We start from the raw sequence: 109024 nt of genomic DNA on the forward strand, positions 1-109024 counted from the left end.
AGGAATTTCGTGAACTGACCTCGAAGATCAACGAGAGCGACAATCCGAACGTCGACAAGGCGATGGCCGGCTTGCTTGACGATGCGCCCTTCCAGTCAACCGATCGTCTTCAGATGATCGGCGCCACGCAGATGTTCCGCGACCTCGGCATCCGCGACGAGGTGATCCGTGAGACGTTGACCAATCGCGAGGTCACGCAGCAGGAATACGACGCTGTTGCCCGATTGAAGGCAGAGCGGATGCGCGATCATGCCTGGGTCAAAGAGTTCATGGCCGGCAACGGCCAGCACACGCGGGACATGATGCTGATGAACGTCGTGTTGTCGTCACCGATCAAGAAGCAGGCTGCAGCATGAGCGTCGCCGCGGCCGATCTCGATGGACTGACCGAAAGCAATTGCTGTGCCGCCTGCAACGGCGATCGCTGCGTGATCAGCGGCCAGGCTTATTGCGCACATCCTCACAAGGGCGGCCTGCATCATCATCAATTGCGATCCGACCAGGGGGCGATGCGTCGAGCACAAACAGCGCGTGAATTGCTGATGCGCAGCGCCACCGAATTACAGATCGCAAGGGACAAGCTTTGAGAGCTCCAGGGGGTAATTCGATGAAAGGCGGGAATATTCTGCTCGCAGCGACGATAGTCGCGTTTTGGCCCGTTGCAGCTACGGCGCAGACGTATAACACGTTGCCGCCGAACAGCGTTGTTGCCAACAACTCAAATCAAACCAATCCGGCTCACGCGCTCTCATTCTCCGAGCTTCTCAAGATCCTCAATCTCTACAGCCTGACCAAGGTCGGGGATGCCGACTACGCGATGAGCAATACGGATCGCGTCGTTGCCACGGACAAGCAGGCCTCATGGTTTGACGCCCACACGTGGCGGCTTCCCCGCGCCGCGGATTTCAACCCTGGCCAGCCGCTCTACGTCATCGATCTCGGATCGAAGATTACCGCCGACAAGCCGCTTACTATCGTGAGGAATTCCACCGGGGGGGACGATAGGATCAACGGCGGCATTTCGCCGGTCGTCATCAACGTCGCAAGTGGCGCCTTCGTGTTCATCTCCGACGGCTATAGCAATTGGTTTGCGCACTCGCTGGTGTCGCCCAGCACCGCGCCGGACGGGACCATCAGGTCCAACATTTCCGGCATCACCTCGACCCTGGACGATAACCCAATTTCCGCGGTGCTGGACAAGCTGCTCGGCACGACGCACGGCAGCGTGGTTTATCGTGGGGCTTCATCCTGGTCGGCTCTTAGCCCCGGCACGCTGGGGCAGCTTCTGTCGTCCGGTGGCGCGGGTGCAAATCCGTCGTGGATCACCGCGAACGGGACAGGAACGGTCACCAGCGTCATGTGCTTTGGTTCGGCGATCACCACGATCGGCACCTGCGTGACGGCTGCAACCAAGTCAGATCAGCAGACGGCCACCAGCACAACCGCAGTGGTCACGCCCTCTCAGCAGCAGAGCCATCCCAGCGCGGCCAAGGCGTGGGTTCGCTTCACAGGTGCAAGTGGAGCCATAAGCCAGGCCTACAACGTGGCAAGCGTGACGCGCTCGTCGGCAGGATCCTACACTCTGAACTTCTCGACCGCGTTCGCGAACACGACCTACACCTGCGTCGGAAACATCGAGGACAGCGGCAGCAACGGAATCGTCAAAGGCGCTTCAAGCGGGCGTTCAGGAAGTGCGAACCCGATCTTCGCGGTGAACCTGGCCGGGACGACCTACGATCCTGCCACCGTGGAAGTCGCATGTTTCGGCACGCAGTGATATGGACCTGCGCGGCGACGGCTACCGCTCAATAGTCGTCGCGGTAGTAGCGGTGTCGCCACCGTGGACGGTACTCTTCCCTGTAGTATCGACGCGGCCGATCGTAATCGTAGCCTTGGCGCGCTGCTTGATACCGCCGCGGAATGGCGCCATTCGGATAGCACCGGCCATAGACGTCGATGTCATAGCCGTGACTGCACGGCCCTTCGCGAACCTGAACCAGGTTCGGCGTTTCGCCTTCGATTGCCGCTGGTGTCGCAAGCTGGAGCGCAAGGACTGCAGCAGCTGCTGCGCTGGCTAGGGGCATGTTTGGTTCCTCCCATTGGGCTTGTAGGAGCTAAACGCCACAGGCCCGCGCGGTTTCCCGGAAAGAGGATGAATTTCGCAACCGGCCCGGCGCGGCATTCACCGTCTATTCATCTACGGCGCCAGGGGATCGGTTTAGTGGGGCAGGAGCCTCGTTTCTTCTCCCATTGCCGATCGGCCGATGCAATGACGTGAACTATTTCCTCTCTATGACGGCTCCAGTGGCTGGATCTATCTCTTGACCATGCTTGTTTACGGGTATCGCGGTTATCGTCGGTAGGACGACGTTTTCGATTTTCGGGTCGTTCGGATCGCCATGAGTTCCCATCAGCATGTGAGCTTTCATGGTCACTTGGTGCCGGACTACAGTATCGGGCGAACCAAGCACCAATTGATCGACCTGACTCTGTTTGAGCTGGAGCGCGTTGAAAATCGCGGCAAAAGCTGTTTGCCAAATGAAGTCGACTGCATATGCGATTTCGAACCCGGCGACGCGCTCCTTAATTTCGTCCTCGATTTCGGATCGGGTTCGGCCGTGCATTATCCCATTTCTGATAGAAAATAGGTCGCGCTGCATGTCAGGCGACACGTTGAGACGATCGAGCAATGCTTGGATTGCTTGCTTCTGAAACGGCCTGTGCTCCGGCACGCAATTGCAGGTCGGACAGAATAAGTCTGATCGGCAATGTGGACATTTGTCGGTAACGCGGGCGGTGCTCTTTGTAAGCTCCGCGATCAACTCGAGAACGAACCAGAAGTATTGGAATTGATCTTCTGGAAATTTTGCCCTGACGCCGGCCGAGAACCAACGCATCGGCGTTCTTAGCCGAGCGATTCCATGACAGCTCTCTAATTGAGCGGCGGTAGTTAGGTTATCGAGCGCAAGATCCGTCCACCTTTCGGTGCCGCCGTCCTGACCTCCATACACATAGGCCTGTCTAACCTCTAAGCCGGGCGTCCAATCCATAAGGAAACGCAATCGCGAGGCCCGAAACGAACAACTTGTGGCGAAACTTAGCGTGTCCAAAATTTCCCTGATCCGCGCGTCAGCGAGCGCTTCAGCTTCTTTGATATCGATGGCGTGAACGATCAACTGAGCCGCCAGTGCTTCGCTCGGGAGGTCGCTTTTGCCGGCGTTCTGAATGGACAATTCGCAATCCGGCAGGCTGACCTTTAGATCTGGGACGTCAGGTGGAAGAACAAGTGAAGATTCAATCCTGAAGTCGGCGATCCAACGCTTTGTGTTGGCGTCTGAAGCTGGGTCCATATTGCTAATTTCGAGCTACAGGCGAACCACCGCGACCGAATAGTTACGTTTGACGAGTTTACTGAAGTCCAGCTTTGCTTTCTTGCAAACAGCGCTCTTTGCCTTGCTGTAGGTTGGCGTTGATCGACGTTGCAAGTCCGGTTGGAAGAGAGCAGTTCGGTCCGGAGTCGGTTGCAGGGTAGATAGAATCGCATGCCGTAGGCGCCATGGTGCAAGCTGATCGCTGCTTTCGCGCTCTCTCTGCGACGGACTTGCAATTTGATGCCCAGCTTGCGCTGTAGACGGCCTCCGCTCGTGAAATGCATGTCTCGTAGTTGGCCTGTGCGAGTGCTTTCTCGACGGCCCGTCGCTGTTCTGCTGCATCACGCTCCTGTTGCGCGCGTTCTTCCGCCGATCTCCTCAGAAATTCCGCACGTGCGTTGTCCAAACGACGCTCGTTGTCTATCTGAGCATCTCTCGCGGGCAAGTAAATGGCATAGTAGTACCCAATGCTACCCGCTGCGCCGAGCAGCGAGACTGCCAGGCTGATCTTGAGGAATGTATCTGCTGCGCCGGCCATAAGTGCAGCCCCGTCTATTTCTTCTGAACACATGCATTGACGGCATGAGCGGGCTGAAGACCACACCCGCCGAGGATGAACACCAGTCCAATTATCAAAATCCGCATACTAGCCCCCAGCCAGAAATCGATCCAATCGCAACCAAAGGGCGAGCGCAAGCGTGGATTCTCAGTGGATTGGCGCACTAAAGCCTTTGACCCGCCGCGACTCAGGCGCGCTCGTCCGCTACCATCTCCTCCCAGCGCGCCCGAGAAAGCTTCTCGATGAGGGGCGTCTCGCCTTCGCGCAGTGGCTCGGCATCCAGTGAAACAGGCGTTTTGCTGGTGAAGTATCGATCTTGATAGGTGTCGTCGACGCGGGCGACGAACTCTCGATATCGACTCTTGAGATCGCGAAGATCCAGCCGCCCTTCAAGGACGGCGACAACCATATCGCCGACGACATCCATCCGCGTCTGACGAGGCAGAGTGAGGGGCACGGCGGCCTCAACTTCTCGGAGGACGACGTCGTTTGTTGGAGCAAATATGCCGCGCGGTGAGAGGCGTTGCATTAGCACTCTGTGGTTTGTTGCGCGGTTGCGCGCAAAGAGCGGCAACAGAACGCCTGCGAGTTTCGGCTTGGCCCTCAGGATCGTGCTAGCCTGGTTCTGCCGCAACACACGCGTAGCCCCGTTCCGATAGCTCGTGAGCTGCGACAACGTCAGTCCAGCTTTTGCGCCTTCGACGAGGGCGGCCACATCGTCGGCGCTGAACGAAGCTGTCCTGTGTTTCTCTCGTTCGCAAATCAGACAGATGCGGCTTTGCCAAGTGCCATGCTTCTGGGTGTGCTGCCGCTTGATGATGATCTTCGATGTTTCTGGCGTCAGCTGGTGACCATTTGCGCAAACTGTGCGCGCAAGCATTCGTTTTGTTGCCGCTCTTGCCTTTGCGAGGCGACTATTCTCCGCGGAAATCTTCAGCGCCTTTTGCCAAAAATCCGGTTTCACCTCCCTGACAATGTCGCGGAAATGCGAGCTGACGGGACATGTCCTGAGGCTACCGCCATGTTCGAGATGCTGCTGGATCTTGAGCGCGTTGCCCTCGCTATCGGCCATCGAAACGGCAAGTCGACCGCGCTTCCTCATGGGGATCCCCGGGCTGGCAGAGCGGCAAGGAAGCTCCCCGGGATTGAGAATGAAGGCCAGTGGGTACAGTCGACCGATCCCCGCAACCCCCGCAATTCACGGATGCAGGACGCACTGAAGCGCCCCCAGAGGGGGTGATGAAATCGTTAGCGATTTGGTGTATGGTCTGATTTGGGTGTGACAACCCGGCCCTGAGATAGACCGCATTCCCTGGCAGGAATTGCCCTGACGCCTGGCAGCGTTGGGCGGCGGTCGAATGAACGGACGCGCTTGGCGGCGCGGCTCCGAACCCGATCACTTTGCCTAAACGCGACGGCGTTGGCAAGAGACCGGGGGCGGACAGCTATGTCCAAGGCCCCAAGGCCTAAAGGCGTCCGACCTGTCTCTCAGGCAGGTTGTCACCCCCCGGTTGCCGGTCCGTCACTGGTAGCGGCTGTGACAAGCCAAACCTGAGAACCACCATGTCCAACATCATCGACTTCCGGAGCGCATCCGCGCGCCTCGTGTCTTGTTTGCCTCCCAAGAACTTGCAACCTTATGAGCCCCGTGTGACACGCCGTCAGCAGGCTGGCCGCAAGAAAAATCCCCTGCGGCACTACCACAATCGGGCTGCCACCGCCGTGACGATCGCGGGCAAACTGCATCGGGGAGAATCGCTGCGCGCCGAGGGCTGGATCGACGAGCTTAAGTGGCTCCGCGAGGGCGCCAAGGCCGCCCGAATCCTGGCTGACGAGCTCGACGGGTTCGTCGCGCGAATGGAAGCACCCCCCGCGCCTGAACCGGCGAACGTCCGTGCTTTGTCGCCAGTGGAGTTTGCTATGGCCTACGAGCAGGCCCCACCCGAGCTTAAGCGCCTCGTCTGCGACAAGATCAAACGCCTCCTCAGCAGACAGAATGAGGAGCGCCAGCAATGAGCAACGTGGTTGAGCTCCGGCTGCCCGATCGACTCGAGAACGAGGCGGACATCACGAACATCGTTCTGCTGACCGATTTGCTCGTCGTGATGTTGGCCCAACCCGATGCGGATACGGCCATCGATGGAATGCACCGCGTCATGCAGATCATATCGGATCACGCGCACGCCCTCCGAGACCGCCTGAACGGGAGCAGCCAATGAAACGCCGGCGCCGAACACACAGGAAGCGCGACCGGCAACGGCTATGACGCACTGCCGTCGGCTGAGGCGGTGAACGACAGAGGGCGCGGCGCTTCGGTGCCGCGCCTATTTCTGTTTCGGCGGCGTCCACACGCAGACAACGCGCCGAAGGACAAGCACCGGCTTTGTCATACCTATCAGGATGGCGGCATCTGCGTCGTCTTGTGGCTCTCGATGAATAGCAAGCGGACCGGGAAGCTGATCTTTGAGGTGGTGAAAACCTGTTTCGTTCTCTCTCGCCCACCAATCCATTGTTTGTTGATCGAGGCGTTTCCACTCGTTTAGGAACAGCCGTACATCCACATCACTGTCGGGCCGATGATCTCCGCGGACCCGACTGCCGAACAGGTAGATGGCCGGAATCGCTGGCGCTGGATCGATCCAATCCGCAAGGATATTGGCAAGACGAACGAGCTCGGGGTCCATTAGGTATTGAGCAGACCAGCAGTTCTGGCCTTGTTGATCAGGTAAGAAAGGAAGGCCGAGCAGGCGCTAATCATGAAGATCGCATCGGCTTCGTCGACCTGCGGAGCTTCCTTTTCAAGCAGCGGGTGGCGAATGCCCTGCTCGTCGCTGGTGAAACCGTAGATCGCGGTGAACCCGCGCTTGAGAGCACTGTGCATGTTGGTCTTGGTCTCAAGCTTTGCCAGCGCCTTGCTGAAGTCACCGCTCGATTCGAGCATCCGCACTACCGATTCCACCGCATGCATGCTCTCTCGCACGCTGTCCGCGAAGTGTCCGGCGCTGAGCTCTTGGGCCGCTAGCTTCAAGTGCTCTCGTCCCCCGGTTAAACCTGCCTGCTTCAAATCTGAAAAAGCACGGCCAACAGTCGCAGCTTCTTCATCTGAGCCAACAGGGCATAGGACAACCTTGTCGACGACGCGATATGGCGATCGACAGTAGATCAGAATCTTGTGAATTCTGTCGGCAAAATTGTCCGTCGGCTTCACACGTAGCAGGTGTTCAATCCAGCCGTAGAACTTTACCCAATCGGCCTTCATCAAGAACGTCTTCACCGCGTCGGAGGCATCCCGGAACAAAGTTTCAAATTCGTCGACCGGCTGGTGAAAGAAGTAGACGTGGACATCCCTCAAGGCGCGTTTCCAAGGATCCCCAATGTAGGCGTACATGTCTCGACGGGATGTCCGCTCCAGCTCGGAGTGGATGTAGCTCCAAAGAACAGCCCGAAGCTGCTGGCTGACGTCCGTTCGCTTCAATTGCGATGGCAACGGCTCAGCCCCCTCTGCCTGAGCGAACGTCAGCTTTTTTCGGCGGGTGATTTCGTCATCGTTACCGGACGTCATGCTCAGCTCTTAGGAGGCTTCTCCCCTTTCCAGAAGCGAAACAGCCAAGGCGAAGCGTGGTCGCTCGCCGGGATTTCCCATGCCGGCCAATCGCGGCCGGTGCCGTTTCTATGAGGCTGTGACAGCAATTCGAGCAAATCGCTGTCGGTCCAGTCGTCAGGGATCGCAGCGGCTACGTTCTTTTGGCCGCCCGTGGGTGCTTTCGCGTACGTCGTTTCCAGGTGAGGCTTTCCTGACGAATGGCCTTCGTTCACCCTGATAGTGGCCTCGGTCGCGTACTCCGGCACAAATAGCTTGATCTCTTTGAGGTTGAATCTCGCCATTGCGTCTCTCGCTGTTACTGGCCACCGCCAATCTTCTCCGATTCGCGGTGAATAAGGACGGGAAATCTAAGAAGGAGCATCCTTAAGGATGTGGGCCGTTCACTATGCCGAGTCGTTGCGCTCCGGCGCAGTGCGTTCGTACATCCACGGGCCAGCGGTGTTGATCCCGCACTTCGGGCACTCGAACACGGGATCGCCCGGGCGGTGGCCCTCCGACCTCGTGTGATAGCCCACTGTCAACATTGGCGTTGGCGGAAACTCGCATTTGCAGAGCTCAAAGCCGAGCGCCTTCGCAACCTCGGCTTCAGCGAGCTTGGTGCTCGACTCGGCGGTTGCCAACGCTTGCGCGATGGCCGCCGACTTCTCGCCCGCTGGCAGCAGATCCTTGGCGTCCTTCAGCAGCCCCAGCACTGACCGAAGAGAGTCGAAGGCCGGCTTCAGACCGCCAAGGGCACTCGCGATCGTGATCGGGTCCATTTCTTCTTCCCATGATCTTCCCAATTGAAAAATCTGGGAAGTTTTGATGTCTCGTTTTACGCCTAAGTGCTTGAAATTGCTGGTCGGGGCAGCTGGATTCGAACCAACGACCTGCAGTACCCAAAACTGCCGCGCTACCAGGCTGCGCTATACCCCGAATGTCCGGCGAGCCCGTCGATACACGCTTCCCGGAGCGCCAGCAAGCTTTCCAAAGCCGCCGGCCTGGGCCGCAATCGCCCCTGCCCGTCCTATTTGCCGCCGAACAGGGGGTGGCCGACGCGATCACCGGGGCGGATGCCGTACTTCTGCGCCGTCCCTGCCACCACCTCCAGCACGGCCCGGGCGGGCCCCCGGGAGGAGATGATCTTCGTCGACAACGGCTCGGTATTCTCCGCAATGCGCAGGATGCGGCCATCGGCGCGGATGAAGATCATGTCGAGCGACACATAAGTGTTCTTCATCCACATCGAGATTTCCTGCTCGGGATTGAAGTCGAACAGCATGCCTTTGCCGTCGGCCAATTCCTTGCGGTACATCAGGCCGGTCTCCTTCTCCTCCGGGGTCGTTGCCATCTCGACCGAGAACACCTGCACGCCGTTCTTGGTGACGATCTCGAGCGGCTGGAAGCTCGCGGCGCCGGCCGGCGCGCCGGCGACGGCCCAGCCGGCGATGACGAGGATGGCGGCCAGCCAGCCCTTCAGAGCGGACCAGGCGGCCTTTCGATCAGAATTCATCGGGGCTCTCGCGGCGTGGGACTTCAATCAGTCCTTACGCGGCGACCGCCGGAAAAGGAAGAGGCGCGCCGGACTTGCAGCGCGCCTCTGCTCACAATTGCTGGAAGTCATAGCCTTAGTGCGACTGCAATCCCGGCGATCCGGTCTCGGGATGGATCTCGGCCGCCATCATGCCCTTGGAGCCGGGCCCGAAGCGGACCAGCACATACTGGCCCGGTCTCAGCTCAGTCATGCCGAAGCGGCGTAGCGTCTCCATGTGCACGAAGATGTCGGGCGTGCCCTCGCCGCAGGTCAGGAAGCCGAATCCGCGCAGCCGGTTGAACCATTTGACCTGGGCCCGTTCCAGCCCGCTGGTCGGGGTGACCGTGACATGGGTGCGCGGCGGCAGCATCTGCGCCGGGTGGATCGCGGTCGACTCGTCCATCGAAACGACGCGGAAGGCCTGGTAGCCCTTGGCGCGCTGGATGCACTCGACGACGATGCGGGCGCCCTCATAAGCGGTCTGGAAGCCGTCGCGCCTAAGCACGGTAACGTGCAGGAGCACGTCCGGCCAGCCGTTGTCGGGAACGATGAAGCCGTAACCTTTGGAGGCGTCGAACCATTTGATGACGCCGGTGACCTCGACGAGGTTGCCGCTGGCTTCGCCCAATCCGGTGAAGGGATTGAGCGCATTGTCGCGGCCGGCTCCGCCATGCTCGCCCGGCGTCAATCGCCCCTGCGAGGTGCCCTGTCCGGGAACTCCAAGCTTCTTGGACTCAAATCCGTCCGACGACCCCATAACCCCGGACCCCACACTGCCATGCAACCCGCCACATTGGCGGCGCCCGAATCACGCGTCTTAAGAGAATGTTCTCAATTCGACGCGACGCGAATCTTTCGACTCAAAAGATAACACTCCCGGTTGAGACGCATAGACAAAAAAGAGATTCGCCGGAACCTATGAACAGCTTGCACAGCCGCGAATCAAATTGATGCCTCAATTGCCGACAAAGGGCCCGAGCGTCTCGCCGATGTCGTGGTGGATGACGAGGTTGGCGATGTCGTCCTGCTCGGTCGGCTCGCGATTGATGATCACGAGACGTGCACCGGCGCGCTTGGCCATGATCGGAAAGCCGGCCGCCGGCCAGACCACCAGCGAGGAACCGATCGCGATGAAGAGATCGCAGGCCTGCGACAGCGCTGTCGCGCGCTGCATCTCCTCGTCCGGCATCATCTGCCCGAAGGAAATCGTGGCGGTCTTCACCGGCGCGTCGCAGGCGGTGCAGTCGGGCGCGATGCCATCGTCATCGAAACGGCGCTTCACCCAGTCGAGCGGGTAAACCTGCCCACATCCGATGCAGCGCGCATAGGTGGTATTTCCGTGAAGCTCAACCACGTGCTCCGGCGCGAAGCCGGAGGCCTGGTGCAGATTGTCGATGTTCTGGGTGATGACGGCGGGAACCTTGCCGGCGCGGTAGAGCGATGCCAGCGCCCGATGGCCGCGGCCGGGCTTCGCTGCGGCGAAGACCTCCTCCATCGCAAAGCGGCGGCGCCAGGATTCGTCCCGCGCTGACTGGCTCGCGACGAACTCGTCGAACGGGATCGGACGGTTACGCGTCCAAATTCCGCCCGGCGAGCGGAAGTCGGGAATGCCGCATTCGGTCGAGATGCCGGCACCGGTGAACGGCACGATGGTCCTGGCCTCGGCGATCATGTCGCCGAGCCGTTCGATACCGCTCTGCACATCCGATGCGATCAACCGCGCCTCCCGAATAGTTTGGCCTGACAGCAACATGCGCAAGCGGCAAGATCGTTGACGCTCTTATCAAGCGCCAACGCAATGCGCTCGGCAATTTCTTCCGACCTTCGCATATCACAATCCTGCAATGCCTCCTCCCCATTGACGCCCCATTCGGAAGTGCCAATGGATGTGTTGACGCGACTCAACGTGATTGCGGCGGCAGTGCTTGAGTTCGGATGTGCACATACTCAGGTGTAGAGGGGATTTGACATGACCGAAGACGAACAACGCAAAGAGCGCGAACGCGAAGAAATCGCCGCCCGTGTCGCCGCCTTCCGTGCCACGCAGGAAAAGTTCAAGCGCGAGCGCGAGGAATATTTCGTGGCGACGCTGGAGAATGCCCGCAAGGCCGAGCGGCCCTCGCTCTGGCCGTAGGCATCATCGCGCCGGCAAGCGCGAAAATGGGCGAGTAAACAAGACCTGCGAATGAAAAAAGCCCGGAGCACCGCTCCGGGCTTTTCGCTATTCGCCGACTACCAATGACGGTAGTGGTGGTGACGGTAGTACGGCCCGCCGTAATAGGCGTACGGACCCGGTCCGTAATAGGCGGGACCGTCGTAGTAGCGGTAGCGGGGACCGTAATAGCCATAAGGCTGGGAAGCCGCGACTGCGCCCGCGGTGATCGCGCCGGCGGCGAGGCCGAACGCGAGGCCCGGGCCGATACCGCCGCGGCCACGCGCCTCAGCCGGCGCGGGCGCCGCGACCGCGGTCACACCGACCGCCGCGATGGTGGCCAGAACTGCCAGTGTCTTCTTCATGCTTGTCCTCCTTCGCGTGTCGCGGAGACAACGGCGAGCGCCTGCGATGGTTGCGCATGGATGGAACCGGCCCGCAGGCGAGAAATGTCGATGAAGCGGGAACGAAACGGCGAGACGGCGGTTAGCACCTCAAGTGCGGGAGCCTCCGCCATCCGGGTCGAGGCGACAGCACGAAGACCCCGTCAGCATCTCCGCGGTGCTGGCGGGGTTTTCAGTTTCATGGGAGCAGATGGCAGCAGACCATGACGGTTGCCAGCGGGGACGACAATCATGGAGGAGAGTTTGCCCTTATCCGCTTTGCTGGCCCGTATCCGCAAATTGGTTCCCAAATCCGAGGATGAGCATTACGACGAGATCGTCCGCAACTTCGGTGTCGGCACGCTGCGCCCGCCGCCGACGCCGATGAGCGACCGCGAGCTGGCGCAGGCCATCGCCGAGTTCCTCAAGGAGCAGCCGTCGAGCGAATCCGTCGCGACCCTCGGCCGCCGGCTCGACCCGTCCACCCGGCTCTGAGTTTCTTCGCAGGAGTATGGAACCAGGAATGCGCGCGGACGTTGAGTCCGTTCCCTGCTGAGCGGAGAGAAAGAGATATGCCCGCCTGGCTCGAAGTCTTGCTCAACCTGTCCGGCTATGCCGGCTTCGTGGCGCTCGCCTCGCGCGGCGCCGGATGCCCGCAGGCGCGGGCCGATGACCGCCGTTGCGGCGACGAGCGTTAATTGGCGCGCGGCGTTAATTGGCGCGCGCGGCTTGGCCTGCCGTGCGGACCAGCCGGTCGGCCTTGACCGCAACGCGCGTGTCCTCGGCCTGCGGCCGCAGCGAGAAGCTGATCACAACGAAAGCAAGGCAGAACAGCGTGACGACGACGGCGACGCGCCGGTAGGTGTGCCGGTCGCCTTGGAAAAAGGACGGAGCTGAAAAAGGCATCATGGCAAATTGCTGCTTGTGCAAAGGCGTTTCTTGCTTGTCGTTGCCGAACACCTACCCCAAGGCGCAGCAAGCGCAACGCGATTGGGCTTTTAACCTAACCGAATAGGGTTATCGGCATCCGCATAAGCTATCGTTAGCCAGACGCATCCGGCACCATCGCGGCGAGAGCGCGCAAGAACGCCCGGCTTTGTTCCAGCTTCGACTCCGTTTCGTTCGCGAAGAACGAATCGGAGTCGCAAGAATGCGCGGAGAGCAAATCCTAACGATCGATGAAGCGCGCACGCTCACACCGTCGACGCGGCAGGACCCTTCTTCGATGAGTGTCTTCTGCAACAAGTCTCTTCTGCAACAAGACTCTTCTGCAACAAGACTCTTCATCGACAAAACTTCGAGAAGACTCTTCGCCGGCAAGCAGCGCGGCGAGAGATCAAGCGCGCCCCCTCGGAGCGGATCGCGCTTGCGCGTTGCCGCGTGGCGTCGACAAAGGTCAGGCCGCCCGCTTCGGCTTCTCCTTCGAGAAGCATTCGAGGATCTGGATGCGCAGCTCCTCCGCCGCAGGGCCCTCGACCTTTCTGAGCTCGTTCCAGAGCCTGATCACTTCGCGCTGTTTTTCGACGGTCATGAGCAACCTCCAACGGTCCATCAAGGCGCCTCACTAGAACAAAATGAGAACAAAAAGTCCAGCCCCGGACGTAAAATTTTGGTGGGGGCGGCGTTGAACCTTTTCGGCGCGGCAAGCACCTATGGAAGCTGGGGATTTCAGCGCCCAGTTACACGGCAGCGCCGCCTGACGAACATACTCCGTCGTGGCGGCGCTGTTGCTTTTTGCGATTTCAACTTTAGGTTAAAGCCATGGCTGTCGGCCAGGCGCTGAAATCCCAACGCCGTCAGCCAGAAAAGCCTCGCGCGAAAGCGCGGGGCTTTTTCTTGTGAAGCGGATAAGGATGGTGAGGAAACGAAGCTCGTCGTTCAGGACGAAGCGAGTACCGCGTGCTGTTTACCCTGATGGTCGTCTTGTGTTCGGGCATCGCGATGGCCGAGCACCACCTGGTCCTCGGCCGTTGATTGCTGCGCCGGCGCGTCAATGAGCCCACCGCACCGACATCGCCGGCACGTCAGACGGCGTCCTTGGCCACCTTCAGCGGCGAGGCCTTGACCGACTTGCTAGCGGGCTTCGCTGCAAACTGCATCGGCTCCTTGGTGAAGGGATTGATGCCCATGCGGGCTTCGGTCGCCGGCTTGTTCACGACCGACATCTTCACGAAGCCGGGAATGACGAACTCGCCGGACTCGTTGAGCTCCTTGTAGCCGACCGTCGCCATGTACTCGATCACCGACTTCACGTCGTTCTTCGAAAGCTGCGTGCCCTCGGCGATTGCATCGATCAATTGGGTCTTCGTCATCTTCGCCATGGTCTGAATTCCTTTGAATGGGTGCGCGGAGCAATTCTGCTGCTGGGGACGCGGCCGGACCCGCGAGTGCGCGCTGCTGATTCATGCCAGAAGTCATGAAGCGATCGGGCTTAGACCCTATCGAGGCCGAAAACGCAAGCACGGGCTCACCGAGGTTCCCGACTTCCTGTGCAAGACGTTGCAGGACCTGCAATTTTAGGATCTGCAATTTTCTCGGCAGCGCCGCGGCTGCTATAAGCCAGGAAAGGTATCTGATGGGGTTCTGATGAAGGTCGCTATCGTCATCGCAGGTTTGATCGTGGTCGCCGTCGCAGCCCTCGTCGCGATCCAGCCTAGCTTCTTGAAGCCTGCGTCCTTCGCCCTCGTGAAAAAGTCCGACATGTTCGGCTTCTCGCCCGGAATGACATTCGACGAGGCCAACAAGCTCGTCGCGCGACGCCACTATCTCTGCCGGCCGAGCCGAGGTCCGTACACGCTGGCGTGCGACATCAACGGCGCCAAGGTCGCCGTTGATGGCGACGAGACCGACCCCAGGCATCCGATCTGGCGCGTCAATGCGACGCTGAACAATCCGGGATCGCAGGAAACCGCCGTCAAATCGATTTCCGAGCAGTTCAACGCCTCCGCCATCAAGGACCGGGAAGGCTGGACCTGGATCGTCGGCCGCGGTTTCAAGCTGAGCTATGACGGCGCCAGCTTGACTCTCGTCGACGAGGCCGCCGAGGCCAGGCTGCGCAAGGAGGACGCCAAGCGCTAGATCGCATCGCGCTTCCTCGTTCGTGAAACTTGTGGCCGGCGATCCGTTGTTGACGCTTCAGTAACCTAACGCGACCAAGCTTCTGTCAGGTTGGTTGCGTTGGAGTATCCTCAAAGTGCTGGATTTTAACGAGCTGCGTGAACTCGCGGCAGATGTTCGTGTTTTTGTCGATGTCGCCGAAGACAAGGCCGAGGCGCTCAGAGCCGTGATCGCGGCCTACGACGTGGTGCTGGCGATCTTCCCCGTCGATGACGGCATGGGCCTCCACGTCATCAAGGGCAAGGCGATCCTAGACCAGATCGCGACGTCGCGCACACACGCGATGTACAGCCACACGGCGATCGCGGTTCCGGATCTCGCCCACGCCGAAGCGCTCAAGTTCCTGACGGCGCCGGTCGAACAGCGGATTGCGGCCTGAGCATCGTTCAGCCGCTCCGCTCGCATAGAGCGGCGCGGCGGAATTGTCGTGGTCGCTTCAGCGGCTTTGTCTGGGCGTGCGGGCTGTTCGCCGCTTCCGTCGCAGACCGATGCGCGTGCCCGGAAGATTGATGCCAAGCTCGATCGCACGCGACCTGATCGATGCAATGGGACGCTTGAGCTTCACGATCATCAGCGTGAGGCTCTTTCCCGTTTCGCACATGGATCGAAGCAGCCGGTCGTCGTCTTCCGACCAGCGTTCGTGGTTATAGGTGCGGGCAGCCATCGACGTTTGCCTCTGAGGCCAATGAGGCGGGACCTGAGCAGGGAATGTCAAAGGACCCAGCTTCGCCTTTTTCTGAGCGCGGCGGCTGGGTGTCAGTTGAGGGGCGGCTTGTTACGCTGCCGCCTGACGCAGAGATAGTTTTTCGGCGTCGATTTTCAACCGACTTACGGATTTGTAATTGCCCGGCGCGAGCGCCTCCCCACTCCAGCGAAGCTGGCGCATGTTCTTTTGAACTTTCTTGCCGCTCGCGCGTCTTACAGTTGAAGCGTCCCTAAGCTTCACCTCGACAGAGAACCCCGCTCCTGAAAGGGCGGGGTTTTCGCTTTTGGCGCTGCATCAGCTCGCCCGGGATTTCAAGCGCTCTTTGCCGTTGACCCGGCGGCCGTCCGGCCGCACTTTTTGCGACGGGCAGGGTTTTGAGGAGCCGTGATGCCGAAAACCCTTGTGGAATTCAGAGCGCAGAACCTTCGTTTGCTCGAGCGGCTTTGTCCCGACGACCCGCGATACATCGCGGCCTGGCTGAAGCAGTTCGACGAGCAGAACGGGATCACACCAAAAGCTGGCCCGAAGTCCGGCAAGAGCCGTGCGGCTGCTTCGCCGCGAAGCAAGACCGCTTCGCCCGCGCGCACGAGGTCAGCGCCCTCCTCCTCGGTCTCACCGCGCTGATCGGCAACGATAGCCGCGCAGTCCCGAGAGCCGCTTGGGCGCTCACGGAATGTCCGCGGCCTTCCGGTTGTCCCCGATCGAAACCGGCTTGTTGAGGAAATACTCGCGGTTGCCCGTCGCCGCTTCCGCGTATTGGTCGATGGCGACGATGATGGCCTGGACGTGGGCATAGCACCACCCTTCCCGCGTCGCGCGTCGGCGAACGTCCTCGAGCGCGGTCAGGAAGGGCGACAGGTCTCGCTCGTCGTCGAACCATCGCCTGCTCACCATGTCCTCCCGCCGAGCACCCTGCCCTTGGTCTGGCGCGGCTCTGCCGCCTTCAGCGCGTCGCGTTGCGCGCACAGGCTCTCGACCTTCGCCTCCATCCGCGACAGCAGCGCTTGCGCCGAGGCCGTCCCGATCCCCGCCCGCTGCAGCTGGAGGATCTCCTTCCTCTGCCTGCCCATCTGGATGCGCATCCGTTCGATCTCCCGCCTGAGAAAGTCCAGGTCCGGCATTGTTCCGCCTCGCGAATTCGAGATATGGCCCATGAGAACAAAAACGGAACGAAGAGTCGAGTCCGACGTTCTACGGAAAACGGAATAGGAGATGTGCGATGGCCGACAACACCCGGAAGGACCCGAAGGATTGGGTTTCCGGCGACGATCCGATGACGGGAGCCCAGGAATCCTATCTCAAGACCCTCGCCGAGCAGGCGCACCAGGACCTGCCCGAGGACGAGCTGACCAAGGCCGAGGCCTCCGAGCTGATCGACAAGATGCGGCAAAAGGCCGGGTTGGACGAGTGAGCCGTCCGATTGCGGGAACCCGGCTCCGTGCGTATGCAAACGAAATTGGGAATCGAGAATGCCTTATTTCGTTTGTGCCCGCGACGGAGCGGGCCAGATCATCTTGAAGCGAGACACAAGGGAAGCGGCCGAGAAGAAAGCCGCCGAGCTCCGCGACATGGGCTATTTCGAAGTCGAGATCGTCGCCAAGGGCGACGAGGAGACGGCGTGAGGGATCATGCGTCCCTCAGCACCTTCAAGGCGCTGAGAATGACGAAAGCACCCAGACCGTAGGTCAGCGCATTCACGACCCACGAAATGGCGATGCCGAGGAAGGCGGAGCCTCCGACCGCTCCCCGGAAAAAATACGCTGCGCTGATGCCCGGCCACTCCAGCCAAAGCAACGCGAAGTCGGTCAGCGGCTCCAGCACGAGGAGCACCGTCGAGACGAGCGCCCCGATGGCCAAGGCGATGACGAGATGCGTTCTCAGCCAGGGCATCAAAGACCCAGCAGACCGGCGATGACGGGAATGAGGAAGAAGGCGGCGATCCCGAGCAGCCCGCCAACGACAAAGCGCGCCGCGCGGCCGTGAATCTTCGTATCTAGCCACGCACAGATCGCCACCACAGCCTGTCGCAGCCAGCCACCCACGAGGGTTCTGACGAGATCGAACAGGAGTTCTGCAACGAATGCGGCCATGGCGTTTGGTCGGCGTGGCCTCTGGCGGGGTTCAAGTGCGCGGGATGACCATGTCCAATCGGCAACAGCGCGAGAGTGAGAAACTTTAAGGGCCGGTAGACCGACGAACTACCGTTACAAGCTCGCGATGATCGAGCATCCGCTCGTCCTACTCGATCGACTTCATCGGCAAGGGCGAACGGCGAGAGCGATTGAAAGCCTGCATCGCTGGACTGCACCTCCCGAATAACACAAGATAGTCAGTGTCAGTGCAGCAGATCGCCTGGCGGCCAGCGTGAGTTAAGTGCACCGCAAAAAATCAGAAAGCGGCAGGGAAGAACGATGCAGGGAAAAAGAAATCTGGCGCTTAATGATGCGATGGCTGGCCTGGGTCTAGTCGCGGCCATCATGGTCGTTGCGATCTCGCCGGCAAGCGCCGACAATTCGGCCAACATACCGCCCGCGCTCAAATGCGCTGACCTGACCGGCTGGAAGATGCCGGGTTCGACGGCAACAATCACCAAGGCCGAAGTAGTGCCGGAGGCGCCGCCGGGGACCGTGCAGCCGTCACCGCCGGCGCCGGCCACAGTATCGGTGGCGCTGCCGCCGAACTGCCGCGCGGACGGCGTGATCGATCAGCGCGTCGGCGTCGAGGGCAAGTCCTACGCGATCGGCTTTGCCGTTGCCCTGCCCGATCGCTGGAACGGCCGGTTCTTGTTTCAGGGCGGCGGCGGTTTGAACGGCTCGATCCGGCCACCGCTGGGTTACCACGCGGCCGGCGAGGTGCCGGCGCTGGCGCGCGGCTTTGCCGTGGTCTCGACCGATAGCGGTCATCAGGGCGCGGTGTTCGATGCCTCGTTCCTGAAGGACCAGGAAGCCGCGCTCAACTTCGCCCATGCATCCGTCGGCAAGGTGACCATGGCCGCCAAGGCGATCGTCGCGCATTACTATGGCCAGCCCGCAAAGCGCTCCTATTTCACGGGGTGCTCGACCGGGGGCCGCGAAGGCATGCTGGCGTCGGCGCGCTATCCCGAGCAATTCGACGGCATCGTCGCCGGCGCGCCTGCGCTGCGCACCGGCAATTCTAATATCGGTCTCGCCTGGGCCAACGCCGCCTTCAGCCAGATCGCACCGAAAGATGCGTCCGGCAAGCCGGAGCCCGCCAAGACGTTTTCCGCGGCCGAGCGAAAGCTGATCACCAACGCGATCCTCGATGCCTGCGACGCCAAGGACGGCGTCAAGGATGGCCTGATCTTCGACGGCAAGGCCTGTCAATTCGATCCCGCGGTCCTCACCTGCAAGGGCGACAAGACGGATGACAAGACGGATTCTTGCCTGGCGCCGCCGCAGGTCGATGCCTTGAAGAAAGCTTTTGCCGGACCGAAGAATTCACGCGGCACGCAAGTCTATCCGCCGTTCCCATGGGACAGCGGCGTGGCAGCCGAAGGCGTTGCCATTCCCGGCATCCTGACCACAGGCGCGCGCAGTCCGGTCGGACCGCCTGTTTGGGAAAACATCAACGTCGATCAACTCGAAGACCGGGTCAACGCGAGCGGGATGGATCGCCTCACCAACACCGCCTACTGGACCAACCTTTCGAGCTACTTCGGCCATGGTGGCAAGCTGCTGTTTTACCACGGAGTGAGCGATCCCTGGTTTTCGGCGAACGACACCGTGAATTACTACGAGCGCATGGCGGCGGATTCCGGCGGCATGGAATTGGTGCGGGAGAAATCGAGCCGGGCCTTCCTGGTGCCCGGCATGGGTCACTGCTCGAGCGGCGTAGCGCTCGATCGTTTCGATCTCCTCAGCGCGGTCGTGGACTGGGTGGAAGACGGCAAGGCGCCCGATGCGGCGGTCGCGACGGGACCAGCCCTTCCCGGCCGCAGTCGGCCGCTTTGCGCCTATCCACAACATGCGCGGTACAAGGGGCAAGGCGATCCGGAGAGCGCGGCGAGTTTTGAGTGCAAGTAGAACTTGCGAACTTGCACTAAACTTGGCGCGTAGGATCGGTAGAGCGAAGCGAAACCCATCGAGGGCTTTGTCGTGTGACGAAACGCGTTTCGCAAATGCTCTACCTATCCTGCGAGCTAACCGAGGTTGCATTGGGCCTCCTGATCTGCATTCAACAACTTGGCCTTTGGGCTCACGACGCAGAACGGTGGCTTGAATGAAAACCGCACTTGTCTTCGGCGCCACCGGCTTCATCGGCTCGCATTTGCTGCGCGACCTGTTGGACAGTCCGGACTATTCGCGGGTTGTGGCGGTGGCCCGCAAGCCGCTGGCGGTGAGCGATGCGAAGCTCACGGTGCTGATCGGCGATCTCGCTTCCCTGCCCGCACTCAAGCCGCAATTGGTTGCGGACGAGATCTTCATCGCGCTGGGGACGACGCGCAAGCACACGCCTGACGAGGCCGAGTACTACAAGATCGATCATGATTATCCGGTGTTGGCAGCCGAGATTGCCAGGGCGAACGGCGCGCAATCGGTGTTTTTGGTCACGGCCGTTGGCGCCAACGCCGCTTCCGGTATGTTCTATCTCAGGACCAAGGGCGAGGTGGAGCGGGACATTCTCGCGCTCGATTTCGAGCACACGCATATTTTCCGCCCCTCGATGATCCTCGGCGCGCGCGAGGAGGACCGCCCGCGTGAACGCCTCATCGTTGCGATTTGGGGCGTGCTCAATCCGCTGCTCGTTGGCCCGGCCGACCGCTATCGCGGGCTCGCCGGCAACGACATCGCGCACGTCATCGCCAAAGCCGCGCGGCATCAAACCGAGAAGGTGCGTATCTATCATTGGAAGGAGATGGCGGCACTGCTTCGAACATGATGCTGTCCGAGCCGAACCTGCCCCCTTCACGCACATTTGCCTCGGCCCCCGCCCCTGCTCTCCTTATCCTGCTATTTCCTAGTTGCTCAGCCCGACCTACTGGCGCGGCTCATTTGAGTGCACCGTCACTATTGAATGCATACCTTTCCGATCTCTCATTGCAGGAGCGGCGATGACACCCGATGAAGAACAATCCGGATTCTACGAAAATCTCGGGCGCTGCATAGCGCAGTGGTCGCACATAGAAGATGCCTTACATGAGGTCTTTGCAACAGCCATAGCGAAGGCCGATGAAGTACGCCGCTCGAACGTCCCGGCTCAGGCGGCGTACTTTGCGATCCAAGCTCCGGAGGGAAAGATCGCCATGACCGATTCAGCAGTCCGGTTCAGACTACTTTTTGGTATGGGAGAAGGTCATGGTGATCCGCAGCGAAGATTGTTCGCTGCATGGGACGCCCTCAAGAAAACTGTCGATGACCGACGCAAACGCAGAAACCAACTCGCACACTTCCAAGTGCTCGTATCAATGAACGAGCCGGATGGTCGTAGATTTGCTCTCCGGCCGGCGCTCTTCAATCCAAACACCCAATTTAGGACGATAACCTTGTTTCACAGGGAGGAACTCAAAGTGGCGGCTGCATCGTTTGGACGCGTCTCATGGGATCTGAGAACCTTCGCCTATGGACTTGCGAAGCATTTCAAACAGAACGATGACACCGTCTTCGACGACGAACTGAGAGAACTGATGGCAAGGACAGCCGATAAGGTCGTCAGGGAGGAGGGCTTCATCGCCAACAACTGAAAGGTATCTCAAGGCACATAGTCCCCCTCACACCGCCCCTGCCCCTCCTCTCCTTTTCCTGCTATCTCCTACCCGCCGTCCCGGCCGCCAAACCCCTCCGTCCGTTCCAGGGAGCAACAACCATGCGATACCTCCACACCATGCTGCGCGTGCGCAATCTCGATGTCGCGCTGAAATTCTATGTTGATGCTTTCGGGCTGAAGGAGGTGCGGCGGATCGAGAACGACAAGGGGCGGTTCACGCTGGTGTTCCTGTGCTCGGCGGACGATCTCGACGCGCTGAAGAAGCAGCCGCCGACGCGCGGGGCGCCGCTGGTGGAGCTCACCTACAATTGGGACGAGGAGAAGTATGGCGAGGACCGCTTCTTCGGCCATCTCGCCTACGAGGTCGACGACATCTACGCCACCTGCGAGAAGCTGATGAAGGCGGGCGTCACCATCAATCGTCCGCCGCGCGACGGCAACATGGCCTTTGTCCGCTCGCCGGACCTGCACTCGATCGAGCTGCTGCAGAAGGGCGATCCGAAGCCGCCGCAGGAGCCGTGGGCATCGATGCCCAACACCGGCCATTGGTAAGCCATAGGCAGGAACTAGGCCCCTCCCCCGGCGTTCTCCTTTCACGAAACCGATTTGGAGGAGGATGCGATGGCGAGAGGGCTGTTGCTGTGGATGCTTGGCGTGCCGATCCCGGTGATCATTCTGTTGTGGCTGTTCTTCGGCCGCTGAGCGAAAGACTTGAACTATTGCAATGAAGGCTCCGCCGCGTGCGGAGCTTTTTGCATGAGGGGCACGATGCAATCGCGCATCGCTCGGCGCGCCGAATTCCGCTATCAGCTGGGAAAGGTGGATCTGTAGCCCGGATGGAGCGCAAGCGTAATCCGGGACTGTCAGCCCTGGATTGCGCTTCGCTCCATCCAGGCTACGACACCGGACAATGCCGCGGGAGACGCTTCATGGCCGATACCAAGCTGACGATCTGGGGCCGCGCCAATTCGGTCAACGTGCAGAAGGTGCTGTGGTGCTGCACCGAGCTCGGCCTGGCTTACGAGCGCATCGATGCCGGCATGCAATACGGCAAGACTCGCGAGGCCGATTATCTGGCGATGAATCCCAACGCGCGGATCCCGACGCTGGTCGAGGGCGACTTCGTGCTGTGGGAATCCAATTCGATCATGCGCTATCTCTGCCTCGCGCATGGCCGCGGAACGCCGATCTATCCCGAGGCGCCGAGACAGCGCGCCTCGGTCGACCGCTGGCTCGACTGGACGCTGTCGACGGTGCAGCCGGTCGACCGCCCGGTATTCTGGGGCATCGTGCGCACCGCGCCCGCCGAGCGCGACATGATCCAGGTGCAGCGCGATGCCGATGCCGCCGCCGAGGTCTGGGCCATCGCCGACCGCCTGCTCGCCACGCGCCGCTTCATCGAGGGCGACGCGTTCACGCTCGCCGACATCGCGATCGGGTCCTATGCGCGGCGCTGGCTCGGGGTCGAGGGCATCAGCCGGCCGGCCCAGCCGCACCTGACGCGCTGGCTCGCCGAGCTCGGCAAGCGGCCCGGATTTGCGCAATTCGTCGCACCGCCGATGTCGTGAACCCCTCGCGCGCCTTAAGCTGCGGCGATCGCGCGGGGAATCCTCGTTCCGGCGCGCTTCCCGCGGCGTCACGGCCGCGCTTGACGGCTACTGTGCATGGGGTTGTTTTCGCGGTTTTGTTTCAGGCTTTAGCGCCAGCCGCGCTCGACCAGCAGCACGACGACGATCAGCACCAGAGTCACGGCAGCCGTGGCGAGCCGCGCGGTCCAGCTGAGGCCGCGGCCGATCCACCAGAGCAGCGCGCAATACATCAGCACGGGGACGATGATGTCGAGCCGCACCAGATCCGCGGACATGGTCTTCAGCGCCGGATGCCGGCGTCGACGCTGGTCGAGCCGCCGAGCTTGACGCAAGTCCCGGTGCCCTCCGCCATCACGAAGCCCGGGCCATAGGCGGCGCAGGCGCCTGCCCTCACCTTGCCGGCCGTGCTGCCGTTCAGCGGCAGTGCCTTGCCCGCCTGCGGCGGCTCGGCAGGCGGCAGGCGCAGGCTCTCAGCCGCAGTCGCGGACGTGGCCAGCAAGGAGAGCAGGATGAGAAGCAGCGTGCGCATCGCCGCCTTGTAGCCCGGACCGGACCCGCGCGCCATCGCCGGCCGCGGCTAGAGGAACTTGACGCCGGCCGACTTGCCGCGGCGCCAGACCACCTGGCAGCTCCGCCCGGTGCGCGCATCGCGTGCGAAGGCCATCCGGATCACGCCGGGAAGCTGGCTTGCGTCCTCGTCGAGGGTGATCCTGGCGCCCGAATCCGAGATGTCCTGGACCAGGCAGTGCCGCGCGGCAAAGCCGCCGTCCAGCGTGATCCAGGCGTGCTGCGACAGCAGCTTGCGGGCTGCGCGCTTCTTCGGCGGTGGCATCGGCAAAATCTCCCCGTCCAGCGCTACGCAGGGAACGCTAACAAACCGTTGAAATCGCCTCCGAATGATCCCGCGCCCCGGGGCTATCCACCGGGCCGGAAAGACCGTTCCCGAACGGCTTGCCCGGGAGCGCAAAGGCCACTATACGTTCGCCCGCTGCAAGCCGCCGGGCCCTGTTCGGCCGGCCAGCGGCCGTGCCGGGACAATCGGCAGGGCCCTGCGTTTGCTCCCTTCGTCTATCGGTTAGGACGCCACCCTTTCACGGTGGAGAGAGCGGTTCGATTCCGCTAGGGAGCGCCAGCAAAATCAATCACTCAAAGATCCACTCTGCCGCCGTGTCCAACGTGTGGCCAATAAACCCGTGCGAACACCCATGGACGTGGGGCTCGATCGCCGCCCCGCTTCGCGAGCGTGAACCGGCGGGCCATCGTGCTTACCGCCTGAGCCCGGGGCGGTGCGTCATCAGCCGCGGCCGGTCGCGCCTCCTGTGCAGCCTGCGGTCGCCGCGAGGCAAGCCGCTGGCATCGCTCATTTATTTTTTTCGAAGCAGCCAGCGGCTACCCTGTTGCCGATTGAGTAGCAATCAGGAGGATTGGGCTTTGTGACCACGTGCTGGGGCGTTTCAACTCGTGGGCTCGACCACCCCCAAAGCACAGCAAGCAGGGCCAGCCCCCCGAGGATCGCGAGTGCAACCATTTCAGGCGTGACGAGAGCGGGGCGCCGACAGAGCCCCTGGGGTGCAATCTGCTTCAATGAACACAACTCTGAACTGTAATAATCCAACTGTAATAAAAATATCATATGTTAATTCCGGTTCCATTGCAAATGACAGTTGTTCCACGCGGAAATGCCCGAAACGAACGGCCCGCCAGCGTGAACCGGCGGGCCCTGCTCAATGGGCGCTTCATTGGTCGCGCTCCGCCAGGATGCGGTTGATCTCGGCCGTCACGATCAGCTGGTGCTCAGGCGTGAGCTGGACATACCTCGCCAAAGGGCTCGCTCAGCCCGCTGGTGCCTGGGCGTTCGTCGATCATCCTCTTGAGGCCCCTTAGATCGCCGTCGAGCATCCAGTCGACGTTGATCCCGTGCTTCCGGCAGTAGTCGCACAGCTCGGCGCTGGGCGCGGGACCGACCTTAGGAGCTTGCTCCAATCCCCATTCGATCGCGAGCCACAACAGGCGCCGGTTGTTGTTCTGCGCTGACGACGCGCCGTCGGCGTCGAGCCGCCCCCAACGGTGTCCGGAGGCGTAGCCCCGACGTTTGGCGGCGTTGCGGCGCCGCGTGATGCCCGCGCGGGTGATGGGCTTCTCCTTTGCCACTGCCCGCGGATCTTCCTGAGCTTCGTTTGTGCCTTGTCGATGTCTATTTTTACGGAGGTGGACGGCCATGGACCTATTCTCATCTCTTTCACGGTGGAGAGGGCGGTTCGATTCCGCTAGGGAGCGCCATAGGCGCAAAGCCGCCGCGGCAGCGTGAACCTCCTCGCCCCTCGTCTCCGACCAATGTCAGGTCGTAACCGGTCGAGGCCCATGCCGCAGCTCAAAGCCGACATTGCAGACGCATCGCAGATGCCGGCGCTTCCCACATGGCTGCGCCACCCGCGCCAGCATGCGCCGGACCGGCGCGCCAAGATGCTGGCGCACATGGCCCACCTCCAATCACTGCCGGAGCGCCAGACGGCGTTGACGCCGCCCTCGCCGGAGCGGTCAGCCCAGGCCGTCGCTGACATTCTCGGCGATGCCTTCGGCTACATCGTGCTGTTCGGCGTCATCGCCCTGCTCTTCCATTCGCGCGTTCCGCTCTACCTCGGTGCCTTTCTCTTCCTGACCGATGGCGAGCGCATCGAAAGCGCGCTGGCAAGCATCGGTATCCGCCTCGAGCCCGAAATGATCGGCCAAGACCTCGTCAAGCGCTTTGTATTCTGGTTCGGATGGTTCGCGTTGCTCGGCCCCCTGAAAGCCTCGGTTCCCGCCTGGCTCGCGTCTTGGCTGCCTCCGACCCAGTCATGGTCTTCCCTGGCCGGCATTGCCATTCTGCTCGCCCTCGTCGAAGCATTGACCGGGCTCGCGCTGCGGCGCGCATTGCCGCGCCTGCGATGGGAGATCCGTCCGAACGGACTGATATGGACGATGATCCAGTTCGCCTTTGCCGCATTGGCTATCCTGGTGCTGTTCGGACCTCGCTAGCCGTCGCTTATGCCGCGCTTCCCGCTGCTCTGCCGACCCGCGCCATTTACCGAAAATTCACCCCAGCTATTAGGCAGCAGTATCATTTGCTTAGAATTTGCTCGCTACCGTGGAACTACGGCAATCACCCGAACCCCCGGTCAGCGCTCATGTCCGTCGCAGACTTCCTGAGGCAGCGAGCAGTGGATGTTACGGTCAGCGGCAGCTACTCGCTGCCCCGCTGGTACGATTGCGAGGGCAAGCTCCGCAGCTTCGCCTGCCGCACCAAGCGCGTCTCGCCGTTCCGGATGATCGTGGACGTGCCCGTGGTCGGCAAGGTCGGCGAGCGCTTGACCTCCTACTTCGAGGATTTCGGCGAATTCCAGGGCACCATCAGCGCGACGCTGAAGGCGGGCTTCCTGATGGAGCTCGAGATGACGCGGGCGCGGCGCGCCTGGATGTCGGAAAAGCTGACATGGCTCGAGAAGAAGCAGAAGGATGTCAATGTTCGGGACCTGCGGCGTGACGCGCGTTTCGTTCCACAGGTCTCGCACACCGTGCTGACCCTCGCGGACGGCAGCTGCCATCCCTGCTTCATCATCGACGTCTCGACGGCCGGCGTCGCGGTGTCCTCCGAGTATGATCCGGTGGTCGGAACCCCGCTTGCGGTCGGCGCCTGTGTCGGGCGGGTGATCCGCAAGTTCGAGCACGGCTTTGCGGTCAAATTCGCCGAAAAGCTGGACCGCGACGACCTCGTCCGCCTGATCGTCCGCACGCCCTTGCTGAAGTCGGCCTGAATTCGCCGCCCTATAGCGGCCCCAATGCCGGATCAGCTTTTGCAGGTCTGTGCCTCGGGCCGGACGTCATTTTGCAGACTTGCGATCGGGGGACCGAATGGCAGTCGACAAGATCACCTGGGACAGGGTCGGCCGGGTCACCGAGCCCGGACGCTACATGTACACGTTCGGTTGGCTCACCATCACCGCCGGCGATCTCGAAATCTGGAAACGATACCCGCAGGCCGCGTTCACGCTGCTGGCGCAGAGTTCCGGGTCGCCCGAGTCCGCCGGCGAGGAATTCCATCTCGGCGCCTTCGACGTCGCACCCGACGCGCCGCCCGCGATCACGACGCACTGACTAGACTAAGGCCAGCAGCCGGCACGCTGCGCAGATGCGCCAAGAATCGAGGAATCCCGCGCATTTCCTTGAGCTCGCTTGCAAATCTCGATCCGCAGCGCACCGGGCAATCGTTGCGGTGACTGGCGAGCTTCTGCCATCATGCGATTGATTGCGCTCGTATTCTACTCCCCACAATGAGCCCGGATGAACGGCAGCTGTCGCGCACCTTCACGGAGCCGACAGCCGGCGCATGACACATGGTCGCATCGGAGAACGTAGATAAGCGGATCAAGGGAACTTATTTTCGGCGCCAATGTACCTGATCGAAGCGCTCCCCACCGTCGTTGGAACTGCCGCTATCGCCCCGGCGCTGCTGTTGCTCTGGCTCGTCATCGCTGCCGAGGAACGCCCGGGGCCGCCGGCCCAGGTCTGGACCGCATTCCTGTTAGGGGCGGCGAGCATTTCGCTCCTGGGCCTCGCCCGCGCCCCCTTCGCCAAGATGATCGCCGCCCCCGACGATCCCTGGGCGGCGCTGGCGATGCATTCGATCTTCGGCGTCGCGCTGCCCGAGGAAGCCGTCAAGGTGCTCGCCATCGTGCTGGTCTCCTCGACCAAGCGACGCACCTTTGCCAATCCGATGGACACCGTGGTCTACGGCGCCGCGGTCGGCCTCGGCTTCGCCGCCTACGAGAATCTCGCCTATCTGGTCCAGCACGCCGACATGTGGCGCTCGCTTGCCGCGCTGCGCAGCGTCCTGACCGTGCCGTTCCACGGCGCGCTCGGCATCATCGCCGGCGCCTACCTGACCATCGCGCGCGCCGGCACGGCGCTTGGCGCAAACCGCCACCATCGCGATTGGGCCCGTCTTTCCAGCCGGCTGTTGATCTTCGGTGGCCCGCTCGCGCTTCATACGGCCTTCGACTTCCCGCTGCTGACGCTCCAGCGCATGCCCGATCTCGATCCGACACTCCGCATGTGGTTGGGCGCTGCAAGCCTGTTGATCGGCTTCGGCTCGATCGCCTTCGCCATCCGCCTGGTCCGGCGCGTCGCGCGCCACCACGCGCCGCGAACCGATGTCGCGCGCGAGCGGCTCAGCCAGCTGCGCCGGATGTGGGCGCTGCTGCTCGCCGGCGGCGGCATCGGGTTCGTCGGGCTCGCCTTCGTCCTGACCTCGATCCATCACTGGCTGATCAACCCCGAGCGCAACCTGACGCTGGCGCTGATTCCGATCGGTTTCGTCTCGATCCTGCTCGGCCTTGCGCTTCTGATTGTCACATCGGCTATCTACATTCTCGGCCGCAACCGCATTCGCACCAACGCGGAAGGCTTTTCGTCGGCGCCCGGCGGCACTTGATCCAACGCATGGCGAACGCGCGACAGGCCCACTAGATTGGGACGCAATCCTCTCGTTCCGGAGCCAGACGATGACATCGCCCGAGGAATTTGCCCGCCTCCAATCCGAGATGAACCAGGCGGTCAAGGCGCACTGGAAGGCTTTTCTGTTCGAAGGGATCCTGCTTGCCGTCCTCGGCATTGCCGCGCTCGTCCTGCCGCCGCTCGCCAGCCTTGCGACCGCGATCTTCCTCGGCTGGATGTTCCTGATCGGCGGCATCGGCGGACTGATCGCGACCTATTGGGCGCGCAGCACGCCGGGCTTCTGGTGGTCGCTGATCTCGGCTGCGCTCGCTGTGCTCACCGGCCTGCTGCTGCTGGCCCGGCCGATGCAGGCCGTGCTGACGCTGACCATCGTGCTCGGCGCCTATTTCCTCGCCGAGGGCGTCGCCACCATCATGTACGCGCTAGAGCACCGCCGTGAGCTCAGCGGCCGCTGGTCGTGGCTGCTGATCTCGGGCCTCGTCGACATCGCGATCTCGTTCATGGTGATCACGGGACTGCCGAGCTCGGCGGAGTGGGCCATTGGCGTCCTCGTCGGCATCAACCTGCTGTTCGGCGGCGCCACCCTGATCGGCATGGCGCTGGCGGCACGCAATGGCAACACCTGAGGCGCCTCGTCGCTCCACATTCTGATTGGGGGGTGACAAGGCGCCAGCGGCACGCTATATGGCCTTTCCATGATCACCGTCGCCACCAGCTATTTTTGGTACTTTAGCTACGACAGCTCGCTGGCGGTAGGAGGATCGCGCTCAATCTGAAACATTGCAGCAAACGTCCGAACAGCCGCCCGACCTGGCGGCTTTTTTATTGCCGGCAGGTTCTAGAACAGACAGGAGCCCGCCGTGCTGAGCACGACCGACGATCTTCGTATCCGCGAACTGAAAGAGCTGAGCACGCCGGAAGAGGTGATGCGGGAAGTCCCGCGCACGCTCACCGCGACGCGTGTGGTGATGGCCGCGCGCAACGCCATCCATGCCATCCTGAGCAATCAGGACGACCGCCTTCTGGTCGTCGTCGGCCCCTGCTCGGTGCATGATCCCAAGGCGGCGCTCGACTATGCCGAGCGGCTAGCAAAGCTTCGCGAGGATCTCGCCGATCAGCTCGAGCTCGTGATGCGGGTCTATTTCGAGAAGCCCCGCACCACGGTCGGGTGGAAGGGCCTCATCAACGATCCCGACCTCGACGGCAGCTTCGACATCAACAAGGGGCTGCGGCTCGCGCGCAACGTGCTCGCGGCGGTGAACAATCTCGGCCTGCCCGCCGGCACCGAGTTCCTCGACATGACGACGCCGCAATACATCGCCGACCTCGTCTCCTGGGCCGCGATCGGCGCGCGCACGACCGAGAGCCAGATCCATCGCGAGCTGGCGTCGGGGCTGTCCTGCCCGGTCGGCTTCAAGAACGGCACCGACGGCAATGTGCGGATCGCGGCCGACGCGGTGAAATCAGCCTCGCATCCCCATCATTTCATGGCTGTCACGAAGCTCGGCCGCTCGGCGATCGCCTCGACCGCCGGCAACGAGGACTGCCACATCATCCTGCGCGGCGGAGCTGAACCGAACTACGACGCGGCAAGCGTTGCGGCGGCCTGCAACGAATTGACCAAATCCGGCGTTGCCCCGCTGGTGATGGTCGATGCCAGCCATGCCAATTCGAGCAAGAAGCCGGAGAACCAGCCGCTGGTGATGGCCGATATCGCCCGTCAGATCTCGGGCGGCGAGAGCCGCATCATGGGCGTGATGATCGAGAGCAATCTCGTCGCCGGCCGGCAGGATGTCGTACCGGGCAAGCCGCTCACTTATGGGCAGAGCATCACGGACGGTTGCATTGACTGGGCAACGACGTCGAAGACGCTCGAGCAGCTCGCCGACGCGGTCGAAATCCGCCGCAACATCCGGCGCGCCGGACTGCACGAGCGATCAGCCTGACGGATGGCCGAGCTTGGGATGGCTCATTCCTCACCTCTCCCCGACGGGGAGAGGTGAAAGCCTCAGCAGCCGCGGCAGATGCTCTTGATCTTCTTGTCGAGCGCCTGGTTTTCCTTGCTGAGCGGATCGTTGGGATCGCTCAGATTCTTCTCGCTAGGCACATCGCTGGCACGCGGCTGGCGATGACCGACCGGCGCCGGCAACACCGACCCGGACGATGCGCCGCTTGAGGTCGATCCCTTGGAGCCGCCGGTCTGCGCAACAGCCGCGCCGCCAAGCAAGACCACGAGCGATACTGCCAGCATGATCTTCGTCATGTCCATTTCTCCATTCTCAAATCAGCGTCCAGGCCCAGCACTCAAGTCAGCGTCGATGCCATCGCCACTCATGCCTCGGGCGGATAGAGATGAACGTCGCCGCAATAGTCGACGATACGATAGCGCGTTTCTGATTCCGCTTCACTTGTCTCGTTTGCGGTATTTTTCACCGCCGACACGTAATTCGGACCCACCGGCGACTTGCCGGCACCGCCGGGAATGTCGATGACATAGTCCGGCTGACACAGGCCCGACACCCGCCCGCGCAACTGCCGCATCAAGGCCTGCCCCTCTGCCAACGTCGTGCGCAGATGCGCCGTTCCCGGGGCGAGATCGCCGTGGTGCAGATAATAGGGCTTGATCCGGCATTCGACGAAAGCTCGCATTAAATCCGAGAGAGCGGCGATGTCGTCATTGACGCCGCGCAAAAGCACGGACTGGCTCACCAGGGGAATTCCAGCATCGACGAGCCGCGCGCAGGCATCGCGCGCGGCCCCCGTCAGTTCGCGCGCGTGATTGGCGTGTACCGCGACCCAGGTGGCCGCGCCCGCAACCTTCAGGGCTGCAACCATCTCCGCGCTGACGCGCGCTGGTTCGGCCACCGGGACACGGGTGTGGAGACGGATGATCTTGACGTGATCGATGGCCGCAAGGTCAGCCATGATCTCGCTCATCCGCCGGGGCGACAGCATCAGGGGATCGCCGCCGGTCAGGATCACTTCCCAGATCTCGTCATGCGACCGGATGTAGTCGATCGCGGTGCGATAGGCGCTCTCCGACAGCGCATTCTCCTTGCCGGGCCCGACCATCTCGCGGCGGAAGCAGAAGCGGCAATAGACCGCGCAGACGTGCACGAGCTTGAACAACACCCGGTCGGGATAGCGGTGCACGATTCCCGCCACCGGCGAATGCGGGTGATCGCCGATCGGGTCGGCATTCTCGCCCGGCTGCGCCTCGAGCTCGGCCGAAACAGGAACGAACTGCCGCGCGATGGGATCGTCGGGATCCGTCGCGTCGATCAGCCCGACCAGATCCGGCGTGATCGCCACAGCATAGCGCGCGGCGACGCGTTCGAGCGCCGGCAGCGCCGATGCGGGGACCAGGCCCTCGGCTACCAGCTCGGCAGGTTCGCGCAGAGTGCGTGCAAGGTTCGTCTTTGTCATCTCTCATCCGCAGGCGGTGTCCACACCACCTGATCAATTCGTGTGGCGCCGCTCGCCAGCATCACCAGCCGGTCGAAGCCGAGCGCGACACCGCTCGCCTCCGGCATTGCGGCGACCGCCGCCAGAAAATCCTCGTCGAGCGGATAGGCTTCGCCGTAGCGGCGCTGCTTCTCCGTCATGGATTCCGTGAAGCGTTTGCGCTGCTCCCCGGCATCGGTCAGCTCTCCAAAGCCGTTGGCGAGCTCGACGCCGCAGGCATAGACCTCGAAACGTTCGGCGACCCTCGGATCGTCCGTCTTCACCCGCGCCAGCGCCGCCTCTGGAGATGGGTATTCGAACAGGATGGTCAAACGCCCCTGCCCCAGATGTGGCTCGACGTGTTCGACCAGCACCTTGCTGAAGATGTCGGACCAGGTGTCATCCTCGGCGACACGGACCTTCCCGGCTGCCGCAGCGGCAAGCGCCGCACGGTTACCCTCGCCGCCCGAGATTGTCGACAGCAGGTCGATGCCGGCGAACTGCGCGAAGGCGCCCGCGACCGTCAGGAGCTCCGGCTCGGCGAAGGGATCGGCGGTTCGGCCGCGGAAGGAGAAGGTCCCGATCCCGGTCGCCTGCGCCGCCCGAGCGATCACGACGACGCAATCGGCCATGATGGCATCATAGGGCGCTCCCGCCCGGTACCATTCCAGCATGGTGAACTCGGGCAGATGCAGGTCGCCGCGCTCGCGGTCCCGGAACACCCGTGCGAACTCGAAAATCCGCGTCTCGCCCGCCGCCAGCAGCTTCTTGCAGGCGAATTCGGGCGAGGTGCGCAGGTATCGGCTGGCCCGGCTGCCGTCGGGCCGCATGATCTCGGTCCGGGGGGCGTGCAGATGGGTCTCATTGCCCGGAGAGACCTGGAGAACGGAGGTTTCGACCTCCACAAACCCCTGTTCGGCGAAAAACCCCCGCAAAGCTCCGGTCACGGCGGCCCTGGCCTGGAGGAACGGCCGTCGGTCGAGGTGGCGCGCGGGCGACCAAAACGGCGACATCGGCTTGTCCCCAGCCATCAACCGACCGCCCCAGCCGGCAGCAAAATGCTGGCATCCAACGGCAAAATCAGTATGTTGCGGCCCGAAACGGGTGCCGAGGTCCGAATTGAGGCCCCAAGTCCCCCAGCAATTCGACCACGTCCTGGCTGGTGCCGGGCCAAGCAAGCAGGAAATACAGCTTTGAGAGTCATCGCCAGTTCTATCCGCAAGGGCAACGTGATCGAGCAAGACGGCAAGCTCTATGTCGTCGTGAGCGCCGAGAATATCCATCCCGGCAAGGGAACCCCGGTCAGCCAGATCGAAATGCGCCGAATCTCGGACGGGGTAAAGATCTCGGAACGCTACAAGACCACCGACCAGGTCGAAAAGGCCACCATCGAAGAGCGCAACTACACCTTCCTTTACGAAGATGGCGATGGCTACCACTTCATGAACCCCGAGACCTACGACCAGGTTCAGGTTTCCAAGGACGTCGTCGGCGACGCGGCCGCGTATCTTCAGCCGGACATGACCGTCAAACTGTCGATGCATGACACCAATCCGGTGTCGATCGCACTGCCGCAGCGCGTGACGCTGGAAGTGGTGGAGACCGAGCCGGTGACCAAGGGCCAGACCGCCTCCTCCTCCTACAAGCCGGCGGTGCTGTCCAACGGCGTGCGCACCACCGTGCCGCCGCACATCTCGGTCGGCACGCGCATTGTGGTGATGACCGAAGACGGCTCCTACTCCGAGCGTGCTAAGGACTAAACGAGCCATCGAGGATCGGAACAGGTACCGCCGGGGGGCGAAGCAGTGGGCAGGAACAGTCTCCGCTTCGTCTCGCTTCTCCTGGCGTTGCCGTCGCTCCTCGTTGCTGCACCGATCGCTGCGGATGAATTCCGCAGCCCCTCGCTGACGGCCCTGCGCATCGAGTGGCGCGCGGCGCTCGACCAGCTTCGCAGCGAGATCAACAGCCGTCCCCAGATTGCGGGCGACTTCATCTTCGCACCGCGCCGTTCGGTACCGCGCTACGATCCGCGCGCGATGCCGGCACTGGTGCAGCTCAACGCGGTCTCCTCGCGCTTCTTCACCGGCATTACCCGAAGTCCCGTCCCCGTGCTGCTGCCGTTCGACGCCGCCGCGTATCTCGACGCGCAGCGCAGCGGCGCGCCGGCGACGCTCGCGCTGTCGCGCTACCAGGCCGACTTCAATCCCGTCGACATGTTCGATGCCGGTCCTGCCGGCTACAGCGCGACCTTCTCGCTCGAGCCCGGCGCCGGTGACGGCATGCCAAGCCGGGTGTACGCAAAGCCCGTCGAGGTGCAGATCACGGGCTCGGCGCTGATCTACGACATCGCCGATCCGGCCGGGGGCAAGGGCGAGCCAGTCAAGCCGCTCGCCGCAACCTACCCGGATCTGCGTAGGTTCATCCGGGAAGGCTATGTGCGCTACGCCTTCACCCGCTTCGGCGCCACCTATGTGGTCTCGATCCAGTGCCTCGACAGTGTCGCGAGGCCACGGCGGCTCGCCTGCAAGGAGGCCTATCCGGTCGCCGAGCGCTTCCTGAAGGCGCTGCGCGTCGCAGGGGGCCAGCGCATGCGGCCCCTGGCGGACGTTGCCTCCAACATTATCGACCGCCCCGCGGTGCGTTCACCGGATTTCAGCTACCGGCCGAGCGGCGACATCATTCCGAACACCGGCTACCGCAAGCAGGGCGGTCATCCCGACGCCATGGCCTATGCCCAGATCCGCTTTCCCTTGGAGAAGGCGCCCGCCTTCGTGCGCTCCCAATCCTTCGGCAAGCGCGACAAGAGCGAAGGCCCGACCGCTTATCCCTGGCGCGACAATTTCTGCGAGTCGCGTAGTTTCGAGGTGTGGCAATGCGGCGGAGGTTACGGCCACCAGGGCGAGGACATCCGCGCCGCCGACTGCCCGCCACCCGGCGAAGCCCGCGAGCCCTGCGATTCCAAGCGGCGCGGCGTCGTCGCCGTGCGTGACGCGATCGTTATCCGTGGCGCCAAGGACCAGGCCGCAACGCTACAGGTCAATAGCCGCACCGAGCACATCCGTTTCCGCTACATGCACATGAATCCGCATGCGATGAACGCCGATGGCGTCATCAACGGCCGCATCGTCACCGAAGGCGAGAAGATCGGCGTGATCTCGAACTACCTCGACCGTCCCGCCGGCACCTCGATGCACCTGCATTTCGACGTCCAGGTGTTCACCCGCGATGGCTGGATCTGGGTCAGCCCCTACGCGACGCTGGTCTCGGCCTATGAACGGCTGATCCGCGCGCGCGGCCGCGAGATCGGCCCGGAGATCGCGGTCACGGCGCAGCCGGTGGCCCATGCGCTGCCGGAAGACGTGCTCAAGCCTGACCTGCGCGAGGGAGCGGGCGGCGAGGAGAACTGACAGCGTGCTGGTTCGTTGCTGGAGCGGGCAGGACGCATCTGGTCGCGCACTCCCCCGCTCGAACGAAGAAGGATGAGTTGATGAGTGTCGGACTGATCGGTCTTCTCGACGATATCGCGGGGATCGCAAAGGTGGCTGCAGCCTCGCTCGACGATGTCGCTAGCCAGGCAGCCAAGGCAGGCACAAAGGCGGCTGGCGTGGTCATCGACGATGCGGCGGTCACGCCGAACTACGTCATCGGTTTCGCTTCGAAACGCGAGCTGCCGATCGTCGGCAAGATCGCGGTCGGATCGCTACGCAACAAGCTGCTGATCTTGCTGCCGATTGCCCTGCTGCTCGGCTATTTCCTTCCCGCTGCGGTCACGCCGCTGCTGATGCTGGGCGGCGCCTTTCTCTGCTATGAAGGCGCCGAAAAGGTGCTCGAAGCCGTGATGCCGCATCATGCGCACCAGCACGAAGCTCAGCTCGAGCCGATTGCGTTGAATGCCCAGTCGGTCGAGGACGAGAAGGTCGCTGGCGCCATCAAGACGGATTTCATCCTGTCGGCGGAGATCATGGCGATCACGCTGGCGGCCCTCCCGGCGGGCAGCATCTGGACGCAGGCGCTGGTGCTGGCGCTGGTCGGCCTCTTCATCACCGTTGGTGTCTATGGCGTGGTGGCCCTGATCGTGAAAGCGGACGATGCCGGCATCGCCCTCGCGCGGTTCGACGGCGCCTCGCTCGCCGGCGGCGCGATCCGATTGCTTGGGCGCGCGCTCGTCCGCGGCATGCCCGTTTTCCTGGCGGTGCTGAGCACGATCGGCACCGCCGCCATGATCTGGGTCGGCGGTGGCATCATCCTGCACGGCATCGAGAAGTACGGCCCACCCGCGATCGGCCACACGGTCCATGCCATAACCGAGGCTGCCGCACATCTCCTTCCATCCGTTGCCGGCATCGTCGAATGGTCGGTCGAGGCAGCCATCTCGGGTGCGCTTGGACTGCTCGTCGGCGCAGTCGCCATTCCGGTCGTCCAATACGGACTCGCGCCGGCCTGGAAGCGGTTGAGGCGATCGCGATCGGCCTGAGCACGGCCATTGCGGATGATGCGCGCAGCCTATTCCAGGAACGTCGTCAGTTGCGCGCCCTCATCCGCCACGAACACCGCGATCAGTTCCGCCGGCTCGGTCATGCTGGCATTGGCCGAGACCAGATGCGTCGAGCCTGGCGGTTCGAAGAAGGACTGGCCGACGCCGAACGTCTCGACCGGGCCGCCGCCGAGCTGCGAGCGGATCTCGCCCTTGGTGATGTAGGCGGTAACGGAGCCGGAGTGACGATGCGGCCGCGAAAACCCGCCTGGACCATAGGACACGCGCACGATGGTAACGCGCTTGCCGGGCACGTTCGGAAGCGCGTAGGAGCCGATCGGCTCGACCTTGTCGAGCGGCGAGCCTTCCGCCGCCGTCGCGCAGAGCGGCGCGAGGGCGCTGGACACGCTGTCGATCGTCACCGGCAGAGCTTTGCCGATTGCCAGCGCGCAGACTAATCCTGCGATGACGGCGAACGCTGTCGAACGTGACGGCAACGGGTACTGCAGGGCCGAAAGGCTCATGGCTGTCATCGTGATTTTCCCCTCTCTCCGTCAGGACGAAGCTGCAACGGCGGCCGCCGGCCGCTGTGCAGGCGTCCAGCGAAACGCCGCGCCAAACCGGTTCCAGACGTTGATCGAGGCGACCGCCGAGGTCAGGTACGTCAGTTCAGTCTCGGAGAATTCGCCGGACGCTTCCGCGTAGACCTCCTCGCTGACACCGTCCGGCAGACAGGTCAGCGCCTCGGCCCAGGCGAGCGCAGCCCGCTCGCGCGGCGAAAAGATCGGCGCCTCGCGCCAGACCGCGAGCAGATGAAGCTTGTCGAGGGGAACACCGATCCGTTCCGACAGCAGGACGTGGTGTTGCACGCAGAACGCGCAGCCGTTGATCTGCGAGGCGCGCAGCTTGACCAGCTCGAGCAGCTGCTTGTCGAGGCCGGCCTTGGCCGCAAGCTGGCCCAGCGCCAGCACCAGATCAAACGCATCGGGCGCGATCCGCTTGAAATCCTCGTATTCGCTGCGGGCGTGTGCCATTGCCATTCACCTCGGCTTATTATAAGAGCTCGAATTCATTATAAGAGCTCTTATATGTCGCGCAAGACGAATGTCATGACATTGCAATCGGGCCGCAAGGCCGTTGCAGCCGGCGCGGTGCATGTCCCGGCACCGGGCGAAGGCAAGCGCGGCGAGCAAGGCTATCTCGGCTACTTGCTGCGCCAGGCCCACGCCGCGGTTCGCCTGACGATGGAGCGCACGCTCGCCGATCTCGGCGTGACCTCGCCGCAATTTGCGGTGCTGACGATGCTGAACGCCTATCCGGGCTTGTCGGGGGCCGATGTCGCCCGTCTCACCTTCCTGACGCCCCAGACCGTCGGCGTCATCATCCGCAATCTCGAGCGCGACGGCGCGATTGCGATGACGCCTCATCCCGTTCACGGCCGCATCCAGCAATGGACGCTGACGCCGCGAGGCGCGACTCTTTTGAAGGCGTGCCGGCAGCGTGTGCTCGAATTGGAGAAGCGCCTCGCTCGCAATTTGGATTCAAGGGCGGAAACCACGATCCGGCGTTGGCTTTCCGGAATCGCGGCTGACCTTAAGGAGGACTAGGCGGCCGGCATTCGCGGCTATCGTGGCCCTTGGTGCTACCCGCCTTTCAAGGCGTTCTTGACTGCGCCGTCCGGCCAGCTCTCGTCGGCCGCGATCACCCGCACGCGGGTCTGGTCGGCGGGATTGACCAGCACGTGCGAATTCACCCGCTCACCGCTCGGCTCCAGACGCAGATCGGTTTCGGGCTTCCAGCTCAGCGTCGTCGCGAGGTCGCCGGGAAAGATCTTCCATTGCGATCCGTCGTCGAGTTCGACGATATGGCTTTCGGCATGCGTGCGTATCTTCATTCCACCCCGACGATTCGATGAACCAGGAAGGCCGGCCGTACCAGGACCGACTCTTCTCCTCCTGACGTGGGAGGAATGCGGGAGTGCGGCACTTGTTCCGGTGGGAACGACCGACGGGGTCGGGCCGAGTTGCCGCACGCGGCCGTTTCGGAACCGACTCACGCGTGCCATGTTTCCGGCTAGAATGTGCCCATGAAGCACACTGATTCCTCGCCCCGTCACACACGCCGCGCCCTACTCCAGTCGACGCTCGGTGCAGCCGCTTTGCTCGCGCTTCCCACCCGCGCTCTCGCCGCGCCTCCCGGCTTCGACGAATGGCGCGAGAGCTTTCGTGCGCGCGCGATGGCAAAAGGTGTTTCCGCCGCGACATGGCAGCGCGCGATGGGACGGGTCGAACCGGACATGAGCGTGTTCGCGCAGATGCGCAACCAGCCCGAATTCCGCGAGCAGGTCTGGCAGTACATCAACCGCCGCGTCTCGGACTGGCGCATCATTAACGGCAAGATCGCGCTGAAGAACAACGAGGCGCTGTTCGCCCGCATCGAGCGCGATTTCGGGGTCGAGCGCGGCACGCTGCTGGCGCTTTGGGGCGTCGAGTCCGCCTATGGCGATCCGCTGGTGCAGCAGAACCACATGAGGCCGGTGTTTCCCTCGCTCGCCGCGCTCGCCTGGAACGAGCCGCGCCGCAAGGCCTATTGGGAGACCGAGCTGATCAATGCACTGCGCATCGTCGACAAGGGCTGGTCCACGCCTGAGGACATGCGGGGATCATGGGCCGGCGCGATGGGCCATTCGCAATGGATGCCGGAGGTCTGGCTCAATGTCGGCATCGACTATGACGGCAACGGCAAGGTCTCGCCATTCGGCAAGCCCGACGATGCGCTGGGCTCGACCGCAAAGTATCTCGTCAATCGTGGCAAGTGGCACCGCGGCGAGCATTGGGGGTATGAGGTGCGCGCGGCAGGTAACATGAGCGGCAGCCGCACCTATGCGGCGTGGCAGGCGGCCGGCGTCACCCGCGCCGACGGTCAGCCCTTCCCGCAGCCCAACGCGTCAGCGCAGATGTGGACGCCGGTCGCGGGCGGGCCGACTTTCCTGCTCGGGCCCAATTTCTACTCGGTGAAGAGCTACAACCCTTCCATGAACTACGCGCTGGCGATCTGCCATCTCGGGGATCGCTGCCTGGGAGCTCCGCCCTTCATCCAGCCCTTCCCCGGCTCCGAGCGTGCGTTGACGCTCGCCGAAGTGCAGGAGATGCAGACGCGCCTCACCAAGGCCGGCTTCGACACCGGCGGCACCGACGGCCGCGTCGGCAACGACACCATGAGGGCGGTCAAGGAGTTTCAGCAGAAGGTCGGGATCGCGCCCGCCGATGGCTACGGCGGGCTCAAAGTGCTGGCCAAGCTGCGGCAAACCAACTAGCACGGCTGGGACCGCCGGCGCTGGCGCCTCCGCCGCGGCTGCAGCCGACCCTTAAGCCGCGTTTCGCTGTTCTGTCAGCTTCAGCAGCTCGTCGACGAGGTCATCCACGGCACGCTCGGCCGCGGCAATCGACGCCTGCAACCGATCGTCGGCGAATTCGTCGTACTCGACTGCGATGCTGTGGAAGGCCGTGATCCCGATGAAAGCAAACACGTCCCGGACGGCTCCTTCGACATGATTGACGGCGGCCATACGCCCGCCCGGATCGTACCCGTAGTCTCCGCGCGAACCGAGCAGGACAAGACGCTTGTCCATGCCCTCAAGCAGCGCCGAATATGGATTGTCCGGGCGTGATCGGTCGAAGCCAAACGTGCGTCCGACCCGAACGACGTTGTCTATGTATGCCTTGAACTGCGCTGGCACACCGAAGTTGTACATTGGCACGCCCGCGACGATCAGATCAGCTGAGATCAACTCGTCGACCAGCGCATCGCTTTCCGCCAAAGCCTCTCTCATCCATGGCTCGCGCCGATCGGGCTTCGCGAAGGCCGCCTTGACCCAGTCGTCCGTCACCGGACTCGGTGCGAAGCGACCGAGGTCGCGGCTGACGACGCGATCCCCCGGCCGCGACTGTAGCCATCGTTGGACGAAACGCTGAGTCAGACGCCTGGTGTGCGAACCGCGCGGATTTGCATCTGAAGGCTCGAACCGCGCGCTTGAATGGATTTGTAGCAGTTGCATTGCAGCACTCCTCTCATCTATTTGCCCAATAGATCGGTTCAGGTCCCGTCGTTGACAAACGAAAGTTGCTCAGCCTATGGATGAACTGCATTCATCCTTGAGTTCGCGATGAGAAGGCTTCCTCCGCTGGCGGGATTGCGTGCATTTGAAGCGGCGGCACGTCACCTCAGCTTCAAGCGCGCCGCCGATGAACTTCACGTCACGCCGACCGCGATCAGCCATCAGGTGCGACAGCTGGAGCAGACGGTCGGAGTCAGGCTGTTCGAGCGCCGGACGCGGCAGGTTCTGCTCACCGCGGAAGGTCAGGTCCTGCTTCCGGTCCTGCGCGACGGCTTTGATGCGTTTGCGCGTGTTCTGGAGGGATTGAGCCGGAAGCGACGCCGGGCGGTGGTCACACTTTCGGCGACGCCGGCTTTCACAGCCAAATGGCTGGTGCCGCGTCTTGCTGGGCTCCGAAAGAGCAGAGCCGACATTGATCTCACATTGCTTGCGAGCTTGGAGGTGGCCGATCTCAATTCGACCGCGGACCTCGCACTTCGCTACGGTTCCGGTCCTTATCCCGATCTGATTGCCGAGCCGCTCACGGTCGATCGTTTCGCACCGGTGGTCAGTCCGCGCTTGGGCATCCGAAGACCGAGCGACCTGCGCTCAGCAACGCTGCTACATTTCGACTGGCACCGTCGTGATGCCCGAAATCCGACCTGGCGGCGCTGGTTCAAGACGGCCGGCATTGACGACGTTGATGCGCGCGCCGGCGTGCGTTTCAGCGATGAAACCCATGCCATCCAGGCAACCGTCGCCGGCGCTGGTGTCGCTTTGCACAGTCTTGTGCTCGTCGCCGACGAACTTTCGCAGGGAACGCTGGTCGCACCATTCGGGCCGGAGCTGGAAGGCTCTTCGCTGCACTTGGTCCGCAGCCGCAACCGGCCGCTCACCGAGCCGGTCGAGGCTGTACGACACTGGCTGAAGTCAGAGTTCGACGCGGCCCGCTGATACGCAGCGCAGCTCTAGCGCGCCCGGAATGACATCTTGGTCAGTGCCGATATTGCGGCTCTTCCGCATCGAGCTGCCGCCGGATCGCGGCGAGATGCAGCCGGGCGGATTCGGAATCGCCCTCGCGCATCTGCCTGTAGGTCTCCGCCGCAACGGCGGGATCGACCGGCAGCACCTTCCGCCCCGTCGACATCGCCAGCACCTGCACCTCGGCGGCGCGCTCGAGATAATAGAGATCGTCCCAGGCTTCCGCGATGGTCGGCGCCAGCACCATCACGCCGTGATGCTTCATGAAGACGATGTCGGCAGCGCCGACGGCGGAGGCGATGCGGGCACCTTCGCGGCTGTCGAGCGCGAGGCCGTTGTAGTCGCGGTCGACCGCGGTGCGGCCGTAGAATTTCAGCGCGGTCTGGCCGGCCCAGATCAGGGGCTCGCCCTCGATCATCGACAGCGCTGTCGCGTAGGGCATGTGGGTGTGAAAGGCGACCTTGGCGCGCGGCAGCAGCCTGTGCATCTCGGCATGGATGTAGAACGCGGTCGCCTCGGGCACACCCTCGCCGTCGAGCACGTTGCCGTGGAAGTCGCAGATCAACAGCTTCGACGCGGTCAGCTCGCGGAAAGCGTAGCCGTAGGGATTGACGAGGAACAGGTCGTCATGGCCCGGCACGACCGCCGAGAAGTGGTTGCAGATGCCCTCCTCAAAGCCGTTGCGCGCGGCCATGCGGAAGCAGGCGGCGAGATCCTCGCGCGCGGTGCGGATCGCGTCGGTGGCGAGATCCGGCCGGTTGGAACGGAGTGGCGCGGGCGCGGGTGAAGAAGCGTGAAGGCTGTGCGCCATGGCGAAGGACACCTCTTTCGGTCGGGAGCTGCCCAGTGTTGTACAGGGACTGCGCCTGCGCGTCAGCCCCTGCGGCCGCCACCCTGCCCTGCGCAGCTCAAGCGCGCCGCGGCACGCCGCCGGCATTCATGCCGCCGTCGATGACGAGCTCGCTGCCGGTGACGTAGCGCGAGCCATCGGAGGCGAGATACAGCACGCCCGAAGCGATCTCCGCGGCCTGGCCGGCGCGGCCAAGCGGCGTGACGACGCGGGCGCGCTCCTCCGGATCGATCGGGGCATTCTGGCCGGCGCCGGCCGCCCCCGTCGGGATCTTGCCCCAGATCGGGGTGTCGATGATGCCGGGGTGAACCGAGTTGACCCGGATGCCGTCGCCCGCCGCCGCGCACTCCATCGCAATGGATTTGGCGAACAGCCGCACGCCGCCCTTCGTCGCCGAATAGGCTGATAATCCGGGCGAGCCGCGCAGGCCGGCGAGCGAGGACATCATGACGATCGAGCCGCCGCCGGTTTTGCGCATCAGGGGCAGGCAATGCTTCACCGAAAGAAACACGCCATCGAGATTGATCGCATTCTGCTTGCGCCAGTCCGCGAGCGTCATGTCGACGATCGACGGCACCGAAATGCCGATACCCGCATTGGAGACGAGCACGTCGAGCCGGCCGAAGCGCTTTGCGATCTCGGCGACGATCTCGATCCAGCGCTCTTCGCTGGTGACATCCTGCTCCAGAAAGATCGCCTTGCCGCCCTCCCTGGTGATGCGCCTGACCAGCTCGGGGCCCCTCAGCTCATCGATGTCGGTCGCGATGACCGTAGCGCCTTCGCGTGCGAACAGCTCGACGGTAGCCTCGCCAATGCCGGAGGCGCCGCCCGTCACCAATGCGACCTTGCCCTCAACCTGCCCTGCCATCCCTCACTCCCTTTTTTGTTGTTTGGAACCGTTGTCTCTTGATCGTTGTCGGAAAACCGCTTCGCACTTTTCCGGATCATGCATCATCTAATCACGGATGGCCCCTGATCCGGTAGCGCGACGTCGACGACACGGAATTGCACGCGCTCGGCGCCCTGGTAGCGATCGACCGACAACGAGCCCGCGACATGCATCTGCTGGCCGCGATTGGCGAGCAGCGCATTGCCGAGCTTTTGGCCGACTGAACGGAACGCGATGCCGTTGACGATGGCGCCGTCGCCCGCCTTGAAGCGCAGGCGCAGATGCGACTGGCCGACCTCGTCGGCAAACACGAGCTGGTGCGCCGGCAGCGCCAGCACCGGCTCCGGATTGCCGCTGCCGAAGGGACCGGCGCGATTGAGCGTCGCCGCAAGCTCCGGCGTCACCGCACGGGCGGTGACTGCGCCGTCGATATAGAGCTCGTTGACGTGGCGCGCCTCGGCGACGTCGCGCGCCAGCGCGGTCTCGAGATAGGCGCGGAATTCGGCGAGCTTCTCCTTGCGCAGCGTCACGCCCGCGGCCATCGCGTGGCCGCCGCCCTTGAGCAGGATGCCGTCGGCGACCGCCTGCCGCACCGCCTTGCCGAGATCGACGCCGGCGATCGAGCGACCGGAGCCGGTGCCGATGCCGCCCGGCTCCAGCGCAATGGCAAAGGCCGGCCGCGAGAACTTCTCCTTCAGGCGGGAGGCAACGAGGCCGACCACGCCGGGATGCCACCCTTCCGAGGCCGTGACGATCACGGCGAGCTTGTCCTCCAACCCGATCGAGGCCAGCGCCTCGGCTTCGGCCTGGGCTTCTGCCGCCTGCTCGATGACGCGACGTTCGCTGTTGAGACGGTCGAGCTCGGCCGCGATCCGCGCCGCCTCGACGCTGTCGCCTTCGAGCAGCAGCCGCACCCCGAGATCGGCGCGGCCGATGCGGCCGCCGGCATTGACGCGCGGCCCCAGCATGAAGCCGAGATGCCAGGCCTCCGGCGGGCCGTTGAGCCGCGCCACGTCCATCAGCGCGGTGTGGCCGACATGGTCGCGCCGACGCATCGCGATCAGCCCCTTGGCCACGAAGGCGCGGTTGAGACCTATCAGCGGCGCGACGTCGGCGACAGTGCCGAGCGCGACGTGATGCAGCATGCCCAGGAGATCGGGCTGGGGCATCTCGCTGGTCCAGAAGCCGCGCTGGCGCAGCTCGCGATTGACCGCCACCAGCGTCACCAGCACGAGGCCGACCGCAGCGAGATGACCGAGGCCGGAGAGGTCATCGGGGCGGTTCGGATTGACCAGCGCGTCGACCTCGGGGAGATCGAGGCCGCATTGGTGGTGGTCGATCACGACCACGGACATGCCGAGGCGCTTGGCCTCGGCGAGCGGCTCTATGCTGGTGGTGCCGCAATCGACTGTGATCAGCAGCGTGGCGCCCTTGGCCGCGAGCGCGCGCACCGCTTCTGTGTTGGGGCCGTAGCCCTCGAAAATCCGGTCGGGAATATGGATCAGCGGATCGAGCCCGCAATGGCGCAGATGCCAGGCCAGCAGCGCCGCCGAGGTCGCGCCGTCGACGTCGTAGTCGCCGAAGATCGCAACCTTCTCGCCCTTGGTCGCGGCATCCGCGATGCGTTTGGCGGCGGTCTCCATCTCCGTCACCGTGAACGGGTCCGGCAGCAGCTTTCGGATGGTCGGATCGAGAAAGTCGGACACCGCGTCGATGTCGACACCGCGGCCCGCCAGTACCCGCGCCAGCAGTTCCGGCAATTGGTGCCGCTGCACGATGGCGAGCGCCTGGGCCGCCCCGCGCCGGTCCAAACGGTCGCGCCAGAGCTTGTCGGTCAGCGAGCGCGCGACGCCCAGGAAGGCCTGAGGCGCTTCGACGGGGAGTGCGGATGCGGGAGGCGTCATGACGAGGGCTATCGATTGGGAACTCGGGTCCGGGCGATCACGCTCGGGGCCGCGACTGGCTTGAAAGGATTGGCTGGGAAACCCCGGCGATTTGCAACGGCCGGGACGCACAAAGCGGTGGATGGCCGGCAGCCAGGCCGGAGTGACTATCATTTAGGCATTCCGTCAAACAGCAAATTAAGCAGGCGTTAGGCGGAATCCTCGAAAAAGAATCGTATTCGATCTGTAAGTCGTTGTTCCGGGTTCATTGCAGATCAGACCTCATTGCCAAGGGAAGTCCCCGATGTCTGCTGCGCTGGGTCTGAAAGCCAAGCCGATCGCCACCGAGCCCGCGGACGATGATTCAGACATCTCCGCGCTGATCAACCGTCTCACCGCCGAGGTCAACCAGATCGCGGTCGACAAGACCAAGTCGATCCAGCAGATCACCAACCAGATGAAGATGCTGGCGCTCAACGCGCTGATCGAAAGCTCGCGCGCCGGCGCGCAAGGCGCGGGCTTTGCGGTGGTGGCGCAGGAGGTGCGCGGCGTCGGCCAGCAGGTCGAGACCATCGCCCGCGAGCTCGAGACCCAATTGACCAAACGCACCGGCGATCTCGTCGCCTCGATCGACCGCATGAGCCAGCGCTCCCGCGGCGAGCGCATGGTCGACCTGTCGCTCAACGCGATCGAGCTGATCGACCGCAATCTCTACGAACGCACCTGCGATGTGCGCTGGTGGGCGACCGATTCCGCCGTGGTCGATTGCGCGGCCTCGCCCAGTGCTGCGGCCGTCTCCCATGCCTCGCAGCGCCTCGGCGTGATCCTCGGGGCCTACACCGTCTATCTCGATCTCTGGCTCTGCGACCTCGACGGCAACGTCATCGCCAACGGCCGCGCCGACCGCTTCCGCGTCGTCGGCCAGAACGTCGCCCACACCAGATGGTTTCGCGACGCGAAAGGCCTTCGCTCCGGCGACGATTATGTCGCCGGCGACGTCGAGAACCAGCCGCTGCTCGGCAATGCGCAGGTCGCGACCTATTGCGCCAGCGTCCGCGCCGGCGGCCAGGCTCATGGCGCACCGATCGGGGTGCTCGCCATCCATTTCGACTGGGAGCCGCAGGCCCGCGCCATCGTGCAGGGCGTGCGCGTCGGCGACAGCGACAAGGCGCGCGTGCTGCTGGTCGATTCCAATTTTCGCGTGATCGCGGCCTCCGACGGCCAGGGCATCCTCAGCGAACGCATCTCGCTGTCGCTGAACGGCCAGCGCTCCGGCTTCTATCAGGAACGCACGGGCACACTGGTCGCGTTCCATGCCACCCCAGGCTACGAGACCTATCGCGGGCTCGGCTGGTACGGCGTGATCGTCTGCGGCGCGTGAGGCGAGCGGGCCCGCCTCGATCAAAACTCGCGAAAACAACCCCATGCACAGTAGCCAAGGGGTTGTCTTGCCTCGCTGTTTTTGCACGCGCGAAGATTCTTTGACACGTCGGGCAAAACAGAAGGAATCCGGCTCGGCGACACCTCATTGGGCGCGGCGATCTAGCACAGCGACATCGCCGCCTCCCTTCACCTTTCCGACATTTGCGTGTTGACCTTCCGAGCTGCCGCGGCAGCCAGCTTGCGGTACTGATCTTCGTACTGGCGCGCCATTCGGTACGCGGTGAAGCGTTCCTCGAAGCGGGCGCGCACTCTCCTTCGATCCAGCTTGCCCAATTCGCCGACCGCCTTGACCGCCTGCTCCTCGTTCTCGACGATGAAACCGGTTAGGCCGTGCTCGATGACCTCAGGGACAGAGCCGGAGCGATAGGCGATCACGGGCGTTCCGCACGCCATCGCCTCGATCATGACCAGCCCGAAAGGCTCCGGCCAAGCGATCGGAAATAGCAGAGCGGCTGCTCCGCCAAGGAATGATTGCTTCTTCACGTCGTCGACTTCGCCGATAAGCTGGATCATCTCGCCGTCGATCCGGGGCGCAAGGTGTTTCCTGAAGTAGGCAGTCTCGGCGCGTGGAATCTTCGCGGCGATGCGAAGAGGCATTCGGGCTGCGTGCGCGATGCGGATGGCGTCCTCCGGACCCTTGTCCTCCGTGAGACGGCCAAGAAACGCCAGATAGGATCCCTCCTCATAGGATGGATCCAACAGCTCCGACGGCAGCCCGTGCTGGATCGTTCCAATCCATTTCGCATCCGGAAGCGGCAGGCGCTGGTGATCCGAGATCGACACGAAGCTTGCTTCTGGGAACTGCCGAACCACGTCAGGCAAGCCAGGCAAGTCAAGGCGGCCGTGCATGGTCGTCAGGAACGGTACGCCAAGGCGACTGAGCAACGGCAGCGGAAGCCAGTCGATATGGGCGTGGATCACGTCGAAGTCGTTGGCTCGTCTTGCGATCGCTTCCAGCAGCATCGCGCAGGCTGCGTTCGGATCGGCGCCCTTCCGGCCGAGACGCAGCGCGCGTGGCCATACCGGGTGGAGTTTGCCTCTCGTTCGGGAGTCACCGCTGGCAAACAGCGTGACGTCGTGACCGAGCTCGACAAGCTCATCCACAAGCCAGGCTACCACCCGCTCGGTGCCGCCGTAGAGCTTCGGAGGGACGCTTTCGGCAAGCGGAGCCAGCTGGGCGATACGCATTGGAGCTCGCTATATCGCTGAACGCACGATCAGCACGATGGCCGCAGACAGAAGGTTCGAAATCGCGAGCAAGGTCCAATCCGGCCTTGCGCTCGCGCTAGCCAGCCGACAGATACCGCCCTCGATGAGCCTCAACATTCGTCATCGGAAAGCCGCTCGAGATAGGCAAGCCCGAATGCTGCGAGTTCCTGGGCATCACCGTTACTCTCGCGCGCTTCCCGCCTCCCTTGCAGATGACGCTCGAGCAGGCAACGACGGCCATCCGCTGCATCGACGCTGCGATGCCGGGCAAGGTACACGCACCAAGCGGTGTCCACCGCTGTTCGTAGCGGGCTGTCGTCGACCATGTTCCAGCTCCGACGTGGAAGATGTTCATGGGGCGCCAACTCCTCGCGACGGCGGAAGTTTCCAGTTTTTCCCTAAAGTCTAAGTCTGCGCGCAAGGCGAGCGCAATCAGCGGTCGCTCCCTTCGCGCGTGCAAGTTCAGCCGAGACGACGCGCCGCCATCTCCGCGGCGAGCAGCAACGCCGCGCGGCTGGCGCCAATCGATGCGATACCTTGACCCGCGATGTCGTAGGCGGTGCCGTGCGCGGGCGTGCAGATCGGGAACGGGAAGCCGCCGAGCAAGGTCACGCCGCGATCGAAACCCATCAGCTTCATCGCGATCTGGCCCTGGTCGTGATACATCGTCAGCACGGCATCGAAGGCGCCGGCCTTGGCGCGCAGGAACACGGTGTCGGCCGGAAACGGTCCCTCCGCGGCAATGCCCTCGCTCTGGCTTGCTGCGACCACCGGCGCAATCACGTCGATCTCCTCGCGGCCGAAATTGCCGCCGTCGCCGGCATGGGGGTTGAGGCCTGCGACCGCGATGCGTGGCCGCGCAAAGCCGGCGTTGCGCATGCAGGAATCGGTTAGTCTGAGCGCGCGATGGATGCGTTCGCCGGATAGCTTCGCAGCGACGTCCCTGAGCGGGATGTGCGAGGTGACCCGTGCGTTCCAGAGCCGGTCCAGCACGTTGAATTCGCTTGCCGGCGTCTTGAGACCGACGACCTCGGCGGAGAACGCGATCTCGTCGTCGTACTCGGCACGGGCAAGGCGCATCGCCTGCTTGTTAAAGGGGGTGAAGCAGACCGCGTCGACATGGCCGTCGCGGCCGCGCTCGAGCGCATGCCTGTAATTGGCCAGCGCAAATTTTCCGCCGGCAAGGGTCGCTTTCTTCGGCTCGACCTCTCTGGGGTCGAGGTGGCGGAGATCGACGAACAGCGCATCTTCCTGCGCTGCGCGAAGATCGGCGCCCTGCTCTAGCATCTTCAGCTCCGGCTTGACGCCGGCAATGCGCGCGCCCTCGTCGAAAATGCGGCGGTCGCCGATGACGACGAGCCGGCAGCGCGCGCGGATGTCGTCCTGCGCCACGAGCTTGGCCGTCAGCTCCGGGCTGATGCCGGCTGGATCTCCCATGGCCAGCGCAATCAGCGGCTTTGCGGTCATATGATCGCCCTTTCCTGGACTGGCGCATCGGTCGCGGGCGACGCAGGTTTGCGCCAGAGCCGCGGCAGCTGCAACAGAAGCGGAAGCAGCAGCAGCGCGATGCCGCCCACGATCAGGCACGTCACCAGCTTGTTCGCAAAGAAAATGCCGAGAGATCCCTTGGAGATCAGCATCGACTGCCGGAAGGCGTCCTCGGCCTTGTCGCCGATGACGATCGCGAGCACGAGCGGCGCCAGCGGATAGAACAGCTTCTTGAAGAGATAGCCGACGACCCCGAAGCCGAGCATCATGACGACGTCGAGATAGGAGTTCGACACCGAATAGGCGCCGACGACGCAGATGATCACGATCAGCGGCGCGATTACCACGAAGGGAATCCGCATCAGGGCGGCGAACACCGGGACCGTCAGCAGCACCAGGGCGACGGCGACAATGTTGCCGACATACATCGAGGCGATCAGGCCCCAGACAAAATCCTTTTGGTCCACGAACAGCATGGGCCCGGGATTGAGGCCCCAGATCATCAACCCGCCCATCATCACGGCCGCGGTTGCCGAGCCCGGAATGCCGAGCGAGAGCATCGGCAGCAGCGCGCTGGTGCCAGCGGCATGATCGGCCGTCTCCGGCGAGACGATGCCTTCGACCTCGCCCGTGCCGAAATGTCGGCCGCGCCGTGAAAAGCGCCGCGCGATACCGTAACTCATGAAGGAGGCCGCAGTCGGGCCGCCCGGCGTGATGCCCATCCAGCAGCCGATCGCGGCGCTGCGCAGCAGGGCGACGCCGTGCCGCGACAGGCGGCCGACGGCGTGAAACACCTCGCGCCAATCGATCTTGGACGAGACGGCGCGCGCGTGAAATTCCTCCTCGACGGCGACCAGCAGCTCGCCAATGCCGAAGAGGCCCATCACCGCCACGACGAAGCTGACGCCCTTGACGAGTTCGTCCACGCCCATGGTGAGGCGCACGCTGCCGGAGACCGTGTCGATGCCGATGGCGGCGATGGCGAAGCCGAGCGCCAGCGCCACGACGGTCTTGATCGGCGCCGCACCGCCCATGCCGACGAAGCTGGCAAAGGCGAGAAAATAGACGGCAAAATACTCGGCCGGCCCGAACGCGAGCGCAGCCTGCGCCACCCAGGAGGCGAGGAAGGTGATCAGGATGACGCCGACCAGCGCGCCGAACGCCGCCGAACCGAAGGCGGTCGCGAGCGCGGTGGTCGGCCTGCCGTCGCGCGCCATCGGATAGCCGTCGAAGGTGGTCGCCACCGACGACGGCTCCCCCGGGATATTGAACAGGATGGAGGTCACCGATCCCCCGAACAGCGCGCCCCAATACATGCTGGAGAGCAGGATGATGGCCGAGACCGGCTGCATGCCGAAGGTGAGCGGCAGGAGCAGCGACACGCCGTTCGGCGCGCCCAGCCCCGGCAGCACGCCGACGAGAATGCCGAGCAGCACGCCGACCACCATCAGGACCAGATGCGGCACCGTGACCGCGATGGTGAAGCCGTGCAGGAGCTCCTGGAGATTGTCCATCCCGCTGCTCCCTCAGAACCCGAGCGCGGAAGCCAGTGCGCCGCGCGGCAGACTGACCTGGAACATGCGCTCGAACACGAGGTAGAGCGCGAGCGCCGTAGCTCCTGCCATAGCCAGCGCGCGCGGCACGGATTGGTGTCGGGGAATCGCCAGCACCGCGAAGACATAGAGAGCGGAGGCGACATACATCCCGGCGAGCGGGATCGCAGCGACGAAGATGGCAGCCGGCACGAACAGGCCGACGAGCCGGCGCAGCTCGATCGACGTGATCGCGATGGGAACGTTTGCGAGCGTCGCGGCCGGCACCACGCCTCGCACCAGATTGTAGAGGCTGCCGAGCACGACGATGATCCCGGTCAGGAACGGGAATGTGCCGGCGTCCACGCCTGCGCTCGACCAGCCGATGCCGTTGTCGAGGCTGGAGACGACGACGGCTACGCCGAAGCTGCCGGTGAGCACGGCGGTCGCAAGTTCAAGCGCGCGACGGGAGATCATGGGCAGCTCCGGCGAAACAGTCCTCGTCCTGAGGAGCGCGCTTTTTCGCGCGTGTCGAAGGACGGCTCCAGGAGACATCGCATCCGCGGCCATCCTTCGAGACGCCCGCCTCCGGCGGGCCCTCAGGATGAGGACCAGGGCTACAGTTGGCGGCGCGATCGAAACCCATCCTCGGCCTCACTTCACCAGCCAGCCCTGCTCGCCCGCGACCTGCTTGATGCGCTCGAGGTCCTCCTTGATGAATTTTTCGAGCTCGGCACCGGTGAGGAACGTGTCGACCTGGGAGGTCTTCTCGATGTAGTCCTTCCACTCCGGCGTCGCCTGCACCTTCTTCATGAGGTCGACATAGAACGCGGCCTGCTCCGGCGAGACCTTGCCGGGCAGCCACACGGTACGCGGCTGCTCATATTGCTTGATGTCGAGGCCCTGCTCGACGCAGGTTGGAACGTCGCCCCAGCCTTCCGTTGCGGTGACCTTCGGCCCCTGCGGCAGCCGCTTCGGGCTGAACACGCAGAGCGGGCGCTGCGTGCTGCCGCGCCATTGCCCGAGGCTTTCGCTGGGGTTGTTGACGTGGGAGTCGAGATGTCCGCCGGCGAGCTGCACAGCGGTCTCAGCGCCGCTCTTGAACGGGATATAGGTCAGCTTGACCTTGCCGACCTTCTCGATCATGCGCGTCAGCACCTCGTCGGTGTCCTTGGACTGCGCGCCGCCCATCTTGAATTCGCCCGATGCGGCCGCCTTCAGATAATCGCTCGCAGTCTTGTACGGCGCGTCCTGCTTGACCCAGAGCAGGAACTCGTCCTGCGCCATCGCCGCGATCGGCGTGAGATCGGTGTAGTTGAAGGCGACCTTGGAGACGAGCGGCTGCTGCCAGGCATTCGAGGTGCCGAAGATCACCTTGTAGGGATCACCGGCGGAGGCCTTGCCGTAGACATAGCCTTCAGCGCCACTGCCGCCCCCCTTGTTGACGACGACGATCGGCTGCTCGATCAGCTTGTGCTTGGTGATGATGTTCTGCACCGCGCGCGCGAGATTGTCGGTGCCGCCGCCGGGGCCGGCGGTGGCCACGAACTCGATCGGCTTTTGCGGTTGCCAGGCGCTGAGCGCCGGCATGGTGCCGGCGAGCACGGCTGCGGCTGCGGAGAGCAGAAATGTTGACGTCCGACCCATGATTTCCTCCAGCTGATCTTTATCTTTTGTTGTTGTCGTATCGACGTCCGGTCAGGCGACGTGTTCCTCGCGTCGTTCCCGGGCCGAGACGATTGCGCCTTCTTTTTCGAGCGCTTCGATTCGTGACTGGTCGAACCCATGCTCGGCCAGAACCTCTTTCGTGTGCTCTCCATAGACCGGTGCGCCTGATCGCACTTTGCCCGGGGTCTCCGAAAACTTGATGGGAAGCCCGATCGTCTTGACGGACCCGAGCGTGGAGTGCTCGACCTCGACGACCATCTCGCGCGCCAGCGTCTGCGGATCGCTCAGCGCCTCCAGCATGTCGTGCACGGGGCCGCACGGCACGCCCTTCTCGTCCAGCGCCGCGAGCCAATGCGCCCGCGATTGCTTGCGGAAGCGTTCGCTGAGGACGGCTTCGAGCTCCTTCAGGTTGGCCATGCGATCGGCACCGGTGACGAAGCGCGGATCGTCGGCGAGCTCGCTCGCGCCGAGCGCTTCCAGCATCAACAGCCAATGCTTCTTGTTGGCGCCGCCGACCACGAGCCAGCCGTCCGAGGCTTCAAACGCCTGGTACGGCGCGTTGAGCGGATGCGCCGAGCCCATCGCGCGCGGCGCGGTGCCCGCGGCGAGCGCGATGGTCGACTGCCAATAGGTCTGCACCAAGGCGGCTTCATAAAGCGAGGTCTCGACCCATTGGCCTTCACCGGTCTTGAGGCGATGGGTGTAGGCGGCCAGGATGCCCATGCTCGCGAGCAGGCCGGCGGTGATGTCCGACAGCGGCGGGCCGCACTTGACGGGCGGACCGTCGGGCCGCTCGCCGGTAAAACTCATGATGCCGCTCATGGCTTGCGCGACGAGATCGAACCCCCTGCGATGCTTGTAGGGGCCGGTGCGGCCGAAGCCCGACAGCGAGCAATAGATCAGCGCCGGGAATTCCGCGTGCAGCGCCTCATAGCCGAAGCCGAGGCGCTCCATCGCGCCCGGCGCAAAGTTCTCGACCAGCACGTCGGCATCGGCGATCAGCCGGCGCAGCACCTCTTTGCCGCCGTCGGTCTTCAGGTCCAGCACGATGCCGCGCTTGTTGCGGTTCATCATCAGGAAGGAGGCCGCCTCGTCCCCGATCTTCGGCGGCACCGAATGACGGGTGTCGTCGCCGTTCGGCCATTTCTCGATCTTGATCACGTCGGCGCCCATGTCGGCGAGCATCAAGGTGCAGGTCGGTCCCGCCATGACGTGAGTGAGATCAATGACCTTGAGGCCGGCTAGCGGTCCGGAACGGCGGGAGGTGGATTGCGATGGATCGCTTTGCATCGGCTCGTCCTATTGGCCGCGCCATTGCGGCGCGCGCTTGTTGAGGAAAGCATCGAGCCCTTCGCGAAAATCCTGGCTCGTGTAGCACATCAGGATGAGGTCTTCGCCCTCGTCCTGCGTCAGCCGGCGCTGCAGACGGCTGACAGCCTGCTTGGTCGCGTTCAGCGTCAGCGGCGCATGGCTCGCGACGAGCCGGGCCACCTCGTCGGCGCGTCGTTCAAGGGCGGCAAGATCGTCGACGACCTCGCCGAGCAGCCCGACGCTTGCGGCTTCCGCGGCGTCGACGAGGCGCGCAGTGAAGATGAGATCCTTGACGCGCGCGGCGCCGATCAGTGCGGTGAGACGGCTGACATTGGACATCGACAGGCAATTGCCGAGCGTCCTGGCGATGGGGAATCCGATTTTTGCGCTTGTCGTGCCGATGCGGAGGTCACAGGCCGCAGCAATGCCGGCGCCGCCGCCGGTACAGAACCCGTTGATCGCCGCGATCGTGGGGACCCGGCATTGCTCGAGTGTGGTCAGCACCCGGTCGATGCGGTTCTCGTAGTCGATGGCGTCCTGCGGTGTCCTGAATTCGCGAAACTGATTGATGTCGGTGCCCGAGGCGAAGGCCTTGTCGCCGGCCCCCCGCAGCACCAACACCTTGATGTCATGGTCGCGATTGGCCTCCTCGCAGATCGCGGCGAGCCGCTCGTACATGGCGAAGGTGAAGGCGTTGCGGACCTGCGGGCGGTTGAAGGTGATCCGCCCGATGCCGCCGTCGCGCTCGAACACGAGGTCTTCTGCCTCCACTTGCAGGTCCATTTCCTCATACCTTTCTGTTTTTTACATTTTTGAATGCAAAACTTGGGATTTTCAAGCTGGAACTTGGCCGCATGGGCGTATAAGTTCATTTTTGCATTCAAAACTGAGCTCAGAGCCATGCTTCACGACGAGGTCGTCAACCGCATCCGCGCCATCCTGCTCGACGGCGAAATCCCGCCGGGCGCGCGGATTCCCGAGCGCGAGCTGTGCGAGCGGCTCGAGATCTCGCGGACGCCGCTGCGCGAGGCGCTCAAGGTGCTGGCGGCGGAAGGGCTCGTGCAGCTGCTGCCGCATCGCGGCTCGCGGGCAGCAAAGCTGACCGACAAGGACATGCGCGACCTGTTCGAGGTCTGCCAAGGCTTGGAGGCTCTCGCGGGCGAACTCGCCTGCGAGCGCATCAGCGACGCCGAGATCGATGCGATCGCCGCCGCGCATGCGGACATGGTGCAGCACTATCGCGAGCGCGACCTGATCCAGTACTACCGCGGCAACCGTGCGATTCACGAAGCCATCGTGACCGCAGCGGGAAATCCTGTGCTCGCCGGGCTTTACGCCTCGGTGACCGCGCGCATCCGGCGCGCGCGCTATGTCACGCCGATGACGGCGCAGCGCTGGGCGCTCGCCGTGAAGGAGCACGAGGCGATCCTGAACGCGCTTCAGCGCCGCGACGGTGTCGGGCTCGCCCACATCCTGCGTGCGCATCTGCGTCACAAGCGCGAAGAGGTGCTGCAGGCGGGCTTTGCCGAGACGGAAGGCAATGACGTCACGTTGAGAATTGCGTAAAGCGCAATTCCGCGTCTTGGCGCAGCCTGCCTTTGCACGTCGCTTTCGCGCTCCGGCTATCGTTCTCGTTCAGCGTGCCGTACCGGGTAATTCCACTTGCTAGCTTGTCGCAACCGGCGCAGCATGCTTTCCGCCGCCCTCCGGCCACGTGGCCGATCGGGCGGCCGCTTACCGCGCCAACGATTGCGCAAAACAAAAGACGAAAGCGGAGGAAAAGAATGACACTCGATGTCTCGCGTCGGTCCCTACTCGCACTTGGGGCCGGTCTCGGCGCCAGCGCCATGCTCGGCAGCAGCGCGATGGCGCGGGCGCCCAAGCTCGGCACTCAGACGCCCTACTGGCACCGCTTCATTCTCGGCGATGCCGAGGTGACCGTGGTATCCGACGGACCGCTTCCGCTCGGCGATCCCTCCGGGACCTTCACCGGCGTTCCCAAGGAAGAGGTCAAGAAGATGCTGACCGACAATTTCCTGTCGCCGGACAATGTCGTGCTCGAACAGAACTCTCCGATCGTGAACACCGGTGACAAGCTCATCCTGTTCGACACGGGCATGGGCTCATCGAAGATGTTCGGCGCCAGCACCGGACGGCAGCAGAAGAGCATGACGGAGGCCGGCATCAAGCCGGGCGACATCGATGCCGTCGTATGCTCGCATGCCCATATCGATCATATCGGCGGCATCGTCGACGAGGGCGGCAAGCCGCTGTTCCCCAACGCGCAAGTCTACATTGCCCAGAGCGATTTCGACTTCTGGACCGACGAAGGCAAGCTCGGCAGCGCGGCCAAGGATTTCGTCATCCACGCCCGCAAGAACCTGCTGCCGGTCCGGGATCGGATCAAATTCTTCAAGGATGGCGAGGAATTCCTGCCCGGCGTGCAGGCGATCGCGGCCCCCGGCCACACCGTCGGCCACACCATCTTCATGGTGACGTCGGCCGGCAAGTCGTTCGCCTTCCTCGGCGATCTCTCGCACCATTCGGTGCTGCTGCTGGAGAAGCCACGGATGGAGTTCTCCTACGATTCCGACCCGAAGCAGGCGGCGGAGTCGCGCGTCAAGCTGCTGACGATGCTGGCGGCGAACAAGATCCCGGTGATGTCCTATCACTTCGCCTGGCCAGGCTATGGCCATGTCGCCAAAGCCGGAGATGGTTTCCGCTACTATCCGGAGCCGATGAAGATGACGTTGTAGCCGTCAGTTCAGATCCGGGCGGCGCGAGCCGCCCGGATCTGTGCGGTCCCACGCGGCGAACCTTACAGGCACTCCAGGCGGGCCCGCAGCTGGGCGTCGCTCTCACGGCCCAATGCAAGCAATGCGGAATACGGGTCCCCGGCAATGCCGAGCGCGGCGGCAAACGCGGGCTCGGTCTTCATCCCGCGCGCCCTATGGTCGGCCACGGCTTTGCGCAGTCGCCCGTCGTCGAGCGCGAGCAATCTCCGCTCGATTTCGAAGTGCAGCCAGCCTTCCTGCTGATCGACCGGCCTGGGATCGCCGAACAGCTCGAACGGCCAGCCGTCCCACTCGAAGCGGGCGACCACCGGCCGCCGGCTGGAGCACCATTGGTAGAGCGCAAACCCGCCACAGGCGCGGTACCGGCGCCAGATCACTTCGGCGAAAGCCACCGCGTCCAGAACATGGCAGACGACATCGATGTCGCTCAATGGCGTCGCAAGCCCCAAAGGCAGCGTCCCGACCACGCGTGGATCGAACTCCCGCAGCTCGTCGAGCAATCCCGAACTGCCGATCGCACTTTCGTAGTCCATTGATCGCCGCTGCGCCGCGAATGTCAGCAGCCGAGCCTATCGGCGATGCCGCCAAAATCCTTCGCGACGATGTCCCACTTGCCGGTTGCTTCGAAATCGACCTTCTGAAGCGGGCCGTATTCGGTCGGTCGCGCCACGAAGGCGGTCTTCAATCCGTTCTTCTGGGCGGCAGCGAGATCGCCATTGTGGGCCGCGACCATCATCACCTCTTCCGGCTTGAGGCAGAGCAGCTTTGCTGCGCCGAGATAGGTTTCCGGATCGGGCTTGTAGTGCTCGAACAGCTCGGCCGACATGATGAGGTCCCACGGCAGGCCGGCGAACTTCGCCATGTTGGTGAGCAGCGCGACGTTGCCGTTCGAGAGCGGCGAGATCACGAACTTTGATTTCAGCCGCATCAAGCCGGCGACGCTGTCGGGCCAGGGATGCAGGCGGTGCCAGCCTTTGGTGAGGTAGTCGAGATCGGCCTCGGTGAGGCCCCTGATCGCGAATTGATCGACCAGCTGCTCCAGCGAGCGGCGATGCAGATCGTCGAGCATGACGTAGCCGCGCTCGGGATGTTGGCGCACGTCGTCCATCGAGGCCATGTACATGCCGCGCCAGCCGTCGACCAGCGCGGTCCAATCGGCGGTGATGCCGCGCTGCTTGCTCCACCACATGAAGTCGGTAATCAGGCTGGTGCGCCAGTCCACGACTGTGCCGAACACGTCGAAGACGAGGGCTTTGACGGCGGAGAGATTGGATGGTGTGGTCATGCTTCGCTCCGCTGATTTTGTTTTGGCCCGGCTAGCCGGCCGAGATCGAGGGCTTTAAAGCATGATCCGTTCCATGCAACAATAGCGCTAGTTCGGCGCATCAAGCACGTGAGGGACGAGTTTGGTCGCCTACCTCAACTCGTCGGGGTGAAGCGCACCGGCCATGACAACCGTCTCTGTCGCATACATATTGCTCGAGGATGCCCGCCTCCCGGACGAGGAGGCTTTGATCCAGTTCTTACGCGTTCGTCATGCCGACATACGCTGGAACCGTAGCACCTTCGCACCGAGCGACGGTGCTGACGGTCCCCTGTTCATCCGCGCAGGAGATCATCTCATGACGATCCTCCTGATGCCTGCGCCGATACCTTTCGATCAGCAATTGTGGGAGCGGGCTTCCTGGCTGTGGCCGGAAGCTTTCCACGCCGCTCGACGCCATCGTGCGCACCTCGTGGTCGCGCCGATGGGCTCTGCCGAAGGCAATACGGAAACGAAAGCGCTGGATTTTGCCGAGAATACGTACCTCACGACCGCCTTTGTGGGTGCCGTGGTTGCGGCACTGCCTAATGTTGTCGCCGTCATCTGGGACGGAAAAATCGGCCGTTCCCCCGAGATGTGGCTGGAGCAGTCAAGCCGCGCGTTCGAGGCGTATCCAGATCAGCCGTTCGGATTGTGGATGGACATCGTCCCCTTCCGTTCCGGCAAGACCCTGGGAGCTTATACGCTCGGATTGTCCGCGTTCGCTGGACGAGAGATCGAGTTTGAGGTGGACGGGCTTGACGAACGCACCGTCACCGGCCGGGTTGCCCAGCTCTCGGCATTTCTCATCGCTGCCGACCCCGACGCGAGCTTCAAGAACGGTGAGGTGTTCAAACCGGACTCCGAGATCGACCATCGCGTTGCTGTGCTCCATCGCAAGTCGCGCTTCAACCTTGGGCCGGTCATCTCCTTCTCATCTCTTGATGATCGATCGGGGAGAATCAGGACCTATCCGATCATTCCTCCTTCCATCGCCGGAAATCATCCTCTGCTGATCATGCTGGCAAAGGTTGGGCATTTCGATCCGGCGCATCCAAGAAACAAAATCGGTCTCAAGCCTGATCACTACGTCTCCGAAGTACGCCTGGAGAGCTTCGATGAAGGCCTCGCGCAGGCGCTGTCCCGTATGATTGCAACTGACACCTATGCCGAGGCCGACATAAACGCGCGCAGCGCGCTCGCGCGCGGAGACATGGCGACCGCGAAGTCCATTCTTCAGCCCTGGGCCGATGAGGTTGGGCAGCTCCAGGGGGCCGTCATGCTGGCTCTGATGTTGCGCGACCTGCACATGTTCGCCCCGGCACCGCATCGCAGCCCATAGCAGACAGACGACGGATCCGTCTGCGACCAAAGCGCCGAGCAATCGCGCGCGGATGACCGCGGCCTCAATCCAGATGGAACTTTGCCAGCTCGCGATGCTCGGCCTTGATGTAGCGCACGGTGCCGGTGACGGAGCGCATCACCACCGTCTCGGTCTCGATCACACCGTCCTTGCGGAACTTGACGCCTGAGAGCAGCGAGCCCGTGGTGACGCCGGTGGCGGCGAACAGGCAGTCGCCGCGTGCCATGTCCTCGATGCCGTAGATCATCTTGGGATCGTTGACGCCCATCTTGGCGGCGCGCTCGCGCTTCTCCTCGGAATCGAGGATGAGGCGGCACTGCATCTGGCCGCCGATGCAGCGCAGCGCCACGGCGGCGAGCACGCCTTCCGGTGCACCGCCGGTGCCGAGATACATGTCGACGCCGGTGTTGTCGGGGTCGGCGCAATGGATGACGCCGGCAACGTCGCCGTCGGTGATCAGGCGTACGGCCGCACCGGTCGAGCGCACGCTCGAAATGATGTCGGCATGGCGCGGACGGTCGAGCACGAGAACGGTGATGCCCTCGGGCTTCACGCCCTTGGCCTTGGCGAGGCGGCGGACATTGTCGGCCGGCGAGGCATCGAGATCGACGACGCCCTTGTCGTAGCCGGGGCCGATCGCGAGCTTCTGCATGTAGACGTCGGGGGCGTGCAGCAGCGTGCCGCCGTCAGCCATCGCCATGGTGGCGATCGAGCCCGGCATGTTCTTGGCGCACAGCGTGGTGCCTTCGAGCGGGTCGACCGCGATATCGACCTCGGGACCTGCCTTGAGGCCGACCTGCTCGCCGATATAGAGCATCGGCGCCTCGTCGCGTTCGCCCTCGCCGATCACGATGGTGCCCTGGATCGGCAGCTTGTTGAGCTCGCGCCTCATGGCGTCGACGGCGGCCTGGTCGGCCGCCTTCTCGTTGCCGTGGCCGCGCAACCGCGCCGACGACACCGCCGCCCGCTCCGTCACCCGCACGATCTCCAGCGTGAGAATGCGCTCGAGCAAGGCGTGCGGGGGGACTTCAATATGGGTCGACATCGGCTTACTCCTTCGAAACGTTTGGGACGGAAATCTCCGCCCGCATCAACTCACAACGCCCGGTGTTCGTTCGAACGAACGACCGCCTTATGGCTTGAGCATGACCTTACCGGAAAACCGCTCACACTTTTCCGAGGTCATGCTCTAGTTCTTCTCGATCCGGATCACCTGCGGCCGTCCGCTGATCACCTTGTCCTTCTGCACGGCGGCGAGCGCACGGCGCACGGCATCCTCGTGAGTGGCATAGGTGATCAGGATGACGGGCACCGGGACAGCCTTGCCGTCAGTGGGCGCAGCGCCGCCATTGGGATGACGCTGCACGATCGACTCGATCGAAATCTTCTGCTCGGCAAGCCGCGTCGCGATCGCGGCCGCAGTGCCGGGGAAATCGCGGGCGAGCAGGCGAATGTAATAGCCGCCCTCGTGGCGCTCCATCGGCGCCTTCTTGGTGTCGCGCAGCTGCCCGATCGGCCGGCCGAACGGATTGGCGCGGATGCCGCGCGCGACGTCGGCGATGTCGGCGACGACGGCGGATGCGGTCGCGGCACCGCCCGCGCCGGGGCCGACCAGCGTGATCGGCGGAATGCCTTCGCCATCGATCGTGACCGCATTGGTGACACCCATCACCTGCGCGATCGAGGAGGATTTCGGCACCATGGTCGGATGCACGCGCTGCTCGATGCCCTTGGCGGTGCGAACGGCGACACCGAGCAGTTTGAGCCGATAACCGAGATCGTCGGCGGCGCGAAGATCTTCCGGCGCGATGGAGGAGATGCCTTCGACATACACCGCACTTTGAGCAACTTTCGTGCCGAAAGCGAGGCTGGCGAGAATGGCGAGCTTCTGCGCGGTGTCGTGGCCGTCGACGTCGAAGGACGGATTGGCCTCGGCATAGCCGAGCCGCTGGGCATCCTTGAGGCATTCGGCGAAGGACAGGCCCTCCTGCTCCATCCGGGTCAGGATGTAATTGCAGGTGCCGTTGAGGATGCCGTAGACGCGGTTGACGCCGGTTCCGGCAAGCCCTTCGCGCAACGTCTTGATGACGGGGATCGCGGCGCCGACCGCTGCCTCGAAATTCAGCGCACCGCCGTGCTTTTCAGCCGCCTTGGCCAGCTTGAGGCCGTGCTTGGCGAGCAGCGCTTTGTTGGCTGTGACGACCGACTTGCCGGCACCGAGCGCAGCGTCCACCGCCGACAGCGCGGGATCGCCGGCGCCGCCCATCAGCTCGACGAAGCAATCGACCTCCGGATGCGTGGCGAGCGCGATCGGGTCCTTCGCCCAATCGAAGCCGCGCAGGTCGATGCCGCGCTTCTTCGCCTTCGAACGCGCGGTGACCGCAACCACGCGGATGCCCCGGCCGCTGCGCCCTGCGAGCACGCGCGCCTGTGTTTCGATCAAACGGATAACCTCGGCACCCACGGTGCCGAGCCCCGCTATGCCCACTTTCAGCGGTGCGACCATGATACTTCAGAAAACCTGCAGAAGAGAATTACCGCCGATTGGCGAGAGGAACCACGTTGTGCAACGTTTCGATGCCGCTTTCAAGGAAGCGGCGGACGCCGCGCGCGGCCTGCCTGATCCGTTGCTCGTTTTCCACCATGGCGATGCGGACATATCCTTCACCATGCTCGCCGAAGCCGACGCCGGGCGAGACCGCGACGCCGGATTTCTCCACCAACAGGGTCGCGAACTGCATGCTGCCGACGCTGCGGAAGGCTTCCGGCAGCGGCACCCAGGCGAACATCGAGGCCTCCGGCGCCGGGATTTCCCACCCAGCCCGGCCGAACGATTCCACCAGCGCGTCGCGGCGCTTGCGGTAAGTGTCGCGCATCTCCTTGATGCAATCGTCGGGGCCGTTCAGCGCGGCGGTCGCCGCGACCTGCACCGGCGTGAACGCGCCATAATCGAGATAGGATTTGACGCGGGCGAGCGCGGCGATCACGCGCTCATTGCCGACTGCAAAGCCCATGCGCCAGCCGGCCATCGAATAAGTCTTCGACATCGAGGTGAACTCGACGGTGCAGTCCATCGCGCCCGGCACCTCCAGCACCGAGGGCGGCGGGTTGCTCTCGTCGAAATAGACCTCGGCATAAGCGAGATCGGACAGGATCAGGATCTCGTGCTTCTTCGCGAAGGCGACGAGGTCCTTGTAGAAGTCGAGGCTCGCGACATAGGCGGTCGGGTTCGAGGGATAGCAGACGACGAGCGCGAGCGGCTTGGGGATCGAATGCACGATCGCTCGCTCCGCCGCCTCGAAGAATTGCGGCGTCGGCTCCGACGGCACCGAGCGGATGACGCCGCCCGCCATCAAGAAACCGAAGGCGTGAATCGGGTAGCTCGGGTTCGGACAGAGGATGACGTCGCCCGGCGCGGTGATCGCCTGCGCCACATTGGCGAAACCTTCCTTCGAACCCAGCGTCGCCACGACCTGGGTGTCGGGGTTCAGCTTCACGCCGAAGCGGCGGGCGTAATAGGCGGCCTGGGCCCGGCGCAGCCCGGGGATGCCGCGCGAGGCCGAGTAGCGGTCGGTGCGCGGCTTGCCGAGCGTCTCCTTCAGCTTGTCCAGCACATGCGCCGGCGCCGGCAGGTCCGGATTGCCCATGCCGAGGTCGATGATGTCGGCGCCGGCATTGCGCGCAGCCGCCTTGGCCCGGTTGACCTGCTCGAACACGTAAGGCGGAAGGCGGCGAATGCGGTAAAATTCTTCCATGGCTCTCTGGGCTCCGGGCAACCGGTCAGGACAGAATCGACAGGCCGCGAGGGCCGGCACGAAAGCACTCAGGCTCCATCGCGAAAATTACTCAGAATCAAAGACTTAGAGCAATCGTCGGCAACGAAGATTGAAGTCGTTCGCCCTGACTCCAGGCTGAACCGAGGTCTTTTAGCACGGCAAAGCGGAGGCGCCAGCGATTACCTTGCCGGTCTCGCGGCCACGGGCCTATTTGGCGTCCTTGGCGGCAGCGGCCTGGCGATCGCGCGCGGCGGCGAGCTCGGCCTCGATCTTGGCGCGCTGCTCCAGCGGGATGATCGCCTGATCGCGATCCGGCGGCAGATCGTGCACGGGCAGATAGCTCCCGGGCTCCCTGGTACGCGGCGGCGCATCCGCGGGCGCCAGATCCGCGAGTTGGCTCGAACACCCGCCCAGGGCGAGCGCCGCGATCAGCACCGCGCCGCAGATCGGCAGCGTCTTTTGCAGGTCCCACAACGCCAACACTTGGGAAATCCCCTACTCGTCCCAATGCACGGCCCCGGGGCAAGCTTACCCAAGACCGTGCCCAAGCTCAAACCATTGCTGCCCAAATGGTGCGAGCGAGAAAACAACCGATGCCCAACAAGCCGAGCCGTGCGGCTCCATTGTGACGGAACCAAGAAGATTTGTCGCAGTGCAACACATCTTCGAGAGTGTTTAACGTCAAACATGCGAGCTTCGCGGTGACGAATACGGAATGAATCGTTACTGTTCTGCTCATGAGTATGGCCACGACCGATACGCCGAAACCCGAGACGAAGTTCGACGCCGAAGCCTTTGCGATGAACGTCGCGCGGGCGATGGAGAGCGGCGGCAAGGCGCTCGCCGCCTATCTCAAGCCGCGCGAGAGCGGCGAGGTGCAGGACCGCCCGCCGGCCGAGCTTGCCGAGGTCGTCAAGACGTTCACGTCGGTCGCCGAATATTGGCTGTCGGACACGTCCCGCTCGTCCGATCTCCAGACCAAGCTTGCCAAGGATTATCTCGACCTGTGGGGCTCGGCGGTGCGTCGCATGGCCGGTCAGGACGCCGAGCCCGCGATCGCGCCCTCGCCGCGCGACAAACGCTTTGCCGATCCGGAATGGAAGTCGAACCAGTTCTTCGACTTCGTCATGCAGCTCTATCTGCTCACGACCAAATGGGCGCAGGAGCTGGTGCGCGACGCCGAAGGGCTCGATCCGCACACGCGCCGCAAGGCCGAGTTCTACGTCCAGCAGGTCACCAACGCGCTCTCGCCGTCGAACTTCGTGCTGACCAACCCCGAAGTGCTGCGCGAGACGGTGGCGTCCAGCGGCGAGAACCTCGCGCGCGGCCTGAAGATGCTGGCCGAGGACATCGCCGCCGGCAAGGGCATGCTGAAGATCCGCCAGTCCAACCCGGACAATCTCGCCGTCGGCGTCAACATGGCGACGACGCCGGGCAAGGTGATCTACCAGAACGAGATGATGCAGCTGATCCAGTATTCGCCGACGACGGAGAAGGTGCTGCGCACCCCGCTCCTGATCGTGCCGCCCTGGATCAACAAGTTCTACATCCTCGATCTCAAGCCGGAGAAATCCTACATCAAGTGGTGCGTCGATCAGGGCATCACCGTCTTCGTGATCTCATGGGTCAATCCCGACAAGCGGCTCGGCAACAAGGGCTGGGAAGACTACATGAAGGAAGGCCCGCTCACGGCGATGGACGTGATCGAGAAGATCACCGGCGAGATGAAGGTGCACACCGCCGGCTATTGCGTCGGCGGCACGATGCTCGCGACCACGCTGGCCTGGCTCGCCGAGAAGCGCCGCCAGCGCGTGTCGTCCGCGACGTTCTTCGCGGCCCAGGTCGACTTCACCCATGCCGGCGATCTGCTCGTGTTCGTCGACGAGGAGCAGATCGCCGCGATCGAGCAGGACATGAAGACTGCCGGCGTGCTCGAAGGCTCGAAGATGGCCATGGCCTTCAACATGCTGCGCTCCAACGACCTGATCTGGTCCTACGTGGTCAGCAACTATCTGAAAGGCCAGCAGCCGAGCGCGTTCGACCTGTTGCATTGGAACTCCGATGCGACACGGATGACCCAGGCCAACCATTCCTATTACCTGCGCAATTGCTACCTGGAGAACCGGCTCTCCACCGGCACGATGGCGCTCGACAACACCCTGCTCGATCTCTCCAAGGTGAAGGTGCCGGTCTACAATCTCGCCACCCGCGAGGATCACATCGCGCCCGCGGAATCGGTGCTCTACGGCTCGCAATTCTTCGGCGGCCCGGTGAAATACGTGCTGTCCGGCTCGGGCCACATCGCGGGCGTGGTCAATCCGCCTGCCGCGAACAAGTACCAGTATTGGACCAACGACAACATCAAGAACGTCAGCGTCGCGCAGTGGATGAAGGGCGCCACCGAGCACAAGGGCTCATGGTGGCCGGACTGGCGGGAGTGGCTGGGCGAGCTCGACCCCGAGGAAGTCCCGGCGCGCGTGGTCGGCAGCGACGCATTTCCGCCGATCGAGGACGCGCCCGGCAGCTATGTCAGAGTTCGCGCGTAGCGGAATCCGGCGCGCTTTCGTATAGACTAATTGTTTGAGCATGATCTTTTCGGAAAACCGCTACTCACTTTTCCGGATCATGCTCTAGCCTCAATCCAGCGACGACACAGGGACCGGCACTATGACACGCGAATTGTTCTGGCTGACACTGACGGTGATCCTGACGGGAGTTCTGTGGGTTCCCTACATCATCAACCGCTGCCAGGTTCGCGGTTTGAGCGGTGCCATGGCCAACCCCTCGCGCGGCGACAAGCCGCAGGCGGAGTGGGCCAACCGGCTGATGTTCGCCCATGACAACGCGGTCGAGAACCTCGTCATCTTCGCCCCGCTGGTGCTGATCCTGAACGCGATCGACTATTCCACGAAATGGACGGTGCTCGCCTGCGCCGTCTATTTCTGGTCGCGCATCGCGCACACCATCGTCTATGCGCTCGGAATTCCGGTGTTCCGCACCCTCGCCTTCACCGTCGGCTTCTTCGCCCAGGCCGTGCTGGTGTTGGCGATCTTCGGATTGGTTTGAAGCACTTTCCACGTCATTGCGAGGAGCCCTCGCGACGAAGCAATCCAGACTATTTCCGCGGTGGAAGCTCTGGATTGCTTCGCTTCGCTCGCAATGACGGAGGATAGAGGCCTGCCTCACTCCTCCGGCAGGCCGAGCATCAGCCGCATGTTCTGCACGGCTGCGCCGGATGCCCCCTTGCCGAGATTGTCGAGCCGGGCGACCAATAGCGCCTGGTGATATTTGTCGCTGGCGAAGACGTAGAGCTCGAGCATGTTGGTCTCGTTGAGCGCCTCCGGCTCGAGCCGGCCGCCCTTGCTCGCCTCGTTTTGCAGCGGCATCACCTTGACGTATTTCGAGCCGGCGTAACGTTTTGCCATCGCCGCCTGCAGGTCGGCGCCGCCGGGCTTGCCCGGCAGCGTGTCGAGCTGGAGCGGCACCGAGACCAGCATGCCCTGCCGGTAGTTGCCGACCGAGGGAATGAAGATCGGCCGCCGCGTCAGGTTCGAATAGAGCTGCATCTCCGGCAGATGCTTGTGCTCGAAGCCGAGGCCGTAGAGCTCGAAGGACGGGGCGCTGCCATCCTCGAAGCTTGCGATCATCGACTTGCCACCGCCGGAATAGCCGCTCACCGCGTTGACGGTGACGGGATAATCAGGCGGCAGCAGGCCAGCATCGACGATCGGCCGCAGCAGCGCGATCGCGCCGGTCGGATAGCAGCCGGGATTGGAGACCTTCTTCGCCGCCTTGATCTTGCCGGCCTGGTCAGGCGTGAGCTCCGCAAAGCCGTAAGCCCAGTCCGGCGCGACCCGGTAGGCGGTCGAGGCATCCAGCACCTTGGGCGCGTGAGCCCCCATGCCGTCGACCAGGGCAACGGTTTCCTTGGCGGCATCGTCGGGAAGGCAGAGTATGACGAGATCCACCTCCTCCATCAGCGCCTTCTTGGCCGCGGGATCCTTGCGCTTGTCGTCGGCAATGGTCTTCACCGCGACGTCGCTTTGGAGCTTCAGCCGCTCATTGATGCCGAGGCCGGTGGTACCGGAACCGCCATCGACGAAGACGGTGGCCGGCTTCTTTGCCGCGCTGGTGGCCGGAGCTTTGGTGGTGTCAGCGAGGCTCATGATGCGCTCCCTTCGAGCATGTTCGTGTCGTCTGCAAAAACCTGCGGCCTTGCCTGCCGCATCAATTGTGAGATCCGCTTGGCATCGGCATCGCTGCCGTCAAGCGCATTCGCGATCGCCGCATAATCGGCATCCGACTTGTGCTGGTTCAGCTTGAAGCTGCCTTCGACCTCCTCAACGGTCATGACCAGCCCAACGATCCCTTTCTTCATCGTCTCCAGCCGACCCGCCGTCATCTTGGCCGACGTCCACGGCTTTTTCGGCAGCAGCCAGCTCTCGAACTTGGCGCTGAGCACCTCGAGCTGCACCGCCAGCTCGTCATCCGACAACAGCCGAACCGGCCCGCTCAAATGCACCGACTGGTAGAGCCAAGTCGGAACCTGATCCGGCGAGACGTACCAGTCCGGCGATACATAGGCATCCGGGCCGTTGACCGCGAGCAGCCACGACGCCTCGCCGCCCGCCAGCTTTAGCAGCGGATTGTGACGGGCGAGATGAAAGGCAGCCTGCGGCGTGCCATCTGCGGCATAGGTCAAATAGAACGGCAACGGCGAGGCGATCGGCCGCTTGCCATCGAAGGCGCACATCGTGCCGAAGCCGCGATCCTCGGCGAATTTCAGGCTCGCGGCGCGGTCCTGCTTGAAAAAGGGTGGCGTGTACATCGTGGTCTCCTGCTGGGCCTCCTCGGGGGACCGCCGGATCAGATCGCGCTGACAGGAGAGAGGATGCCGCGGATCGGGTCCAGCGGCAAAGACGATGATCTCAAACGCGATCGACCGCCCAAACCGCTAAGCTGCGGCGGCGGCGACGGGCGAACAGAATGGTCGCGGCGTTGATCATGGCGCGCGGCTATAATGCCCGCTGGTTCCATGGTCAAGAGCAAATCGGTTCAGTGGGACGGCAGGATGCCGCACGCGCGACGGCAGGACGCGCACAGATGTCATCGGCCCGCCGTGGAATTTCCACTAGAAGTAGGGGTTTTCGAGAACGACCGGCGGGACACAACCTCTTCGCCGGCCCCGAGCCGTTCGCACCCAGCCTCAGGACATCACCATGACCGAGATTACTCGTCGCGCAACGCTAGCCGGCGCCGCCGCATCGGCGCTCCTGCCTTTCGTGAAGATTTCGCCCGCGGGCGCCGCCGCGCCGCTGGCCGAGAAGCAGAATGCGAGCTTCTATCGCTACAATGTCGGCACCCACCAGGTCACGGTGGTCTGCGATGGCGTTGCGACCGTCAATCTGACCGACAATTACGCCGCCGGCGCCAGCAAGGATGACATCAACAAAGTGTTCGCCGAGCACCACCTGCCGGCCGACAAGGTCACCCACACCTTCAACCCGGTGGTGGTCAACACCGGACCGAAGCTCGTCGTCATCGATACCGGGCTCGGTCCCGACCAGTTCACGCAGTCGAAGGGCAAGGTCGGCCAATTCCAAAACAATCTCGCCGCCGCCGGCATCGACCGCGCGGCGGTCGATACCGTCATCATCTCCCATTTCCATGGCGACCACATCAACGGCCTGCTGGCGGCCGAGAACAAGCCCGCCTTCCCCAATGCCGAGATCATGGTTCCGGCGGTGGAATGGAAGTTCTGGATGGATGACGGCGAGATGAGCAAGGGGATGGGCAATCCGATCCTCGAGAACAATTTCAAGAACATTCGCCGTGTGTTCGATGCCTTGGGCCGCAAGGTCACACAATATGAGGCCGGCAAGGAGGTCGCGCCCGGTATCACCTCGGTAGCGAGCCCCGGCCACACGCCAGGCCACAATTCCTTCATCGTCGCCTCCGGCGCCGAGAAGGTGCTGGTGCAGGTGGATATCACCGCGGGCGCAGCGTTCCTGTTCGTGAAGCATCCCGAATGGAACATCGCATCCGACGTCGACAAGCCGCTGGCCCAGCAGACGCGCCGCAAGCTCTACGACATGGCGATTGCCGAGAAGATGCCGATCCAGGCCTTCCACGCCGCCTTCCCCGGTCTCGTCCGGGTCGAGAAGGACGGCTCCGGATATCGCTGGATCCCCGCGATCTGGAACGCATCGCTGTAGGCTTGCTTAGAAGGCTTGGCCTGACGCCCTGACCGGGCGGCCCCGTTGCCCGGTCAGATCACCCGCCAGATCCACTCCATGATCTTGGCGAGCACGTCGCCGAACAGCAGGAGCACGGCCGACCAGATCAGGGCCGAGACGAAGTTTGCAGCCTGGAAGGTCCAATAGGGCATCTCGAAGATGCCGGCCGCGAGCGGCACCGAGGCGCGCAGGGGTCCGAAGAAGCGCCCGATGAAGATGCTGGGGACGCCCCAGCTGCGCACGAAAGCCTCGCCTCTGGGGAGCAGTCCCGGATAGCGCGAGAGCGGCCACATCTCGGCGACCTTCTCCTTGTAGCGATAGCCGAACCAGTAGGAGACCCAGTCACCCAGCGCCGCGCCGAGGGCGCCGGCAATCCAGACCGGAAAAAAGTTGATGCCGCTGACCCCGATCAGCGCACCGATTGCCACCAGCGCGCCCCAGGCCGGGACCAGCAGCGAGATGAAGGCGAGCGACTCTCCGAAGGCCAGCACGAACACGATTGGCGCTGCCCAAGCCTGGTGAACGCGCACGAAGTCAGTGAGGGCGTGCGCAAACTGCTCCATCCAAAATAGCCTTCCCGCCCCGTCTCAAGGTGCTGCTCGATGAAAAGGACTGGTAAGCCAAGGACTTGTGTGACATCAAGTCACAAAACCCAGACATCACCAAGCCGGCACGTCAAATTGCCGGGAAATGGCGAGGCTGCGGCGTAAAATCGCCCGGATTCGCTCCCAACCCACAGCGCCCAGTCCGCCCTACGGTAACCTTTCCAAGTCAGAAGTGGCATAGTCGGCTTAACCGATTCGCCGCTTCTGCGGCCCTCAAAACCCATCAAGATATATGTCCAAGCAGTTGAAGCCAAAAGCAAAAGACGATTTCTTCGGCGGTGACGAGCCGAAGCCCCGCACAGCCGTCAAGGCGGCGCCGCGCAGTGGGGGGGAAGCCGATTACACGGCAGCCGACATCGAGGTGCTCGAGGGGCTGGAACCGGTGCGGCGCCGGCCCGGCATGTATATCGGCGGCACCGACGAGAAGGCGCTGCATCATCTGTTCGCCGAAGTCATCGACAACTCGATGGACGAGGCGTTGGCCGGGCATGCGACCTTCATCGGAGTCGAGCTGAGTGCGGACGGTTTCCTGACCGTCACCGACAACGGCCGCGGCATCCCGATCGATCCGCATCCGAAATTCCCGAAGAAGTCGGCGCTCGAAGTCATCATGTGCACGCTGCATTCGGGCGGCAAGTTCGACAGCAAGGTCTATGAGACCTCGGGCGGTCTGCATGGCGTCGGCATCTCCGTGGTGAACGCCCTCTCCTCGCGTCTCGAAGTCGAGGTCGCGCGCAGCCAGAAGCTCTACCGCATGACCTTCGAGCGCGGCCATCCCAAGGGCAAGCTCGAGGACCTCGGCAAGGTCAACAACCGCCGCGGCACGCGCGTGCGCTTCAAGCCCGACACCGACATCTTCGGGCAGAAGGCCGCGTTCAAGCCGCAGCGCCTGTTCAAGATGACGCGCTCGAAGGCCTACCTGTTCGGCGGCGTCGAAATCCGCTGGAACTGCGCGCCCGAGCTGCTCAAAGGCGTAGAGGACGTGCCGGCGGAAGCGACGTTCCACTTCCCGGGCGGCCTCAAGGACTATCTCGCTGCCGCGATCCACGCCGACACGCTGGTGCATCCGGACATCTTCTCCGGCAAGTCGGGACGCAACGGCGCGCACGGCGCCTGCGAATGGGCGGTGGCCTGGACCGCGGATGCCGACGGCTTCCTTTCCTCCTACACCAACACCGTGCCGACGCCCGACGGCGGCACCCACGAATCCGGCCTGCGCAGCGCGCTGCTGCGCGGCTTGAAGGATCACGCCGAGCGCGTCGGCCAGGGCAAGCGCGCCGCCTCCGTCACCTCGGAAGACGTGATGGTGGGCGCCGCCGTGATGCTTTCGGTGTTCGTGCGCGAGCCCGAATTCCAGGGCCAGACCAAGGATCGCCTCGCCACCGCCGAAGCGCAACGCATCGTCGAGCAGGCGATGAAGGACCCGTTCGACCATTGGCTGTCGGGCAATCCGAACATGGCCAACCGGCTGCTCGACTTCGTCATCGACCGCGCCGAGGAGCGGCTGCGGCGGCGGCAGGAGAAGGAGACCGCACGCAAGACGGCCGGCAAGAAGCTGCGCCTGCCCGGCAAGCTCGCCGACTGCACCGATGCCGGCACCGAGGGCTCGGAGCTGTTCATCGTCGAGGGCGACTCGGCCGGCGGCAGCGCCAAGCAGGCGCGCGACCGCAAGACCCAGGCCGTGCTGCCGCTGCGCGGCAAGATCCTCAACGTCGCCTCCGCCGGCAAGGACAAGCTGACGGCGAATGCGCAGCTCTCCGACCTCGTGCAGGCGATCGGCTGCGGCACGCTCGCGCAATATCGCGAGGAGGATCTGCGCTATCAGCGCATCATCATCATGACCGACGCCGACGTCGACGGCGCCCACATCGCCTCGCTCCTGATCACCTTCTTCTATCGCCAGATGCCGCGGCTGATCGACGAAGGCCATCTCTTCCTCGCGGTGCCGCCGCTCTACAAGCTGACCCACGGCTCCAAGTCGGTCTACGCCCGCGACGACGCGCACAAGGAGGCGCTGCTCAAGAGCGCGTTCAACGCCAACGCCAAGGTCGAGGTGAACCGCTTCAAAGGGCTCGGCGAGATGATGCCGGCGCAGCTCAAGGAGACCACCATGGACCCGGCCAGGCGGACGCTGCTCAAGGTGGTGCTGCTGGCCGACGACCGCGACACCACGGCGGATTCGGTCGAGCGGCTGATGGGCACCAAGGCCGAGGCGCGCTTTGCCTTCATCTCGGACAAGGCCGAGTTTGCCAGCGACGAGCTGCTGGACGTTTGAGGCGGCAACCAAACCGGCTGCACGCCAACACAGCCCCGGCCCAAAGCCGGGGCTGTGTCTTTGGGGCAGCGGCCGCCGTTTCGGACCAGTTTGCCTTGTGTGCTGCCGGGATCTTCGTTGCTTTCCGGATTCGTCTCGCGGCGACTCGGCCAGCGACTCAGCGGATGCTGCGGCCGGGAGCAGGATTGCCTCCGTCCCGGACAAAACCGAATTTGCTAACGAAACCTTACTCAAAATCGAGTCGCCAGAATTCGGTCAAGGCCTTGAAACATAACAATTTTTCTAGATCTTGGCGAGGCCGGCGCAAAATACCCGCGCACCGGCGTTTTCCGGCGACTGTGCCTGTCCGGCAACAGCATTTCGGCAAGAACCGTCTATAGTCCGGTCATCAGATGACACGGACTTCAGTGCGCTCGCGCCGACAAGGTTTGGGGATTTAAAATGAAGAAGACATTGCTCGCTCTGACCGCGGTTGCGGCGATGACCGGCTCGGCCTCGGCTGCCGACTTGGGCGCCCGTCCCTACGCGAAGGCCCCGATGCCGGCGCCCGTCGCCAACTGGACCGGCTTCTACGTCTTCGGCGGCGGCGGCGGCGGCCTCTCCAATGCTGACCAGCAGATTGTCGACACCGCCACGGGTACCCCGCTGACCATCACCCAGCGTCAGGGCGGTTCCGGTTGGTTTGGTACGGTCGGCGCTGGTTACGACTGGCAGTTCAGCGGCACCTGGGTCGCCGGTGTGTTTGGCGACGCTCAGTTCGGCAGCATCCGCTCCACCATCCAGGATCCGATCTTCGACATCACTGGTAACCAGAAGCTGGAGACCTCTTGGGCCGCGGGCGTGCGCCTCGGCTGGCTGGTCGCTCCGAACGTTCTCTCCTACGTCAACGGCGGTTACTCCGGCGCTCACTTCGGCCGCACCAACTTCACGACGCTCGGCGGTACCCCGGCCGGTGTTCACCTCAATGGCTACGATCGTCACGGCTGGTTCATCGGCGGCGGCGTCGAGAACAGCCTGAACATCTTCGGCATCACCTCGCCCGGCTGGTTCATGAAGACCGAGTACCGTTCGGCCTTCTACAATGCCAAGACTGAGGCTATCCGCACCGATATCGGCGACCTCCCGACCATCAACAGCGTCCGCGCCAACAGCTGGAACCAGACGATCTCGACCTCGCTGGTCTACCGCTTCAACTGGACCGGTCCGGTCGTCGCGAAGTACTGATCTGATCTCACGATCAAGCGTCAAAGCCCCGGCATCGCCGGGGCTTTTTCGTTTGGGCCTAGCTAGCGTCCTTGCGGCCACGGCCCATTGTGTCCGTACCAGAGCTACGGCTAGTCTGTCGGCAAGTTTTCGTGGCTGCGGCAGTCGTTGATGCCGTGGAGCGCGACAGAAGCGGACCGATGGGAGGAAGGCATGCGCAGATTTCTGCTGGTGGCAGGCCTGTTTGCAACCGCTCTCGGGCTGCTCTGGATCGGACAGGGCACGGGCACGGTTCCGTGGCCGCGATCGAGCTTCATGGTCAACCAGCTGCACTGGGCCGGCTATGGCGCAGCCATGGCCGGGTTCGGGCTGGTGCTGATCTGGCAGAGCAACCAATAGAAGAAACCAGGGAATCCAAGCATGACATCCAGCCGGTTCGATCTCCGCGGCAAGGTCGCGATCGTCACGGGAGGCAATGGCGGCATCGGGCTCGGCATGGCGCGCGGCCTCGCCGATGCCGGCGCCGACATCGCCGTGGTCGGACGCAACGAGAGCAAGTCCGCCGCCGCCGTGGCCGATCTCAGACAGCGCGGCGTGAAGGCGATCGCCGTCGCCACCGACGTGACCGACAAGGCGGCGGTCGCAGCCATGATCGACCGTGTCGTCAAGGAGCTCGGCCGCATCGACATCCTCGTCAACAATGCCGGCATGAGCATCCGCAAGCCGCCGCACGAGCTCGAGCTCGACGAGTGGAACAAGGTGATCGACACCAACCTCACCAGCGCCTTCGTGTGCTCGAAGCTGGCCTATCCGGCGCTGAAGGCATCCGGCAACGGCAAGGTGATCAACATCGGCTCGATGATGTCGATCTTCGGCGCAAGCTTCGCGACCGCCTATGCGGCCAGCAAGGGCGGCATCGTGCAGTATACGCGCGCCTGCGCCAATGCCTGGGCGCCGGACAACATCCAGGTCAACGCCATCCTGCCGGGCTGGATCGACACCGATCTCACCCGCGGCGCGCGACAGCAGGTCTCGGGGCTGCACGAGCGCGTGCTGGCGCGCACGCCTGCGGGGCGCTGGGGCGACATCGACGACTTCGCCGGCATCGCCGTGTTCCTGGCGTCGCCCGCGTCGAATTTCGTCACGGGTACGGCGATCCCGGTCGACGGCGGATTCTCGGTGATGGCCTGAAGCCGGCCTGCCCGCCATCCAAACGCAAAAAAGAAGCCCCGGACGACGCCGGGGCTTTTGATTGAGACAGTGCTTTTCTTGATCGTTGGTCGCGTTGCGTCGACGTGCTCAGTAGCGGGCGATGGTGGGTGCGTCGAACTTGTAGCTCGCGCGCACCACGGCCCATTGGATGTCGCGCGGCTTGGCATCGAAGGTGTAGTTTCCGGAGGTGCCGCCGAGCTGATAGGTCTGGCTGGTGAAGGCCGCGTAATTGTATTCGAGGCCGACGATCCAGTTGCGGGTGACGCCGTACTCCCAGCCGGCGCCGACGGTCCAGCCGTTGGCCCAATGGGTTTGTCCGCCCGAGCCCGTCGCCACACCGACAGTGTCGGTGACCGAGAGGCGGTTGTTCGCGCCGGCATAGCCGCCCTTGATGTAGAAGAGGTTGTTCTGCACGGCGAAGCCGGCGCGCCCGACCACGGTCGCGAGCACGTTGGTACGCCAGGAGAACACGTCATCCGCGGCGCCAAACACGGTGTTCGTGAACGAGCCCTTGTTGTCGAGACCCGAAATCGTGCCTTCCACGCCGAACACGTAATTGTTGGCCTGCCAATTGTAGCCGATCTGCGCGCCGCCCATGACGCCCGCGTTGCGCTGGCGATAGCCCTCTCCCGGCAGCAGATCGCCGAACGCCGCGCCGGTGCCGTTGTTGATGAACTGCTGGTTGGTCCATGCGCCACCGATGTGGCCGCCGACATAGAAGCCGGTCCAGTTGAACAGCGGCTCGACATAGGCGGGCGCCTTCGTGTAGCGCGCACCGAGATCGGCGGCGGAGGCCGCGCCGGTCGAAACCAGAGCCGTCGTGCAGGCAAAGGCGGCAATCAACTTATTACGCATGGTACACCCCGTGTCCTTGATGGACGCACGGTCACAGACGGCTCTTACTAAAATTGAAATCAACACGGTTAACGTGGCGGTTGGGCCCGCATCGCGCCGTGAATCCGATGGCGATGTTGCAAGCGTGCAACGCATCGCGCGCGAATTCACGCCGCGTTATCCCTACCGAAGTCCTCCGCTAGGATTGCGGCGCGGCGCGCAAATGCACGTGCTCGGGCCGCACGCCGAGCGCAAGCAGGCGCGCTGGAATGCCCTGGAGCCATGGCAGCGCGGTGATGAGGCGCACGACCAGCGGCACCTTCAGCGGCCGGTCGCCGCCCTGCAAGGCGCCACTGATGATGTTGTTCTGCACGACCACCTGCATAGCTTGCGTCATCTTCACCGGGAACGCGCGACGGCGCCTGATGGCATCGAGCTCGTGCTCGGACGGGCAGCCATGCTGCAGCTTGTCCGCCAGGAGGTTCGCGGTCGCAACCGCATCCTGCACGGCGAGATTGACGCCGACGCCGCCGATTGGCGACATCGCATGTGCGGCATCGCCGATGCACAACAGGCCCGGCTGCGTCCAGCGTGTCAGACGGTTGATCGCGACGGTGAGCAGCTTGACGTCGTCGAAGCTCTTCACCTCGGCGATGCCGGAGCGGAGGATCGGCGCCATGCGCACGACGTCGTCGAGCAGCGCCGAAAGTCCCCTCGCCTTCACCGCATCGTACTGTCCCTTGGCGATGACATAAGCGCACTGCCAATAATCGCCGCGGTCGAAGGTGATCATCATCTTGCCGGGCTCGACCCGCGCGAACACGTTCTCGGTCTCTTCGGGTGTGCGGCCGGCGCGAAACCACAGCACGTCCATCGGCGCGCCGATCTCCTCGACGCTAAGGCCGGCGCGCTCGCGCACCGTCGAATGCCGGCCGTCGCAGGCGATGGTGAGATCGGCCTCGATGTCGATGATGCCCTCAGGCGTCTTCGCCCGCACGCCGGCGATCGTCTCGCCGCGGCGGATCAGATCGATCGCCTCCGTGCTCATCATCACCTCGAGCGAGGCAAAGCGCCTGCCCGCCTCGCGCAGAAAATTCAAGAAGTCCCATTGCGGCATGAAGGCGATGAAGGGGTATTTGGTATGGAGCCGGCTGAGATCGGCAATGCGCACAGGCGTGCCGCCGAACAGGCCGTCCATCTTTTGCAGGCGCTGGTGCGGCAGCTTCAGGAAGCCGTCGATCAGGCCGAGCTCATCCATCACTTCAAGCGTCGACGGATGCACGGTATCGCCGCGGAAGTCGCGGAAGAAATCCGCATGCTTCTCCAGCACCACGACGTCGATGCCGGCGCGTCCCAGAAGGTAGCCGAGCATCATGCCGGCAGGTCCCCCGCCGACGATGCAGCAGCGGACTTTCATGGTCCTGTCAGATTGTGGGTTGGGTGTCACTGCAGACGCGAACCGCGAGGTGAGTATCGATGAAGAGATGTCCGCCGATACTAGCGCGATTCAGGTCAAAGAGAGTCCTAATTATGCAGGGCGCAGTTGGATCAATGCCGGTTGGGAGCAGCAGACCGGCGCCAAATGAAAGGCCCGCTTCGTGCGGGCCTTCCGTGACGGTCGCGTTCGACTATTTCTGATCCTCGCTGCTGGTCCCGGACCCCGGACTGCCGATCGGCACCCCATTCGGAGCACGCCCGGCACCCATGTTTCGCTCGGCCTGAGCTGCCGTTGGCGACTTGCCGGCGGCAGTCGGCGCTTGAACATTGGGATTGGTCGGGCTGTTATTGGTGTTGATGTTGGCGCCTGTGGTGGTGCCCTGCGTTCCCATGCCGGAGGGAGCCGACGGCCCGGAATTGGCACTGCTGGGTGACGTTCCAATTCCCGCGCCCGATGAGGCCGCAGATCCGCCGCTGGTTCCGCCGGTCCCCGTGCCTGCCGCGGCACCCGCACCTGCGCCACCGCCGCCTGCGCCACCACCACCGCCTCCGCCACCACCGCCTCCTTGAGCAAGGGCGGCCGTCGAAAGCGCAGCACAAGCGATCGTGACGAGGATGGATTTACGGATCATGGATCGTCTCCCTGGTTTGGCAGACAATCCAGCCCGGCAGGAGTTGTTCCTTCCGCGGGGGAAGCGAGCTTCGCGTCTCAGGACTTTGGCGACTTGCGGTCCCACGGCCGCTTGCCATCGGCGTCGCGATCCCATGGTCGCGTGGCCGGAGCCCCCTTCTCATCCTCGGCAGCCTTCGCGCGGTCCGCCTGGACGCGTTCGCGATCGGTGAGAGGTGGGGCTGTGGGAACTGGATTCGTTTGAGCCAGAACCGGAAGCGTCGTCAGGAGCGCGACAATAAGGAATTTTGTCATTCCCGGCTCTAGCACTTTCACCTTGGCTTGTCCGATTTAAGTTCGGCCGCTGCGCAAGATCATCCCGTCACAATCGAACAGCGCGTCAATTATTACTCCGGTTCGCGCTCCTGAAGCTCTTGATCTCCGACACGCTGCCGTCGCGATAGGTCAGCTCCACCGAGATGGATTTCGTGCTTGGCGCGAGCTTCATGTAGAGCGGCATGCCGGCGCTGACCGCGCTGGGGTCGCGCATGTCGCAGGGCGGCATCTTCAGCACCTGGTTGGGCACGGCGCTGTCGACGCCGATGCGCACCTCGCGGATGGCGCAGCGGTAGGAGACGAGATGCGTGTAGTAGACGAGCAGCCCGTTGAACTCGCGGAACGACAGCCAGCTCGTCGAGGTCATGTCGAGGATCTTGCGCTGGTCGCGGATCAGCGCGGCCTCGGGATCGAACCTGATCGGGAACGGGCCCTGCATGTCGCCGGACTGATCGACATAACGGACCTCGATCGTGCCAGCCTGCGCATCCGGCGGCAGCTCGATCGACGGGTTCGGCATCCGCTTGCGGGTGCGCGGATCGAGCGTGTCGATGAACCCGGTCTCGCGGAAATCGCCCGTGCCGGCAATGCGCCAGGAAATGCCGAGCGTCGGATCAGCGAAAGAGAAGGTCACGCTCCAGCCGCCATTGTGACGCGAGAAGCTCGCGATCGGCGCGTTGAGGGTCTCCTCCTTGGGCATCTGCGGCACCGACACCGGCGGTAGCGCCGCGAGCTTCGTGGGCGGCGGATCGTCCGAACGCGCGGCGGTGTCCTTGGCGAGGCCGCTGAGGAAGACATCGTCGACCATCTGGTCGAAATAGACCGGCACCTGCCTGTGCTTCACGCTGTCGGCGAGCTCGCTGACGGCTCGGCGGGTACGCTGCGCCACCTGCACCAGATTCTCGCCGGGCTTGAGCAGCTCCTTGGCGAAGGTGCGCGTAAACACTGAGTTTGGATTGGCGTCGTCATTGGAGAGCCGATCGAGCGCGGTCTGGCGGGGACCCGCGGAGAACACCGAGAACACGCCCTCCGGCAACTGGGTCATCGGCGCGAGCCCGCCGGCGCCGGCAACCGCGCGGGTGCCCTTGCGCTCGAACGGATTGTTGCGGCAGGCGTCGAACACCAGGATCGAGGTCCGCGCCTTCTTGTTCTGCAGCCGCTCGACGATGCGGTCGGCCAGGATCGAGGCGTCGCGCACCAGCTCCTCCTGCCCTTCCGTCGCAGCCGGCACGTCGGTCGGCAGCAGATAGTTCTGGCCCGCGATCTCGAAGCCGTGGCCGGCATAGAAGAAGAAGGCGGTGTCGCCGGGCTCGATGGCCTTGTCGAAGGCGAGCAGCGTCTCGGAGAATTGCTGCCGGCTCTGGTTTTCGGCGACCATCACCGAGAAGCCGAGCTGCTTCAGCGTGTCGCCCATGGTGCGAGCGTCGTTGACCGCCTTGAGCAGCTTCGGCACGTTCTTGTAGTCGTTGTTGCCGACGACGAGCGCGACACGCTTAGCGGCCCAGGCGGGCCCCGCGAAACCGCTCAGGCCCACCGCGAGGCCAAGGGCCGCCAGAATTCTGAAAAGCCGACGCGTCATCGCAAAATTTCCCGTTGCAGAACCGGCCCTGCCACCGATCTTCGAACGGCAGTTCATGGGACCCCCCCTGCCGCTGTGTGATAGTCGGCCCAGACCTGACGACGGTTCAAGGACCCCGGGGGCTCCGATTGTACGATCCGACTATGGCCGATTCCGCTGGAATCTGTTTCCTTTTGGACAATTTCGCCGGAAGCGAGGGGCTGCCGTGTTGCACTGGTGTACGGACGAGGTCGACCCGAAGGATCGCTTCGACTATTGGCGCGAGGTGCGTGCCAAGGGGTTGTTCGGTGTCACCGCCGAGCTCGCGCGCGAGCGGCGCGCGGACTTCTTCGGCGAATTCTCGCTGCGTAAGCTGGGCGGCGCCGGCCTCGTCGAGCTGAAGGCCTCGCCCTACGCGGTCGAGCGCAGCGCGTCGGACATCGCCTATGCCCCGGGTGAGGCGATCTGCGTCTACCAACAGCTCGGCAGCGGCGGCTGGTTCGGCGGCATGCGCGCAAGCGACTTTGCCATTGCCAATGGCAGCTTCGCCACCAGCCATACCGACCTGCCGTACCGCACCGCCCCGCTGGGCACCGGGGGCTTCCACCTGCGGATCCTCAAGATCCCCGTGAGCCACATCCCGGTGCAGGACAAGCGCATGCGCGATCTAGCGCCCCGGACCTTCAACGATCCGGCCCTGGCGCCCCTGCTCGCGGCCTGCTTTGCCGATCTCAACGAAATCGCCGCGGACGATACGGCCTCTGCCGTCCAGTCGTCCTTGGTTCAGGCTTTGGCCCATCTGGCGCTGATCGAGCGCGGCGTCGTGCGGCCCGGCAGCCGGCGGGGGCAGCAGGCACTGCGGACCGCCCGCCTCTCGCAGTCCCAGCGGCTGATCGCGCGCCACCTTCAGGACCCCAATCTTGCGCCGGCCATGGTGGCCGACCTGCTCGGCGTCTCCGTTCGTCACCTGCACATGCTGTTCGAGATGGCAGAGAAGAGCTTTTCCCAGACGGTGACCGACGAGCGCCTGAAACAGAGCCGCCGCCTGCTGCGCGAGGCGCCGGAACGGCTGATCGCCGACATCGCGTCGTCGTGCGGCTTCGAGAGCCTGGCGACCTATTACCGGGTGTTCAACGCCGCCTATGGCATGGCCCCAGGTGATTTCCGGGCCAAGGGCACGGACGGCCGTTAGCTGCTGTCTTGGTTGCGGCCAGACGGAGGGGGGCTCGGGGGAAAACCCCAGCCGCGCCCGTGATTTGGGCAAAAACCTCAGGCTTTTTAGGCTCTTCCCGCGCCCGCTCCATTGACTTTGGCCAATTCCCGCCTATGTTCCGGGTCGACGCGGCTCAGATCGAAGAGCGATTCCTGAGCCTTGCGCTTTGTCCGCGTGAGTCAGCACCCCCAGCTTCTTCGAGAGCGCGCCGTTTCGGGGTGGAACGCGACAGCCTTATTACCCTCGATTCCGAACGGCGGTTTCGACCAGAGGCTCAATGTCCTTTTCAGATCTCGGACTGTCCGAAAAAGTCCTCGCCGCAGTGGCGGCCACCGGTTACACCACCCCCACCCCGATTCAGGAACAGGCGATCCCCCACGTCCTCGCACGCAAGGACGTGCTCGGCATCGCCCAGACCGGCACCGGCAAGACCGCGGCCTTCGTGCTGCCGATGCTCACCATCCTCGAAAAGGGCCGCGCCCGGGCGCGCATGCCGCGCACGCTGATCCTCGAGCCAACCCGCGAGCTCGCGGCCCAGGTGAAGGAAAACTTCGATCGCTACGGCGCCGGCCAGAAGCTCAACGTCGCCCTCCTGATCGGCGGCGTCTCCTTCGGCGACCAGGATGCCAAGCTGATGCGCGGCGTCGACGTGCTGATCGCCACCCCCGGCCGGCTGCTCGACCATACCGAGCGCGGCGGCCTGTTGCTCACCGGCGTCGAACTGCTCGTCATCGACGAAGCCGACCGCATGCTGGACATGGGCTTCATCCCCGACATCGAGCGCATCTGCAAGCTCGTTCCCTTCACGCGGCAGACCCTGTTCTTCACCGCGACCATGCCGCCGGAAATCCGGCGCATCACCGAAGCCTTCCTGCACAATCCGCAGAAGGTCGAGGTCTCCAAGCCCGCCACGACCGCCGTCACCGTTACGCAAGCCCAGGTGCCCGCCGGCCGCGAGGCGCACGAGAAGCGCGAATTGCTCCGCCGTTTGCTACGCGAGGCCAAGGACCTCAAGAACGCGATCATCTTCTGCAATCGCAAGCGCGAGGTCGCGATCGTTCACAAATCGCTGCAGAAGCACGGCTTCAGCGTCGGTGCCCTGCATGGCGACATGGACCAGCCGGCCCGCATGGCCGCGCTCGACCAGTTCCGCAAGGGTGAACTGCCCCTCCTCGTCGCCTCCGACGTCGCCGCCCGCGGCCTCGACATTCCCGAGGTCAGCCACGTCTTCAATTTCGACGTTCCCCACCACGCCGACGATTACGTCCACCGCATCGGCCGCACCGGCCGCGCCGGCCGAACCGGCACCGCGATCTCGATCGTGACACCGCTCGACCAGAAGTCGATGGCGGCGATCGAGAAGCTGATCGGCCAGAGCATTCCGCGCGCCGAAGGCGACTATGACGTCCACGCCGAAGCGGGCGAACAAGGCGAGCGTCCGCGCGAGCAGCGCGGCCGCGAGCGTTCACGCGGCGGACGCGGCAAGCCGCAGCGCGGCGAGCGGCGCGGTCATGACCGCGAGCGCAGCCACGAGCCGCGCGAGGCGCGTGGCGAGGCACGGGCGGCTCCCGAGGCGAGGCCGGCACGCGAGGCACGGCCTCCGCGCGAAGCCAGGCAATCATCCGAGCCGCGCAATGGTGTGCGCCCGCAAGCGAATTCGTCGCATGTGCCCTCGATCGGCCGTCCCGAGCCGCGCCGCCAGCGCGAGATCGACAGCGAGCCGGGCGATCACTCGCATCTGCCGGCGTTTCTTCTGCGGCCGGTGCGCTCCCCCGCCGGCGCCTGAAGCGCGCTGGCGCGCCAGATTTCGGTTGAAGATCCTTGATCTGCAATTTTTTGGATGCCCCCGTGAACGTATATTTACGGGGCGTTCACGATCGTCCGTTAGCCTACGAACATAATTTAAGGATTGCTGCGGTCGATGGCGCGTCGGCCGCCGTGGGGATGTTCAGTGATCAAGGTACTCGACGAACACGAACGCACGCTGGCGTTCGCCGAGGTGGCGCTCGGTCAAATCCGATCGCTTCGACAGACCGCCATCCCCCGCAATTACGAGATCTGGTACGTCTACGCCACCGGCTACAACGCACCGCTCAACAAGATCATCAATGAGACGCTGGCGCGCAGCGGCAAGCTGACCGAGGCCGATCTCGAGCAGATCTACGAAACCTATCTCTCCCACATCAAGACCACCGACCGCATCGATAAGGTCGGCGCGCGCGTCGTCGGCGAGATCGACGACGTGGTGAAGGTGTTGGGCGAGGCGCTCGGCATGACCGGGGCCTACGATACCAGCCTGTCGGATGCGACCGAGAAACTGTCGTCGGCCGAGAGCCGCGACCAGGTCAAGGCGATCGTCGAGGCGCTGCTGCGCTCGACCGGCGAGATGCGCGAGACCAACAAGGCGCTGGAAGACCGGCTGACGCTGTCGAAGAACGAGATCAGCAATCTCCAGCAGAGTCTGGAGGCGATCCGCGCCGAAAGCCTGACCGATCCGCTCACGGGCCTGGGAAATCGCAAATATTTCGACCGCATGATCGGCATGGCGGTGCAGAGCGCGCTGGCCTCGGGCGAGCCGCTGTCGCTGCTGCTGTTCGACATCGATCACTTCAAGTCGTTCAACGATTCCTACGGCCACCTCACCGGCGACCAGGTGCTGCGGCTCGTCGGCCTTTCGCTGAAGCAGACCATCAAGGGCCAGGACATCACGGCGCGCTACGGCGGCGAGGAATTCGCGGTCGTTCTCCCCAACACCGCGCTGCGCCAGGCGCTGACGGTGGCCGATCACATTCGCCGCGCCGTGATGGCGAAGGAATTGAAGAAGAAATCCACCGGCGAGCTCCTCGGCCGCGTCACCATCTCCGTCGGCGTTTCCATGCTCAGGGAGGGCGACGACACCGACGCGCTGATCGAGCGCGCCGACGCCTGCCTCTACGCCGCCAAGCGCAACGGCCGCAACCGGGTGATCTGCGAAGCCGATCCGGAATTCGCGATCGAGAGCCACAGCCGGGTGGCGTGACGTTCATCCTCGCATCTGTAGGGTGGGTTAGCGCAGCGTAACCCACCTCTTGTCTATCAAGATGTATGAAGTGGTGGGTTACGCTGCGCTAACCCACCCTACGCATCGCCTTCCCGGCAACCTTCTTCGCCACACCCTTCTTCGGCGCAACCTTCTTCTTCGCCGCCGTCTTCTTCGCCTTCGGTCGCTTCTTCACCTTGGCGCGCTGGGCGGCAGTGAGCGCCGCCCTCGCCCATTGCGCAAGCTCGGCGGAATCGTCGAACAGGCGCGCCGGCAGCTCCCAGTAGGAATTCACAACCACGGTCTTGGCGCGGGTCGAATACTGGAACGGCTTCGAGCCTTCGGCCTCGAAGTTGGGAATGGTCGTCTCGTCGGCGCGAAAAAACAGGCCGGCGCGCAGCGACAGCGCGAAATTGACGCCGTCGGCGGAGATGCCGTAGCCGGAGAACATTTTCCGGATGGTGACCGGGCCGAAATCGGCGAACAGGTCGATCAGGAATTCGCGATCCATCGGAGGCTTCCCTGCGCAAGCAAGTGAGCCTTCATAGCATTTCCGTCATTGCGAGCGAAGCGAAGCAATCCAGACTTCCGCCGCGGAGGCAGGTTGTATTGTTTTGTCGCCAGCGCAAAATTGCTCGCAATTTTGTCGCGGGCTCCTCGCAGTGACGCTGGAGAGTCTACCCGTCGATCTTTGCCGGCCGCAGCTCGACCGATTCGCCGCAGCCGCAGGCGGAGACCTGGTTGGGATTGTTGAAGACGAACTGGGCCTGCATCTTGTCGGCCTTGTAGTCCATCTCGGTGCCGAGCAGGAACAGCACGGCCTTGGGATCGACCAGGATCTTGACGCCTTTGTCCTCGACGACTTCGTCGGTCGGGCGGATGTCGTGGGCGTATTCGACCGTGTAGGACTGACCGGCGCAGCCGCCGTTCTTCACGCCGACGCGCAAGCCCACGATCTCCGAGTCCGCACGCTGGGTCAGCTCGGTGATGCGCTGGGCGGCGGCATCCGTCAGCCGCATCACCTGCGGGCGCGGGCGCCGCGGCTTCGGAGTGGATGCTGGTGTCGAGCCTGACGAAATCTGGGTCATGTTGTCTATGTGGTCCGTTGCGGAGCGAATTCAATGCGGCCCGAGGGCGTCACCACATGTTCAGCACGAGGCGGGCCTCGTCGCTCATGCGTTCCGGCGACCACGGCGGCTCCCAGACGACCTTGACGTCGACCACGCCGACGCCGGGCACGCTCGCGACCGCGTTCTCGACCATGGTCGGCAGCTCGCCGGCGGCCGGACAGTTCGGCGTCGTCAGCGTCATCTGCACGTCCACGGAACGGTCGTCCTTGATCTCGACCTTGTAGATCAGGCCGAGCTCGTAGATGTCGGCGGGGATTTCCGGGTCGAACACGGTCTTGAGCCCGGCGATGATCTCGCGGGTCAGCCGCTCGGTCTCCTCCGGCGGCAATGCCGAATGGGTCTCCATCGGATTGGCTTTGATTTCGGCCGTGTCACTCATGCAAACAAATCCCGCGCCTTCAGCAGCGCCTGTGCCAGATGATCGACTTCTTCCCGCGTATTATACATGCCGAACGAGGCCCGGCATGTCGCCGTCACGTTGAACCGCTCTAAAAGCGGCATGACGCAATGGGTGCCGGCGCGCACCGCGATGCCCTGGCGGTCGATCACGGTGGCGACATCGTGGGCGTGCGCGCCCTTGAGCTCGAAGGAGATCACGGGGCCCTTGCCCCGCGCCGTGCCGATCAGCCGCAGCGAGTTGATCTCGCGCAGGCGCTCCTGGGCGTAGGCGGTGAGGTCCGCCTCGTAGGCGGCGATGCGTTCCTTGCCGATCGAGTTGACGTAGTCGATGGCGGCGCCAAGGCCGACGGCCTCGACGATCGCCGGCGTGCCCGCCTCGAACTTGTGCGGGGGATCGCCGTAGGTGACGACGTCGCGCGAGACCTCGCGGATCATCTCGCCGCCGCCGTTGAAGGGGCGCATCGCGACGAGGTGGTCGTACTTGGCCCAGAGCACGCCGATGCCGGTCGGACCATAGACCTTGTGACCGGTGAAGACGTAGAAGTCGCAGCCGAGGTCCTGGACGTCGACCGGCAGATGCACGGCGCCCTGGCTGCCGTCGACCATTACCGGAATGCCGCGGGCGTGGGCGATCCTGACGACGTCCTTGACCGGCACGATGGTGCCGAGCGCGTTCGACATCTGCGTGATCGCGACCAGCTTGGTCTTCGGCGTCAGCAGCTTCTCGAACTCGTCGATGAGGAAATTACCCTCGTCGTCGACCGGCGCCCATTTGATCACCGCGCCCTGCCGTTCCCGCAGGAAGTGCCACGGCACGATGTTGGAATGGTGCTCCATGATCGAGATGACGATCTCGTCGCCTTCCCCGATATTGGGGGCGCCCCACGAAGACGCGACCAAGTTGATCGCCTCGGTCGCGTTGCGGGTGAAAATGACTTCCTCGGTGCGCGCCGCGTTGATGAACTGCGCCACCTTGGTGCGGCCGCCCTCATAGGCTTCGGTAGCGGCATTGGCGAGGTAGTGCAGGCCGCGATGCACATTGGCGTATTCGGACCTATAGGCCTGCGTCATGCGGTCGAGCACAGCGCTCGGCTTCTGTGCCGAGGCGGCGTTGTCGAGATAGACCAGCGGCTTGCCGTAGACCTGCATGGCGAGCGCCGGGAAATCCTGGCGCACGCGCGCAACGTCATAGGCGCCGTTCTTGACCGCCGGATGCGTGCTCATGACCGCCGCTCCAGCCAGCGCTCGGCGATGCCGATGACGTGCTCGCGCAAAGTATCATCGGCGATCTGCTCGATCGCCTCGCCGACGAAGGCCTGGATCAGCAGCGCCTGGGCCTGCTTCTCCGGCAGGCCACGGGCCTTCAGGTAGAACAGCAGACTGTCGTCGAGCGCGCCGGCGGTGGCGCCGTGGCCGCAGGAGACGTCGTCGGCAAAAATCTCGAGTTCGGGCTTGTTGTCGGCCTCGGCCTCGTCCGAGAGCAGCAGCGCGCGCGTCATCATCTTGCCGTCGGTCTTCTGCGCGTCGGGACGGACGATGATGCGGCCCTGGAACACCGAATGGGCGCGGTCGTCGATCACCGCACGGAAGATCTCGCGGCTGACGCAGTTCGGCACGGCATGGTCGACCACCAGCGTGGTGTCGCCGTGCTCGGTCTTCTTCAACAGGTTGACGCCGTTGACCGAGAGCTGGCTGCCCTCGCCCGCCAGCGTAATGAAGCCCTGCAAGCGGCTGACCGCAGCGCCGCTGGTCATGTTGAAGACGTTCAGCTTGGTGTTGGCGCCGACGGTAACGAACTGCGAGGTGATGTTCACCGCATCGGCGGCATCGTCCATCAGGCGGATATGCGCGACGTCGGCGTCGTCGCCGACCGAGATCATAACGGCGTCGTTGACCTGGTAGGCCGCAGCGCCGGCGGCGACGAAGCTCTCGATGATGGTGGCGCGGGCGCCCTTCCCGATCGCCACCTGCGAGCGGGTGAAAGCCGAGGCCGATGCGGCGGTCGCAACATGGATGATCTGGATCGGCGCAGAGAGCTGCGTTCCATCCGCGATCGACAGCACCACGCCGTCGGTCGCCAGCGCCGCGTTGACCGCGATCACGGCATCGGTGGACGCGGTCTTGAGGAGACCGGCATCCTTATCCAGCGTCTCGCGCAGAGTCTTGAAGCCGACCTCGGACGCAAGCGCCTTCACGTCTGAAAGCTCAGCCGCGAACACGCCGTCGACCAGCACCAGCTTGCGGGCGCCCGCGATGGCATGCGCCTTGACCGCGTCCGCGGCGCGCTTCAGCGCGGTCGCATCGGGCACGGCCGCCAGCGGCAGCACCTCGCCGACCAGCGCGCGCAGGTCGGTGTATTTCCATTCCTCGATCCGGCGGTGCGGCAGACCGAGACGCTCATAGGTCTCGAACGCCTCGCGGCGCGCCGCCATCACGTCAGGCGAACCCGGCAGGCGGCCTTCGGCGCTGGCGAAGAGATCGCTCACCGCGCGGCCGCTCCCGGTCTTTGCCACAGCAACGTTCATCTTAAAATTCCTTACGCGGCATCCTCGAACTGGGCGTAGCCGGAGGCTTCCAGCTCCAGCGCCAATTCCTTGCCGCCGCTCTTCACGACGCGGCCCCTGGACATCACGTGCACGACGTCGGGCACGATGTAGTTCAGCAGCCGCTGATAATGGGTGATGACGACCATCGCGCGCCCCGGCGAGCGCAGTGCGTTGACGCCGTCGGCCGCGATGCGCAGGGCGTCGATGTCGAGGCCGGAATCCATCTCGTCGAGGATGCACAGGCTGGGCTCGAACAGCGCCATCTGCAGCACCTCGTTGCGCTTCTTCTCGCCGCCGGAGAAGCCGACATTGACGCCGCGCTTGAGCATGTCCTGCGGGATGTTCAGCGACTTCGAGACTTCGCGGACCTTCTTGAGGAAGTCCGGCACCATCAGCTCGCTCTCGCCGCGCGCCTTGCGCTGCGCGTTCAGCGCCGTGCGCAGGAAATTCATGGTGGTGACGCCGGGGATCTCGACCGGATATTGGAACGCCAGGAACACGCCCTTGGCGGCACGCTCGTCGGGATCCATCTCCAGCAGGTCCTCGCCCCTGAACAGGATCTGGCCGTCGGTGACCTCGTAGCCGGGCTTGCCGGCGATGACATGGGAGAGCGTCGACTTGCCGGAGCCGTTCGGCCCCATGATCGCGTGCACCTCGCCCTCGTTCACGGTCAGCGTCAGCCCGTGGAGGATCTCACGCTCCTCGACACGAACCTTGAGGTCTTTCACTTCAAGCAAAGCCATAATGTTTTTCCATCTATCCCCTCATCCCAGGGAGCGCCGCAGGCGCGTCTCGAAGGATTGAGGCCACCAATCTTTCCGGTATCCATCCTTCGAGGCGGCCGCTTGCGCGGCCTCTTCAGGACGAGGTCCGAGCTAGCCGACCGACCCTTCGAGCGAGATCGAGATCAGCTTCTGCGCTTCCACCGCGAACTCCATCGGCAGCTGCTGCAGCACGTCCTTGACGAAGCCGTTGACGACGAGGCCGACCGCTTCTTCCTGGCTGAGCCCGCGCTGGATGCAGTAGAACAGCACGTCCTCGGAGATCTTCGAGGTCGTCGCCTCGTGCTCGAACGTCGCCGACGAGTTCTTGGCTTCGATGTACGGCACGGTGTGCGCGCCGCATTTGTCGCCGATCAGGAGCGAGTCGCAGGCGGTGAAGTTGCGCGCGCCGGTCGCTTTCCGGTGCGCGGTGACGAGGCCGCGATAGGTGTTCTGCGACTTGCCGGCGGCGATGCCCTTGGAGATGATCCGGCTCGACGTGTTCTTGCCGAGATGGATCATCTTGGTGCCGCTATCGACCTGCTGGAAGCCGTTCGAGATCGCGATCGAGTAGAACTCGCCGCGGGAATTGTCACCGCGCAGGATGCAGCTCGGGTATTTCCAGGTGATGGCGGAGCCGGTCTCGACCTGGGTCCAGGAGATCTTCGAGTTGGCGCCGCGGCAGTCGCCACGCTTGGTGACGAAATTGTAGATGCCGCCCTTGCCTTCCGAATTGCCGGGATACCAGTTCTGCACCGTCGAATATTTGATCTCGGCGTCGTCGAGGGCGACGAGCTCGACCACGGCGGCATGCAGCTGGTTCTCGTCGCGCTGCGGCGCGGTGCAGCCTTCGAGATAGGAAACGTAGGAGCCCTTGTCGGCGATGATCAGCGTACGCTCGAACTGGCCGGTGTTGCGCTCATTGATGCGGAAATAGGTCGACAGCTCCATCGGGCAGCGCACGCCCGGCGGCACGTAGACAAACGAGCCGTCGGAGAACACCGCCGAGTTCAGCGTCGCATAGAAATTGTCCGAGGTCGGAACCACCGAGCCCAGATATTTCTGCACCAGCTCGGGGTGCTCGCGGATGGCTTCCGAGATCGGCATGAAGATCACGCCGGCCTTCTTCAGCTCAGCCTTGAACGTGGTCGCAACCGAGACCGAATCGAAGACAGCATCGACCGCGATCTTGCGGCGGGCCGGATCTTCCTCGCCGGGCTTGGGCTCGACGCCTTCGAGCATGGCGACTTCCCGCAAGGGGATGCCGAGCTTCTCGTAGGTCTTCAGGATCTCCGGATCGATCTCATCCAGCGAGGAGACCGTCTTCTTCGGCTTCGGCGCCGCGTAGTAATAGAGGTCCTGGAAGTCGATCTTGGGATAGTCGACGCGGGCCCAGGTCGGCTCCTGCATGGTCAGCCAGCGCCGATAGGCTTCGAGCCGCCACTGGAGCATCCAGTCGGGTTCGTTCTTCTTCCGCGAGATGTATTTGACGATCTCTTCCGACAGCCCCTTGGGGGCCTTCTCGGATTCGATCAGGGTCTCAAACCCATAACGATACTGGTCGACGTCGATGCGCTTCACGCGCTCGACCGTCTCTTGTACGGCTGGCATTCCATCCTCCGCTCGCGGTTTCAAGGACCGCGGTGGATCAAACTCGAACGAGTATTACGATATTTCTCTGCGGAAAGCACGGGCTTAGAACCGTTCAAGCCGTGTTTCATCGCTCAACCCTTAAGTAGGGTATTACCAAGCTTTCGCCAAGCCTCTAACGCCCTATTGATGTCCGCCGGTTCCGTGGACCAGCCCAGACTGAGACGCACCGCTCCCTGGGCCACCACGGGATCATAGCCCATCGCCGACAGGACGTGAGACGGCTGGACCTTACCGGAGGAACAGGCGGAGCCGGAAGACACCGCGACGCCCTCCAGATCGAAGCCGATCACGGCGGTTTCGGCCTTGAGGCCTGGTGCGGTGAAAAGGACGGTATTCGGCAACCGTGCCACGTCTTTCGCAAAGACTGTCGTGCCGGGAACGTGGCGGACGCCATTTTCCAAGCGATCTCTGAGACTTGCCATACGCTTCACATCTTCCGGCAGAGCCTGAAGCGCAGCCTTCACCGCCGCGCCGAAGGCGGCGATCCCGGCAATGTTCTCGGTTCCGGCCCGGCGGCTGAACTCCTGTCCGCCGCCCCGCAGCACCGGCTCAAGGCCGCTTATCCCATCGGCCATCGCCAGGGCGCCGACCCCCTTGGGGCCGCCGATCTTGTGCGCAGAAAAGGTCGCAAGGTCGGCGCCTACTGAATTGATATCGAACGGTATTTTGCCAAGCGCCTGGATCGCGTCGACATGCAGCAGGCCGCCGGCCTCGTGGACGATGGTTGCAGCCTCCGTGACGGGCTGAAGAGCGCCGGTCTCGTTGTTGGCGGCCATGATCGAGACCAGGGCTGGCGGGCCGCCCTTCAGCAGCGCCTTCAAATGATCGAGGTCGACCACGCCGGAGCGCGTGACCTGGATCAGCCCGATCTTGTCCGCCGGGAACCGGCCGCCGGCCAGCACCGAGGCGTGCTCGACCGCCGAGACCAACAGCCGCTCGACAGGTGCGCCGGAGGGGCCCCGCAAACCCGGCGAGAGCGCCAGCGCATTGGCCTCGGTTCCAGCGGAGGTGAAGACGACGTTGCGCGGCTGCGCCCCCACCGCGGCCGCAAGTGTCGCGCGCGCCTCTTCGACCAGCCGCCGCGCCTCCCGCCCCTCGGCATGGACCGAGGATGGATTACCGACCAGGTCGAAGGCCGCGACCATCGCCACCCGCGCCTCGGGGCGCAGCGGCGTGGTCGCATTCCAATCGAGATAGACACGGTTCGGCATCTGGCCCTCTTAGCACCTTTTGTCGTCCGGCCAATCGGAGGGCGTGCGCTCGTCAGGCCGGCTGCTGCTCCGTCCTCGCAACACTTGGCGGCACCGCGCGCAACCCGAACAGCGGCCGCAGCCAGGCAACGCGCCGGACGATCTCATAGGTCGCCACACATGTGAGCGCAGTCCCGACGATGACAATGGACGCTTCGATTCCAGCCGACAGCCCGCTGTCGTGCAATTGATGCGCAATCACGATGATCGCGGTCTGATGCACGATGTAGTACGGGAAGATCGCGTCGGTGAGATAGCGCCGCGCCGGGCTGTCGGCTGTGAAGGTGCGCCGCGCAAAGCCCAGCACGACGGCGATCGCGAGCCATTGATAACAGCCATAGGCCGAGGCGGCGAACCACTTCAGCATGGGCGACGGCGCAAACAGGCCGGCGCGTACCAGGATGAAGCCAGCGAAGCAGGCGGCGGCCGCCAGTAGGGCCGCCCAGCGCAGGCGTTCGAGTTCGCGCCAGATCCCCTCTTGCTTGGCGAGCAGGAAGCCGATCAGGAAGGCCGTGGCGTGGTCCGCGTGGTTGTACCAGTCGCCAAACAGCGCGTGTGTCGACGGGAAAGCCGGGAACAGCACCAGGCGCCAGGCCGCATACAGCAGGCAGGGCGCGATCAGGAGCCATGGGCCGGTAAGCGCACGAGCCAGCTTTCGGCCAAGCCAGTCAGCGCCGGCCGGCCATAACGCGAGCACGCCGATCAACGCCATGGTGTAGACCCACAGATAGACCACGAACCAGAGGTGGTTCCAGGTCGGCAACACGATGCACGGCTTCGGACAGAATTGCGCGCCGAAGGCGAAGTAGTGCCTGGCGTAGAAATCGAAGAAGCCGGCGGGATAGCCGAGGCTTTCGACGATCTGGAGATAGGCCTGCGGCGGCACGATCACGAGCATGCCGAAAATGAGCGGGATCAGGAGCCGCGCCGATCGCGCACCGGCAAGCGAGGCGAGGCTGGACTTGCCGAGCATGAAGCGGGTGGCAACCCCAGACACCAGGAACAGAAGCGACAGCCGCCATGGGTTGAGGAAGAGCATCACCGGTTCCAGCCACGTCAGCCGGTGCGTGCTCTTGATGTGAAATCCCCAGGACACGTAGAGCATGCCGACGTGGTAGAAGATGAGCAGCGCGAAGGCTAAAATCCGCACCCAGTCCAGGTCGATACGCCTTTCAGAGCTTTGGGATTGCTGTGGTGTTGTCATGGTATTCTGCTCCTTGACGGGACGACAAACGCGGTTTCGGGGCCAGGACTGACGAAAATGGCTGACACCGAAAATGCTCCGCCTGCGGCGCGCGTCGAGCCGGTTTGGGATCAGAATCGGACACGAGGGGATGAGCCGCCGGCAGCTGGGACGAGTCGCGGCTATTTCGGGATCAGCAGCGGCGATCGGATGATGTTGGCAGCGATTGCGGCCGTCGCGCTCGTGATCGGAATCGTCAATGCGTTTTCGTTCGCCCAGGACGCGGCCTGGCGCGGCGACAGCTACGACATCGGCCGGCGGTTGTTCTGGGAGATGTCGAGCATCGCCGTCATCCTGCTGTTGCTGCCGATCCTGGTTTTGGCGGTCCGCCGCATGCGCCGGACAGCCGGCCTCGCCGCCCAGGCGGCCATCGGGGCGATCGCCCTGCTCGGCTTCTCCACCCTCCACATCACCGGCATGGTCTGGGTGCGGAAGCTCGCGCTCTGGCTCGCCGGCGGCGCCTATGATTTCCGTTTCTCGCTCGCGACGGTCCTGTATGAATTCCGCAAAGACGCCGTGGCCTTTGTTCTGATCGCCGCCACGATCTGGCTGCTCGAAAGCCGGCGTGAGCTGAAGAGCGCGGCAGTCGCATCGTCGGCGCCGCCCACCCCGAAGCAGCCATCGTCCCCCGATCTGATCTGGCTGCGCGACGGCACCAGCCGCATTCGCGTGGTGCCGCGCGATATCCTCTGGGTCGCGTCAGCCGGCAATTACATCGAATATAGCCTCGCCGACGGCACCCAGCACCTCATACGGGGCACGCTGGCAGCGGCGGAAAGCGAGCTGGCGCGCTTTTCCATCGTTCGCGTCCACCGGACCAAGCTCGCCAATCTCGACCGGGTGCGCGGCGTGGACCTCAAGCCATCAGGGGATTTCGAGCTCGCCTTCGACAACGGCCAGACGCTCGGCGGCAGCCGGCGCTACCGGCCGGCGGTCGCATCGCTGGGAAGCCGAACCGCGCCAGCGGGAATCGCCCCAGGCGCCCCCTAAACAATCGTGATTTCAATAAGTTGGATAGCACCCTTCGGCAGGACGGCCGGCTCTTGCCGTGCTTCGGTTGATTCAGGCAGGTCCAGGTCGCGGCAGGCAAGCCAGAGATGACAATGCAATGACTGGCTAAGCTCTTGAGCTGATTGAGAGATGTCGAAGAAGCTTGCTTTTTGACCCTGGCCTTGTGTTAGAAGCGCGCGTCAGTTCACCTGCGCGCCACTCGCGCATCATCCGAGGGCGCGCCTCACCACCCTTCATCCGTGCTCTCGTCGGTGGCAACGCTGCGAGGGCCCCAATCGGACGATTGCGCAGGGATCACCTTCAAGGGACTTAGATCAGAGATCATCGATGCCTGAAGTCATTTTCACCGGCCCCGCCGGCCGCCTCGAGGGCCGCTATCACCCGGCCAAGCAGAAGAACGCGCCGATCGCGATGATCCTGCATCCGCATCCGCAGTTCCACGGCACGATGAACCATCAGATCGTGTACCAGTGCTACTACGCCTTCGCTCATCGCGGCTTCTCGGTGCTGCGCTTCAACTTCCGCGGCGTCGGCCGCAGCCAAGGCGCGTTCGACCACGGCACCGGCGAATTGTCCGATGCGGCCGCCGCGCTCGATTGGGCGCAGACCATCAATCCCGAGGCGCGCGCCTGCTGGGTCGCCGGCTTCTCCTTCGGCGCCTGGATCGGCATGCAGCTCTTGATGCGCCGCCCCGAGGTCGAGGGCTTCATCTCGATCGCGCCGCCGGCCAACCTCTACGACTTCTCGTTCCTCGCGCCCTGCCCGTCCTCAGGCCTGATCGTGCATGGCGAGAAGGATGCGGTGGTGCCGCCCAAGGACGTCAACACGCTGGTCGAGAAGCTGAAGACCCAGAAAGGCATCGTGATCGATCAGCAGATCATCCCCGGCGCCAACCACTTCTTCGACTCCAAGCTCGAGCCGCTGATGGAAACCATCACGGCCTATCTCGACATGCGCCTCGCCAACGTGCGCTGAAAACTCTGTAGCCCGGATGGAGCGACGCGAAATCCGGGAGATTCTATCCGCGGAAGAAGACCCGGATTGCGCTTCGCTCCATCCGGGCTACGGGCTGAATTCGCGGCTCAAGCGAGCTTAAGCGCGACAATCCCCATCAAGACGAGCGCGATGCCGGCAAGCTTCATCGCGCTCAAGGTCTCGCCGAACAGCACCACGCCCATCAGGAACGTGCCGGCCGCGCCAATGCCGGTCCACACCGAATAGGCGACGCCGACTTCGAGCACCTTCAAGGCGCGCCCAAGCAGGAATACGAAGGCAGCGAGCAGCACGAGCGAGGCGATGCTCCAGCCGACGCGCGTGTAGCCTTCGGCATATTTCATGGTGATCGCCCAGCCGACGTCGAGCAGGCCCGCGATCACCAGCATGAGCCAGGCGACAGACGACGACATCGACGTGCGCTCAGGCCGCGAGCTTGAGCAGGTGCGCGTCGTGACGAACGAGGAAGGCGCGCAACAATTGCGGATAATCCGCCCCGACCGCGCTGCGCACGCTCGGGCGCTTTGCGAGCTCGGCGCGCCAGGCGCGCACCTTCGGCACGTCGTTGAAAATGCCGTGCGCGGTCAGTTCGTCGAACAGATCGAAGTAACGGAAGACAGGTGCGAACACCGCATCGACCAGACTGAACGCCTCGCCGGCGAAGTACGGGCCCGCGCCGAGCGCGGCCTCGACCCGCGCGAATTTTGCCGCGAGTGCCTGGCGCTTGCTCTCGAAGATCGCCGGATCGGTCGTGGTTTCCAAGCCCCAGAGGTCGCCGAGGATCGCCGAGCCGAACTCCATCCAGGCGCGGTGCTCGGCGCGCTTCAGCGCGTCGACCGGATGCAGCTTCGCGCCGCCTTGGGTTTCCTCGATGTATTCGCAAATCACGTTGCTCTCGAACAGCGCGACCTCGCCCTGCTCCGTCGTCACCACCAGCACCGGCACTTTGCCGAGCGGCGAGAGTTTTAGAAACCAGTCCGGCTTGTGGGCGAGGTCGATGTCGATCCGCTCGAACGGTACGCCCTTCTCCCTCAGCGCAATCACGGCGCGCTGCACGTAGGGACAAAGCTTGTGGCTGATCAGTTTCAGTGAAGCGGGCGTATTAAGCGACGATGTCATGGCAACGATCCCGACGGTTAGATGCAATTGCATCCAATATAGATGCATCTGCATCCACTCGTCAAGATCAATGCAATTGCATCAACCGAGCGTGATCGTCACGGTCGCGCGATTACCCCGCCGGTCATCGGCATCGGCACGCCCGTGGTCGCGGGATAAGACAGCGGCAGCCCCTTCATGCCGCGGACGGCGAGAAAGCCGAAGGCCTGGGCCTCGATGGCGTCGGAGGCCCAGCCGAGCGTTTCGGCGGCCTCGACACTGGCCGAGCCCACCCGCTCCCGCAGCATCCGCAGCATGGTGAGGTTGCGCGCGCCGCCGCCGCAAACGATCCAGCTGCGCGGCCGCCGCGGCAACAGCGGAAAGATGCGGGCGATCGCGGCGGCCGTGAAGGCGGTCAGCGTCGCTGCGCCGTCGGCCGGCAGCACGTCGCCGAGCCGCAGGGCCGCGAAATCGTTGCGGTCGAGCGATTTCGGCGGCGGACTTGCGAAGAACGGCAGCTCCAGCGCCCGCGCGATCCAGGCCTCGTCGACCTTCCCGAGCGCGGCAAACTTTCCTTCGGCATCGAACGCCTGGTTCATGGTGCGGTACATGAAATCGTCCAACAACGCGTTGCCGGGCCCGGTGTCGCAGGCAATCAACGCATCGTTGCCGTCGATATAGGTGATGTTGGAGACGCCGCCGATATTGACCACGACGATTGGGCCTTCGCGCTCCAGCGAATGGGCGAGCGCGCGGTGGTAAACCGGCACGAGCGGGGCGCCCTGCCCGCCGGCCTCGACGTCGGCGGCGCGGAAGTCGTGCATCACGGGTATATGGATGGCCCTTGCCAGCGCCGGCCCGTCGCCGATCTGCACCGTCAGCCGCCTCTCGGGCCGGTGCAGCACGGTCTGGCCGTGGAAGCCGACAATGTCGACATCCTCCGCCCTCATCCGATTCTGGGCGAGGAAGGCCGCGACCGCTTCGGCATGGGCCTGCGTCACCGCACGCTCGGCATCGCCCAGACTGCCCGGGCGGGCGTCGCGCTGCTGCAGATGCACGGCCTCGCTCAGCGCCTGGCGCAGCAGGTTGCGCTCGGCCGGGCCGTAGGGCCGGTAACCGGACGGTCCGAACGCCTTCACCTGTTTTCCGTCGGTCTCGATCAGCGCGACATCCACCCCGTCCAGCGAGGTGCCGCTCATCAAACCGAGTGCCGTCAACATCATGGACCAGCATCCTCAAGAGACCCGCGCTGGCATGCCGATCTTGTGCCAGAGGGGCACATCTTATAATGCCAACGCGCCAAGTGGCGGGCGGCCAACCGGGTTCCCGCGGAAGGCCCTTAAATTGCCCCCAAAACGGTAAACCAAGAATTGTCAGGCACGCCGACAGATGACTGCATTTAAATCGGATTTCCTCAACACCCTGCAGGAACGTGGATTCATCCACCAATGCTCCGATTTCGAGGGGCTGGACGCGCTCGCCGCCAAGGGCGAGGCAACCACCTATGTCGGCTACGATTGCACCGCCCGCTCGCTGCACATCGGCAATTACCTGACCATGATGATGCTGCACTGGCTGCAGCAGTCCGGCAACAAGCCGATTACGCTGATGGGCGGCGGCACCACCATGGTGGGCGATCCCTCCGGCAAAGACGAGACGCGCGCGATGCGCACCATCGCCGAGATCGAGGCCAACAAGGAATCGATCCGCGGCGTGTTCGCCAAGGTGCTGCGCTACGGCGAGGGCAAGAGCGACGCGGTCATGCTCGACAATGCGGAATGGCTGACCAAGCTGAACTGGATCGAGATGCTGCGCGACGTCGGCCGGCACTTCTCGGTCAATCGCATGCTGACCATGGATTCCGTGCGGCTGCGCCTCGAGCGCGAGCAGGAGATGAGCTTCATCGAGTTCAACTACATGGTCTGCCAGGCCTACGACTTCGTCGAGCTGGCCAAGCGCACCGGCTGCCGCCTCCAGATGGGCGGCTCGGACCAATGGGGCAACATCATCATGGGCGTCGATCTCGGCCGCCGCATGGGCACCCACCAGCTGTTCGCGCTGACGACGCCGCTGCTGACGACCGCCTCGGGCGCCAAGATGGGCAAGACCGCGCAAGGCGCGGTATGGCTCAACGCCGACCAGTTCAGCCCTTACGACTTCTGGCAATACTGGCGCAACACCGAGGACGCCGACGTCGGCAAGTTCCTGAAACTGTTCACGACACTGCCGATGGCCGAGATCAGGAAGCTCGAGGCGCTCGGCGGCTCGGAGATCAACGAGGCCAAGAAGGTGCTCGCAACCGAAGCGACCGCGCTGCTGCACGGCCGCGACGTCGCGAACGAAGCCGCCGAGACCGCGCGCCGCACCTTCGAGGAAGGCGCGCTTGCCGAGAGCCTGCCGACCGTGGAAATTCCGCGCGGCGAACTCGACGCCGGCCTCGGCGTGCTCAACGCCTTCGTCAAGGCTGGCCTCGTCGGCTCCAACGGCGAAGCGAGGCGCCAGATCAAAGGCGGCGGCCTGCGCGTCAACGACGCGCCCGTCACCGACGAGAAGATGGCGCTGTCGGCAGGCCACCTGACGCCGGAAGGCGTGATCAAACTGTCCTTTGGCAAGAAGAAGCACGTGCTACTCAAGCCTGCATAGGCGTATGAGCTTTTCACTGCTTGTCAGGGCGCACGGATGCGCGCTCCCTGACGGCAATGAAACAGGACAGGCCCAAGGAAACGAAAGCGGAAACGACAGCGGAAACGGGCAGGGAAAGGGTCGGAGGCGCCCGGCGGGACGCGGTGCGCACCGCACTCGTCGTGCTCGGCCTCTGCTTCACGCTGGCTGTTCTTGGCCGGGGCTTGAGCGAGAGCTTCACGGTCTTCCTCAAGCCGATCTCGGAAAGCCTGGGCTGGGACCGCGCCCAGGCCGTCTCGATCTACTCCCTCACCTGGCTCGTCAGCGGGCTGACCGCCCCCTTGGTCGGGCGCCTGTTCGATCATTCCGGGCCACGCCTCGTCTATGCGCTCGGCTTACTCCTGCTCGGTTCGGCCTTTCTGATCGCGAGCCATGCGCACGCGCTCTGGCAATTCCAGCTTTCGATCGGCATCTGCGTCGGCATCGGCGTTGGCTTCATCGGCAATGTGCCGAACTCGATCCTGCTCGGTCGCTGGTTCGGACCAAAGCTGCCGACCGCCATGGCGGTGGTCTATTCGGCGATGGGCGGCGGCGTGCTGGCCTTGCTGCCGGCCTCGCAGCTTCTGATCGATCATCTCGGCTGGCGCGAGACCTACCAGCTGTTCGGCTTTGCAGCGCTCGGGCTGCTGGCGCCGCTGCTGCTGCTTCCCTGGCGCATGTTCGCGGCCGGCTCGCCGCACGTCGCCAAGAAGAGCGATCCTGACTTCGTCGACAGCGGCTGGACGCTCGCGAGCGCGATGCGCCACCACGCATTCTGGGCGCTGTTCTCGACCTTCTTCTTCACCGCGGTCGGCATGTATTCGATCGCGGCGCAGATCGTGGCCTATCTGATCGACGCCGGCTTTCCGCCGCTCCAGGCTGCGACCGCCTGGGGCTTCTCCGGAATCGTGCTGGTGTTCGGCATGCTCGGCGTCTCCGCGCTCGACGGCCTGATCGGACGGCGGCCGTCGGTGCTGCTCAGCTACGCGATCTCGATTCTCGGCATCGTTCTGCTCTGGCTGCTGCAGTACTATCCGAACGTCATTCTGCTCACCGGTTTCGTCGTCTGCTTCGGCAGCATGATGGGCTCCCGCGGGCCGCTGATCAGCGCCACCGCCATGAAGATCTTTCGCGGCAAACGCGTCGGCACCATCTTCGGCACGATCTCGATCGGCAGCGGCCTCGGCTCGGCCTTCGGTTCATGGAGCGGCGGCCTGATCCACGATGCCACGCACGGCTACGATCTCCTGCTTGTCTTCGCACTTGCGAGCGTGATCCTCGGAATGATTCCGTTCCTGGTCGTCCCTGCTTTGCGGGAGTAGGTCTCCCCGACGTAACCTGCACACCCTGGTTTCACCGGAATCCTACGGACGAGCGCGAGGCGAACGTGCAAAAAAGAGGGTCGCGTGCAGCTGGTGGCGGCGCCTTGCGGTGTTTTGTCCGACATGACGAAAATGTCAGCGCTGAATTGATGCTGGTGGCTTGCGAGGCGGAAGCGAATGCGGTCCAAGTCGCAGCATTGGGTCCAGCATTGGATGGAGGGCAAACCAATGGACTTTCCTTATCTCACTCGCTTTCAACCGGTTCTCCTGAGCCTGTTTCGCTTCATCACCGGCCTGCTGCTGTTCCAGTACGGCGTCGCCAAGCTGTTCAAGTTTCCGGCTGTCCCAATGTTCGCCAAGGTCGAGCTGATGTCGCTTTACGGCGCCGCCGGTGCGCTCGAACTGGTGCTTGGCGGGCTGCTCATGATCGGCCTGTTCTCGCGCCTCGCAGCCTTCATCTTGTCCGGTGAAATGGCTTTCGCCTACTTCATGGGCCACATGTTCAGGGGCGAGACGCCGATCTTCCTGCCGCTGCTGAACAACGGCACCCTGGCGATCCTGTTCTGCTTCGCCTGCCTGTATCTCTCGGCGGCGGGCGGAGGCCCGGTCAGCGTCGACGCAGCGATGGGCAAGAAATAGCCGCCGGACCGGCGGGCGCATCCGCGCCCCGCTGAAGCACATCTCATCCGCTAAGCACGAGGATGGCGCCGGCAGATCTCCGGTGCCGTCTCAGCGCGTCCCCAGCACATTCCAGATCAGAACGAGGGCCGCGACGAGCAGCAGAGACATGATGATGCGATGAACGAATCGATTCATTGCAGGTCCGTCCAGACGGTCTAGCTGCCAAAACCCAAGATCGATTCCCTTCCCCAGACGGGCTGGAGTCCGTCTGCACGGCGATTTGCCTGCACCATTGCGCCCGCGCCTGCGCACGTTGTCCGCGCGGCAGGCCGCCGCATGCCTCCATTCATGATTGGTAAGAACTTCATGCTACCGGTGCGAGCAATAACAACCATTCCGTAGGGGCTGTGATGAAACTGCTGAGTCATTTGAAGATCCGCACCAAGCTTGCCAGCATGGTCTGCCTCGCGGCTCTCACGATCACAGCCATCATCGGCGTATCGGCCGTGCTCAGCAAGAGCCGGATGATGGAGGACCGCGTCGAGCAGATGCGGACCGCCGTCGAACTCCTCTACAACTATGCCCAAGCGCTCCAGGACGAAGTGACCGCCGGCAAGCTGACGCCGGCCGAGGCCAAGAGCCTGTTCCACCAGCGCGGCCGCCGCATGAACTTCAACGGCAACCAGGGCTATCCGGTGGTTTACAATCCGGACGGCTCCCTGGTCGTGAACGGCGCCAACCAGCAGCTCGAAGGCAAGATCACCGGCGCCAAGGATTCAAACGGCGTGCTGATTGCCGACGCCATCATCAAGGCCGGCAGCGAGACTGCGCAGGGCGGCGTCACCTCCTATCTCTACCCCCGTCCCGGCCAGACCGAGCCGGTCCGCAAGACCGTGTTCGCGCGCAAATTCGCGCCCTGGAACGTCATCATCAGCTACGGCCTCTATGTCGACGACATCGACGCCGATGTGCGCGCCTTGACGCTGGAGCTTGGCGCCATCGGCATCGGCCTGATGCTGCTGATGGCGGCGCTGTCCTGGCTGATCGCCCGCGACGTGCTCGGCGCGCTCGACCGTCAGAAGAATCGCATGCAGGCGATTTCCGAAGGCGCCATCGACAAGCCGGTCGAGGAGACCGACCGCGGCGACGAGATCGGCCGCATGGCCGAGACGCTCGAAATCCTCAGGCAGACCGCGCTCACGGCCCGCACGCTGGAGGCCGAGCAGGTCGCGGCCAAGGCCCGCAGCGAGCAGGAGAAGCGCGAGGCCCTGATCGCCCTTGCCGACCGCTTCGATGCCTCCGTCGGCCAGCTCGTCGGCCTGATGGCCTCCGGCTCCGGTGAATTGGAGACCACGGCCAAGTCGATGTCGTCGACCGCCAAAGGCACCAATCGCCGCGCCGCCGTGGTCGGCTCGGCCGCCAATGAGGCCAGCCAGCGCGTCCAGACCGTCGCCTCCGCCGCCGAGGAGCTCTCCTCCTCCATCACCGAGATCAGCCGCCAGGTCGCGCAATCGGCCGAGGTCACGGGACGTGCGGTGGACAGCGCCCGCCGCACCGACACCATCGTGCGCGCACTCTCGGACGGCGCCCAGCAGATCGAGCATGTCGCCGAGCTGATCTCCAACATCGCGGCGCAGACCAACCTGCTCGCGCTCAACGCCACCATCGAGGCCGCCCGCGCCGGCGAAGCCGGCCGCGGCTTTGCCGTGGTCGCTTCCGAGGTGAAGTCGCTGGCGAGCCAGACCGCGGAAGCCACGCGCGAGATCGGCGACAAGATCGCCCAGATCCAGGGCGCCACCAAGGAAGCTGTCGATGCGATCGGCGGCATCACCGCCACCATCGAGGAGGTCAGCCGCATCGCCACCTCGATCGGCGCGGCCATCGAGGAGCAAGGCGCCGCCACCGCCGAGATCGCCCGCAGCGTCTCGCAGACCGCGGAGGCGACCAAGGAGGTCACCACCAATATCGGCGGCGTCTCCACCGCAGCCAACGAGACCGGCAACGCTGCCGGCATGGTGCTCGCAGCAGCCAGCAACCTCTCCAAGCAGGCCGAGCAGCTCTCCGGCGAGGTCGGAACATTCCTGAGGGGCGTGCGCGCGGCCTGACGCCCCGCTCCAGCCTCAAAACGTTTGGCGCGAAAGCATCGCCACATTCGTCATGGCCGGGCTTGTCCCGGCCATCCACGTTTTTGGCCGCGCCGCACGAAGAACGTGGATGCCCGGGACAAGCCCGGGCATGACGTGCACCTGGAAATGTGCGTGGCTACCGCCGCGCGAGGGTGCAACCGCTCGACAGCTGGCGCGTCGATCCGGTCGAGCCGTCGTTCGAATGCGATGGGAATTCCTCGAATGGCGAGTTCTGCTTGCCGGTGTTGAACTCGAAGATCTTGCGGAACAGGCCCGGCGCCATCGCCGAGATCGGATTGACGCGCATCACGGGCGCGGCTGGCGTGCCGACGACCTCGTAGGTCACGCCGATCAGCCCCTCATTGTTGCCGCCACCGAGGAAGATGCCGAACAGCGGGATCTGGCCGAAGATGTTGTTGACGCCGTACATCGGCACGAAGGTGCCGCTCATGCAGACCTGGTTGCCGGGATAGTCGATCGAGCCCTCGATGGTGGCACCGATCATCGGCCCCTTGACCACGCCGTCGCGGACCGTGAGCGCACCGTTCTGCCGCGTGAACTCGGCGCGAAGTGCGCTGAAGGAGACGCCATTCCCGGTCCCGTTCGGCGCGCCGGCGGCAACGCGTTCGAGCTGCGCCTCGCCCTTCACGGTGAAGTCGCGGACATTGATCAGGCCCTCGCGCGCGGCGTTCGGCTCGGAAGACGGCGGCTCCATCGCCACCACCATCTGGCCGCCGACCGCCTTGGTGTAGGTGTCGGTGAAGCGCAGCAGCGCGCCGGCGTCGTTGGTCTGCAGGTAGATCACCTCGCGGTTGCCCTGGGCACGGCCGCCGCGCAGGTCGGCAGCGACAGGCGTGTCGCGGCCGATCTTGCCGCTCAGCGTGAACGCCTTGATGGCCCCATTGCGCTTCGACATCTTGGCATCGAGGCTGCGCATGGCCTCGCCGTTGAAGCCGGCGACGGCACCGAGCTTCACGTCGATGTCGAAATCGACGTTCTTCAGCTTGTTCTTGTCGTCCTTGGAATTGCCTGAGATCGCCGACTTCAGGAAGCCGCGGCCGTCGAACACGTCGCCACGCATGGTGCCGCGCAGCACACCGTCCTGGCTGCGCTCCACCCTGAGCGAGGCCTTGTCGCCGTCGGACGGCGCGTAGGTCGGGAAGTTCGCGTTCACGAGATCGCTGTTCGCGTCGAGCTCGAGCGAGCCCTTGATCGAGGCGCCGCCGCCTTCGATGACGATGTCCTCGAAACGCGTCGATTGCGCCGTCGGCACCACCTTGAAGCTGGCCTTGCCGGACTTGCCCGGCAGCTTGACCCAGCCGGGCAGGATGTTGTCGAGCCTGACCGAGGTCAGATCGGCCTCGACGCCGAGCTTCGTCGTCTGATCCGCGCCGCTCGCGATCTTGCCCGACAGCTTGATCGGCAACGATCCGATGACGGCGGGGCTGAGATCGAAGCCGAGCCGCGCGCGGCTGGCATCGTCCAGCGTCGCCTGCAGCCTGACGTCCGCGTCGCCCTCGGCCGGCTTGCGATAATCGAGCGAGGCCGCCTGGCCGTTGATCTTGACGTCGCCCCTGACCTGATAGCCCTGGTTGTTGGCTGATATCTTGAGGTTGTTGGCTTCCAGCTTCTGGTTCATCACCAGCTTGTCGGCGGCAAAACCGTTGAGATCGGCGGTGACGGCGTAGGTGGTGTCGGCCTTGGTCAGCTCGCCCTTGACCGGCATGCCGAGCTGGATGTTCGCCGAGAACGTTCCCTTGCTGGTGTTGGGATCGACGACGGTCGCCGACAGGTCGCTCAGCCGATCATTGGCGAGCATTTCAGCGGCCGCGGGCACCGGCCCTTCCACACGGAACCTGCTCCGCGACGGCGACGGCTTGGGCGCCATGTCGGGCACCTCGAACACGAAATCGGAGATCGTGACCTTGCGGCCCGCGGGGGTATCGGCAATGCCCTGCCCGATGTTGACGGTCGCGGTGCGACCGGTCACGCGCGCCTTCAGATCGGCATCGCGCACCACCGGCATGCCGTCCACGGGCCGGACCGCAACGCCGCTCGCCACGATGTTGACCGACAGGCCGTCGTCCGGAATGGGCGGACCCTTGCGCGGCAGGTTCCTGGTCGGCGAGTTGACGCCGATCTCGATGCGCTGGAGCGTGCCGCGCTCGATCCGTTCTATCACCCATTCACGCAATTCGGGGACGATCAGCGTCGGCCACATCCGCTTCAAGGCGGAGGCCGACATCGGCGTGCCCGCAAAACCGAGGGTGAGCCGCGGCTCGCCCGAATAGTCGAGGGCGCCGGTGCCGGCGACGCCGATCTCGCCGTTGGAGACGTCGGCCTGTGTCAGCAGGATGCGCTTGTGGTCGGCGTCGAAGCGGAAGCCGATCGCAATGCGGTTGAAGACGAGCGGCGGCTCGTTGTCGATGCCGCCGAGCAGGATCGACCCGCCGCTGAAGCCGAGCTGCCAGTCGTTGATGTTGCCGTTGGGTGGCTCGAGATGGGCCAGCAGCGTCAGGCGGTTCGCGCCGGAGAGAACCTTGAACGGCGCGACCAGCACCCGCCGGTTCGCATCCCACTCGACGTTGATCTCGGCCGAGTCGATTGCCATCGGGTAGTCGGGCGTGTCGGTATCGATGATATTGCCGGCGCCGGCCGCGATCTTGCCGCGGAAGAAGGTCGGCACGCCGTCGCGGCCGAGCTCGCCCTTGAGCTCGCCCGTCAGCGGCAGGTCGGCGGTGTAGGTGAGGTCCTTCACCCGCAGCGCCAGCAGGATGTTGGAGGTCGAGACCTTGTCGGCCTTGATGTCGACCGAGCGCACGCCGTTCTCGGCCGGTCCGATCGTGGCGCGCAGCAGCCACGGACGCGCGCCCTGCTCGCCGAGGCTGAGCGCGACGCCGCCGCGGCTCGGCCGCCTCAGGCTGAGCGTGATGTTCTCGAACGACCATTTGCTGCCGCGCTGCTGATCGTCGACGATCAGGACGCCGTTTTTCAGACCGATCTCGTTGAGGTTCTGACCGTCGAGGCCCGTCATGCTCAGGCTGTCGAGCCAGTCGAGGCCCTGAAGGATGCCGCTCTGCGCGGTCGCCTGCGGTGCGGCCTGCGATGCGTCCGGGCTCGCAGGCGCGGTCGCGAATGGCGGCGGGGGGACACCGCTGCGCGGGAATGTCGGCGGCAGGCCCGCGTCCTTCTTGGACGCGACACCGGTCGCCAGCGGCTTTGCGGTGTCGCCGGCGGACACGGTGACGGTGCCGTCGGGCGCAATGCGGATGGCGAGCTCGGCATCGACCAGGTTGAGACTCTCGGCTCGCAGGTGCCCCATCAGGAGGGCCGCACCCGACAGCCTCACCTCGGCCTTCGGCGCGCTGGCGACGACGGCGTGATCGCGGTCGCGAACGATGATGTCTCGGATGCGGACGGCGACGCGGACCCGGCCGGCCCGCTCGATCTGGGTGCCGCCGACCTCAACGGTGTTGCCGTGGCCGATATTGTCCTCGATCGCGGCTGCGAGCCACGGCGTTGCGATGTCCAGACTGATGGGACCGGCACCGAGCCGCCACCACAGCGCACCGAAACAGCCGATGAAAATGACGATGACGGTGGCGACGGCCACCGCCAGGCGCTTCAGCCAGCGTCCCCCACCCGTCCAGCGGCGCAGCGCGCTAAATCCACCACCGAAGCGAAGAAAGCCCGAACCGGAACGCGCCAGCAACCGGCGTGCGCGATTGCGCGCAGCCGCTTCCTGATCCGGATCCCAGTCGGCGTCGTCCCATTCCTGCGGCTCGAGTTGGCCGCCGCGCCGATCAAAATCCCGGTTGTAGTCCTGGGGCGACGTATTCCTTGCCATTGCCTCTCGATACAGGCGCCCGTCATAGGACTGAGCGCCGCCGGGACCGCAGCCGTTCGCGGGAAGTGATGCTCCCTGCGCCGGCACTGCCGCCATACCTCGAATATTCCTGCTGTTCGTCATTTCGCCCCGGGAGCGCGTTCAACGAGCAGTGGGGTGGTGCGTGGAATTCCTTGTAACCATACTCCGGCGTCGCCAGACTTGCCCAGCCGAGGGCACGATTCCGGCTCGCCGGACAAGAGCTGCAATACCGCTTCGGTTGACCTGTCGAAAGCGTCGAAAGGAAGGCGTATGTCCAAGAAATCCCGAAAGAAATCGTCCAAAACGCCCTCCGGCAGTCCGACCGCTGCAAAGAAGTCCGCAAAAACGCGGGCATCGACTCAAACAAGATCCGCGAAAACGCAGCGGACACCGGCACGCAAATCAGCTGCGACCATAGCAAAAGCAGGATCGCATAAGGCCGCATCGAAACAGTTAAAATCCTCCAAATCCGCCTCCTCTCCGGCTGCGGCCAAGTCGGGCTTGAAGTCGGGCTTGAAGTCCGGCTTGGCCGAGGGCCAAAAGGCCCCGGCCTTCCGCCTGCCGCGCGATGGCGGCGACGTGGTCACGCTCGCCGACTACGCCGGCCGAAAGCTCGTCCTGTTCTTCTACCCCCGCGCCGACACCCCCGGCTGCACGCGGGAGGCGATCGACTTCACGCGCCTGGCGGGCGCCTTCGCGGCCGCCGGCACCGCCGTGCTCGGCATCTCCGCCGATCCGTTAAGGGCCCAGGAGAAGTTTCGCGACAAGCACAAGCTCGGCGTCTCCCTCATCTCGGACGAGACGCATGAGATGCTGGAGGCTTATGGGGCCTGGGGCGAAAAGTCCATGTATGGCAAGAGCTTCCTTGGGATCCTTCGCACCACGGTGCTGGTCGGGACTGACGGTAAAGTCGCGCGGATCTGGCGCAATGTCCGGGTCGATGGCCATGCCGACGAAGTGCTGGAGGCGGCAAGGAGCCTTTAACCAATCCTTTAAATTCGCGCGTTCCCATTTGCGGAAAATTAACCATGAGCGGCCCAGATTGCGGCGGCAATTGAGCCGCAAGGAACCCATCCGACCGGCGCGGGAGTGCCGATGTCGAAAAGTTCTGCCCAATACTCGCAGTACCCCCAACATCATCCTCACGATCACGGACGGGCCTTCCGGCGCCCTCTGGGTGCCCCGGCGGCGGTAACCGCGATTCCCCTGCCCGCCACCGACGATGCCTACACCATCGTGCATGCCGGCAAGCAGGTCCGCTTCGGACCCGTGGTGTTCTGGATCGTGGTCGGCACCGTGGTGCTGCTCGGGCTGTGGTCGGCCGCCACCGCCACCTATTTCGCGTTCCGTGACGACGTCCTGACCCGGCTGATCGCCCGCCAGGCCGAGATGCAATACGCCTATGAGGACCGCATCGCCGAGCTGCGCGCCAAGATCGATCGCACCACCAGCCGTCAATTGCTCGACCAGGAGCAGTTCGACCAAAAGCTCGACCAGATCATGAAGCGCCAGACGGCGCTCGAGTCCCGGGCCACGGCGCTCGGCGCCATGCCCGACGTGACCGGCTCGATTCCCCGCGCCGCTCCGCAGCGCAGCGATGCAAGCCCGACCACGCCAAAACCGTCGCCCATCAGCGACACCGTGATCTTCGTGGCGCCACCGGATCGCGAAGCGCGCCTCGAATCGCGCGCGCCGAGCGTTGCGGCAACGCCGACCAGCCAGTTCGCCAAGAACCGCGGTTTCGACAACGTGCTGGTCCGGCTCACGACCTCGCTTGATCAGGTCGAGCGGCGCCAGATGGCGACGCTCAACGCGGTCGAGGAAAGCATGGATTCGCGCATGCGCCGGATGCGCAGCGTGGTCAGCGACCTCGGCCTGAACCTTGCCCATCTCGAAGCCGCCGTGCCGCGCAGTGCGATGGGCGGACCGTTCGTCCCGGTCAAGCTGACGGCGAATGCCGGACCGTTCGAGAAGCAGCTCCACCGCATCCACACCACGCGCGCCGAGATGGACCGTCTCAACCGCACGCTGGCGTTGGTGCCGTATCGCAAGCCCGTCATTGGCGAGGTCGAGTTCACCTCGGGCTTTGGCGTGCGCAGCGATCCTTTCCTGGGTCGGCCCGCGATGCACACCGGCCTTGATTTCCGCGCCGCCAGCGGTGATCCCGTCCGCGTCACCGCCTACGGCAAGGTGGTTTCCGCCGGATGGTCCGGCGGCTACGGCCGCATGGTCGAGGTCGACCACGGCAACGGGCTTTCGACCCGCTACGGCCATCTCTCCGAGATCAACGTCAGGGTCGGCGAAGTCGTGAAGATCGGCCAGGTCATCGGCCTCGTCGGCTCGACCGGCCGCTCCACCGGTCCGCACCTGCATTATGAGACCCGCATCGAAGGTGAAGCGGTCGATCCACAGAAATTCCTGCGCGCCGGCGTGCGGCTCAGCGCGGGTTAGGCCCGCGCTTTTCAGTTTCGCAGCGCAGAGCTTCCCGAGAGCCAGAGATGGCGGCCGAGAGCTTGCACAGCAAGCTGAATGCACGCCCGTCGATCACCAGCAGCGCGCTGCCGATGACGATTGCGCCCGCGATCTCGCGGCCGGAGATCGGCTCACCCAGCACCAGCCAGCCCAGCAGGATGGCGGTGACCGGAATGAGCAGCGTCACCAGCATGACGTTGCTCGCGCCCGAGCGCCGCACGATCTGAAAGAAGACGATGTAGGCGAGCGCCGTCGACAGCGCGGCGAGGCCGAGCACGGCGAGCCAGGTCGTGAGGCTCGGCATCGGTAACTGCCAAGGCTGCTCCACGACGCCGGCGACAACCGCTATCATCACCGTGGATGCCATCAATTGAAACGTCGCCGTCCCCAGCGGTGCTGCGTCCTGCAGCAATCGCCGCGCCGCCAGCGCCGCAAAGCCGTAGCTCAGTGCGCCGCCGAGGCAGAGCAGGATGCCGAGCCCCTGCCCCGGCCTCGTCTCGAAGCCCCATCCGCGCAGAAGGATCACGCCGGCAAGGCCCAACGCAACCCCAGCCAGGCGGCGCATCTGCAAGGCTTCCTCGCCCGCTGTAATCATCACGATAACCGTGAACATCGGC

General features: G+C 64.0%; 120 protein-coding genes and 2 tRNA genes (2 of these 122 only partly in view). 53 read left to right on the forward strand and 69 right to left on the reverse strand.

The features are described 5' to 3' along the window. The 3 genes in view from I6F37_RS07100 to I6F37_RS07110 are tightly spaced (at most 20 nt apart) and all read left to right on the forward strand, a layout consistent with a single transcriptional unit that may run on beyond the window. On the forward strand, positions 1-356 hold the 3' portion of the coding sequence (locus tag I6F37_RS07100) for a hypothetical protein (RefSeq protein ID WP_225150747.1). 202 nt of this gene lie to the left of the window's left edge; the window shows 356 of its 558 coding nt (coding positions 203-558); the start codon falls outside the window, past its left edge; it ends in the stop codon at positions 354-356. Then, positions 353-586 carry a hypothetical protein gene (locus I6F37_RS07105; RefSeq protein WP_225150748.1) on the forward strand — a complete coding sequence of 78 codons (234 nt, stop codon included), beginning with the start codon at positions 353-355 and terminating at the stop codon, positions 584-586. The genes I6F37_RS07100 and I6F37_RS07105 overlap by 4 nt, the downstream gene beginning before the upstream one ends. A gap of 20 nt (positions 587-606) precedes the next feature. Continuing rightward, complete coding sequence (locus I6F37_RS07110) at positions 607-1776, forward strand: hypothetical protein (RefSeq protein WP_225150751.1); 1170 nt, start codon at positions 607-609, stop codon at positions 1774-1776. 28 nt (positions 1777-1804) lie between these two features. Here the strand turns inward: I6F37_RS07110 and I6F37_RS07115 are convergent, their stop codons facing one another. From I6F37_RS07115 to I6F37_RS07125, 3 genes are all read right to left on the reverse strand, one after another. After that, entirely contained in the window at positions 1805-2083 is a 279-nt protein-coding gene (locus I6F37_RS07115; protein WP_225150753.1) for a hypothetical protein, read from the reverse strand. 195 nt (positions 2084-2278) lie between these two features. Next, the gene (mauJ, locus tag I6F37_RS07120; RefSeq protein ID WP_225150755.1) at positions 2279-3349 is read right to left on the reverse strand and encodes a methylamine utilization protein MauJ; all 1071 of its coding nucleotides are present in this window, start codon (positions 3347-3349) and stop codon (positions 2279-2281) included. A 767-nt stretch (positions 3350-4116) separates the two neighbouring features. Next, on the reverse strand, positions 4117-5031 hold the full coding sequence (locus tag I6F37_RS07125; protein WP_225150757.1) for a hypothetical protein: 915 nt from the start codon (positions 5029-5031) through the stop codon (positions 4117-4119). 461 nt (positions 5032-5492) lie between these two features. Here I6F37_RS07125 and I6F37_RS07130 point away from each other — a divergent pair, with 461 nt between their 5' ends. Together I6F37_RS07130 and I6F37_RS07135 are read left to right on the forward strand one after the other, a co-directional pair. Further along, entirely contained in the window at positions 5493-5945 is a 453-nt protein-coding gene (locus tag I6F37_RS07130) for a hypothetical protein (protein ID WP_225150759.1), read from the forward strand. Next, positions 5942-6148 (forward strand): hypothetical protein, encoded by a 207-nt coding sequence (locus I6F37_RS07135; RefSeq protein WP_225150761.1) that lies wholly within the window; start codon positions 5942-5944, stop codon positions 6146-6148. The genes I6F37_RS07130 and I6F37_RS07135 overlap by 4 nt, the downstream gene beginning before the upstream one ends. 105 nt (positions 6149-6253) lie before the next feature. Here I6F37_RS07135 and I6F37_RS07140 read toward each other — a convergent pair whose 3' ends face one another. From I6F37_RS07140 to I6F37_RS07175, 8 genes are all read right to left on the reverse strand, one after another. Next, complete coding sequence (locus I6F37_RS07140; RefSeq protein ID WP_225150763.1) at positions 6254-6613, reverse strand: nucleotidyltransferase domain-containing protein; 360 nt, start codon at positions 6611-6613, stop codon at positions 6254-6256. Then, positions 6613-7491 carry an AbiJ-NTD4 domain-containing protein gene (locus tag I6F37_RS07145; RefSeq protein ID WP_225150765.1) on the reverse strand — a complete coding sequence of 293 codons (879 nt, stop codon included), beginning with the start codon at positions 7489-7491 and terminating at the stop codon, positions 6613-6615. Before I6F37_RS07145 ends, I6F37_RS07140 begins: the two co-directional genes overlap by 1 nt. Positions 7492-7493: 2 nt before the next feature. Continuing rightward, the gene (locus tag I6F37_RS07150; RefSeq protein WP_225150767.1) at positions 7494-7814 is read right to left on the reverse strand and encodes a hypothetical protein; all 321 of its coding nucleotides are present in this window, start codon (positions 7812-7814) and stop codon (positions 7494-7496) included. 102 nt (positions 7815-7916) lie between these two features. Next, positions 7917-8291 (reverse strand): hypothetical protein, encoded by a 375-nt coding sequence (locus I6F37_RS07155; protein WP_225150770.1) that lies wholly within the window; start codon positions 8289-8291, stop codon positions 7917-7919. Positions 8292-8371: 80 nt separating this feature from the next. Further along, a tRNA-Pro gene (locus tag I6F37_RS07160) sits at positions 8372-8448 on the reverse strand. 91 nt (positions 8449-8539) lie between these two features. Continuing rightward, entirely contained in the window at positions 8540-9025 is a 486-nt protein-coding gene (locus tag I6F37_RS07165) for a DUF192 domain-containing protein (RefSeq protein WP_035999663.1), read from the reverse strand. A 115-nt stretch (positions 9026-9140) separates the two neighbouring features. After that, positions 9141-9803: a cold-shock protein gene (locus I6F37_RS07170; protein ID WP_057029133.1), complete on the reverse strand. Its 663-nt coding sequence runs from the start codon at positions 9801-9803 to the stop codon at positions 9141-9143. Positions 9804-10001: 198 nt separating this feature from the next. Beyond that, the gene (locus I6F37_RS07175) at positions 10002-10763 is read right to left on the reverse strand and encodes an NAD-dependent protein deacetylase (protein WP_225150771.1); all 762 of its coding nucleotides are present in this window, start codon (positions 10761-10763) and stop codon (positions 10002-10004) included. A gap of 252 nt (positions 10764-11015) precedes the next feature. Here I6F37_RS07175 and I6F37_RS07180 point away from each other — a divergent pair, with 252 nt between their 5' ends. After that, positions 11016-11180 (forward strand): hypothetical protein, encoded by a 165-nt coding sequence (locus I6F37_RS07180; protein WP_225140731.1) that lies wholly within the window; start codon positions 11016-11018, stop codon positions 11178-11180. 98 nt (positions 11181-11278) lie between these two features. Here the strand turns inward: I6F37_RS07180 and I6F37_RS07185 are convergent, their stop codons facing one another. Then, positions 11279-11563, reverse strand: coding sequence for a hypothetical protein (locus I6F37_RS07185; protein WP_036045604.1), 285 nt, complete (start codon positions 11561-11563; stop codon positions 11279-11281). Positions 11564-11833: 270 nt separating this feature from the next. Between I6F37_RS07185 and I6F37_RS07190 the strand changes: the two genes are divergently transcribed. Next, the gene (locus I6F37_RS07190; RefSeq protein ID WP_225128697.1) at positions 11834-12076 is read left to right on the forward strand and encodes a hypothetical protein; all 243 of its coding nucleotides are present in this window, start codon (positions 11834-11836) and stop codon (positions 12074-12076) included. A 77-nt stretch (positions 12077-12153) separates the two neighbouring features. After that, on the forward strand, positions 12154-12279 hold the full coding sequence (locus tag I6F37_RS45520; RefSeq protein ID WP_057029130.1) for a hypothetical protein: 126 nt from the start codon (positions 12154-12156) through the stop codon (positions 12277-12279). 13 nt (positions 12280-12292) lie between these two features. On the opposite strand, the gene I6F37_RS07195 is transcribed toward I6F37_RS45520, so the two are convergent. From I6F37_RS07195 to I6F37_RS07200, 3 genes are all read right to left on the reverse strand, one after another. Next, positions 12293-12490 (reverse strand): hypothetical protein, encoded by a 198-nt coding sequence (locus tag I6F37_RS07195; protein WP_249788245.1) that lies wholly within the window; start codon positions 12488-12490, stop codon positions 12293-12295. Between the two features lie 487 nt (positions 12491-12977). Further along, the gene (locus I6F37_RS45525; RefSeq protein WP_260347228.1) at positions 12978-13112 is read right to left on the reverse strand and encodes a hypothetical protein; all 135 of its coding nucleotides are present in this window, start codon (positions 13110-13112) and stop codon (positions 12978-12980) included. Positions 13113-13605: 493 nt separating this feature from the next. After that, positions 13606-13902: an HU family DNA-binding protein gene (locus I6F37_RS07200; protein WP_008558895.1), complete on the reverse strand. Its 297-nt coding sequence runs from the start codon at positions 13900-13902 to the stop codon at positions 13606-13608. 265 nt (positions 13903-14167) lie between these two features. Between I6F37_RS07200 and I6F37_RS07205 the strand changes: the two genes are divergently transcribed. Both I6F37_RS07205 and I6F37_RS07210 read left to right on the forward strand, forming a co-directional pair. Continuing rightward, a complete protein-coding gene (locus I6F37_RS07205; RefSeq protein ID WP_225150775.1) occupies positions 14168-14659 on the forward strand; it encodes a hypothetical protein in 492 nt (163 codons plus the stop codon). A gap of 115 nt (positions 14660-14774) precedes the next feature. Continuing rightward, entirely contained in the window at positions 14775-15077 is a 303-nt protein-coding gene (locus tag I6F37_RS07210) for a hypothetical protein (protein ID WP_225150777.1), read from the forward strand. Between the two features lie 57 nt (positions 15078-15134). Here the strand turns inward: I6F37_RS07210 and I6F37_RS07215 are convergent, their stop codons facing one another. Next, positions 15135-15362: a hypothetical protein gene (locus I6F37_RS07215; protein WP_035999684.1), complete on the reverse strand. Its 228-nt coding sequence runs from the start codon at positions 15360-15362 to the stop codon at positions 15135-15137. Positions 15363-15791: 429 nt separating this feature from the next. Here I6F37_RS07215 and I6F37_RS07220 point away from each other — a divergent pair, with 429 nt between their 5' ends. Continuing rightward, positions 15792-16028 (forward strand): hypothetical protein, encoded by a 237-nt coding sequence (locus I6F37_RS07220; RefSeq protein ID WP_225150779.1) that lies wholly within the window; start codon positions 15792-15794, stop codon positions 16026-16028. A gap of 42 nt (positions 16029-16070) precedes the next feature. On the opposite strand, the gene I6F37_RS07225 is transcribed toward I6F37_RS07220, so the two are convergent. Both I6F37_RS07225 and I6F37_RS07230 read right to left on the reverse strand, forming a co-directional pair. After that, on the reverse strand, positions 16071-16298 hold the full coding sequence (locus I6F37_RS07225) for a hypothetical protein (protein ID WP_025036169.1): 228 nt from the start codon (positions 16296-16298) through the stop codon (positions 16071-16073). After that, positions 16292-16525, reverse strand: coding sequence for a hypothetical protein (locus tag I6F37_RS07230; protein ID WP_035999688.1), 234 nt, complete (start codon positions 16523-16525; stop codon positions 16292-16294). Before I6F37_RS07230 ends, I6F37_RS07225 begins: the two co-directional genes overlap by 7 nt. A 98-nt stretch (positions 16526-16623) precedes the next feature. Here I6F37_RS07230 and I6F37_RS07235 point away from each other — a divergent pair, with 98 nt between their 5' ends. Together I6F37_RS07235 and I6F37_RS07240 are read left to right on the forward strand one after the other, a co-directional pair. Then, positions 16624-16815 (forward strand): DUF3072 domain-containing protein, encoded by a 192-nt coding sequence (locus I6F37_RS07235; RefSeq protein ID WP_035999694.1) that lies wholly within the window; start codon positions 16624-16626, stop codon positions 16813-16815. Between the two features lie 58 nt (positions 16816-16873). After that, positions 16874-17026, forward strand: coding sequence for a hypothetical protein (locus tag I6F37_RS07240; protein WP_157783960.1), 153 nt, complete (start codon positions 16874-16876; stop codon positions 17024-17026). A 4-nt stretch (positions 17027-17030) separates the two neighbouring features. Here I6F37_RS07240 and I6F37_RS07245 read toward each other — a convergent pair whose 3' ends face one another. Next, entirely contained in the window at positions 17031-17294 is a 264-nt protein-coding gene (locus tag I6F37_RS07245; RefSeq protein WP_035999697.1) for a hypothetical protein, read from the reverse strand. Further along, positions 17294-17494 carry a hypothetical protein gene (locus I6F37_RS07250; RefSeq protein ID WP_035999700.1) on the reverse strand — a complete coding sequence of 67 codons (201 nt, stop codon included), beginning with the start codon at positions 17492-17494 and terminating at the stop codon, positions 17294-17296. Before I6F37_RS07250 ends, I6F37_RS07245 begins: the two co-directional genes overlap by 1 nt. 321 nt (positions 17495-17815) lie before the next feature. On the opposite strand from I6F37_RS07250, the gene I6F37_RS07255 reads away from it, so the two are divergent. The 5 genes from I6F37_RS07255 to I6F37_RS07275 all read left to right on the forward strand — a co-directional run bounded on the left by I6F37_RS07255 (position 17816) and on the right by I6F37_RS07275 (position 22696). Further along, on the forward strand, positions 17816-19447 hold the full coding sequence (locus I6F37_RS07255) for a tannase/feruloyl esterase family alpha/beta hydrolase (RefSeq protein ID WP_085968749.1): 1632 nt from the start codon (positions 17816-17818) through the stop codon (positions 19445-19447). A gap of 196 nt (positions 19448-19643) precedes the next feature. Further along, complete coding sequence (locus I6F37_RS07260; RefSeq protein WP_035999705.1) at positions 19644-20303, forward strand: oxidoreductase; 660 nt, start codon at positions 19644-19646, stop codon at positions 20301-20303. A 172-nt stretch (positions 20304-20475) separates the two neighbouring features. Next, positions 20476-21105 (forward strand): hypothetical protein, encoded by a 630-nt coding sequence (locus I6F37_RS07265; RefSeq protein WP_035999708.1) that lies wholly within the window; start codon positions 20476-20478, stop codon positions 21103-21105. Positions 21106-21227: 122 nt separating this feature from the next. After that, a complete protein-coding gene (locus I6F37_RS07270) occupies positions 21228-21680 on the forward strand; it encodes a VOC family protein (RefSeq protein ID WP_035999711.1) in 453 nt (150 codons plus the stop codon). Between the two features lie 377 nt (positions 21681-22057). Then, positions 22058-22696 (forward strand): glutathione S-transferase family protein, encoded by a 639-nt coding sequence (locus I6F37_RS07275; RefSeq protein WP_035999714.1) that lies wholly within the window; start codon positions 22058-22060, stop codon positions 22694-22696. A gap of 128 nt (positions 22697-22824) precedes the next feature. Here the strand turns inward: I6F37_RS07275 and I6F37_RS07280 are convergent, their stop codons facing one another. The 3 genes from I6F37_RS07280 to I6F37_RS07290 are packed head-to-tail and all read right to left on the reverse strand — an operon-like array spanning position 22825 to position 23549. After that, the gene (locus tag I6F37_RS07280) at positions 22825-22992 is read right to left on the reverse strand and encodes a hypothetical protein (RefSeq protein ID WP_225150781.1); all 168 of its coding nucleotides are present in this window, start codon (positions 22990-22992) and stop codon (positions 22825-22827) included. Between the two features lie 5 nt (positions 22993-22997). After that, positions 22998-23246: a hypothetical protein gene (locus tag I6F37_RS07285; protein ID WP_035999806.1), complete on the reverse strand. Its 249-nt coding sequence runs from the start codon at positions 23244-23246 to the stop codon at positions 22998-23000. 48 nt (positions 23247-23294) lie between these two features. Beyond that, positions 23295-23549, reverse strand: a complete 255-nt coding sequence (locus I6F37_RS07290; RefSeq protein WP_057029117.1) for a PilZ domain-containing protein — start codon at positions 23547-23549, stop codon at positions 23295-23297. 225 nt (positions 23550-23774) lie between these two features. On the opposite strand from I6F37_RS07290, the gene I6F37_RS07295 reads away from it, so the two are divergent. Further along, positions 23775-23849, forward strand: a tRNA-Glu gene (locus I6F37_RS07295). Positions 23850-24511: 662 nt separating this feature from the next. On the opposite strand, the gene I6F37_RS07300 is transcribed toward I6F37_RS07295, so the two are convergent. Then, a complete protein-coding gene (locus tag I6F37_RS07300; RefSeq protein ID WP_035999760.1) occupies positions 24512-24868 on the reverse strand; it encodes a hypothetical protein in 357 nt (118 codons plus the stop codon). 210 nt (positions 24869-25078) lie between these two features. On the opposite strand from I6F37_RS07300, the gene I6F37_RS07305 reads away from it, so the two are divergent. The 6 genes from I6F37_RS07305 (at position 25079) to I6F37_RS07330 (ending at position 30156) form a co-directional block, all read left to right on the forward strand. Next, the gene (locus I6F37_RS07305) at positions 25079-25735 is read left to right on the forward strand and encodes a hypothetical protein (RefSeq protein WP_035999762.1); all 657 of its coding nucleotides are present in this window, start codon (positions 25079-25081) and stop codon (positions 25733-25735) included. A 149-nt stretch (positions 25736-25884) separates the two neighbouring features. Then, a complete protein-coding gene (locus tag I6F37_RS07310) occupies positions 25885-26511 on the forward strand; it encodes a pilus assembly protein PilZ (protein ID WP_035999764.1) in 627 nt (208 codons plus the stop codon). 97 nt (positions 26512-26608) lie between these two features. Next, a complete protein-coding gene (locus I6F37_RS07315) occupies positions 26609-26851 on the forward strand; it encodes a hypothetical protein (RefSeq protein WP_035999767.1) in 243 nt (80 codons plus the stop codon). Positions 26852-27146: 295 nt separating this feature from the next. Continuing rightward, positions 27147-28187 (forward strand): PrsW family glutamic-type intramembrane protease, encoded by a 1041-nt coding sequence (locus tag I6F37_RS07320; RefSeq protein ID WP_035999770.1) that lies wholly within the window; start codon positions 27147-27149, stop codon positions 28185-28187. 70 nt (positions 28188-28257) lie between these two features. Further along, positions 28258-28836, forward strand: a complete 579-nt coding sequence (locus tag I6F37_RS07325) for an HdeD family acid-resistance protein (RefSeq protein ID WP_035999772.1) — start codon at positions 28258-28260, stop codon at positions 28834-28836. Positions 28837-29070: 234 nt separating this feature from the next. Further along, entirely contained in the window at positions 29071-30156 is a 1086-nt protein-coding gene (locus tag I6F37_RS07330; protein WP_035999789.1) for a 3-deoxy-7-phosphoheptulonate synthase, read from the forward strand. A 62-nt stretch (positions 30157-30218) separates the two neighbouring features. On the opposite strand, the gene I6F37_RS07335 is transcribed toward I6F37_RS07330, so the two are convergent. From I6F37_RS07335 to epmA, 3 genes are all read right to left on the reverse strand, one after another. Next, complete coding sequence (locus tag I6F37_RS07335) at positions 30219-30473, reverse strand: hypothetical protein (RefSeq protein WP_035999808.1); 255 nt, start codon at positions 30471-30473, stop codon at positions 30219-30221. Between the two features lie 68 nt (positions 30474-30541). Then, a complete protein-coding gene (locus tag I6F37_RS07340) occupies positions 30542-31636 on the reverse strand; it encodes a lysine-2,3-aminomutase-like protein (RefSeq protein ID WP_035999791.1) in 1095 nt (364 codons plus the stop codon). Then, positions 31633-32685, reverse strand: a complete 1053-nt coding sequence (gene epmA / locus I6F37_RS07345) for an EF-P lysine aminoacylase EpmA (RefSeq protein WP_035999793.1) — start codon at positions 32683-32685, stop codon at positions 31633-31635. Before epmA ends, I6F37_RS07340 begins: the two co-directional genes overlap by 4 nt. Positions 32686-32847: 162 nt before the next feature. Here epmA and efp point away from each other — a divergent pair, with 162 nt between their 5' ends. The 3 genes from efp (at position 32848) to I6F37_RS07360 (ending at position 36128) form a co-directional block, all read left to right on the forward strand. Next, a complete protein-coding gene (efp, locus tag I6F37_RS07350; RefSeq protein WP_028136595.1) occupies positions 32848-33414 on the forward strand; it encodes an elongation factor P in 567 nt (188 codons plus the stop codon). 45 nt (positions 33415-33459) lie between these two features. Next, positions 33460-35061: a peptidase M23 gene (locus I6F37_RS07355; RefSeq protein WP_035999796.1), complete on the forward strand. Its 1602-nt coding sequence runs from the start codon at positions 33460-33462 to the stop codon at positions 35059-35061. Positions 35062-35141: 80 nt separating this feature from the next. Next, positions 35142-36128 (forward strand): DUF808 domain-containing protein, encoded by a 987-nt coding sequence (locus I6F37_RS07360; RefSeq protein ID WP_035999800.1) that lies wholly within the window; start codon positions 35142-35144, stop codon positions 36126-36128. Positions 36129-36157: 29 nt separating this feature from the next. On the opposite strand, the gene I6F37_RS07365 is transcribed toward I6F37_RS07360, so the two are convergent. After that, positions 36158-36661 (reverse strand): cupin domain-containing protein, encoded by a 504-nt coding sequence (locus I6F37_RS07365; protein WP_225146769.1) that lies wholly within the window; start codon positions 36659-36661, stop codon positions 36158-36160. Between the two features lie 21 nt (positions 36662-36682). Then, the gene (locus tag I6F37_RS07370; protein WP_225130391.1) at positions 36683-37162 is read right to left on the reverse strand and encodes a carboxymuconolactone decarboxylase family protein; all 480 of its coding nucleotides are present in this window, start codon (positions 37160-37162) and stop codon (positions 36683-36685) included. Between the two features lie 54 nt (positions 37163-37216). On the opposite strand from I6F37_RS07370, the gene I6F37_RS07375 reads away from it, so the two are divergent. After that, positions 37217-37735: a MarR family winged helix-turn-helix transcriptional regulator gene (locus tag I6F37_RS07375; protein WP_225150783.1), complete on the forward strand. Its 519-nt coding sequence runs from the start codon at positions 37217-37219 to the stop codon at positions 37733-37735. Positions 37736-37770: 35 nt separating this feature from the next. Here the strand turns inward: I6F37_RS07375 and I6F37_RS07380 are convergent, their stop codons facing one another. After that, a complete protein-coding gene (locus I6F37_RS07380) occupies positions 37771-38022 on the reverse strand; it encodes a hypothetical protein (RefSeq protein WP_035999836.1) in 252 nt (83 codons plus the stop codon). Between the two features lie 192 nt (positions 38023-38214). Between I6F37_RS07380 and I6F37_RS07385 the strand changes: the two genes are divergently transcribed. Beyond that, positions 38215-39444, forward strand: a complete 1230-nt coding sequence (locus tag I6F37_RS07385) for a lytic murein transglycosylase (RefSeq protein ID WP_225150785.1) — start codon at positions 38215-38217, stop codon at positions 39442-39444. 51 nt (positions 39445-39495) lie between these two features. On the opposite strand, the gene I6F37_RS07390 is transcribed toward I6F37_RS07385, so the two are convergent. Next, positions 39496-40185 carry an FMN-dependent NADH-azoreductase gene (locus tag I6F37_RS07390; RefSeq protein WP_225150787.1) on the reverse strand — a complete coding sequence of 230 codons (690 nt, stop codon included), beginning with the start codon at positions 40183-40185 and terminating at the stop codon, positions 39496-39498. A gap of 135 nt (positions 40186-40320) precedes the next feature. On the opposite strand from I6F37_RS07390, the gene I6F37_RS07395 reads away from it, so the two are divergent. Further along, positions 40321-41178 (forward strand): LysR substrate-binding domain-containing protein, encoded by an 858-nt coding sequence (locus I6F37_RS07395; protein WP_225150789.1) that lies wholly within the window; start codon positions 40321-40323, stop codon positions 41176-41178. Between the two features lie 40 nt (positions 41179-41218). On the opposite strand, the gene I6F37_RS07400 is transcribed toward I6F37_RS07395, so the two are convergent. From I6F37_RS07400 to recJ, 3 genes are all read right to left on the reverse strand, one after another. Beyond that, complete coding sequence (locus tag I6F37_RS07400) at positions 41219-42016, reverse strand: aldolase (RefSeq protein ID WP_225150792.1); 798 nt, start codon at positions 42014-42016, stop codon at positions 41219-41221. A gap of 97 nt (positions 42017-42113) precedes the next feature. Further along, positions 42114-42923, reverse strand: a complete 810-nt coding sequence (locus I6F37_RS07405; RefSeq protein ID WP_225150794.1) for an SDR family NAD(P)-dependent oxidoreductase — start codon at positions 42921-42923, stop codon at positions 42114-42116. 83 nt (positions 42924-43006) lie between these two features. Beyond that, on the reverse strand, positions 43007-44848 hold the full coding sequence (recJ, locus tag I6F37_RS07410) for a single-stranded-DNA-specific exonuclease RecJ (protein ID WP_225150796.1): 1842 nt from the start codon (positions 44846-44848) through the stop codon (positions 43007-43009). Between the two features lie 283 nt (positions 44849-45131). On the opposite strand from recJ, the gene I6F37_RS07415 reads away from it, so the two are divergent. Continuing rightward, the gene (locus tag I6F37_RS07415; RefSeq protein WP_225113566.1) at positions 45132-46208 is read left to right on the forward strand and encodes a methyl-accepting chemotaxis protein; all 1077 of its coding nucleotides are present in this window, start codon (positions 45132-45134) and stop codon (positions 46206-46208) included. 188 nt (positions 46209-46396) lie between these two features. On the opposite strand, the gene I6F37_RS07420 is transcribed toward I6F37_RS07415, so the two are convergent. From I6F37_RS07420 to I6F37_RS07455, 8 genes are all read right to left on the reverse strand, one after another. Further along, positions 46397-47458, reverse strand: a complete 1062-nt coding sequence (locus tag I6F37_RS07420; RefSeq protein ID WP_225150797.1) for a glycosyltransferase family 4 protein — start codon at positions 47456-47458, stop codon at positions 46397-46399. Between the two features lie 131 nt (positions 47459-47589). Beyond that, complete coding sequence (locus I6F37_RS07425; RefSeq protein ID WP_074447910.1) at positions 47590-47805, reverse strand: hypothetical protein; 216 nt, start codon at positions 47803-47805, stop codon at positions 47590-47592. A gap of 136 nt (positions 47806-47941) precedes the next feature. Then, complete coding sequence (locus I6F37_RS07430; RefSeq protein ID WP_225150799.1) at positions 47942-48946, reverse strand: 4-hydroxythreonine-4-phosphate dehydrogenase PdxA; 1005 nt, start codon at positions 48944-48946, stop codon at positions 47942-47944. Continuing rightward, on the reverse strand, positions 48943-50481 hold the full coding sequence (locus tag I6F37_RS07435; RefSeq protein ID WP_225150801.1) for a tripartite tricarboxylate transporter permease: 1539 nt from the start codon (positions 50479-50481) through the stop codon (positions 48943-48945). Before I6F37_RS07435 ends, I6F37_RS07430 begins: the two co-directional genes overlap by 4 nt. 12 nt (positions 50482-50493) lie before the next feature. Next, a complete protein-coding gene (locus I6F37_RS07440; protein WP_225125514.1) occupies positions 50494-50976 on the reverse strand; it encodes a tripartite tricarboxylate transporter TctB family protein in 483 nt (160 codons plus the stop codon). 177 nt (positions 50977-51153) lie between these two features. Next, positions 51154-52146, reverse strand: a complete 993-nt coding sequence (locus tag I6F37_RS07445; protein WP_225150803.1) for a tripartite tricarboxylate transporter substrate binding protein — start codon at positions 52144-52146, stop codon at positions 51154-51156. A gap of 51 nt (positions 52147-52197) precedes the next feature. Then, positions 52198-53457 (reverse strand): CaiB/BaiF CoA-transferase family protein, encoded by a 1260-nt coding sequence (locus I6F37_RS07450; RefSeq protein WP_074447908.1) that lies wholly within the window; start codon positions 53455-53457, stop codon positions 52198-52200. 9 nt (positions 53458-53466) lie between these two features. Next, positions 53467-54261, reverse strand: a complete 795-nt coding sequence (locus I6F37_RS07455) for an enoyl-CoA hydratase/isomerase family protein (protein ID WP_225150805.1) — start codon at positions 54259-54261, stop codon at positions 53467-53469. 117 nt (positions 54262-54378) lie between these two features. Here I6F37_RS07455 and I6F37_RS07460 point away from each other — a divergent pair, with 117 nt between their 5' ends. Both I6F37_RS07460 and I6F37_RS07465 read left to right on the forward strand, forming a co-directional pair. Then, positions 54379-55044, forward strand: coding sequence for a GntR family transcriptional regulator (locus tag I6F37_RS07460; protein ID WP_036022947.1), 666 nt, complete (start codon positions 54379-54381; stop codon positions 55042-55044). Between the two features lie 218 nt (positions 55045-55262). Then, a complete protein-coding gene (locus tag I6F37_RS07465) occupies positions 55263-56234 on the forward strand; it encodes an MBL fold metallo-hydrolase (protein WP_225150807.1) in 972 nt (323 codons plus the stop codon). A gap of 62 nt (positions 56235-56296) precedes the next feature. On the opposite strand, the gene I6F37_RS07470 is transcribed toward I6F37_RS07465, so the two are convergent. Beyond that, on the reverse strand, positions 56297-56806 hold the full coding sequence (locus tag I6F37_RS07470) for a DUF4269 domain-containing protein (protein ID WP_109143886.1): 510 nt from the start codon (positions 56804-56806) through the stop codon (positions 56297-56299). 23 nt (positions 56807-56829) lie between these two features. Then, positions 56830-57558: a haloacid dehalogenase type II gene (locus I6F37_RS07475; protein WP_225150809.1), complete on the reverse strand. Its 729-nt coding sequence runs from the start codon at positions 57556-57558 to the stop codon at positions 56830-56832. A gap of 337 nt (positions 57559-57895) precedes the next feature. On the opposite strand from I6F37_RS07475, the gene I6F37_RS07480 reads away from it, so the two are divergent. Next, complete coding sequence (locus I6F37_RS07480; protein WP_225113557.1) at positions 57896-58918, forward strand: hypothetical protein; 1023 nt, start codon at positions 57896-57898, stop codon at positions 58916-58918. A 64-nt stretch (positions 58919-58982) separates the two neighbouring features. On the opposite strand, the gene glpX is transcribed toward I6F37_RS07480, so the two are convergent. The 4 genes from glpX to I6F37_RS07500 all read right to left on the reverse strand — a co-directional run bounded on the left by glpX (position 58983) and on the right by I6F37_RS07500 (position 63198). Further along, positions 58983-59984 (reverse strand): class II fructose-bisphosphatase, encoded by a 1002-nt coding sequence (gene glpX / locus I6F37_RS07485; RefSeq protein WP_036022942.1) that lies wholly within the window; start codon positions 59982-59984, stop codon positions 58983-58985. Positions 59985-60128: 144 nt separating this feature from the next. Then, positions 60129-61445 carry a homoserine dehydrogenase gene (locus I6F37_RS07490; protein WP_036022941.1) on the reverse strand — a complete coding sequence of 439 codons (1317 nt, stop codon included), beginning with the start codon at positions 61443-61445 and terminating at the stop codon, positions 60129-60131. Between the two features lie 28 nt (positions 61446-61473). Then, positions 61474-62694: an LL-diaminopimelate aminotransferase gene (locus tag I6F37_RS07495; RefSeq protein ID WP_035999902.1), complete on the reverse strand. Its 1221-nt coding sequence runs from the start codon at positions 62692-62694 to the stop codon at positions 61474-61476. Positions 62695-62922: 228 nt separating this feature from the next. After that, positions 62923-63198: a hypothetical protein gene (locus I6F37_RS07500; RefSeq protein WP_035999913.1), complete on the reverse strand. Its 276-nt coding sequence runs from the start codon at positions 63196-63198 to the stop codon at positions 62923-62925. Between the two features lie 254 nt (positions 63199-63452). Between I6F37_RS07500 and I6F37_RS07505 the strand changes: the two genes are divergently transcribed. Both I6F37_RS07505 and I6F37_RS07510 read left to right on the forward strand, forming a co-directional pair. Then, positions 63453-65261 carry an alpha/beta hydrolase gene (locus tag I6F37_RS07505; protein WP_225150811.1) on the forward strand — a complete coding sequence of 603 codons (1809 nt, stop codon included), beginning with the start codon at positions 63453-63455 and terminating at the stop codon, positions 65259-65261. A gap of 121 nt (positions 65262-65382) precedes the next feature. Further along, positions 65383-65781: an MAPEG family protein gene (locus I6F37_RS07510; protein ID WP_225150813.1), complete on the forward strand. Its 399-nt coding sequence runs from the start codon at positions 65383-65385 to the stop codon at positions 65779-65781. Positions 65782-65897: 116 nt separating this feature from the next. Here I6F37_RS07510 and argC read toward each other — a convergent pair whose 3' ends face one another. Both argC and I6F37_RS07520 read right to left on the reverse strand, forming a co-directional pair. Continuing rightward, entirely contained in the window at positions 65898-66881 is a 984-nt protein-coding gene (gene argC, locus I6F37_RS07515; protein ID WP_036022938.1) for an N-acetyl-gamma-glutamyl-phosphate reductase, read from the reverse strand. Beyond that, positions 66878-67543 carry an FMN-binding negative transcriptional regulator gene (locus I6F37_RS07520; RefSeq protein WP_225150815.1) on the reverse strand — a complete coding sequence of 222 codons (666 nt, stop codon included), beginning with the start codon at positions 67541-67543 and terminating at the stop codon, positions 66878-66880. The genes argC and I6F37_RS07520 overlap by 4 nt, the downstream gene beginning before the upstream one ends. A 391-nt stretch (positions 67544-67934) precedes the next feature. Here I6F37_RS07520 and I6F37_RS07525 point away from each other — a divergent pair, with 391 nt between their 5' ends. Further along, positions 67935-68930 carry an MBL fold metallo-hydrolase gene (locus tag I6F37_RS07525; protein WP_035999929.1) on the forward strand — a complete coding sequence of 332 codons (996 nt, stop codon included), beginning with the start codon at positions 67935-67937 and terminating at the stop codon, positions 68928-68930. 53 nt (positions 68931-68983) lie between these two features. Here I6F37_RS07525 and I6F37_RS07530 read toward each other — a convergent pair whose 3' ends face one another. Continuing rightward, positions 68984-69514 (reverse strand): DedA family protein, encoded by a 531-nt coding sequence (locus I6F37_RS07530; protein WP_035999932.1) that lies wholly within the window; start codon positions 69512-69514, stop codon positions 68984-68986. 274 nt (positions 69515-69788) lie between these two features. On the opposite strand from I6F37_RS07530, the gene parE reads away from it, so the two are divergent. The 4 genes from parE (at position 69789) to I6F37_RS07550 (ending at position 74225) form a co-directional block, all read left to right on the forward strand. Beyond that, the gene (parE, locus tag I6F37_RS07535) at positions 69789-71831 is read left to right on the forward strand and encodes a DNA topoisomerase IV subunit B (protein WP_035999934.1); all 2043 of its coding nucleotides are present in this window, start codon (positions 69789-69791) and stop codon (positions 71829-71831) included. 441 nt (positions 71832-72272) lie between these two features. Further along, the gene (locus tag I6F37_RS07540; protein WP_225113552.1) at positions 72273-73055 is read left to right on the forward strand and encodes an outer membrane protein; all 783 of its coding nucleotides are present in this window, start codon (positions 72273-72275) and stop codon (positions 73053-73055) included. 192 nt (positions 73056-73247) lie between these two features. Beyond that, entirely contained in the window at positions 73248-73433 is a 186-nt protein-coding gene (locus I6F37_RS07545) for a hypothetical protein (RefSeq protein WP_036000069.1), read from the forward strand. Between the two features lie 21 nt (positions 73434-73454). Further along, a complete protein-coding gene (locus tag I6F37_RS07550) occupies positions 73455-74225 on the forward strand; it encodes an SDR family NAD(P)-dependent oxidoreductase (RefSeq protein ID WP_035999947.1) in 771 nt (256 codons plus the stop codon). 108 nt (positions 74226-74333) lie between these two features. On the opposite strand, the gene I6F37_RS07555 is transcribed toward I6F37_RS07550, so the two are convergent. The 4 genes from I6F37_RS07555 to I6F37_RS07570 form a co-directional block, all read right to left on the reverse strand. Beyond that, positions 74334-75101 (reverse strand): outer membrane protein, encoded by a 768-nt coding sequence (locus I6F37_RS07555; RefSeq protein ID WP_036022935.1) that lies wholly within the window; start codon positions 75099-75101, stop codon positions 74334-74336. Positions 75102-75279: 178 nt separating this feature from the next. Further along, positions 75280-76497 (reverse strand): FAD-dependent oxidoreductase, encoded by a 1218-nt coding sequence (locus I6F37_RS07560; RefSeq protein WP_081494455.1) that lies wholly within the window; start codon positions 76495-76497, stop codon positions 75280-75282. Between the two features lie 211 nt (positions 76498-76708). Further along, positions 76709-77149, reverse strand: a complete 441-nt coding sequence (locus tag I6F37_RS07565; RefSeq protein ID WP_157783962.1) for a hypothetical protein — start codon at positions 77147-77149, stop codon at positions 76709-76711. A 378-nt stretch (positions 77150-77527) separates the two neighbouring features. Continuing rightward, positions 77528-79042: a caspase family protein gene (locus I6F37_RS07570; RefSeq protein WP_035999953.1), complete on the reverse strand. Its 1515-nt coding sequence runs from the start codon at positions 79040-79042 to the stop codon at positions 77528-77530. 205 nt (positions 79043-79247) lie between these two features. Between I6F37_RS07570 and I6F37_RS07575 the strand changes: the two genes are divergently transcribed. From I6F37_RS07575 to I6F37_RS07585, 3 genes are all read left to right on the forward strand, one after another. Next, positions 79248-80213: a helix-turn-helix domain-containing protein gene (locus I6F37_RS07575; protein ID WP_085968757.1), complete on the forward strand. Its 966-nt coding sequence runs from the start codon at positions 79248-79250 to the stop codon at positions 80211-80213. Positions 80214-80511: 298 nt separating this feature from the next. Beyond that, complete coding sequence (locus I6F37_RS07580; protein WP_035999958.1) at positions 80512-82020, forward strand: DEAD/DEAH box helicase; 1509 nt, start codon at positions 80512-80514, stop codon at positions 82018-82020. A 165-nt stretch (positions 82021-82185) separates the two neighbouring features. Beyond that, a complete protein-coding gene (locus tag I6F37_RS07585; protein ID WP_035999961.1) occupies positions 82186-83253 on the forward strand; it encodes a GGDEF domain-containing protein in 1068 nt (355 codons plus the stop codon). 88 nt (positions 83254-83341) lie between these two features. On the opposite strand, the gene I6F37_RS07590 is transcribed toward I6F37_RS07585, so the two are convergent. From I6F37_RS07590 to I6F37_RS07630, 9 genes are all read right to left on the reverse strand, one after another. After that, entirely contained in the window at positions 83342-83764 is a 423-nt protein-coding gene (locus tag I6F37_RS07590; RefSeq protein WP_035999965.1) for a TfoX/Sxy family protein, read from the reverse strand. A gap of 166 nt (positions 83765-83930) precedes the next feature. After that, complete coding sequence (locus I6F37_RS07595) at positions 83931-84341, reverse strand: iron-sulfur cluster assembly accessory protein (RefSeq protein ID WP_074447904.1); 411 nt, start codon at positions 84339-84341, stop codon at positions 83931-83933. A gap of 49 nt (positions 84342-84390) precedes the next feature. After that, a complete protein-coding gene (locus I6F37_RS07600; RefSeq protein WP_018641712.1) occupies positions 84391-84762 on the reverse strand; it encodes an SUF system Fe-S cluster assembly protein in 372 nt (123 codons plus the stop codon). Then, positions 84759-86006 (reverse strand): cysteine desulfurase, encoded by a 1248-nt coding sequence (locus I6F37_RS07605; RefSeq protein WP_035999971.1) that lies wholly within the window; start codon positions 86004-86006, stop codon positions 84759-84761. Before I6F37_RS07605 ends, I6F37_RS07600 begins: the two co-directional genes overlap by 4 nt. Beyond that, positions 86003-87307 (reverse strand): Fe-S cluster assembly protein SufD, encoded by a 1305-nt coding sequence (gene sufD, locus I6F37_RS07610; RefSeq protein ID WP_035999974.1) that lies wholly within the window; start codon positions 87305-87307, stop codon positions 86003-86005. Before sufD ends, I6F37_RS07605 begins: the two co-directional genes overlap by 4 nt. 11 nt (positions 87308-87318) lie before the next feature. Continuing rightward, a complete protein-coding gene (gene sufC / locus I6F37_RS07615; protein WP_035999976.1) occupies positions 87319-88071 on the reverse strand; it encodes a Fe-S cluster assembly ATPase SufC in 753 nt (250 codons plus the stop codon). Positions 88072-88203: 132 nt separating this feature from the next. Further along, on the reverse strand, positions 88204-89700 hold the full coding sequence (gene sufB, locus I6F37_RS07620) for a Fe-S cluster assembly protein SufB (protein ID WP_225150816.1): 1497 nt from the start codon (positions 89698-89700) through the stop codon (positions 88204-88206). A gap of 113 nt (positions 89701-89813) precedes the next feature. Next, complete coding sequence (locus I6F37_RS07625) at positions 89814-90953, reverse strand: cysteine desulfurase family protein (RefSeq protein WP_225150818.1); 1140 nt, start codon at positions 90951-90953, stop codon at positions 89814-89816. Between the two features lie 52 nt (positions 90954-91005). After that, a complete protein-coding gene (locus I6F37_RS07630; protein WP_225150820.1) occupies positions 91006-92196 on the reverse strand; it encodes an acyltransferase family protein in 1191 nt (396 codons plus the stop codon). A 189-nt stretch (positions 92197-92385) separates the two neighbouring features. On the opposite strand from I6F37_RS07630, the gene I6F37_RS07635 reads away from it, so the two are divergent. Both I6F37_RS07635 and I6F37_RS07640 read left to right on the forward strand, forming a co-directional pair. Next, complete coding sequence (locus I6F37_RS07635; protein WP_225150822.1) at positions 92386-93225, forward strand: LytTR family DNA-binding domain-containing protein; 840 nt, start codon at positions 92386-92388, stop codon at positions 93223-93225. A gap of 348 nt (positions 93226-93573) precedes the next feature. Continuing rightward, positions 93574-94221: an alpha/beta hydrolase gene (locus I6F37_RS07640; RefSeq protein WP_035999994.1), complete on the forward strand. Its 648-nt coding sequence runs from the start codon at positions 93574-93576 to the stop codon at positions 94219-94221. Positions 94222-94328: 107 nt separating this feature from the next. On the opposite strand, the gene I6F37_RS07645 is transcribed toward I6F37_RS07640, so the two are convergent. From I6F37_RS07645 to I6F37_RS07655, 3 genes are all read right to left on the reverse strand, one after another. Then, positions 94329-94652 carry a multidrug efflux SMR transporter gene (locus I6F37_RS07645; RefSeq protein WP_225150824.1) on the reverse strand — a complete coding sequence of 108 codons (324 nt, stop codon included), beginning with the start codon at positions 94650-94652 and terminating at the stop codon, positions 94329-94331. A 10-nt stretch (positions 94653-94662) separates the two neighbouring features. Continuing rightward, a complete protein-coding gene (locus tag I6F37_RS07650; protein ID WP_225150826.1) occupies positions 94663-95358 on the reverse strand; it encodes a glutathione S-transferase family protein in 696 nt (231 codons plus the stop codon). 98 nt (positions 95359-95456) lie between these two features. Continuing rightward, positions 95457-96560, reverse strand: a complete 1104-nt coding sequence (locus tag I6F37_RS07655; RefSeq protein ID WP_225150828.1) for an anhydro-N-acetylmuramic acid kinase — start codon at positions 96558-96560, stop codon at positions 95457-95459. 166 nt (positions 96561-96726) lie between these two features. Between I6F37_RS07655 and tyrS the strand changes: the two genes are divergently transcribed. The 4 genes from tyrS (at position 96727) to I6F37_RS07675 (ending at position 102046) form a co-directional block, all read left to right on the forward strand. Next, positions 96727-97980 carry a tyrosine--tRNA ligase gene (gene tyrS / locus I6F37_RS07660; protein WP_225150830.1) on the forward strand — a complete coding sequence of 418 codons (1254 nt, stop codon included), beginning with the start codon at positions 96727-96729 and terminating at the stop codon, positions 97978-97980. A 56-nt stretch (positions 97981-98036) separates the two neighbouring features. Next, positions 98037-99320, forward strand: coding sequence for an MFS transporter (locus I6F37_RS07665; protein ID WP_225150831.1), 1284 nt, complete (start codon positions 98037-98039; stop codon positions 99318-99320). Between the two features lie 228 nt (positions 99321-99548). Further along, a complete protein-coding gene (locus I6F37_RS07670; RefSeq protein ID WP_036000011.1) occupies positions 99549-99959 on the forward strand; it encodes a DoxX family protein in 411 nt (136 codons plus the stop codon). 392 nt (positions 99960-100351) lie between these two features. Continuing rightward, positions 100352-102046 carry a methyl-accepting chemotaxis protein gene (locus tag I6F37_RS07675; RefSeq protein ID WP_225150833.1) on the forward strand — a complete coding sequence of 565 codons (1695 nt, stop codon included), beginning with the start codon at positions 100352-100354 and terminating at the stop codon, positions 102044-102046. A gap of 157 nt (positions 102047-102203) precedes the next feature. On the opposite strand, the gene I6F37_RS07680 is transcribed toward I6F37_RS07675, so the two are convergent. Further along, the gene (locus tag I6F37_RS07680; protein WP_036000019.1) at positions 102204-106010 is read right to left on the reverse strand and encodes a DUF3971 domain-containing protein; all 3807 of its coding nucleotides are present in this window, start codon (positions 106008-106010) and stop codon (positions 102204-102206) included. A 195-nt stretch (positions 106011-106205) separates the two neighbouring features. Here I6F37_RS07680 and I6F37_RS07685 point away from each other — a divergent pair, with 195 nt between their 5' ends. Further along, complete coding sequence (locus I6F37_RS07685) at positions 106206-106919, forward strand: peroxiredoxin (RefSeq protein WP_225151158.1); 714 nt, start codon at positions 106206-106208, stop codon at positions 106917-106919. 111 nt (positions 106920-107030) lie between these two features. Beyond that, the gene (locus I6F37_RS07690) at positions 107031-108386 is read left to right on the forward strand and encodes a M23 family metallopeptidase (RefSeq protein WP_192893223.1); all 1356 of its coding nucleotides are present in this window, start codon (positions 107031-107033) and stop codon (positions 108384-108386) included. On the opposite strand, the gene I6F37_RS07695 is transcribed toward I6F37_RS07690, so the two are convergent. After that, a protein-coding gene (locus I6F37_RS07695) for a DMT family transporter (protein WP_225150835.1) crosses the window boundary here: on the reverse strand, positions 108373-109024 show its 3' portion. It continues 326 nt past the right edge of the window; only the last 652 of its 978 coding nucleotides appear in the window; its start codon lies off the right edge, out of view; its stop codon occupies positions 108373-108375. The two genes, I6F37_RS07690 and I6F37_RS07695, sit on opposite strands and share 14 nt — an antisense overlap.

It is taken from the genome of Bradyrhizobium sp. NBAIM08, from assembly GCF_020193935.1.
Lineage (GTDB): Bacteria > Pseudomonadota > Alphaproteobacteria > Rhizobiales > Xanthobacteraceae > Bradyrhizobium > Bradyrhizobium yuanmingense.

What these genes read in the sequence shown, in the direction of transcription:
- I6F37_RS07105 (WP_225150748.1), top strand. Translation starts at nt 353, where the DNA reads ATGAGCGTCGCCGCGGCCGATCTCGATGGACTGACCGAAAGCAATTGC.
- I6F37_RS07110 (WP_225150751.1), top strand. Translation starts at nt 607, where the DNA reads ATGAAAGGCGGGAATATTCTGCTCGCAGCGACGATAGTCGCGTTTTGG.
- I6F37_RS07115 (WP_225150753.1), bottom strand. Translation starts at nt 2,083, where the DNA reads ATGCCCCTAGCCAGCGCAGCAGCTGCTGCAGTCCTTGCGCTCCAGCTT.
- mauJ (WP_225150755.1), bottom strand. Translation starts at nt 3,349, where the DNA reads ATGGACCCAGCTTCAGACGCCAACACAAAGCGTTGGATCGCCGACTTC.
- I6F37_RS07125 (WP_225150757.1), bottom strand. Translation starts at nt 5,031, where the DNA reads ATGAGGAAGCGCGGTCGACTTGCCGTTTCGATGGCCGATAGCGAGGGC.
- I6F37_RS07130 (WP_225150759.1), top strand. Translation starts at nt 5,493, where the DNA reads ATGTCCAACATCATCGACTTCCGGAGCGCATCCGCGCGCCTCGTGTCT.
- I6F37_RS07135 (WP_225150761.1), top strand. Translation starts at nt 5,942, where the DNA reads ATGAGCAACGTGGTTGAGCTCCGGCTGCCCGATCGACTCGAGAACGAG.
- I6F37_RS07140 (WP_225150763.1), bottom strand. Translation starts at nt 6,613, where the DNA reads ATGGACCCCGAGCTCGTTCGTCTTGCCAATATCCTTGCGGATTGGATC.
- I6F37_RS07145 (WP_225150765.1), bottom strand. Translation starts at nt 7,491, where the DNA reads ATGACGTCCGGTAACGATGACGAAATCACCCGCCGAAAAAAGCTGACG.
- I6F37_RS07150 (WP_225150767.1), bottom strand. Translation starts at nt 7,814, where the DNA reads ATGGCGAGATTCAACCTCAAAGAGATCAAGCTATTTGTGCCGGAGTAC.
- I6F37_RS07155 (WP_225150770.1), bottom strand. Translation starts at nt 8,291, where the DNA reads ATGGACCCGATCACGATCGCGAGTGCCCTTGGCGGTCTGAAGCCGGCC.
- I6F37_RS07165 (WP_035999663.1), bottom strand. Translation starts at nt 9,025, where the DNA reads ATGAATTCTGATCGAAAGGCCGCCTGGTCCGCTCTGAAGGGCTGGCTG.
- I6F37_RS07170 (WP_057029133.1), bottom strand. Translation starts at nt 9,803, where the DNA reads ATGGGGTCGTCGGACGGATTTGAGTCCAAGAAGCTTGGAGTTCCCGGA.
- I6F37_RS07180 (WP_225140731.1), top strand. Translation starts at nt 11,016, where the DNA reads ATGACCGAAGACGAACAACGCAAAGAGCGCGAACGCGAAGAAATCGCC.
- I6F37_RS07185 (WP_036045604.1), bottom strand. Translation starts at nt 11,563, where the DNA reads ATGAAGAAGACACTGGCAGTTCTGGCCACCATCGCGGCGGTCGGTGTG.
- I6F37_RS07190 (WP_225128697.1), top strand. Translation starts at nt 11,834, where the DNA reads ATGGAGGAGAGTTTGCCCTTATCCGCTTTGCTGGCCCGTATCCGCAAA.
- I6F37_RS45520 (WP_057029130.1), top strand. Translation starts at nt 12,154, where the DNA reads ATGCCCGCCTGGCTCGAAGTCTTGCTCAACCTGTCCGGCTATGCCGGC.
- I6F37_RS07195 (WP_249788245.1), bottom strand. Translation starts at nt 12,490, where the DNA reads ATGATGCCTTTTTCAGCTCCGTCCTTTTTCCAAGGCGACCGGCACACC.
- I6F37_RS45525 (WP_260347228.1), bottom strand. Translation starts at nt 13,112, where the DNA reads ATGACCGTCGAAAAACAGCGCGAAGTGATCAGGCTCTGGAACGAGCTC.
- I6F37_RS07200 (WP_008558895.1), bottom strand. Translation starts at nt 13,902, where the DNA reads ATGGCGAAGATGACGAAGACCCAATTGATCGATGCAATCGCCGAGGGC.
- I6F37_RS07205 (WP_225150775.1), top strand. Translation starts at nt 14,168, where the DNA reads ATGAAGGTCGCTATCGTCATCGCAGGTTTGATCGTGGTCGCCGTCGCA.
- I6F37_RS07215 (WP_035999684.1), bottom strand. Translation starts at nt 15,362, where the DNA reads ATGGCTGCCCGCACCTATAACCACGAACGCTGGTCGGAAGACGACGAC.
- I6F37_RS07220 (WP_225150779.1), top strand. Translation starts at nt 15,792, where the DNA reads ATGCCGAAAACCCTTGTGGAATTCAGAGCGCAGAACCTTCGTTTGCTC.
- I6F37_RS07225 (WP_025036169.1), bottom strand. Translation starts at nt 16,298, where the DNA reads ATGGTGAGCAGGCGATGGTTCGACGACGAGCGAGACCTGTCGCCCTTC.
- I6F37_RS07230 (WP_035999688.1), bottom strand. Translation starts at nt 16,525, where the DNA reads ATGCCGGACCTGGACTTTCTCAGGCGGGAGATCGAACGGATGCGCATC.
- I6F37_RS07235 (WP_035999694.1), top strand. Translation starts at nt 16,624, where the DNA reads ATGGCCGACAACACCCGGAAGGACCCGAAGGATTGGGTTTCCGGCGAC.
- I6F37_RS07240 (WP_157783960.1), top strand. Translation starts at nt 16,874, where the DNA reads ATGCCTTATTTCGTTTGTGCCCGCGACGGAGCGGGCCAGATCATCTTG.
- I6F37_RS07245 (WP_035999697.1), bottom strand. Translation starts at nt 17,294, where the DNA reads ATGCCCTGGCTGAGAACGCATCTCGTCATCGCCTTGGCCATCGGGGCG.
- I6F37_RS07250 (WP_035999700.1), bottom strand. Translation starts at nt 17,494, where the DNA reads ATGGCCGCATTCGTTGCAGAACTCCTGTTCGATCTCGTCAGAACCCTC.
- I6F37_RS07255 (WP_085968749.1), top strand. Translation starts at nt 17,816, where the DNA reads ATGCAGGGAAAAAGAAATCTGGCGCTTAATGATGCGATGGCTGGCCTG.
- I6F37_RS07260 (WP_035999705.1), top strand. Translation starts at nt 19,644, where the DNA reads ATGAAAACCGCACTTGTCTTCGGCGCCACCGGCTTCATCGGCTCGCAT.
- I6F37_RS07265 (WP_035999708.1), top strand. Translation starts at nt 20,476, where the DNA reads ATGACACCCGATGAAGAACAATCCGGATTCTACGAAAATCTCGGGCGC.
- I6F37_RS07270 (WP_035999711.1), top strand. Translation starts at nt 21,228, where the DNA reads ATGCGATACCTCCACACCATGCTGCGCGTGCGCAATCTCGATGTCGCG.
- I6F37_RS07275 (WP_035999714.1), top strand. Translation starts at nt 22,058, where the DNA reads ATGGCCGATACCAAGCTGACGATCTGGGGCCGCGCCAATTCGGTCAAC.
- I6F37_RS07280 (WP_225150781.1), bottom strand. Translation starts at nt 22,992, where the DNA reads ATGTCCGCGGATCTGGTGCGGCTCGACATCATCGTCCCCGTGCTGATG.
- I6F37_RS07285 (WP_035999806.1), bottom strand. Translation starts at nt 23,246, where the DNA reads ATGCGCACGCTGCTTCTCATCCTGCTCTCCTTGCTGGCCACGTCCGCG.
- I6F37_RS07290 (WP_057029117.1), bottom strand. Translation starts at nt 23,549, where the DNA reads ATGCCACCGCCGAAGAAGCGCGCAGCCCGCAAGCTGCTGTCGCAGCAC.
- I6F37_RS07305 (WP_035999762.1), top strand. Translation starts at nt 25,079, where the DNA reads ATGCCGCAGCTCAAAGCCGACATTGCAGACGCATCGCAGATGCCGGCG.
- I6F37_RS07310 (WP_035999764.1), top strand. Translation starts at nt 25,885, where the DNA reads ATGTCCGTCGCAGACTTCCTGAGGCAGCGAGCAGTGGATGTTACGGTC.
- I6F37_RS07315 (WP_035999767.1), top strand. Translation starts at nt 26,609, where the DNA reads ATGGCAGTCGACAAGATCACCTGGGACAGGGTCGGCCGGGTCACCGAG.
- I6F37_RS07320 (WP_035999770.1), top strand. Translation starts at nt 27,147, where the DNA reads ATGTACCTGATCGAAGCGCTCCCCACCGTCGTTGGAACTGCCGCTATC.
- I6F37_RS07325 (WP_035999772.1), top strand. Translation starts at nt 28,258, where the DNA reads ATGACATCGCCCGAGGAATTTGCCCGCCTCCAATCCGAGATGAACCAG.
- I6F37_RS07335 (WP_035999808.1), bottom strand. Translation starts at nt 30,473, where the DNA reads ATGACGAAGATCATGCTGGCAGTATCGCTCGTGGTCTTGCTTGGCGGC.
- I6F37_RS07340 (WP_035999791.1), bottom strand. Translation starts at nt 31,636, where the DNA reads ATGACAAAGACGAACCTTGCACGCACTCTGCGCGAACCTGCCGAGCTG.
- epmA (WP_035999793.1), bottom strand. Translation starts at nt 32,685, where the DNA reads ATGGCTGGGGACAAGCCGATGTCGCCGTTTTGGTCGCCCGCGCGCCAC.
- I6F37_RS07360 (WP_035999800.1), top strand. Translation starts at nt 35,142, where the DNA reads ATGAGTGTCGGACTGATCGGTCTTCTCGACGATATCGCGGGGATCGCA.
- I6F37_RS07365 (WP_225146769.1), bottom strand. Translation starts at nt 36,661, where the DNA reads ATGACAGCCATGAGCCTTTCGGCCCTGCAGTACCCGTTGCCGTCACGT.
- I6F37_RS07370 (WP_225130391.1), bottom strand. Translation starts at nt 37,162, where the DNA reads ATGGCACACGCCCGCAGCGAATACGAGGATTTCAAGCGGATCGCGCCC.
- I6F37_RS07375 (WP_225150783.1), top strand. Translation starts at nt 37,217, where the DNA reads ATGTCGCGCAAGACGAATGTCATGACATTGCAATCGGGCCGCAAGGCC.
- I6F37_RS07380 (WP_035999836.1), bottom strand. Translation starts at nt 38,022, where the DNA reads ATGAAGATACGCACGCATGCCGAAAGCCATATCGTCGAACTCGACGAC.
- I6F37_RS07385 (WP_225150785.1), top strand. Translation starts at nt 38,215, where the DNA reads ATGAAGCACACTGATTCCTCGCCCCGTCACACACGCCGCGCCCTACTC.
- I6F37_RS07390 (WP_225150787.1), bottom strand. Translation starts at nt 40,185, where the DNA reads ATGCAACTGCTACAAATCCATTCAAGCGCGCGGTTCGAGCCTTCAGAT.
- I6F37_RS07400 (WP_225150792.1), bottom strand. Translation starts at nt 42,016, where the DNA reads ATGGCGCACAGCCTTCACGCTTCTTCACCCGCGCCCGCGCCACTCCGT.
- I6F37_RS07405 (WP_225150794.1), bottom strand. Translation starts at nt 42,923, where the DNA reads ATGGCAGGGCAGGTTGAGGGCAAGGTCGCATTGGTGACGGGCGGCGCC.
- recJ (WP_225150796.1), bottom strand. Translation starts at nt 44,848, where the DNA reads ATGACGCCTCCCGCATCCGCACTCCCCGTCGAAGCGCCTCAGGCCTTC.
- I6F37_RS07415 (WP_225113566.1), top strand. Translation starts at nt 45,132, where the DNA reads ATGTCTGCTGCGCTGGGTCTGAAAGCCAAGCCGATCGCCACCGAGCCC.
- I6F37_RS07420 (WP_225150797.1), bottom strand. Translation starts at nt 47,458, where the DNA reads ATGCGTATCGCCCAGCTGGCTCCGCTTGCCGAAAGCGTCCCTCCGAAG.
- I6F37_RS07425 (WP_074447910.1), bottom strand. Translation starts at nt 47,805, where the DNA reads ATGGTCGACGACAGCCCGCTACGAACAGCGGTGGACACCGCTTGGTGC.
- I6F37_RS07430 (WP_225150799.1), bottom strand. Translation starts at nt 48,946, where the DNA reads ATGACCGCAAAGCCGCTGATTGCGCTGGCCATGGGAGATCCAGCCGGC.
- I6F37_RS07435 (WP_225150801.1), bottom strand. Translation starts at nt 50,481, where the DNA reads ATGGACAATCTCCAGGAGCTCCTGCACGGCTTCACCATCGCGGTCACG.
- I6F37_RS07440 (WP_225125514.1), bottom strand. Translation starts at nt 50,976, where the DNA reads ATGATCTCCCGTCGCGCGCTTGAACTTGCGACCGCCGTGCTCACCGGC.
- I6F37_RS07445 (WP_225150803.1), bottom strand. Translation starts at nt 52,146, where the DNA reads ATGGGTCGGACGTCAACATTTCTGCTCTCCGCAGCCGCAGCCGTGCTC.
- I6F37_RS07450 (WP_074447908.1), bottom strand. Translation starts at nt 53,457, where the DNA reads ATGCAAAGCGATCCATCGCAATCCACCTCCCGCCGTTCCGGACCGCTA.
- I6F37_RS07455 (WP_225150805.1), bottom strand. Translation starts at nt 54,261, where the DNA reads ATGGACCTGCAAGTGGAGGCAGAAGACCTCGTGTTCGAGCGCGACGGC.
- I6F37_RS07460 (WP_036022947.1), top strand. Translation starts at nt 54,379, where the DNA reads ATGCTTCACGACGAGGTCGTCAACCGCATCCGCGCCATCCTGCTCGAC.
- I6F37_RS07465 (WP_225150807.1), top strand. Translation starts at nt 55,263, where the DNA reads ATGACACTCGATGTCTCGCGTCGGTCCCTACTCGCACTTGGGGCCGGT.
- I6F37_RS07470 (WP_109143886.1), bottom strand. Translation starts at nt 56,806, where the DNA reads ATGGACTACGAAAGTGCGATCGGCAGTTCGGGATTGCTCGACGAGCTG.
- I6F37_RS07475 (WP_225150809.1), bottom strand. Translation starts at nt 57,558, where the DNA reads ATGACCACACCATCCAATCTCTCCGCCGTCAAAGCCCTCGTCTTCGAC.
- I6F37_RS07480 (WP_225113557.1), top strand. Translation starts at nt 57,896, where the DNA reads ATGACGATCCTCCTGATGCCTGCGCCGATACCTTTCGATCAGCAATTG.
- glpX (WP_036022942.1), bottom strand. Translation starts at nt 59,984, where the DNA reads ATGTCGACCCATATTGAAGTCCCCCCGCACGCCTTGCTCGAGCGCATT.
- I6F37_RS07490 (WP_036022941.1), bottom strand. Translation starts at nt 61,445, where the DNA reads ATGGTCGCACCGCTGAAAGTGGGCATAGCGGGGCTCGGCACCGTGGGT.
- I6F37_RS07495 (WP_035999902.1), bottom strand. Translation starts at nt 62,694, where the DNA reads ATGGAAGAATTTTACCGCATTCGCCGCCTTCCGCCTTACGTGTTCGAG.
- I6F37_RS07505 (WP_225150811.1), top strand. Translation starts at nt 63,453, where the DNA reads ATGAGTATGGCCACGACCGATACGCCGAAACCCGAGACGAAGTTCGAC.
- I6F37_RS07510 (WP_225150813.1), top strand. Translation starts at nt 65,383, where the DNA reads ATGACACGCGAATTGTTCTGGCTGACACTGACGGTGATCCTGACGGGA.
- argC (WP_036022938.1), bottom strand. Translation starts at nt 66,881, where the DNA reads ATGAGCCTCGCTGACACCACCAAAGCTCCGGCCACCAGCGCGGCAAAG.
- I6F37_RS07520 (WP_225150815.1), bottom strand. Translation starts at nt 67,543, where the DNA reads ATGTACACGCCACCCTTTTTCAAGCAGGACCGCGCCGCGAGCCTGAAA.
- I6F37_RS07525 (WP_035999929.1), top strand. Translation starts at nt 67,935, where the DNA reads ATGACCGAGATTACTCGTCGCGCAACGCTAGCCGGCGCCGCCGCATCG.
- I6F37_RS07530 (WP_035999932.1), bottom strand. Translation starts at nt 69,514, where the DNA reads ATGGAGCAGTTTGCGCACGCCCTCACTGACTTCGTGCGCGTTCACCAG.
- parE (WP_035999934.1), top strand. Translation starts at nt 69,789, where the DNA reads ATGTCCAAGCAGTTGAAGCCAAAAGCAAAAGACGATTTCTTCGGCGGT.
- I6F37_RS07540 (WP_225113552.1), top strand. Translation starts at nt 72,273, where the DNA reads ATGAAGAAGACATTGCTCGCTCTGACCGCGGTTGCGGCGATGACCGGC.
- I6F37_RS07545 (WP_036000069.1), top strand. Translation starts at nt 73,248, where the DNA reads ATGCGCAGATTTCTGCTGGTGGCAGGCCTGTTTGCAACCGCTCTCGGG.
- I6F37_RS07550 (WP_035999947.1), top strand. Translation starts at nt 73,455, where the DNA reads ATGACATCCAGCCGGTTCGATCTCCGCGGCAAGGTCGCGATCGTCACG.
- I6F37_RS07555 (WP_036022935.1), bottom strand. Translation starts at nt 75,101, where the DNA reads ATGCGTAATAAGTTGATTGCCGCCTTTGCCTGCACGACGGCTCTGGTT.
- I6F37_RS07560 (WP_081494455.1), bottom strand. Translation starts at nt 76,497, where the DNA reads ATGAAAGTCCGCTGCTGCATCGTCGGCGGGGGACCTGCCGGCATGATG.
- I6F37_RS07565 (WP_157783962.1), bottom strand. Translation starts at nt 77,149, where the DNA reads ATGATCCGTAAATCCATCCTCGTCACGATCGCTTGTGCTGCGCTTTCG.
- I6F37_RS07570 (WP_035999953.1), bottom strand. Translation starts at nt 79,042, where the DNA reads ATGACGCGTCGGCTTTTCAGAATTCTGGCGGCCCTTGGCCTCGCGGTG.
- I6F37_RS07580 (WP_035999958.1), top strand. Translation starts at nt 80,512, where the DNA reads ATGTCCTTTTCAGATCTCGGACTGTCCGAAAAAGTCCTCGCCGCAGTG.
- I6F37_RS07590 (WP_035999965.1), bottom strand. Translation starts at nt 83,764, where the DNA reads ATGGATCGCGAATTCCTGATCGACCTGTTCGCCGATTTCGGCCCGGTC.
- I6F37_RS07595 (WP_074447904.1), bottom strand. Translation starts at nt 84,341, where the DNA reads ATGACCCAGATTTCGTCAGGCTCGACACCAGCATCCACTCCGAAGCCG.
- I6F37_RS07600 (WP_018641712.1), bottom strand. Translation starts at nt 84,762, where the DNA reads ATGAGTGACACGGCCGAAATCAAAGCCAATCCGATGGAGACCCATTCG.
- I6F37_RS07605 (WP_035999971.1), bottom strand. Translation starts at nt 86,006, where the DNA reads ATGAGCACGCATCCGGCGGTCAAGAACGGCGCCTATGACGTTGCGCGC.
- sufD (WP_035999974.1), bottom strand. Translation starts at nt 87,307, where the DNA reads ATGAACGTTGCTGTGGCAAAGACCGGGAGCGGCCGCGCGGTGAGCGAT.
- sufC (WP_035999976.1), bottom strand. Translation starts at nt 88,071, where the DNA reads ATGGCTTTGCTTGAAGTGAAAGACCTCAAGGTTCGTGTCGAGGAGCGT.
- sufB (WP_225150816.1), bottom strand. Translation starts at nt 89,700, where the DNA reads ATGCCAGCCGTACAAGAGACGGTCGAGCGCGTGAAGCGCATCGACGTC.
- I6F37_RS07625 (WP_225150818.1), bottom strand. Translation starts at nt 90,953, where the DNA reads ATGCCGAACCGTGTCTATCTCGATTGGAATGCGACCACGCCGCTGCGC.
- I6F37_RS07630 (WP_225150820.1), bottom strand. Translation starts at nt 92,196, where the DNA reads ATGACAACACCACAGCAATCCCAAAGCTCTGAAAGGCGTATCGACCTG.
- I6F37_RS07635 (WP_225150822.1), top strand. Translation starts at nt 92,386, where the DNA reads ATGATGTTGGCAGCGATTGCGGCCGTCGCGCTCGTGATCGGAATCGTC.
- I6F37_RS07640 (WP_035999994.1), top strand. Translation starts at nt 93,574, where the DNA reads ATGCCTGAAGTCATTTTCACCGGCCCCGCCGGCCGCCTCGAGGGCCGC.
- I6F37_RS07645 (WP_225150824.1), bottom strand. Translation starts at nt 94,652, where the DNA reads ATGTCGTCGTCTGTCGCCTGGCTCATGCTGGTGATCGCGGGCCTGCTC.
- I6F37_RS07650 (WP_225150826.1), bottom strand. Translation starts at nt 95,358, where the DNA reads ATGACATCGTCGCTTAATACGCCCGCTTCACTGAAACTGATCAGCCAC.
- I6F37_RS07655 (WP_225150828.1), bottom strand. Translation starts at nt 96,560, where the DNA reads ATGATGTTGACGGCACTCGGTTTGATGAGCGGCACCTCGCTGGACGGG.
- tyrS (WP_225150830.1), top strand. Translation starts at nt 96,727, where the DNA reads ATGACTGCATTTAAATCGGATTTCCTCAACACCCTGCAGGAACGTGGA.
- I6F37_RS07665 (WP_225150831.1), top strand. Translation starts at nt 98,037, where the DNA reads ATGAAACAGGACAGGCCCAAGGAAACGAAAGCGGAAACGACAGCGGAA.
- I6F37_RS07670 (WP_036000011.1), top strand. Translation starts at nt 99,549, where the DNA reads ATGGACTTTCCTTATCTCACTCGCTTTCAACCGGTTCTCCTGAGCCTG.
- I6F37_RS07675 (WP_225150833.1), top strand. Translation starts at nt 100,352, where the DNA reads ATGAAACTGCTGAGTCATTTGAAGATCCGCACCAAGCTTGCCAGCATG.
- I6F37_RS07680 (WP_036000019.1), bottom strand. Translation starts at nt 106,010, where the DNA reads ATGGCGGCAGTGCCGGCGCAGGGAGCATCACTTCCCGCGAACGGCTGC.
- I6F37_RS07685 (WP_225151158.1), top strand. Translation starts at nt 106,206, where the DNA reads ATGTCCAAGAAATCCCGAAAGAAATCGTCCAAAACGCCCTCCGGCAGT.
- I6F37_RS07690 (WP_192893223.1), top strand. Translation starts at nt 107,031, where the DNA reads ATGTCGAAAAGTTCTGCCCAATACTCGCAGTACCCCCAACATCATCCT.